Genomic DNA, 112,149 nt, shown 5'->3' with positions numbered 1-112,149 from the left:
CCGCCGAGGCGGTGCGCCAGGCGCGCCAGCAGATCCGCCGCGCCCGCCGCGACAATCCGGGCGCCCGCATCGTCGTCACCGGCTGCGCCGCGCAGACGGAAGGCGCACGCTTCGCCGCGATGGACGAGGTCGACGCCGTCATCGGCAACGACGACAAGCTGTCTTCCGCCGCCTACCGCGCCCTGCCCGACTTCGGCGTCTCCGCCGAAGAGAAGATCCGCGTCAACGACATCATGAGCGTCACCGAGACGGCCGGCCATATGGTCGATGCCATCGAGGGGCGCGCCCGCGCCATCGTGCAGGTGCAGAACGGCTGCGACCACCGCTGCACCTTCTGCATCATTCCCTACGGCCGGGGCAATTCGCGCTCCGTGCCGATGGGCGCGGCGGTGGACCAGGTGAAGCGCCTCGTCGCCGGCGGCTACAACGAGGTGGTGCTGTCCGGCGTCGACATGACGAGTTGGGGCGCCGACCTGCCCGGAAAAGCGCGGCTCGGCACGCTCGTGCAGGCGATCCTGAAGCACGTGCCGGAGCTGAAGCGCCTGCGCCTCTCCTCGATCGATTCCGTCGAGGCCGACCCGGCGCTTGTCGAGGCGATCGGCGGCGAGAGCCGGCTGATGCCGCATCTCCACCTATCTCTGCAGGCCGGCGACGACATGATCCTGAAGCGGATGAAGCGTCGGCACCTGCGCGACGACGCCATCCGGTTCTGCCAGGACATGCGCGCCCGCCGGCCGGACATCGTCTACGGCGCCGACATCATCGCTGGCTTCCCGACCGAAACCGAGGCGATGTTCGAGAACTCGCTGCGCCTCGTCGAGGACTGCGGGCTGACGCATCTCCACGTCTTTCCGTTCTCCCCGCGCGAGGGCACGCCGGCCGCCCGCATGCCGCAGTTGCCCCGTGCTGTGATCAAGGAGCGCGCGGCCCGGCTGCGCGCCGCCGGCGAGGTGGCCCATCTCAAGCATCTTGCGGCGATGGTCGGCACCCGCCAGCGCGTCCTCGTCGAGCGCGAAGGGCTTGGCCGCACGGAGGATTTCACGCTCACGGCGATCGGCTTCGGCATTCCCGGATCGATCGTCGACGCTATCATTGCCGGTGAGGACGGCGAACGGCTGACCGCCATCGCCCCCGGCGAGGCGCTGGCCGCCTGATCGCCACGACCCGCCGCTGACGAGCCCGAAGGAACAGACCCGACATGGCCGAGAAAAAGGGCTTTTTCCGCCGCATCTTCTCCTTCGCCAATGCGCCGGAGGACGATCGCGTGCCGGAGCACGCAATGGCGCCGCGGTCGGACGATACGCTGGTCGGCGTCACGCCCGGCGCGCCGGATCCCGACCTTCACCATCCGGCTCTCGCCGACGCCCAGGCCGATGCCGAGGCGGGTGCAAGTCCGGATGACGGCGGCGGCATCACGCCGCTGAAGGACATGCAGGCTGCCAGCGGGAAGACACCACCGGCAAGCGATACGTCCGCAGCTGCGCCGGACGAGGCTCAAAAAAAAACTCCGTAGTCCAGGCTGAGGCGGCCTATTCGGCCGCTGTAGACGCTCCGACCGCAGCTACGATTGCCGCAGCGGACGTATATACGACGCCTGTCGCCGCCGATCTGCCGGTCGAGCCAATTTCTGTCGAGCCCACCTCGACGGCTGCGGGCACAGACGACATCCCGACCGCGGCCCGCTTCGACGCATCGGCGGCAGAGAGCGCACGTGCGCAGACGCCACCGGCAGCAGCGCGCGTCTCGCCTGCGGACACGGAAGCAGAGGATGACAGACCCGCCGACTTCTCCTGGCTCGACGCGCCGGAGCCAGTCGCTGAGCCGGACGAACGGCCGTCCGCCGCCTCTGTCGACATCGAGACGCTCGAGGACGAGACTGAGCTACGCTCGAGTGACAGCCCCCGGCTTGGGGATGCCCACGAACCCGCTGCCATCAAGCCAAGCAGCGATTTTTCCTGGCTGGACGCGCCAGCGCCCGAGCCGGCGGAAGAGGCGAGCTTCGACTGGCTCGATGCCGAAGCGCCACTGCCGGAGCACGTCGCCAGCGAGCCGGAGCCGGAGGCGGTCACGCCGGCCGGCGAGACTGTCCTGGTACCCGCCGCTGGTGCAACACCTGGCGCCCTGCCGGCCGGCGCCGCGGCGGCGGGATCCACGGTCTCAACTGGCGAAGGCGGCTTCCGCCTGCGCGATCGCGATGCCGTGCCGCCGGTCGCCCCGCTCGTCATCGAGCCGGTGCGCGCGCCCTGGTTCCAGCGCCTGCGCGAGGGCCTGTCACGGTCCTCCAATCAACTCTCCGGCTCGATCACCGCGCTGTTCACCAAGCGGCGGCTGGACGAGGAGACGCTGCAGGATTTTGAGGACGTGCTGATCCAGGCCGATCTCGGCGTCGAGACGGCGATGCGCATCACAGGCCGGCTCGCCGACGGGCGCTTCGGCCGCGAAATCTCCGGCGATGCCGTGCGCGCCATTCTCGCCGACGAGGTCGAGACGGTGCTGAAGCCGGTGGCGATCCCGCTGGAGCTCGACCTCGAGAAGAAGCCGCATGTCATCCTGGTCGTTGGTGTCAATGGCACCGGCAAGACGACGACGATCGGAAAGCTCACGGCCAAGCTGGCGCGGGCCGGGCTGAAGGTGACGCTCTGCGCCGGCGACACGTTTCGCGCCGCGGCCGTCGAGCAGTTGAAGATCTGGGGCGAGCGCACCGGCTCGCCCGTCGTCGCCAGAGCCACCGGCGCCGATGCGGCCGGGCTCGCCTACGAGGCCTATGACGAAGCGGTGGCAAACGATTCCGATGTCCTCATCATCGACACCGCCGGCCGCCTGCAGAACAAGGCCGAGCTGATGGCAGAGCTGGAAAAGATCGTCCGCGTCCTCTCGAAGCGCGAACCGGACGCGCCGCACACGGTGCTGCAGACGCTGGACGCCACCACCGGCCAGAACGCCCTCAGCCAGGTCGAGATCTTCCGCAACGTGGCTGGCGTCAACGGCCTCGTCATGACCAAGCTCGACGGCACCGCGCGCGGCGGTATCCTCGTCGCCATTGCGGCGCGCTATAAGCTGCCGGTCTACTTCATCGGCATCGGCGAAGGGATCGACGACCTCGAACCCTTCAAGGCGCGCGATTTCGCGCAGGCGATCGCGGGTGGGGGTGCGGCGGCCTAAGGCTGCCGCCTGAAATAGGTCGCCTTCGCAGGCGAGAGACGAACCTGAAACGCAACGGGAAGGCGCATGAGCGACCACATCGTCGAGGACGGCCCAAACGCGCCGCATAAGCGGGAGATGAACCCGCTCCTCAAATTTGCGCTGGAGCTCGGGCCGCTGCTCGTCTTCTTCTTCGCCAACTCGCGCAGCGAGGCACTCGCCGCGAATCTGCCCTTCCTGGCCGGTCTCGGCGGTCCGCTCTTCGTCGCCACGGCCCTCTTCATGACGGCCACCGCGGTCGCGCTGGCGGTCTCCTGGGCGATGACGCGGACGCTGCCGCTGATGCCGCTCGTCTCCGGCGCCGTCGTCCTCGTCTTCGGCACGCTGACGCTCTGGCTGCAGGACGAGACCTTCATCAAGATGAAGCCGACGATCGTGAATCTGCTCTTCGCCTCGGTCCTGCTCGGCGGGCTCCTCTTCGGCAAGTCGCTGCTCGGCTACGTCTTCGACCAGGCCTTCAAGCTCGACGCGGAGGGCTGGCGCAAGCTGACCTTGCGCTGGGGCCTGTTCTTCATCGTCCTCGCCGTCCTCAATGAGGTGGTCTGGCGCGGCGCCGGCATCGTTTACGCACCCGACACCAAGGCCGCCGACGACTTCTGGGTCGCCTTCAAGGTCTGGGCGACGATGCCGCTGACGGTGGTGTTCATGCTGTTCCAGCTGCCGCTCCTGAAGCGTCATGCACTGGAGGAGCAGACCGTCCCGGTTCCGCCGACGCTGGAATAGGCGAAGGTGAGTGCCGGCGCGCATTGCGATGCGTCCGGGGCGACACGATATCGGATTCATGAGCCCTGTTCCGCGGGGCGCCCACTCAAGGATCCGACCATCATGCTCGACGTGCAGAAACTTCTCGGCCAGTTCCTCGGTGCCGGCATGCCCGGCGGGTCGGGCCACTCAGGCCAGCAGGGACGGCCCGGGCAGGGCGGAAGTGCGTCGTCTTTTGGCAGCGGCGGCGGATCGATCCAGGACCAGATCGGCGGTCTCCTGCGCACCCATGGCGCCTCTGCCCTCTCCGGAGGGCTGGCCGGCGGGCTCGCCTCGCAGCTCTTCCGCGGCAAGGGTCTCTCCAAGCTGGGCGGCACGGCGCTGAAGGTCGGCGGCGCGGCGCTGGTCGCGGGCCTCGCCTACAAGGCCTACCAGAACTACCAGGGGAAGACCGGCGGCTTCTCCGGCGCCGGGTTCGGCGGCTTTGGCGGCGGCGCGTCGACGCCGAGCGCCGGAGCGTCCGATGGCGCCATCGCGCTGCCCGCGCCGGAGGGCACCCCCTTCCTGCCGAAGGGCGAGGAGGAGGATCGTGCCCGCCTGATGCTCTCCGCCATGATCGCCGCGGCCAAGGCCGATGGCTATATCGATGCCGGGGAGCAGCAGGCGATCTTCGGCCGCATCGGCGAGCTCGACCTCGACAGCGAGGCCAAAGGCTTCGTCATCGACGAAATGCAGAAGCCCCTGTCTGTCGATGAACTCGTATCCCGCGCCACGACGCCGGAGGCGGCGGTCGAGGTCTATACTGCCTCGCTTCTCGCCATCGATCCCGATCATCCGGCCGAAAAGGCCTATCTCGACATGCTGGCGGCCCGCCTGAACCTGCCGGCCGAGCTGACAGCCGAGGTCCGCCGCACCGCGGACGAGGTGACGGGAAGCTGAACCACGTCACGGTGCTGGTGACATCGATCGGCGACCTGCTTTGTACAGTAGACGCCGAGATCGTACTGACATTGTAAGTACTTTCCGGTCGTGTTAGCGTTTTTGCTCATGCGGAAGGTCAACCGCCGGCCGAGGTCCAGCCATGTCGCTTGCCAAGAAGAAGGACAACTTCACCGCTCGGATCGCCCCAAAAGATCTGGAGCTTATCAAGCGTGCGGCGGAGACGTCCGGGAAAAGCGTGTCGACCTTCGTGATCGAAGCTGCCACCCGCAGTGCTGAGAAGGCCCTGATGGACCAGCGTTTCCTACATCTGGAGGGGGATCTGTTCGACACCATTTCCGAAGCGATCTCGCGGCCGGCACGGGTTCATCCTGAGCTTGCCGAGCTTCTCCAGAATGGTAGCGAATGGGCGACTTCCGATCGCTAGGGCTCTTCGCTCCTGAACCTCTGACGGCCAGCCACGACTTCTCCGGCTTCTCCTGCGGCAAGCCGAGCTTGGATACGTGGCTGGCCGACATGGCTCTTCATAACCAAGCCGCGAATTATACGCGCACCTTTGTCGTCCGAGACCGGGACATGCAGGTTAAGGGTTACTATGCCCTGTGTGCCGGGATGATCCTGAGGAAGGACGCTCCACGCAAGCTGGCCCGACACGGCGCGCCGAGTGAAATCCCGATCGCGCTCCTGGCGCGGTTTGCGATCCATAGCGGATTGCAGGGACGCGGCATCGGCAAGGCTCTTCTCGCTCATGCTCTGCGAACGGCGGCATCTGCTACGCAGGCCGTTGCCTTCCGGGCCTTGATCGTCGACGCGGTCGATGAGGAGGCCGCGGTCTTCTACCGCAAGCTCGGCTTCGAAGAGACCAAGATCAGCCCGATGAAGCTCATCCTGCCGATGCAGGACGTGATTGCCGCCATGTTCCCGCCAGACGATTGATCCCCGACGCCACTAGCCCGGCTCTGCCGCCTCAGCTCTTCGACTTGAGCGCGGCCTCGACGGCGGGGATGAGACCGGACGTCACCGCCTCTTCGCTGAAGGGCCCGGTCTGCTTCCAAAGGATCGTCCCGTCCGTGCCGACGAGGAAGGTCTCGGGAACGCCATAGACGCCCCAGTCGATCGTCGCGCTGCCCTTCTCGTCGACGCCGATTGCCGCATAGGGATTGCCGAGGCCGGCGAGGAAGCCGGCGGCGTTCGCCGGCTTGTCCTTGTAGTTGATCGCCACCAGCCGGAAGCGCGGATCACGCGCCAGCCGCATCAGGATCGGATGCTCCTCGCGGCAGGGCCCGCACCAGGAGGCGAAGACGTTGACGAGCACGGGCCGCCCGTCGCCGGGCGCGGAAAGGTCGAGGCCCGGCATCGGCGTGCCGTCGGCGGCCGTCGCACCCGCGAGCGGCGGCAGCACGGTCTTCGGTGCCGGCTTGCCGATCAGCACGGAGGGGATCTCCTGCGGGTTATGCCCGGACAGGAGCTGGTAGAGGAAGATGCCGGCGAGGCCTGCAAAGAGCAGCACCGGCAGCATCGCCAGCCAGGATCGCCGGCGCGGCGCCACCGTCTCACGCGTCTCCGCGCCGCTCATGCCACGGGCTCCTGCGGCGCGCGGGCCTCGGCCCGCGCAGCCGACCGCCGGCGCACGCCGCGCGCCTCGAGCGCCGCGAGCTGGCGTCGCTGCTGGCGGCCCTCGAAGACGATCCAGCCGGCAAGCGCCAGGAGCGCCAGCAGTGAAATGCCATAAGCGGCGATGATGAAGGCGGCGTATTCGTTCTGCATGAGCGTCAAGCCTCGGCGCTGCGGGCGGCCAGCCGCGACAGGGCCGCAACGCGCCGGCGCAGCACCTCGGTGCGCATCGCCGTCAGATGCAGCGCGAAGAACAGGAGCGAGAAACCGACCGCCGCGGTCAGCAGCGGCACGAGGAAAACCATCGGCATCGCCGGACCATCGGCCCGGATGACGCTCGCCGACTGGTGCAGCGTGTTCCACCAGTCCACCGAGAACTTGATGATCGGGATGTTGACGAAGCCGACGAGGACGAGGATGGCCGCAGCCTTGGCGGAGCGACCGGGCTCGTCGAGCGCGCGGGTCAACGCGATCAGGCCGAGATACATCAGGAACAGCACAAAGACGGAAGTCAGCCGCGCATCCCAGACCCACCAGGTGCCCCACATCGGTCGCCCCCAGATGGAGCCCGTGACGAGCGCGAGGAAGGTGAACACAGCGCCGATCGGCGCCGCCGCCTTCACCGAGACGTCGGCCAGCGGGTGGCGCCAGACTAGCGTGCCCAGCGCCGAAGCGCTCATCACTGTCCACACCATCATGGACAGCCATGCGAAGGGCACGTGGATGAACATGATCTTCACTGTCGAGCCCTGCTGGTAGTCGTCGGGCGCGGCGAAGCCGAGGCCGAGGCCGGCGACGATTGCGATCAGCGCGAGCGCGTAGATCCACGGCTGCACCCACCCCGACAGCTCCAGGAAGCGCGTCGGATTGGCAAGGAGCGCGAAGCGCGACGGCTTTGCGGTAGTGGCGACGTCGGACATGGCGCAGATTTAGACTGTCTCGAAGGTGCGGGCAAATGGTGCCTCGCGTCCGAGATGCCCGGCAACGCGAAGTACCCCTATTCGAAAATGCGGACTGGAACGTACTACAAAACGTACTACAATCCTGACGATTGAACGGAGCCTCCGATGCGCTTCGAGTGGGATGAGACCAAGGACCGGGATAACATTGCCAAGCACGGTGTGAGCTTTGCACAAGCAGCCGGCATCTTTCATGGCTTCACGCTCGACTGGGTCGACGACCGTTTCGGCTATGGCGAGGTCCGCGAGATCAGCATCGGACTGGCCGATGGAGTGGCAATTCTGGTGGTGGTGCACACGGACCGGGATGGTGTCTGCCGGCTGATTTCGGCGCGACCAGCCCTCAGACGCGAAAGGAAGCTCTATGAGCAAGCGATACGAAACGCCCTTGAGAGGTGATCAACTCACAGCGCTGCCGGACGACGAGATCGATACCACCGACATCCCGCCGCTCGACGAAAACTTCTGGAAGAACGCGAAAGTCTCGCCTCCGCGGACAAAGCCGAACGTTTCGCTGCGACTGACGGAAGAGGTTCTGGCCTTCTTCAAGGAGGAAAGTCCCAAGGGCTATACCTCGCGCATGTCGGCTGTGTTGACGGCCTATGTACGGGCTCATCAGCCAAAGCCGTGATTTCAGCAGCAGGCTTGAAACGGCAGAGCCGAAGCCCGGCCGCATTCAATCCGCACTCGCCCGCAGTGCCGCAGCGGCCGCGATCGGCCCGAGTACGCTGAAGAAGAGGGTCAAGGCGCAGAGGATCAGGAATGGCGGCAGGAACGGGTCGGGGTCGTTGACCGCGCCATAGGTGGCGGAGACGCCGAAGATCAGCACCGGGATCGCCATCGGCAGAACCAGCACGGAGACGAGCAGCCCGCCCCGCGGCAGCGCCACAGCGACCGCCGCACCGACGGCGCCTATGAAGGTGATCGCCGGCGTTCCCGCCAGGAGCGTCACGGCGACGGCGCCGATCGCGGTCGGCGACAGCGCCAGGAACAGGCCGAGCAGTGGCGCGGCGAGAACGAGCGGCAGGCTCGCGGCACACCAATGCGCCAGGCATTTGGCCAGGACGACGAGCGGCAGCGGCAGCGATCCCGTCGTCAGGATATCCAGCGTCCCGTCGTCACGATCGGCCTGGAACAAGCGGTCGAGCGTCAGAAGCGCCGAGAGCAGCGCGCCGATCCACAGGATCGCCGGCCCGATGCGCGACAGAAGGTTGAGGTCGGGCCCGATGCCGAAGGGTATGGTGGCGACGACCGCGAGGAAGAAGATGACGCCGCTCGCGGCGCCGCCACCGCCGGCCAGCGACAGTTTCAGGTCGCGCAGGAACACCGCCTTCACAGCCAGGCCTCCGCGGCTTCGACCTCGGCCTCGGTGAGGAACCCCTCCGCCGGCGGACGTTGACGCTCCACGACGAGTTCGCCGGCGTTGTCGAGGCCGAGCGGCTGGTGGGTCGCCGCGATGATGATCCCGCCCTCGTCCCGGTGGCGCCCGAAGATGCCGGCGAGCCGTTCCTGCGAGGCGGCGTCCAGCGCCCCGGTCGGCTCGTCGAGGAGCCAAACCGGCCGTGGGGCCACCAGCAGGCGGGCGAGGCTCGCCCGCCGCTGCTGACCGGCTGACAGGTAGCCGAAGGGCAGCGATGCGACGCCGGGCAGCCCCACCGCCTCCAGCGCCGCCGCGATGGCAGCGGACTCGTCCTCAGGCAAGGTATGCTTCAAACCGGCGCTCCGGCCGCCGAGAAAGCGTCGCCAGAAGCTCAAATTGGCGGCGACCGTCAGGCCCGGCTTCATCGCATTGCGGTGCCCGACATAGTGCGCGACCTCGGCAAGACGCTCGGCGGGCTCGCCACCGGGGCCGATCGCACCTTCGATCCGCACCGATCCGCCGCCCGGCGGCAGCAGTCCGGCAAGGGTGCGCAAGAGCGTCGACTTGCCGGCGCCGTTGGCACCGATGACGACCAGCGCCTCGCCGCCCGCGAGCGTGAAGTTGAATGGCCCGGCGACGGTCTCGCCGCCGCGCGCGGCATACAGTCCGGCGGCGCCCACCGTGATCGTCAAAGATGCGGTCCCTGCGGCATGGTCTCCGCTTAGCGATGCCGGCGAGCGGCTGCAACTGACTTGCCGAGCCGGAGGACTCCAGCCGCGCTGCCGCAATGTCGTGCCGAGGCTTGCGCCTCTTGTCGACAATTTTACCGTGAAGCCCACGACGGTCTTTATAGCCGTTACAAACTTGCCTATAAGGGCGCCGACCACGCCAGCGACCGGGGTGGAAACGGTTCAGAGCCGATTCGTGCAGCCTGCAGGCACCGCAGGCAGCCGGGGCGGACAAGCGGAAATGGTCGCACCCGCATCCTCCGGCGCTTCCGCGGCGCCATAGGCGTTCGCCCTTCGGACTTACACTCCAGTTCGTGAAGGAACGAAGCCCCGTGTCCAAAGCACCCGACAGCTTCAAATGCCGCAAGACGCTCGTCGTCGACGGCAAGTCTTATGTCTATTTCGATCTGCAGGAAGCCGAGCGTAACGGCCTCACCGGCGCCTCGCGCCTCCCCTTCTCCATGAAGGTGATCCTGGAGAATCTCCTGCGCAGCGAAGACGACCGCACCGTCTCGGCTGATGACGTTCGCGCCGTCGTCAAGTGGCTGGATGACAAGGGCAAGGCTGGCTACGAGATCGCCTACCGTCCCGCCCGTGTGCTGATGCAGGACTTCACCGGCGTTCCGGCCGTCGTCGACCTCGCGGCCATGCGCGATGCGACGGCCAATCTCGGCGCTGACGCCAACCGCATCAACCCGCTGGTGCCGGTCGATCTCGTCATCGACCACTCCGTGATGGTCGACTATTTCGCCCGCCCGGATTCCTTCAAGCGCAATGTCGACGTCGAGTACGACCGCAACGGCGAGCGCTACACCTTCCTGCGCTGGGGCTCCGAAGCCTTCCGGAACTTCCGGGTCGTGCCGCCCGGCACCGGCATCTGCCATCAGGTCAATCTCGAATACCTGTCGCAGACGGTGTGGACGAAGGACGAGGACGGCGAGACGATCGCCTATCCTGACACCCTCGTCGGCACCGACTCGCACACCACCATGGTCAACGGCCTCGCCGTTCTCGGCTGGGGCGTCGGCGGCATCGAGGCGGAGGCCGTCATGCTCGGCCAGCCGATCTCCATGCTCATCCCCGAGGTGATCGGCTTCCGGCTCGACGGCAAGCTGCCGGAAGGCACGACCGCGACCGATCTCGTCCTGACCGTCACGCAGATGCTGCGCAAGAAGGGCGTCGTCGGCAAGTTCGTCGAGTTCTACGGCCCCGGCCTGTCGAACCTGACGCTCGAGGACCAGGCAACCATCGCCAACATGGCGCCGGAATATGGCGCGACCTGCGGCTTCTTCCCGATCGACAAGGACACGATCTCCTATCTGGAGGCGACCGGCCGCGATAAGCACCGCATCGCGCTCGTCGAGGCCTATGCCAAGGCGCAGGGCATGTTCCGCCAGGACGGCACCGAGGATCCGGTCTTCACCGACTCGCTGTCGCTCGACCTCGGAACGGTTGTGCCGTCGCTCGCCGGCCCGAAGCGCCCGCAGGACCGCGTGCCGCTGGATCAGGCCGCGCAGCAGTTCCCGGCCGCGCTTGCCGACATCATCGCCAGCTCCAAGAAGAAGGGCACCGGCGCGCCAGCCGACCGCACGCGCTATGACGTGGACGGCGCCGACCATGGCCTTGCCCATGGCGACGTTGTGATCGCGGCGATCACCTCCTGCACCAATACGTCGAACCCGAACGTCCTCGTTGCGGCCGGCCTCCTCGCCCGCAACGCCAATGCGCGCGGCCTGAAAGCCAAGCCCTGGGTGAAGACCTCGCTGGCCCCGGGCTCGCAGGTCGTCACGGAGTATCTGAACCGCGCCGGCCTGCAGGGTGATCTCGACGCGCTCGGCTTCAATCTCGTGGGCTATGGCTGCACCACCTGCATCGGCAATTCCGGCCCGCTGCCGGAGCCGATCTCCGAGACGATCAACGCCAACGACCTCGTCGCCTGCTCGGTGCTGTCCGGCAACCGCAACTTCGAGGGCCGCGTCAATCCGGACGTGCGGGCGAACTACCTCGCCTCGCCGCCGCTGGTCGTCGCCTATGCGATCGCCGGCTCGCTCTTCGTCGACATCACCAAGGAGCCGCTCGGCCAGGATCAGGACGGCAATGACGTCTTCCTGAAGGACATCTGGCCGTCGACCCAGGAGATCGCAGAGGTCGTCCGCAAGACCGTCACCCGCGACATGTTCGAAAGCCGCTATGCCGACGTCTTCCGCGGCGACGAGCACTGGCAGAAGATCAGCGTCTCGGGCGGCCTCACCTACGACTGGGACGACCGCTCCACCTATGTGCAGAACCCGCCCTACTTCGAGGGCATGTCGATGGAGCCCAAGCCGGTCACGGACATCAAGGATGCACGCATCCTCGGCCTCTTCCTCGACTCGATCACCACCGACCACATCTCGCCGGCGGGTTCGATCAAGAAGGACGGTCCGGCCGGCGATTATCTCGTCAGCCATCAGGTGCGGCCGGTGGACTTCAACTCCTATGGCGCGCGTCGCGGCAACCACCAGGTGATGATGCGCGGCACCTTCGCCAACATCCGCATCAAGAACCAGATGCTTCCGGGTATCGAGGGCGGCGTCACGCGTCACTTCCCGTCCAACGAGCAGCTGCCGATCTATGACGCAGCCATGCGCTACAAGGACGAAGGCGTGCCGCTGGTGATCCTGGCGGGCAAGGAGTACGGCACCGGCTCCTCGCGTGATTGGGCGGCCAAGGGAACCGTGCTGCTCGGCGTGCGCGCCGTGATCGCGCAGTCCTTCGAGCGTATCCACCGCTCCAATCTCGTCGGCATGGGTGTCGTGCCCTTCGTGTTCGCCGAGGAAGGAACGTCCTGGGAGTCGCTCGGCATCAAGGGCGACGAGACCGTCACCATCGAGGGGCTGACCACCATCCAGCCGCGCCAGACGCTCGACGCCACGGTGACGCGTGCCGACGGCACGTCCTTCACCGTGCCGCTCTACTGCCGCATCGATACGCTGGACGAGCTCGAGTACTACAAGAACGGCGGCATCCTGCACTACGTGCTGCGCCAGCTCGCAGCCTGATGCATACCGGCCGCCGGTGCGCCGGCGGCTGCCTGCCCTGCTCAATGATGCCGTCGCCGAGTCCAGCTCGGCGGCGGCATCATCGTTTCGTGACGAGGGCAATGTAGGAATTCTTCCCATGGCCGCGACGCAGCGGCGTCCATAGACTGTCCATCGCCGTGTACCCGTAACCGTAACGGCCCGGTCACCCGCAAGTGAGTGGCCGACAGCTGGAACGGCAACTAGGTTGGGGGATGATGACGACACAGGATCGGTTGTTCCGGCCGGCCATGTCGGCCGGGCGGGCAGCGCTGCGCAAGGCGTCGCAGTCCCTCGCGGCGATTTCGCTCGTTGCGAGCCTCACGACCTCGCTTCCTGTGCATGCACAGGAGCAGACTGTCAGCAGCAGCCGCACGAGCGCCGTGATCGAGCTCTTCAGCAGCCAGGGCTGCACATCCTGCCCGCCGGCCGAGCGCATCTTTGCCGAAATGGCCAAGGAAAGCGATATCGTCGCCCTCGCCTACCACGTGGACTACTGGGACTATATCGGCTGGTCGGATACGCTGGGCTCAAAGGCCAACACCGAGCGTCAGCGCGCCTATGCCCGCTCCTTCGGCACCAGCACGATCTATACGCCGCAGGTGGTGGTCAATGGCCGCAAGGACGTCATCGGCTCGCGTGAGGCCGACATCCGCCGCGCCATCGCGGACGTGCCGCTGGGCGCCGGGGGCGCTTCCGTCGCCATGCGGCGGATCGGTGACCGAATGCATATCACCGCCTCAGTCGGGGACACCGCGGGACAGGTGCCGGTGCTGATGCTGGTCAACTTCAGTCCACCCAGCCGCGTCGAAGTCACCCGTGGCGAGAACAAGGGGAAGACCATCCTCAACGCCAATCCTGTGACGGACTGGCAGATCCTCGGCATGTTCAACGGCAAGCCGCTGGAGGTGGACATGCCGCTGTCGGGCCTGAGGCGTTCGGGCCGGCCGACGGGCGGCTGCGCCGCTCTGATCCAGACGGTCACCGCGGAAGGCGGTCCCGGCCCGATCCTGGCCGCCGCCGTGCTCCAGTTCGGCGGCAGCTGACGGCGGAACACCACGCGACGGCTTGTCTCTGCGCCGGACAAAGGCACAAGCCGCGCACCGGAGCCGACCGCCGGTCCGTTATCCTGCCGGTCCAGTTGATGTCCCTGCTGCCTCGGCGCCACTGGCCGCCGCCAGCGAGGCGAGGAAGCGCTTGGTGCGCTCACGCTGCGGGCGATCGAACACGTCTCGGGCCGGCCCGGTCTCGACGACGACGCCGGCGTCGAGGAACACCACCTCCTGCGCCACCCGCGAGGCGAGCCTCAAATCGTGCGTCGCCATCACCATCGTCGTGCCTTCGCGCGCCAGGCCCGCCAGCACTTCCACCACTTCCTCGGCAAGTTCGGGATCCAGCGCCGATGTCGGCTCGTCGCAGAGAAGCACGCGGGGCGATGGTGCCAGTGCGCGGGCGATGGCGACGCGCTGCTGCTGCCCACCCGAGAGCGTCGAGGGCCAGGCATCGGCCTTGCTGGCGAGCCCGACACGATCCAGAAGTTCCAGCGCACGGGCCTTCGCCCGATCCTTCGACCAGCCGAGCACCGTCACGAGGCCTTCCATGACGTTCTCGATGGCGGTGCGGTGCGGGAACAGCTGGAAGTTCTGGAACACCATGCCGGTCTGCCGGCGCAGCGCCTGGATCTCCGACCAGCGGGTCCGGCGGCCGGGCGTGAAGGTGATCGACGCCTCGCCGATCCGCACGGTTCCGGACGTCGGCACTTCAAGCAAATTGATGCAGCGAAGCAGCGTGCTCTTGCCGCCGCCTGACGGGCCAACCAGCGCGGTGACGCTGCCCTCGGCGAAGCGTCTCGACACGCCTTTCAGGACATGCAGATCGCCGAAGCGCTTGTCGATGTCGATCAGCTCGATCATGCGCGCGCCTCCAGGAAGCCGCCATAGCGGTTGAGACGGTGCTCCAGCCGCACCTGCAGGGCGGACAGCACGGAGGACAGGACGAGATAGATCAGCGCCGCCTCGACATACAGGATCAGCGGCTCATAGGTGACGGCAACGATCCGCTGCGCCGACTGGAACAGCTCCGGCACGGTGATCGCGGCGGCGAGCGAGGTATCCTTGACCAGCGAGATGAAGGTGTTGGAGAGCGGCGGCACGGCGGTGCGCGCCGCCTGCGGCAGGATGGTACGCCGCATCGCCTGCGCCCAACTCATGCCGATGGAATAGGCGGCCTCCCACTGGCCGCGCGGCACCGAGGCGATCACCGCCCTGATGATCTCGGACGTATAGGCGCCGACATTCAGCGTGAAGCCGATCAGCGCCGCGGTGAAGGCGTCGAGCACGATGCCGGCGCTCGGCAGGCCGTAGAAGATCAGGAACAGCTGGACGAGCAGCGGCGTGCCGCGGATCACCCAGACATAGAAGCGAACCACGGCCACCAGCGGGCGCGGGCCGAACAGGCGGATCAGGGCGACGACGAGGCCGAGGCTGAGCCCCAGGACGAAGGAGAGGAGGGTGAGCGGGGCGGTGAAAACAAGGGCCGCCCAAAGGAGCGGCCCCAGCGAATTCAGCATCAGCTGCAGCCAATCCGGCATGCGGCTTCCTTTTCAAGCTTGGGCGGCGTGGCTTACTGCGACACGTCCTGCCCGAAATACTTATCCGAGATCGCCTTGTAGGTGCCGTCGGCCTTGATGTCTTCAAGGGCCTTGTTGATGGCGGCGAGAAGCTCCGGCTCGTTCTTGCGGATGATGATGCCGGAATGCTCGGCGTTCGCCTCCTCGGCGGCGATCTTCACCGGCGCGTCGGGCTTGGCCTTCTTGAAGTCGTAGAAGGACAGGCTGTCGTTGATCGTTGCGTCAGCGCGGCCCTGCAGCACCAACTGGATCGACTGGTCGAAGCCGTCCGTGCCGACGAGCTCGGCGCCGTTCGTCTCGGCGAGCTTGCCGAAGTTGCTGGTCAGCGACTGTGCCGAGCGCTTGCCCTTCAGATCGGGGAAATCCTTGATCTCGTTATTGTCGGCCTTGACGATCAGCACCGCCTTGGACGCGATATAGGGCTCGGAGAAGTCGTACTTCTTCTTGCGCTCCTCGGTGATGCCGACCTGGTTGATCACCGCATCGTAGCGGTTGGCGTCGAGACCGGCGATCAGCCCGTCCCATTTGCCTTCGAGGAACTCGGCCTTGACGCCGAGGCGTTCGGCGACCGCACGGCCGATCTCGACGTCGAAACCGACCAGAGCGCCGCTCGCATCGTGAAAGGTGAAGGGCGCATAGGTGCCTTCGGTGCCGATCTTCAGCGCGCCGGCGGACTTGATCTCGTCGAGATTCGACTGTGCGGTCGCCGGGCCGGCGAGGAGCGCCGCAAGACCGGCGGCGGCGAGGAGAGCATTCCACTTCATCGTGATTGTCCGATATGTGGCGGCGTCATCGGCCGCTGTTGGGATGAGCATGAATCTGATCGAGCAGCGCTGCATCGACAAGGATGGCAGCCTGCGGGATGGGCAGGAATGCGCCTGCAGCGTCCTGAAAAGTGAGCAGAGCGCGCAAAGTTTTTGCAGAGGCGCTCGAACCGGCTCACCTGCTCGCTGCCGTAAGTAGGGCGCCGACCTTGCTCGCACGCCGGATCGCTTCCCGCATTTGCGTAGCCGGCACGGTAAGGCTGGCGCCGTATGGCGGTACGCCCGATTGCGGACGGGCCGGCACACCCGCGCCGCCTCGCCGGGAAGCGAAAATGCGGCATCGGGAACGGGCGCAACGTCGCGGCAGCGTTGCCAAAGCGCCGGGCGCGGCCCCATATTGACAGGACGATGACGGTGCGGCGCGCCTGCTCGTATCCTTAAGCGATACGCTCCTGGCGCATCCCGTCGAACGAGGCGGCGAGGACTGGTCTTGAGTGATCTGACGGGTGAGCGCGAGGGTGCGGCTCCGATCAACCTTGCCGAGGTCCGCCGCGCCTCGAGCCTGCCGGTCGTCTCCTTCGACAGGCGTGAACTGTCCGAGATCCTCCGGGTCTACGGCCGCATGGTCGCCGCCGGCGAGTGGCGGGATTACGCGATCGACACGCTGAAGGACCGGGCCGTCTTCTCCATCTTCCGCCGCTCCAGCGAGATGCCGCTCTACCGGATCGAAAAGGACCCCAAGCTCGCCCGGCGCCAGGGTGCGTATTGCGTGGTCGCTGCCGGCGGGCTGGTGATGCGGCGCGGCCATGATCTCGCAGCCGTCCTGCGCGTCTTCGACAAGGCGCTGCGCCTCGTCGACCGCGCCTGAAGCTCCGGCCGCCACGGCCGTCCGCAGCACCAATCACCCTCCGCCTGCGCTATCGAAGGGCCGGCGAGGATCGATCCTAGCTTCTCCGCGTTGCGCCTCTCGCAGATGGATGATGCGGCAAGGGACAAGCGATGCGGCAGCCGGGACAGGTGGCGGGCGACAACCGGGGCAGAGGCGCGACCAGCCCGACCGAGATTCCGGTGCAGGGCTGGAAGGACATCCTCTGGCGCACCTACGAACAGATCGGCGAAGACCGCGTGACGCTGATCGCCGCGGGCGTCACCTACTATCTCCTTCTCGCCTTCATTCCGGGTCTGACCTCGCTGGTCTCGCTCTACGGGTTGTTCTCCGATCCGGCGGTCGTGGGCGAGCATCTGAGCACGCTGCAAGGCATCATCCCCGCCGGCGGCCTGCAGATCCTCGACGAGCAACTGACGCGCCTCACTACGGCGCGCGACACCACGCTCGGTTTCACCTTCGTCATCTCGCTCGCCATCTCGCTCTGGAGCGCCAATGCCGGCGTGAAGTCGCTCTTCGAGGCGATGAACGTCGCCTATAACGAGCGGGAGGAGCGCTCCTTCATTGTCCTCAACGCGGTGTCGCTGACCTTCACGCTCGGCATCGTTGTCACGGCGCTGATCATGATCGGCCTCGTCGTGGTGCTGCCGGCCGTGCTCGACCTCTTCTATCTCGGCGAGGGCTTCGAGTGGCTCATCACTTTGGTCAGTCTCGCTGCGGCGATCCTGGTCATGTCGCTCGGCGTCGCCGCGCTTTACCGCTGGGGTCCGTCGCGTGACTCGGCGCAATGGCAGTGGATCACGCCGGGCTCGATCCTGACGCTGGTGCTCACCGCCGTCGTCTCGATCCTGTTCTCCTGGTACACGGCGAACTTCGGCTCCTACGACGCGACCTACGGCTCGCTCGGCGCGATGATCGGCTTCATGACCTGGATCTGGCTGACCATGATCATCCTGATCGTCGGGGCCGAGTTGAATTCGGAGATGGAGCACCAGACGGCGCGGGATACGACAACGGGCACGCCGCGCCCGCTCGGGCGGCGCGACGCCACCATGGCCGACAGTGTCGCGGGGGTGCGCGAGGCGCCGAAAGGCGGCACCGGCTTCAACAAGGGTGTGGACGACGAGGCGGGATCCGGCCATAGCGGCCGAGGCAGGCCGCTCGACAGCAAGGGGCGTGAGCGCGTCTCGCTCGGCCAGCTCGCCGTCGCCGTTCCGGCCGCGCTCATCCTGTCCTGGGCCAAGAAGCGCAGCGCGCGCGGCTCGTCGCATTGAGGATGGCGGCTGGCCGGCGAAGCACGCGCCGGCCGCTCGCCATCGACATGCCGAGGGGAGAGCTTTCGCTCGGCGGAACAGCCTTAAGAGGAGCGACGCTATTCCCGCGCCTGATCAGCCGCCGAACAGCGTACCCGGATAGCGCGCCTCGTCGGGGAGCGTGGCGCTGCCCTCGCCGAGCTGCATCTGCATCAGCACCGTATCGATCCAGCGCCCGAACTTGAAGCCGGAGGCCTCGAAGATGCCGGTATGGCGGAAGCCCGCCCGCTCATGCAGGCGGATCGAGGGCTGGTTGCCAGAATCGCCGATCACCGCGACCATCTGGCGGAAGCCGGCCTCCTGGCAGAGTTCGATCAGGCGCAGCAGCAGCGCCCGGCCAATGCCCTGCCCCTTGATCTCCGGCGTGAGGTAGATCGAATCCTCCACCGTCCAGCGATAGGCCGGCCGTGTGCGGAACGGCCCGGCATAGGCATAGCCGACGACCCGGTCGTGATGGTCCTGCGCGACGATATAGGGATAGGACTGGCCGGTGATCGTCATGAAGCGTGCGCGCATCTCGACGACGTCCGGCGGCACCAGCTCATAGGTCGCGGTGCCGTGCAGGACGGCATCGGCATAGATGGCGGTGATTTCGGTCAGATCGTCGGCGGTGGCATCGCGAAGTATGACGGCGCTCAAACGCGTGTCTCCCGGACAAGCAGCCCGCAGGCCCGCGGCGCAGGATGCGCGCCAGCGGCCGAGCGTTAGCACCGCCGGCCGGTCTGCGCCAAGCTCGCTTGGCGATCGCGCGGGTGCGTCGCACTCACACCGCCTCACCCACCTCCTTGAAGTGGCGCCACCACCGTAGTGAGGAGCGTCGATGTCGAAGAGACTGAACCCGCGAAAGGCCCATAACGAAAAGAGCGGCCAAAACGAAAAGGGCGGCCGAAGCCGCCCTTTCCCGATCCGATGCTGATCCCGGTCCGCTTAGTTGCGGTTGCCGAAGAGCTGCAGCAGGAACATGAACATGTTGATGAAGTCGAGGTAGAGCCGCAGCGCGCCCATGATCGCCTTGCGGCCCATCACGACGGAGCCGTCGCCCTCGTAATACATCTCCTTGATCTGCTGCGTGTCGTAGGCGGTGAGGCCCGCGAAGACGAGCACGCCGATGATCGACACCGCGAAGGCGAGCGCCGAGGAGGCCAGGAAGATGTTCACGATCGAGGCGAGGATGATGCCGATCAGGCCCATGAACAGGAACGAGCCCATTCCGGACAGGTCACGCTTGGTCGTGTAGCCGAAGAGCGACAGGGCGCCGAAGCTCGCCGCGGTGATGAAGAACACCTGGACGATCGACTGCTGCGTGAAGACGAGGAAGATCGTCGACAGCGACAGGCCGACCAGGAAGGCATAGGCCCAGAAGGTCGCCTGCGCGGCACCGACGCTCATCTTGTCGACGCGGTAGGACAGGAAGAACACCAGCGCCAGCGGCGCGAACATCAGCACCCACTTCAACGGCGAAACGAACACGGCTTCGCCGAGCGGCGTCAGGCCGGCAATGTCGCCGCCGGCGTTCGTGACGACCGCCATGCTGAACAGGCCATAGGCCGCGACGCCGGTGATGGCGAGGCCGGCGGCCATGAGGTTGTAGACCTTGAGCATGTAGCTGCGCAGGCCCTGGTCGATCGTGGCATCCGCCCTCGACCCGGCCGCCGGCACGCTACGCGCTCCGTAATTGCGATAGTCAGCCATTTTCCCAACTTCCTTCTGCGTGTCCCGTCCGGTGTCGGCCGCCGCGGCAGACGAAAACTCGTCGCCGGAAGCCGAGGCGCCGCTGGCGGGACGCCCAGCAAGCCTGCCATCAATATGCGGATTGTGGCCGTGCGAACAAGACGTGAACCGGCCTGGAGGTGCCGGATTCGCCACGGTTAAGGTGAATTCGCGGTAAGGCTCGCAGGCCTCGACCCTCACCGCCAGTATCGGCAAGATCAGCGCTCCAGCGCTAACTTGGATGCAGCCCGGTTCGACTCGTCCGCAGCATTGCCGCGGGGACCGCAGCAAGGCGCTGGATTCGCGATCGACTCGAAGCGCCGCCGCATCAAAGCTCCCGCAGCACGGGCGCCGCCTTCTGCCCGAGGACCCGCCACGTCCCGAGCAGGCCGAAGCCGACGGTGAGGACGAGTGAGATCACCAGCGTCATCAATGCCACCGTCCAGTCGAAGACGAAGGGCAGGTCCATGACGCTCGACACGACGAACCACGCCGCCAGCGCTCCGGCGCCGATGGCAAAGGCCGCTGTCGCAAGGCCCAGCAGCAGGTACTCGGTCGTATAGGCCCGGATCAGCGTCGCCCGCGTCGCGCCCAGCGTCTTCAGGACCACCGCGTCGTGGATGCGGGCGCGGTTGCCGGCGGCAAGCGCGCCGGAGAGCACCAGCACCGAGGCGACCAGTGCAACCGCCGCCGCGACGCGGATCGCCAGTGCCAGCTGCGCGATCAGGGCGTTCACCGCGTCGAGCGCGTCCTTCACCCGCACCGTCGTCACGGCGGGATAGGCCTTGCCGATGCCCGAGAGCACCCGGCCCTCGTCATCGGCGCTCGCATTGGGGATGGCGAGGGTCGCCAGCCAGGAATGCGGCGCGCCCGCAAAGGCGTTCGGCGAGAACACCATGACGAAGTTGATCGCCAGCGATTCCCATTCGACGACCCGCAGATTGGCGATCCTGGCCGTGATGTTACGGCCAAGCACGTTGACCGTCAGCGTGTCGCCGACCTTCAGCCCGAGCTGCCCGGCCTCCTCGGCCGAGAAGGATACCAGCGGCTCGCCGGCATAGTCCGCCGGCCACCACGTGCCGGCGGTCAGGCTGGCATTGTCCGGCAGCGTCGGCGAATAGGTGACGCCGCGGTCGCCCCGCAGCACCCAGGCGCCTTCCGGCGGCACCTCGATCGTGGTCACGTCCTTCCCGTTCAGCCGGGTGATGCGCCCGCGCAGCATCGGCGCCGCCTCCAGCGTCGAGCCGGGCGCCAGCGTCTCGATTTCTTTGCGGAAGCCGTCGACCTCGCCGTTCTGGATGTCGACGAAGAAGAAGTTCGGCGCCCGCGAAGCGATGCCGGTGCCGATCTCGCGGCGCAGGTCAAAGTCGATGATCGCCAGCGTCACCAGCAATGTCAGCCCGAGGCCGAGCGACAGGACGACAGAGGGCGTCAAGGCGCCGGGCCGGTGAATGTTGCCGACGGCAAGCCGCAGCGGCGTCGAGCGGAAGCGCGGAGCCCGGGCAGCGAGTGCGGCGATCCCGAGAGCGACCGCCCGCAGGATCAGGAAGGCGGCTGCCGTACCGGCGAGGAAGATCAGTGCCACCCGGCGGTCGCCGGCCATCAGCAGGGCAAGGCCCGCGATCGCCAGCGCCATGGCGAGCGCCGCACCGAGAAAGGCGAGGCGCATGCCCCGGCGCGTCGTGCCGCCCGCCTCGCGAAAGAGCGCCGTCGCCGGAACGTCGCGGGTCCGGCCGAGCGGCAGAAGCGCGAAGGTCAGCGCCGTGAGCAGGCCGAACAGGGCGGCGACGCCGAGCGCGGTCGGATAGACCGAGGCCTCCGCGGCGATTGGGATGACCCGCTGCAGGAACGCCGCTGCGACAAAGGGCGCGATGGCACCCAGAACGAGGCCGGCAGCGATGCCGACGCCCGCGATGAAGAGGATCTGCAGGAGGTAGACGGTGACGACGAAGCCACCGCCGGCGCCCAGGCTCTTGAAGGTCGCGATCACCTGCCGCTTGCCGTCGAGATAGGCGGTGACGGCATTGGCGACGCCGACGCCGCCGACGATCAGCGCGGTCAGGCCGACCAGCGTCAGGAACTGCGCGAAGCGCTCGATATTACGCTGGAGCGAGGGCGCGGCTCGGTCGGCCGAACGGATGTTCCAGCCGGCATCGGGAAAGCGCGTCTTCGCCTCCTCCTCGGCCGCCTTGGCGGTAGCGGGGCCGCGGTTCAGCGCCAGCTTGTAGGAATAGGAGACGAGGCTCCCGGGCTGGATCAGACCGGTGGAGCGGATGGCGTCGGTCGAGACGAGCAGACGCGGCGCGAAGATCAGGCCCTCGGCAAGGACGTCCGGCTCGCGCGTCAGGATGGCACGCAGCTCGATCTCGGCCGTGCCGAGGCGGATCACCGATCCCGGCTTCAGGCCGAGCTGGTCGAATAGCTCGGGCGCGGCGACGGCGCCGTAGCGCCCGTTCCGTTCAGCCAGCAAGTCCGGGAGGGGCGAGGCGGCGCTCGTCTCCGCGGTGCCGACCAGCGGATAGGCGCCGTCCACCGCCTTCACCTCGGCCAGCGACTGCTTGCTGCCGTCGCGAAGGCGCACCATGGAGCGCATCGAGATCGTCTGCGACACGCGGCCGAGGCTGTCGAGATAGGCCTGCTCCTCCGGCGAGGTCTCCCGCTGCACGAGCGAAAAGCGCAGGTCGCCGCCGAGGATCTCGCGTCCCTGCGAGGCGATGCCCTCGCTCATCATCGTGGAGACGGAGTTCACCGCCGCGATGGCGGCGACGCCGAGCGTGATGCAGGCCAGGAAGATGTAGAAACCGGAGAGGCCGCCGCGCATCTCGCGCAGCGCGAAGCGGGCGGCGAGGCGCAGGCGATCGAGCCTGCCCGGACGGGCGAGCTCGCTGCCGTCCGCCGTCGTGATCGCCGCAGCCGTCACAGCGACGCGCCTTCGGCAGCGCCGGTCGCACTTGCTGGGGCGGGCGCTACCACCGGGGCGTCGTCATGGATGACGCCGGAGCGCACCGCAATCTCCCGGTCGCAGCGCGCCGCAAGGCCGGTATCGTGGGTGACCAGCACCAATGTCATCTGCCGCCGCCGCTGTTCGCCGAAGAGAAGGTCGGCGATCTGCCGGCCCGTTTCGGCGTCGAGATTGCCGGTCGGCTCGTCGGCGATCAGGATCGCCGGCTCCGGCGCCAGCGCCCGTGCCAGGGCGACGCGCTGCTGCTCGCCGCCGGAGAGCTCGCCCGGATAGTGCGTCACCCGCTCGGCAAGGCCGACGGCGGCGAGTTCCCGCGCCGCACGGCCGAAGGCGTCGGGATGACCGGCAAGCTCCAGCGGCACCGCCACATTCTCCAGCGCCGTCATGTTCGGGATGAGGTGGAAGGACTGGAAGACGATGCCGACGGAACGGCCCCGAAAGGCGGCGAGTTGGTCCTCGCTGAGGCCGGTCAGCGGCTGTCCTGCTATCTCGACCAGGCCTTCGTCAGCGCGTTCGAGCCCGGCGAGAACCATTAGAAGCGTCGACTTGCCGGAGCCGGACGGGCCGACGATGCCGACGGATTCGCCACGCTCCACCGTTAGCCCGACGCCTTTGAGCACATGCACGGCGCTGCGGCCGCTGCCGAGCGTCAGATGAACGTTTCGTAATCGGATAGCCGGTTCTGCCAAGGCGCTGCGGTCCTATATCAGGGTCGACGAGCCTTGCTGAAGGCCGACCGCTATATGGGTTTGCAATGCAGCACTTCCAACCGATCGCCGCCGCCCTTCTCGCCGCGTTTCTCGCGCTTGCCCCTGCGGCAGCCTCGGCACAGGGGCAAGCACCGTCCAGCGGGGCGGGCGAGGTCGTTGCCTTCGGCGACAGCCTGTCGGCGGGCTACGGCGTCGGGCCCGGCGAATCCTTCCCGGAGCAGTTGCAGGCCGCCCTGAAGGCTGCAGGCCACGACGTCACCGTCGCCAATGCGGGCGTCTCCGGCGACACCTCGACCGGCGGCCTGGCGCGGCTCGACTGGTCGGTGCCCGACGGCACCGGCCTCGCGATCCTGGAACTTGGCGCCAACGACGCGCTGCGCGGCATTGCGCCGGAGATCACCGAAAAGAACCTCGACGCCATGCTGACGCGCCTGAAGGAGCGCGGCATCAAGGTGCTGCTCGCCGGCATGAAGGCGCCGCCCAACATGGGACCCGACTATGCCGCGCGTTTCGACCCGATCTTCCCCAGGCTCGCCGAGAAGCACGGCGTGCCGCTCTACCCCTTCTTCCTGGAAGGCGTTGCCGCCGAGCGGACGCTCAACCAGGCCGATGCGATGCATCCGAACAAAGACGGCGTTGCGGTGATTGTGAAGGGCATCGTGCCGGGCGTCATCGCCGCCCTCGGCAAGGACGGCGCGGTGGCGGCGCCCTGACGCTGCGGCATCGCAGCGTGGGCTGACGGACCGTTGTCGGTCGGACGCATCGTCCTGCCGCACGGGGCCTGCACCAGGATGAGACCACGCGCCGCTCGCGATGTGGACAACCTCTGTAGGCGGTGCGGCAATTAGTTGTGCATTGCCGCACCGTCATCTGCGGCTGCTACCGACGGTTGGCTGGCCGCGCTTGCCAGCGGCAGGTGGAGGTGAAACTCTCACACCTGCACCGATCAGCGGAGAAGCCTCATGCCGAGACTGTTCGTCGCCCTCCAAATTCCCCCCGGTGCCGCTCTCAGCCTGTCCTTCCTGCGCGGCGGCCTGCCCTCTGCCCGCTGGATCGAGACGGAGGACTACCATCTCACCCTGCGCTTCATCGGCGATGTCGAGGCGCGCCTCGCCGACGAGCTCGTCGCAGGCCTCGACCGGATCCGCGCCGCCCCCTTCGATCTGACGCTGCGCGGCGTCGACGCCTTCGGCAACCGTAAGCCGCATTCGGTCTATGCCGGCGTCGAGCCGTCCGCAGCTCTGGAGGCGCTGCAGGCGGATATCGACCGCGCCTGCCGGCGCATCGGCCTGCCCGCCGATCCGCGGAAGTTCACGCCGCATGTGACGATCGCGCGGCTGCGGCAGGGGAAGCCGGCGGAGGTCGCGCCCTATCTCGCGGGGCGCGGCGACTTCCGCACGCCGCCTTTCGCGGTCAAGCGCTTCGGCGTCTTCTCCGCGCGGGACTCGGTCGGTGGCGGCCCTTACGTCCTTGAGGAAGCGTTTCCGCTCGATGCGCCGCAGCGCTCCGGCCCTGGGGTGGAGCATCGCAGCGATCTGCCAAGAGCCTGACGGCTGACGATCTCGCTGCGCTCGCATCTTGAGACGAGCGCGCCTCAACCCATCTTCACCCTTCCACGGGAGACAAGGGCAATGGCTGAGCAGGCGGGGGCAGAGCAAGCGGGCGCAGGCTCCAAAAGCCGGCTGACTAAGGCAAGGATCACCGAAATCCTGGCACCCGGCAGCGCCGAGGATCAGGAGCGGCAGGAGCACCGCGTCCGCTCCGGCTTTTTCTCAACGGTTCGCCGCGCGCTTCGCCACGTCCCGTTCATGGAGGACGTCGTCGCCGCCTATTACTGCGCACTCGATCCGCAGACGCCGGCGGCGACACGCGGCATCCTCTTGGCGGCCCTGGCCTATTTCGTCGTGCCGGTGGACATCATCCCTGACATGCTGTTCGGCCTTGGCTTCACCGACGATCTCGCCGTGCTTTGGGCGGCGTTCAGGGCCGTGCAGAACAATATCCGGCCGGAGCATTACGTCGCAGCGCGCGAGCGGCTCGACGATATCAAGGCCTGAAGCCGCCTGGCTGAAGCACGTCAGCCTGCGTCGCGTCGCCGCGCCGGCTCCGGGCGAGTATGAAAGCCGGCTACCGAAGCAGCCGCGCGCCGTCGCTCGCCCCATTCTGGACAACATCCTTCCGTTGGTCCTTAGACGTGCCGATTTGGGTCGCGGCGGCCACTCGGCATCGAAATCGCAGCGCTGGTGCAATCCGTTAACTGCAGCGCAACGGCTTTTGATTCAAACTGTCGCTCCGAAGGCCGGCCGCCGCCATGGCGGCTCGGGCGACACCCATCGAAGACCGAACGAGCGGGAAGCCATGTCTCTGAACAAAGTCCTGACGGCGACGGCCACGATCATCGTCCTGTCCGGCGCGATGTCGGCAGCTGCACAGACGCCGACGCGCATGAACCAGTTCAACGCCTGGGGGAGCTACTCCTACACAGCGGGCGGCAGCAAGGTGTGCTACATCCTGTCGACGCCGACCAAGATGGAGCCGGCCTCCGTTGACCATGGCGACATCTTCTTTCTGATTTCGCAGAAGCCGGGCCAGGGCGTCTCCTACGAGCCCCAGGTCGTCGTCGGCTATCCCCTGAAGGAAGGCGGGCGCGTCACCGTCGATGTCGACGGCAAGAAGTTCGCGCTGTTCACCAAGGGTGAGTCCGCCTGGATGGAGAACGCCGCCGAGGAGCCGCAGCTCGTCGCCGCTCTTCGCGCCGGCAAGGAGATGCGCGTTGATGCGCAGTCCCAGCGCGGCACCGCCACGCACTATGTCTATTCGCTGTCCGGCGTCTCTGCGGCGCTGAAGTCGATCAATACCTGCAAGTAGGGGCTGGCGCAGTGGCGCCGTCGATCTCGATAGGGCGTCCGGCACCGGCCGGACGCCCTTTTTCGTATTGAGGATAATGGCACAGTCCTGGAGGGTCAGCGCTTCAGGAAGGCGTCTCGACATGCCCCTGCCCTTGCATATCGGCGCCGAAGCGCGCATGTGACAGGCATCCGCGCCACTATCAGTTCTTGTTGCGCCGGCACCGGCCGGCCCGGGTTTTGTCCATGACCATGACCCTCGACCTTGCTTCGCCAGCGACCCGCCCGGCCGTTCCGCCGCGCGTGATGCCAGGCGGTGCGGTCTCGCCGGCAGCAGCCGAAAAGCCCTCGCTCATCGGCCTGTCCCGTGAGGGGCTCGGTGATGCGTTACGCAGCGTGGACGTGCCGGGAAAGCAGGTCCGCATGCGCACCGCGCAGCTCTGGCATTGGCTCTATGTCCGCGGCGCCGAGGATTTCGGCCAGATGGCCAATGTCGCGCGTGACCTGCGCGATCGCCTCGACGCCTCGTTCGCCATCGAGCGGCCCGAGATCGTCGAAGAGCAGATCTCCGTCGACGGCACCCGCAAGTGGCTGTTCCGCTTCCCAGCCCGCGGCGCTGGCCGCCCGGTCGAGATCGAGACCGTCTACATTCCCGAGGAAGGCCGCGGCACGCTGTGCGTGTCGAGCCAGGTCGGCTGCACCCTCACCTGCACCTTCTGCCACACGGGCACGCAGCGCCTGGTCCGCAATCTCGAGCCATCGGAGATCGTCGGGCAGATCCTCGCCGCTCGCTCCCGGCTCGGCGACTTCCCGGATGCGGCAACGCCCGCCGGCGCGATCGTACCCTCCGAGGGCCGGCTCGTCTCCAACGTCGTGATGATGGGCATGGGCGAGCCGCTCTATAATTTTGACAACGTCAAGCAGGCGCTCGCCGTCGCCTCCGACGGCGAAGGCGTTTCCCTGTCGAAGCGCCGGATCACCCTCTCCACCTCCGGCGTCGTGCCGATGATCCCGCGCACCGGGGAGGAGATGGGCGTGATGCTGGCGATCTCGCTCCACGCGGTGCGCGACGACCTGCGCGACGTGCTGGTGCCGATCAACAAGAAGTATCCGCTGGAGGAGCTGCTGGCGGCCTGCCGCGCCTATCCCGGCCTCTCCAACGCCCGCCGCATCACCTTCGAATATGTGATGCTGAAGGGGATCAACGACAGCCTCGCCGACGCGCGCGAGCTGGTGCGGCTCCTGAAGGGCATCCCGGCCAAGATCAACCTGATCCCGTTCAACCCCTGGCCGGGCACCGCCTACGAGTGCTCGGACTGGGACCAGATCGAGCGTTTCGCCGATCACGTCAACCAGGCCGGCTACGCCTCGCCGATCCGCACGCCGCGCGGCCGCGACATCTTCGCCGCCTGCGGGCAGCTGAAGTCGGAATCGGAGCGGATGAAGAAGAGCGAGCGTCTCGCGGCGGCGTCCTGAGGAACGCGGCGCTCCTGCGGCGCAGCAGGGTCGCAGACGAGGCGCATCTCCTCGCTTGACCTTCCAGCGGCTGGAATCCCTAGAGCATCCGGCATCGACGCTGCGAAACAGGAGAATCAGCGATGAGAACGATGTTCGCAACCGCGGCCCTGGTGCTGCTGGTGCTGCCGGCCGCCGCTCAGACCATGGACGGCATGGATCACGGCGCGATGCATGGCGAGGCCGGAGCGCCCGCCGCGGGTGAGCCGAAGACGCTGGAGGACGCCAGCGCAAAGATGCACCAGGAGATGGGGTCGATGCCGATGACCGGCGATGTCGACGTCGACTTCATGCAAGGCATGATCGCCCATCATCGCGGTGCCATCGACATGGCGAAGATCGCGCTGCGCGACGGCAAGGACCCGGAGATCAAGGCCTTGGCGAAGACGATCGTCGAGGCGCAGGAGGGCGAGATCAAGATGATGCAGGACTGGCTCGCCAAGCACCGCAAATAGCATCGTCGGGCACGCAGGGCGGCGCGCCTACAGGGCCAGCCGCCCCGTTGCGCGGCCTGCGCGCTGGATTCGTCTGGCGGTGATTTTCCGCCGGACATGCCCTATCTGACTGTGCGATGCGCGCCGTCTTCCGCTTTCTCTTCGTCATCCCCTTCGGCTTCATTGCCGCTTGTCTCGCCGCGGCCTTTGCGCTGCTGTCGCCTTTTCTGGATGTCGGAGGGGCTGGCGTCGATCCGTTGTTCTGGATCGAGACCGGGTTCGGCTTCACCGTGCAGGCGGGACAAGTCGGCTCGGCGGCGCTGGTGCCGTGGGGCATCTTCATGGCGGTGACGGAGGTGCTGGCGCTGCGCTCCATTCTCCTGCATGCCGGCGCCGGCGCACTCGGCGGCATCGCCTATGCCGGGATGGCCTATGGCGGTGCCATGCCACAGGCGAGCGTGCGCACCGCCCTCGTCGTCGCCGGCCTCTCCTTCGCGCTGGTCTACTGGCTCGTCGCCGGGCGCCGCGCCGGCAGCTGGCGCGAGCGAGCGCCCGCCGCGCCAGTGACCTCCGTCCCACCTGTCTCCTGACCTGTTCCTTCGAGGATCCCGCCGATGGCTCGCCGCCCCACCAATCCCCTCGATGCCGCCGAAGCGGTGTTCAAGCCGGCATCGGCCAAGCCGGCCGGCCGGGCCGCCGAGGCGCCGCGTATTCCGGGCACGCGGGAAAGCGTGACGCTGCGCATCGAGAGCGACGTTCTGGAATATTTCCAGGCCGACGGGCCGGGCTGGCAGGACCGTATGGCCGCTGCGTTGCGCGCCGCCGCCGGGCTCTGATACGCCCGTCCACATCCCCGCCCAGCCGACTTTGACGGTGGCCGATGATCACGATCCATCACCTCAACAACTCGCGCTCGCAGCGCGTGCTCTGGCTTCTGGAGGAGCTGGAGGTGCCCTACGAGGTGAAGCGCTACCAGCGCACCAAGCGGCTGCAGGCGCCGGACGAGCTGAAACAGGTGCATCCGCTCGGCAAGTCGCCGGTGCTGACCGACGGCGGCCGCACCATCGCCGAGACAGGGACAATCGTGGAATATATTCTCGACCGCTACGGCAATGGTCGGCTGATGCCTGAGCACGGCACCGAGGCCTATTGGCAGGCGCGCCACTTTCTCCACTATGCGGAAGGGTCGGCGATGCCGCCGCTCCTGATGACGCTGGTGCTCGGCCGCATTCCGGAGGAGGCGCCGTTCTTCCTGAAGCCGTTGCTGAAGGCGACGCTCGGCAAGGCGCAGTCGGCCTTCGTGCGGCCGCAGCTCGACCTGCACATCGCCCATTGGGAAGACGCGCTGAAAGGCGCCGGCTGGTTCGCGGGCGATGCCTTCTCGGTCGCCGACGTGATGATGAGTTTTCCCGTCGAGGCGGCGGCGCAACGGGTCGGCTACGACAATCACCCGCTCCTGCGCGACTTCCTCAGGCGCATCCACGACCGCCCGGCCTTCCGCCAGGGGTTGAAGCGCGGCGGACCCTACGACTACGCCTGAGCCTTCGTCGGCTCGCGCGACCGTCAGTGCCCTTGCGTCGTCAGGATGCGGATGGCGAAGGCGGAAAAGACCGAGGCGAACAGCCAGTCGATCATGCGCATCACCTTCGGTCGCCGCTTCAGCGCCGCCGCGAACTGGTCGGCCATCAGGATCATCAGGATGCTGAAGGGCACGGCCAGCGCGATAAAATAGATCCCGAGAAAGAACAGCTTGCCGACGGCGTGCGGGTCTCCCGCCGAGACGAACTGCGGCAGGAAGGTCACGAAGAACAGCACGACCTTGGGATTCAGGAGGTTGATTCCGAGGCCGGTCGCCCAGTTGGCGAACGCCGAATGGCGCCGTCCGGCCGCGCCCCGCTCCAGCGTCAGGCTGGAGCCGTGGCGGATCGCCTGCACGGCGAGATAGACGAGATAGGCCGCGCCCGCGAACTTAAGGGCGAAGAAGGCTTGCGGCGACGCGGCGATCAGCGCCGACAGGCCGAAGGCGGCAAGGCTGGTGTGGATCACCACCCCGGTCGCCGCCCCGAGCATCGTAACGAGCCCGGCGGTTCTCCCTTCGCTCAAGGTCCGGCCGAGGAACAGCGTCATGTCCGGTCCTGGCGTGATCGTCAGCACGAAGGCTGCAAGCGAGAAGGCGAGAATGGTGGCGATATCGGGAAGAAAGGTCATGGCGGCGCGGCCTTGCCAACGGAGATCGTTACTTCCGCCATTGTTAGCCGTCCCGACGTCCTCGCACCATCCGGTTCTTGCGGTGGTATCGGGGCGCCAGGCGCATCACGCGCACCGAAGGAGCCGCGGCGCCGCGACGCGAGGCTTTCTTCCGCGCCCGCACTTGCTATAGAGCCGGGCACGAGCCGCACAACCGGGATTTCTCCAGCATGGCACCCATCCGCGACGTCAAGAAGGTCGTTCTCGCCTATTCCGGCGGCCTCGACACCTCGATCATCCTGAAATGGCTGCAGAACGAATACGGCGCGGAGGTCGTCACCTTCACCGCCGATCTCGGCCAGGGCGAGGAGCTGGAGCCGGCCCGCCGCAAGGCCGAGATGATGGGCGTCAAGAACATCTATATCGAGGACGTGCGCGAGGAGTTCTGCCGCGATTTCGTCTTCCCGATGTTCCGCGCCAATGCCGTCTACGAGGGCACCTATCTCCTCGGCACCTCGATCGCCCGGCCGCTGATCTCCAAGCGCCTCGTCGAGATCGCCCATGAGACCGGCGCGGACGCCATCGCCCATGGCGCGACGGGCAAGGGCAACGACCAGGTCCGCTTCGAGCTCTCGGCCTATGCGCTGGATCCAGACATCAAGGTGATCGCGCCCTGGCGCGAATGGGAGTTCAAGTCCCGCACCGACCTCATCGATTTCGCCGAGAAGAACCAGATCCAGGTCGCCAAGGACAAGCGCGGCGAGGCGCCGTTCTCGGTCGACGCCAACCTCCTGCACTCCTCCTCGGAAGGAAAAGTGCTGGAGGATCCGGCGGAAGAGCCGCCGCACTACGTCTACCAGCGCACGGTCTCACCGGAGGAAGCGCCGGACCAGGCGACCGTGATCGAGATCGGCTTTGCCAAGGGCGATCCGGTGTCGCTCGACCGCAAGGCGTTGAAGCCGCACGAGCTGCTCGCCGCCCTCAACGATCTCGGCCGCGACAACGGCATCGGCCGGCTCGACCTCGTCGAGAACCGCTTCGTCGGCATGAAGTCACGCGGCGTCTACGAGACGCCCGGCGGCACCATCCTTCTCGCCGCCCATCGCGCCATCGAGAGCATCACGCTCGACCGCGGCGCGGCGCATCTGAAGGACGAGCTGATGCCGCGCTATGCCGAGCTCATCTACAACGGCTTCTGGTTCTCGCCGGAGCGCCACATGCTGCAGGCCGCCATCGACAAGAGCCAGGAGCATGTCGAGGGCACGGTGCGGCTGAAGCTCTACAAGGGCAATGTCATCGTCATCGGCCGGGCTTCGCCGAAGTCGCTTTATTCCGACGCGCTGGTCACTTTCGAGGACGATCACGGCGCCTACGACCAGAAGGACGCCGCCGGCTTCATCCGGCTCAACGCGCTGCGGCTGCGCACGCTCGCCAAGCGCGACGGGCTATGACACCCCGGAGACGATCGAGGCCGGCAGCGCCTTCGTCATCCACCCGTCACATGCGGGTCAACCGCGCTTCATAGAACGGTTCTAGACGTCCTCTCCTACGTATCGGACGAGGACGTCTCCCCCATGACCATCCAGATCTTCGACGGCCGCACATCGGTCTCCCGCCGCACGCTGCTGCGCGGCGCGGCCACCGGCGCCCTCGCCGTCGCCGGCACGCTCGCTCTGCCCGCCTTCGTGCGCGCCGCCAGCCGGCCCACCATTCCGGGCGGCGTCCAGAGCGGCGACATCGCGGCCGACCGCGGCGTCTTCTGGGCCCGCGCCGATCGTCCGGCCCGGGCCCATTTCGAGTGGTCGACGACGGACAGCTTCAAGGACGTTCATCGCCTGCCGGCCGTCGATGCGCTGCCGGACACCGATTATGCCGTGAAGATCCTCGCCCGGGGCCTGCCCTCCGACCAGGAGATCTTCTGGCGCGTCGGCTTCACCGACCTCAACGACGTCAACGCCGTGTCGGAACCGGCGGTCGGCCATTTCCGCACCGCGCCGACGCAGAAGCGCGACATCAGCTTCACCTGGAGCGGCGACACGGCCGGCCAGGGCTGGGGCATCGACGAGAGCCGCGGTGGCATGACCATCTACTCCACCATGCTCAAGCACCGCCCGGACTTCTTCATCCATTCCGGCGACACGATCTATGCCGATGGCGTGATCGAGGCCGAGGTGGAGCTGCCGGACGGCACCAAGTGGAAGAACATCGTCACGCCGGAAAAATCCAAGGTCGCCGAAACGCTCGACGAGTATCGCGGCCAGTACAAGTACAACCTCATGGACGCCAACGTCCGGACCTTCAACGCCGCCGTGCCGATGCTGGCACAGTGGGACGACCACGAGGTCACCAACAACTGGTCCTCGTCCAAGCAGCTGGGCGACGCCTATAAGGAGAAGTCGATCGAGCTTCTCTCCGCCCGCGCCTTCCGCGCCTTCCACGAGATGATGCCGATCGCAACCGACCTGTCGGAGCCGCAGCGCGTCTACCGCAAGGTCGCCTACGGGCCGATGCTGGACGTCTTCTTCCTCGACATGCGCACCTATCGCGGCCCCAACGGCGACAATCTGGAAGCCGAGGAAGGCCCGAACTCCATGTATCTCGGCGCCGACCAGCGTGCCTGGCTGAAGCGGGAGCTGAAGGCCTCCAAGGCGACCTGGAAGGTCATTGCCGCCGACATGCCGCTCGGCCTCGTCGTCTGGGACAATGCCAAGGACAAGAAGGGCTTCGAGGCGATCGCCAACAACGAGCCCGGCAAGCCGCTCGGCCGCGAGTTGGAATTTGCCGATCTCCTGAAGTTCATCAAGGACTCGCAGATCCGCAACACCGTCTGGCTCACCGCCGACGTCCACTACACCGCCGCGCACTACTATGATCCGGAGAAGGCCGTCTTCCAGGACTTCGACCCGTTCTGGGAATTCGTCTCCGGCCCGCTCCACTCCGGCACCTTCGGCCCCGGCGACCTCGATCCGACCTTCGGCCCGCAGCTGCGCTACGCCAAGGCGCCGACCGCCGAGCAGGGACAGAACCTCTCGCCGGCCGCGGGCCTGCAGTTCTTCGGCCATGTCCAGATCGCCGCCGACACCGAAGTGATGACGGTGACGCTGCGGGATGCGGCCGACGCCGCGCTCTGGTCGACCGATCTGACGCCCGTCAAAGCCTGATCAGGCAAGGCAGCAAAGCGGCCGCCCCTATAGGTGGCGGCCGCTACCGCTCGCCGTAGCGACGGCTGGAACTGGTTCGCGGCGGGCGGACGCGGTTCCTTCGACGCCGCCGCGTGGCCGCGAATCCCTTCAGCTTAAAAGGCGACGTCCTTCACCTGCCGCTGCGCTTTCTCTCGAAACCGGTCGGCGAGCGTGATCAAGTCCTTGCCCTCCAGCCGCGGAATTACTCGGTAGATCGCCTCGATCAGGCAGTAGATGCAGAACAACATGAGGCCGATGCCGACCGCACCGAGGAGGTAGCGTCCGAATGCAGCCTGGTGCAGAGCTTTGAGAGCCTGCTCGATCCCGCCTGCTTCATCCGGATTATGCGTCCAGCCGGCAAAGATGACGAAGGCGCCGGTGATGGTGATTACCAACCCCTGCGCCACGAGGCCCACTTTTGCAAAAGGGTCGAGCCGCTCGCTCATCTCGGTCGAGCGCAGATGCTCCTTGTATCTCCCGGTATAGGCTTTGACGCCGTAGTAGAGACCGGCACAGACCACGACCGCGCCTGCGGCCATGACGATCCACGCCCCGAATGGAAAGGACAGCACCCACGCCGTCAGACCCTTGCTGCCCCCGGAGCCACCGCCCTGCCCGCCTCCACCGCCGCCGGAAAAGCCGGCCGTCCAGATGAGCGACACCGCGTAAGCCGCAAGTCCGAGATTGATGAAGCCGGAGACGAACATGGCGCCCCGCGCCACCAGTCCTTTGGTCTCCAATCCATGATCTTCGAGGTCCATCCAGCCATCGATGCAGCGCCAGACCCCGTAGGCGACGAGCCCGATCGCGATGGCGACGAGAAGCGACATGCCGAGCGTCCCGCCGAGGAGCGATTCCAGCGCATCCGTGGTCCCACCGGCCTCCCCGGCCTCATACCACGCGGCACCGAAGGCGAAGACGCCGACAAGAACGTAGACGATGCCCCGTGCCGTGTAGCCAACCCGCATGACGGGATCGACCCAGAAGGGCGTGGTGTCGTCAGCCTGTGTCAAGGTGCCTCCTGCAAAGGGCGTTCTCATCCAGCCACTTAGTCTCCACGGCGGAATTTGAAGGGCGGCGCATCCCCTTTGAACGACTGTTTCTAAAAGGGCAGCTTGTCTGCGCTTCATAAGCGAGGCGAATTGTTTCTCGCCGCTGGCCTTCCCACATTGGGCGTAACAGCAAAGGGAACACCCCATGATCCCCTATTCCATGCTCGACCTGTCGCCGGTTCCGGAAGGCTCCAGCGCGGCGGACGCGCTCGCCAACACGCTCGACCTGGCCCGCCACGCGGAAGCGCTCGGCTTCAACCGCTTCTGGCTCGCCGAGCATCACAATATGGTCGGCATCGCCAGCGCCGCGACGTCGGTGGTGATCGGGCATGTCGCGGCCGGCACGAAGACGATCCGCGTCGGTGCCGGCGGCGTCATGCTGCCGAACCATGCGCCGCTGGTGATCGCCGAACAGTTCGGCACCCTGGCGACGCTTTTCCCGGATCGCATCGACCTCGGTCTCGGCCGCGCGCCGGGGACCGACATGGCGACGGCCCGGGCGCTGCGCCGCAGCCTCGAGAATGGCGACAACTTCCCGCAGGACGTCCTGGAGCTGATCGGCTATTTCGAGCCGGAGGTGCCGGAGCAGCGCGTCCGCGCCTTTCCGGGCACGGGCACGCAGGTGCCGGTCTGGATTCTCGGCTCCAGCCTCTATGGTGCCCAGCTCGCCGCCCATTTCGGCCTGCCCTACGCCTTCGCCTCCCACTTCGCGCCGGCGGCCCTCGATCAGGCGGTCGAGATCTATCGCGAGACGTACCGTCCGTCGCAGCGCTGGCCGCGGCCGCACTTCATGCTCGCCGTCAACGTCTTCGCCGCGCCGACCGATAGGGAGGCGGCCTATCTGCGCAGTTCCATGCAGCAGGCCTTTGCAAACCTTCGCACGGGCCGGCCGGGACCGCTGCCGCGCCCCGTGGAGGATATCGACGCGGTGATCGATCCCTCGATGCGGCCGATGGTTGACGAGGCGCTGCGGGTCTCCGCCGTCGGCTCGCCGGATACGGTGGAGCGCCAGCTCGGCGCGCTGATCGATCGTTACCGGCCGGACGAGGTCATCATGACCGGGCAGATTCACGATCATGCCGCCCGCAAGGCCTCTTTCACCATCGCGGCCGAGGCCATGCAGTCGCTGGGCGCCGCCCGCACGGCAGCACAGTAAGAGCGTTATTAGCTCACTCGTCTCATTGCGTCCCCGGTGCGAGTTGGAGTAGCGTCGGCCGCGATCGGGACGGGACATGAAGAGCACCGCCCCACGCCGCCGGCGTGGCAGATGACGGTCGTCTGTCGCCTGTCTCGTCGGCCGTGTTCGGAGTTTGCAGATGATCGCTCGACGGCTTGTCTTCCTGTTTCCAGGATTCGAGCCGCTCGACACCCCCCGCCAGGTGGAGCGCTTCCGCCGCGGCGCCGGCATGGCAGCCGCGACCTGGGATGCGACGGTCAGCTTCCCACCGCGGGACCACTCGCCCTCGGGCGGCGGGCGCTTCGCCATGCCGGTGACGGCATCCGGCGCCGGCTGGCGGACGGAGACCGAGATTGTCTTCTGCGACTTCGGCGACCTGATCCTCGACTATGCCGCACGGCCATCGCTGCGGCGCCTCATCCTGGGTGCACGGGCGCTCGCCGACTTCGTCGCCACCGGCACCTTCTTTCGCTACTGCCGCGTCAGCTGGCGCTATGCCCTGTTCTTCCTGTTTCCCATCGTCGTCCTCCTGGCGACGCTGGCCGCCGGCGTCGTCGTCGCGCTGCTGCCGCTCATGCTCGGCCGCTCCGGTCTGCATGCCGTCTGGAGCGTGCCGCTCGGGCTCGTCGTCACAGCCGGGCTCACCGCGCGTGCCAGCCGCCGCCTGCATCTATTGACCGCCATGGACGACTGGGCCTTCGCCTATGACCTCTGTCGCGGCGGCAACGCCGCCCTCGATGCACGGGTCGCCATCTATCGCCGAACCATGGCCGACAGGCTGGCTGCCACGGATGCGCAGGAGGTCGTGGTCGCCGCCCATAGTCTCGGCGCGTCGCTCGCCGTGGTGGCGCTCGCCGGCGCATTGGCCGAGGTTCGTGGCCGCCATCCTGAGATTGCCGTCCTGACCGTCGGCTCCAGCCTGCTGAAGACGGCCCTCCACCCGGCGGCGCAGACGCAACGGGAGGCCGTGCATACCATCGTCGTCGACCGCCGCCTTCTCTGGTGCGACGTGCAGGCCCTGTCGGACCCGATCAGCTTCTACCGGTCGAACCCGGCGACGTCCCTCGGCATCACTGACGGGCGCACGCCCTTCGTCCGCCGCATCTCGCTGCGCAAGCTGGTCAAGCCGGAGACGTTCAAGCGCGTGAAGCGCAATTTCTTCCGCCTGCACCGTCAATTCGTCTATGGGGTCGAGCGGCGGAGTTCATTCTCCTTCCACATGCTCCTTCTGGGCCCCCTCTCCATGCAGACCTTCACCGAAGCCGGGACCATCGATCGCCCGCCTCTGGCCGAGACGTTGGGAACGGCCGCCGCGCCGGCGGCCGAGCCCGAGATGATGGACGCGGTCCGATGACGCCCGCCCATTTCGGCACCGCCGCCTGGGTTCTGACCGTCGTCGCCTGGTACGTGATCCGCTATCCCTTCGAGCGGCGGGCCAAGCGCGGCCGTGTGGCCAAGACGAAGCGTGGCGCCGCCGAAACGCTGCGCATGGCGATCTCCCTCACCGGTCTCGGCATCCTGCCCGGCATCTTCGCCGCCACCGGCTTCCCGCGCTTTGCCACCTACCAGCCGTCGATGCTGCAGATCGGGCTCGGCGTCGTTGCGGCCGCCGTCGCGCTCGTCCTCTTCCGTCTCACCCACAAGGCGCTCGGCAAGATGTGGTCGGTCTCGCTCGACATCCGGGACAGCCACCGCCTCGTCACCGACGGCATCTACGGGCGGCTGCGGCATCCGATGTACTCGGCCTTCTGGACCATGGCGCTGGCGCAGGCGCTGCTGGTTCCGAACCTCGTCGCCGGGCTGGCCGGTCTCGTCGGCTTCGGCATCCTCTTCGCCTTCCGCATCGGCCCGGAGGAGCGGATGATGGAGGAAACCTTCGGTGAGGATTATCGCGCCTATCGCCGCCGCACCGCGCGTATCATCCCCGGCGTGTTTTGAGGCTGGCCGCGCCTGTCATGTTTGCGCAACACTTCCTCGGTGAAACGGCGACCTTACCCGCGGCAGTCCTGCGCGCCTTTTTGCTGCCGTGCTAGAAGCGCAGACGCATCGAAACCTTAAGGCGCGATGAAGACGCGGCACCGCAGGGCGGCCCCGACGACCTTCATCTCGATCCGCAATCGCCTCATCCGCTCCCGAAAAGAGACGCTGTCCATGACCCGCATCAGACGCAGCCTTTCTGTTGTCGCGTCGCTGCTGGCGTCTGGCCTCGCCCTTGGCGCCTGCCAGACCAGTGGCCCGACGGATGCGGCGGTCTCCGCCTATACGGCCGAAGCCGATAGTCCGGCGACGCTGAAGGGTCTCACCTGTTCCAACAATGGCGGAATGGGCCGCACCGTGCCGCTGACGGCCTCCCGCGTCCGGGCCGGCGACCCCGCCTATATCGAGTTCCGCGGCCGCATGTCGCCGGCGATCCCGTCGGGCCACATGTATGTCGCCTTCGGGCGCCTCGATGCCGCCGGCAACCCGGTGTCGCGCTACCATATCGGCTCTTATCCGAAGGGCTACGTGGTCGGGCTCTATGGCGGCGCCCTGGTGCCGATGCCGGTGGAGCTCGAGCCGAGCATCCTCGACTGCTCGATGGGGACCTTCGACGCCTACCGGGTCTCGCTGACGGAAGAGCAGTACAAGAAGCTTCTCGCCAAGGTCGCCTATTATCGGCGCAACCCGCCGACCTGGACGATGTTCGGCTTCAACTGCAACAACTTCGCCGCATCGCTCGGCAGCGTCGCTGGTCTGCGCGAGCCGGTGGGTCGCGCCGTGCCGACCTTCGCCTATGTGCAGGCCTATATCCGCGCCAATGGAGATGGCGGCCAGATCAGCAAGCCGGTGCAGCGCCCGGACGCCTGAGGCTCAACGCGCGCGACCGGCCGGCGTCACACCGGCTGCAGCGCCCAGGGCGCCCGATCCTTCGACGAAGGGCTACGTACCCGCCTCCGGCGCCTCCGCTGCCGGCATCTGCGCCCGCGCATCGTCGTGGTGCGCCTCCCGGCGGAAGATGAGGTAGCTGACGATCGCGATCAGCCCGAGCGACGGGATCACGGTCTGCATCGCCAGCACCGGATGGCCGATCGCCGCGCAGATGAGCCCTCCGAGCATGCCGGTCCCCATCTGGACGAAGCCCATGCCCGCCGAGGCCGCGCCTGCCATGTGGGCGAAGGGGGCGAGCGCAGCCGTCGTCATCGCCGGCATCACGAAGGCGATCCCGAACGCATAAGCGGCCACCGGCAGCATGATCGACAGATAGCTCGGCGAAAGCCACGCGATCGAGATCACCAGCGCCAGGCTGCCCGCGGCAATGAAGCCGAGGCCGACCGGCACGAGTCGCTGCGCTCCGAACCGCGGCAGCAGCAGGCGCACGACGACCGAGGCACCGAGATAGGTGCCCGACTGCGCCAGCATGCCGATGCCGAACTGCGTCGGCGTCAGGCCGGCGGTGTCGATCAGCACGAAGGGCAGGATGGTGGCGAGCGTATAGAGCGCGCCGGCCGAGCCGCCGATCGTCAGGCTGGACGCGAGGAAGTGCCGATTGGTGGCAAGCCGCCCATAGGCGCGCAGGATCGCGCCCGGCCGGATGCGGCTCCAGTCCGGCGCGACGGTCTCACGCATTGGCCCGAGTGTGACGCCGACAACGATCAGCCCGAAGAACACCATGACGACGAAGATCGCATGCCAGCCCGCGAGCGCCAGCGTGATGCCGCCGATGGTCGGCGACAACGCCGGCCCGATGGCGAGCACGATGCCGATCGTGTTCATGATCCGCGACGACTGCTCGCCGGTGAACTGGTCGCGCACGATGGCGCGCGAGGTCGCCACGCCGACCGAGGAGCCGATGCCCTGCAGCAGCCGTGCGACGAGCAGCGTGCCGATGTCGGGCGCCAGCACCGCCAGGATAGAGCCGGCGAGATAGAGGACCATGAAGGCGAGCGTCGTCGGACGCCGGCCAGCCGCATCGGAAATCGGCCCGCAGATGAGCTGCGTGACCGAGAAGCCGGCGAAATAGACGGCGAGCGTCAGCTTCACCACCGCCTCGGTCGTGCCGAAGGCCTCCACCAGGGCCGGCATGGCCGGCGTGTAGAGCGCCATCGACACCGGGCCGATCGCGACCAGGAGGCCGCCGATCAGGCTGGTCCGCCGCTCCGACATCGAACCGGGCGTCCGCGGGCTGGTCATGACAGGACGGTCAGCCGGAACCGCGCTAGGCCGTCACCGGCTCGGCGTCGGCAGACCCGTCGCCGGATCGCTCATTGGCAAGATTGGCGCGCATATGTTCCAGCGCCCGCTTGATCAATGCGCGCTCGTCGGCATCGATGCCGTTCATCATCCGCTCGTACATCGTCTCGATCAGCGGGTGGATGTCCTGGAAGACCTGGTTCGCGGCGTCGGTCGGCACGATGATCTTGGCGCGACGATCGCGCGGATCGACCGTGCGCTGGATCAGTCCTTGCGTCTCCAGCCGGTCCAGATAGGCCGACAGCGTCATCGGCTCGACGCCCATCCGATCGGCGAGCGCGGCTTGGCGCGAGCCGCTGTAGCGGGTCGCATAGGCGAGCGCCCTCACCTCGCCCGGCGTCAGCTCCATCCCGGCCTCGATCACCGCGCGCTCGAACGCCTGGCGCAGCAGGCGCGCGACGTCGTTCAGGAGGAAGTTGACGGAGGTATCGGATAGTAGCTGATGCGTCATTCGGTCGGGCGGTCCGGTTCGATCCTTTCCTTGGAAAGGCAAGATACCGCAGAGATGCGGAGCGCGTTGGACGTACCAACTTAGCCCCGCCATGAATAGTCTATACGCCCGATGCGGCTCAAACGCCGCATGACAGCGCCGTAGCGGCCAGGCTAAGACACTGCCGCGACTGGCGGAACCGCGACGATCACGAGCGTGTCATGACGAATATCTCCACCGAACGGCCCATCGACGCCCTGTTCTCCTTCGATGCGCCCCACGGCCTCCCGCGTTTTTCTGAACTGACGGCGGAGATGTTCGAGCCCGCCTTTGACGCAGCGATCGTCGCTCATGCCGGCGAAATCGATGCGATCGCCGACGATCCGGCCGAGCCGACCTTCGCCAACACGCTGGCGGCGATGGAGCGCTCTGGCCGCGCGCTGTCGCGGGTCGCCCGCACCTTCTTCGCGCTGACCGGCGCCGAGACCAGTGATGCGCTGCAGCGCGTCGAGCGGGCCGTCTCGCCCAAACTCTCGCGGCATTCCTCCGCCATTGCGCTGAATGCCAAGCTGTTTGCGCGCATCGACGCCCTCCACGCCCGGCGCGCCACGCTGACCGGCCTTGCGCCGGAGGATCTTCGCCTGCTGGAGCGCACCCATCTCGGCTTGGTACGCTCCGGCGCCAGGCTGACCGGAGAGGCACGAACGCGGCTGGCCGCGATCGACGAGCGGCTCTCCGCGCTGGGCACGCAGTTCTCGCAGAACATCCTGGCCGACGAGCGCGACTTCGTGCTGCCGCTCACGGAGGCCGACCTTGACGGCCTGCCGGCCTCGCTGCGCCAGGCGATGAAGGCGGCGGCCGGCGAGCGCGGCATCGAAGGTTATGCGCTGACGCTGTCGCGCTCGATCGTCGTGCCATTCCTGTCCTACTCCGACCGCCGCGACCTGCGCGAGCGCGCCTTCGCAGCCTGGATCGCGCGGGGCGAAAACGAGGGCGAGACGGACAACCGGCCGATCCTGGCGGAGATCCTGGCGCTCCGGGCCGAAAAAGCGCGCCTCCTCGGCTATCCCTCTTTCGCGGCCTACAAGCTCGACGACACCATGGCGAAGACGCCGGCCGCCGTCCGTACGCTGCTGGAGGAGGTCTGGGGCCACGCCAAGGACCGTGCCGCGCGCGACGCCGTCTCGCTCAAGGCGATCGCCGCCGCGTCCGGCGCGAACGACCCGCTCGCCCCCTTTGACTGGCGCTACTACGCCGAGAAGCGGCGTCAGGCCGAGTTCCAGATCGAGGAAGCCGAGATCAAGCCCTACTTCCAGCTGGAGCGGATGATCGAGGCGGCCTTCGACGTCGCCGGCCGGCTGTTCGGCCTGCGCTTCGAGGCCTTGGCCGATGCGGTGGCCTGGCATCCCGACGTGCGCGCCTGGCGGGTGCGCGGGCGGGACGGCAGCGACCGCGGCCTCTTCCTCGGCGACTATTTCGCCCGGCCCTCAAAGCGCTCCGGCGCCTGGATGAGCGCGCTTCGGGCGCAGAACCGCCTCGATGGCGAGACGCCGATCATCTACAATATCTGCAACTTCGCCAAGCCGCCGCAAGGCGCGCCGGCGCTGCTGTCGATCGACGACGCGCGCACGCTCTTCCACGAGTTCGGCCATGCGCTGCACGGCCTCCTGTCCGACGTGACATGGCCCTCGCTCGCCGGCACCGCCGTCTCGCGCGATTTCGTCGAACTGCCCTCGCAGCTTTACGAGCACTGGCTGACGGTGCCGGCCGTCCTGTCGCGCCACGCCGTCCATGCCGAGACCGGCGAGACGCTGCCACCGGCGCTTCTGGAGAAGCTCTTGGCATCGCGCAGCTTCGATGCCGGTTTCGAGACGGTGGAATACACCGCATCGGCGCTGATCGACCTCGGTCTCCACGAGGCGGCGGAGGCGCCGGCACACCCGCTCGAAGCCGAACGCGAGATGCTGGAGCGGCTTGGCATGCCGGCGGAAATCGTCATGCGGCATCGCTCGCCGCACTTCGCCCACATCTTCTCGGGCGACGGCTACTCCTCCGGCTACTATTCCTACATGTGGTCGGAGGTGCTGGATGCGGACGCTTTCGACGCCTTCGGCGAGGCGGGCGACCCGTTCCACGGCGAAACGGCGGAGAAGCTGCACCGGCATGTCTACTCCGCCGGCAACTCGCGCGACGCCGGCGAACTCTACACCGCCTTCCGCGGCCGCATGCCGACCAGCGCGGCGCTTCTGAGGAAGCGCGGCTTCGTCGTCTGACGGGGCCGTATCGCCCGCTGTACGCCAGTGTGGCGGTCCCCTTCGCCTGTGTTCTTCGCCGTACCGACAGCTTCCTAGCGATAGGACCGCATTTACCAGCGCTGGATTCGCCTAAGAGAGGCAACACAGGACCTTTCACAACCGCATCGGCGTCTGCCGCATAAACCCTATGCGCCGGACGCAGCCTCGCGGCCTTTCGCATTTGCGAAGTTTCCTGTAAGAGAGCCTCAAATCGCGCTTGGTCTGGCCTTTCCTTTGCGAAGGAAGGGCCTTTTCGCGTCCCCCAAACCCCGTCCGGTGAAACTCATGAAGCTTCGCAACATCGCGATCATCGCGCACGTCGACCATGGCAAGACCACGCTCGTCGACAAGCTGCTCGCGCAGTCCGGCTCGGTTCGCGAGAACCAGCGCGTCGAGGAGCGCGCGATGGACTCCAACGATCTCGAAAAGGAGCGCGGCATCACCATCCTCGCCAAGGCCACCTCGGTGGTCTGGAAGGACACGCGCATCAACATCGTCGACACGCCGGGCCACGCCGATTTCGGCGGCGAGGTCGAGCGCATCCTCAACATGGTGGACGGCGCGGTGATCCTCGTCGACGCCTCCGAGGGTCCGATGCCGCAGACCAAGTTCGTGCTGTCCAAGGCGCTGAAGGTCGGCCTTCGCCCGATCGTCGCGATCAACAAGATCGACCGTCCGGACGAGCGCCACCAGGAAGTCCTGAACGAGATCTTCGACCTCTTCGCCAATCTCGACGCCACCGAGGAGCAGCTCGACTTCCCCGTGCTCTACGGCTCGGGCCGCGGCGGCTGGATGGCCGAGGCGCCGGAAGGCCCGCAGGACCAGGGTCTCGCACCGCTCTTCGACCTGATCCTGAAGCACGTGCCGGAGCCGGACACCGCCGGCAAGGACGAGCCGTTCAAGATGATCGGCACCATCCTCGAGGCCAACCCGTTCCTCGGCCGCATCATCACCGGGCGCATCCAGTCCGGCTCGATCAAGCCGAACCAGGCCGTCAAGGTCATCTCCCATGATGGCGAGCTCCTGGAAAACGGCCGCATCTCCAAGATACTGGCCTTCCGCGGCCTCGAGCGCCAGCCGATCGAATATGCCGAGGCGGGCGACATCGTCGCCATCGCCGGCCTCTCGAAGGGCACCGTCGCCGACACCTTCTGCGATCCGCAGGTCTCGGAGCCGCTGCAGGCGCAGCCGATCGATCCGCCGACCGTGACGATGTCCTTCATCGTCAACAACTCGCCGCTCGCCGGTACCGAGGGTGACAAGGTGACAAGCCGTGTCATTCGCGATCGCCTCCTGAAGGAGGCCGAGGGCAATGTCGCGCTGAAGATCGAGGAAGCCGAGGACAAGGATTCCTTCTACGTCTCCGGCCGCGGCGAGCTGCAGCTGGCCGTCCTCATCGAGACCATGCGCCGCGAAGGCTTCGAGATCGGCGTCTCGCGTCCGCGCGTTGTAATGCAGAAGGACGAGGCGACCGGCGAGACGCTGGAGCCGATCGAGGAAGTCGTCATCGACGTCGACGAGGAGCATTCCGGCGTCGTCGTGCAGAAGATGAGCGAGCGCAAGGCCGAGATGGTCGAGCTGCGCCCGTCCGGCGGCGGTCGTCAGCGCCTGGTCTTCCATGCGCCGACCCGCGGCCTCATCGGCTACCAGTCGGAGCTTCTGACCGACACGCGCGGCACGGCGATCATGAACCGCCTGTTCCACTCCTATGCGCCCTACAAGGGCGAGCTGCAGGGCCGCATCAACGGCGTCCTCATCGCCAATGCGGCCGGCGAGGCGGTGGCCTATGCGCTGTTCAACCTCGAAGATCGCGGCCCCATGGTCATCGACCCGGGCGTGAAGGTCTATGAGGGCATGATCATCGGCATCCACACCCGCGACAACGACCTCGAGGTCAACGTCCTCAAGGGCAAGCAGCTCACCAACATCCGCGCCGCTGGCAAGGACGAGGCGGTGAAGCTGACGCCGCCGATCCGCATGACGCTCGACCGCGCGCTCTCCTGGATCCAGGACGACGAGCTCGTCGAGGTGACGCCGAAGTCGATCCGCCTGCGCAAGCTCTATCTCGACCCGCATGAGCGCAAGCGCTTCGAGAAGAGCCGCAAGGCCGCCTGAGGCCCTTCCTCGGGTGCCACATTGATGCAGACCGGAAGCTCCGGCTTCCGGTCTTTTTATTTGCGCGCTCTTCCTGCGGAGAGCGACCGGCCCGGCGGCGCCTTGTTCCGTGACCGCAGCGGCCGCGTGTGCCGCTTTCGCCCCTTGATCGAGGACGCCGCCCGTGCCCTTCAGCCTGACCAGCCCTGCTCTCGCGAAGGCTCTTGCCGAGCGCGACTATTCCCAGCCGACCCCCGTGCAGGCCGCGGTGCTGGCACCCGAAACCGCGGGCCGCGACCTTCTCGTCTCCGCCCAGACCGGCTCCGGCAAGACCGTAGCCTACGGTCTTGCCATGGCGCCGACGCTGCTCGGCGATGCCGAGACGCTGCCCGCCGCGCGCGAGCCGCTCGCCCTCGTCGTCGCGCCGACGCGCGAGCTTGCCCTGCAGGTGCAGCGTGAGCTGTTCTGGCTCTATGCCCATACCGGCGCGCGCATCGTCACCTGCGTCGGCGGCATGGATCCGCGCGCCGAGCAGAAGCGCCTCGCCGAGGGCGCCCATATCGTCGTCGGCACGCCCGGGCGCCTGCGCGATCACCTGGAACGCGGCCGGCTCCTCATCGGCAATCTGAAGGCGCTCGTCCTCGACGAGGCCGACGAGATGCTCGATCTCGGCTTCCGCGAGGATCTGGAGTTCATCCTGGAGGCGACGCCGGCCGAACGCCGCACCCTCCTCTTCTCCGCGACGCTCCCCGACGCGATCCGCGGCATGACCAAGCGCTACCAGAAGGATGCGCTGCGTATCGAGGCGGGGCGCGGCTCCACGGGGCACGCCGACATCGAATATCGCGCCATCCGCGTCGTGCCGAAGGAGATCGAGCACGCCGTCGTCAACCTCCTGCGCTTCATCGATGCGCCGAGCGCCATCATCTTCTGCAACACGCGCGAGGCCGTTCGCCACCTCTATTCCGGCCTCTTGGAGCGCGGCTTCTCGGCTGTGTCGCTGTCCGGTGAGCTCGGCCAGGCCGAGCGCAACCAGGCCATGCAGGCGCTGCGCGACGGCCGCGCGCGGGTATGCGTTGCCACCGACGTTGCCGCCCGCGGCATCGATCTGCCGAGCCTCGGCCTCGTCATCCATGCCGACCTGCCGCACGACGCCGAGACGCTGCAGCACCGCAGCGGCCGCACGGGGCGTGCCGGCCGCAAGGGCGTGTCGGTGCTGCTGGTGCCGATCTCCCGCCGCCGCAAGGCCGACCGGCTGCTGACCGAGGCGCGCATCCAGGCCAGCTGGGGCGCCGCACCGAGCGCCGACGACATCCGTCAGCAGGACGAGGAGCGCCTCCTCGCCGATCCGATCTTTGCCGAGGCGGGTTCGGAGGAGGATCTCGCCGTCGCCCGCAGGCTGCTCGAGACCTATTCGGCCGAGCAGCTCGCCGCAGCGCTCGTGAAGGGCTATCGCGAGCGGCTGCCCGCTCCGGAAGAGGTCTACGATCCCGGCTTTGCCCGCGACACGAAGGGCGCGGAAGGCTTCGGCGAGCGCGACAGGAAGAACCGCAAGGAGCACGACGGCGACAAGCGCGTGAGCGGTCCCAAGGTCTGGTTCCATCTCGATGTCGGCCGGCGCAACAATGCCGATCCGAAGTGGCTGCTGCCGCTCCTCTGCCGGCGGGGACAGGTGAGCCGGGCGGAGATCGGCGCAATCCGCATCTTCGACAGCGAAACCAAGGTCGAGATCGCCGCCGAGGCGGCCGAGCGCTTTGCGCAGGCGGCCGACCGTGATGGAGGCGACGACATCACCATCACGCAGCTCTCCGAGGGCGGCGCACCGGGCAAGGAGACCCGCCGTGACGGTCCGGCGCATGCCCGCGGCAAGAAGCCGTTCCGGAAAGGGCCGCACGCAGGTCCGGCCGGCAAGCCCGGCGACAAGGCCGCGGCCAAGTTCGACAAGCCGCGGCGCCCCAAGCCGAAGAAGGCCTGAGCGTCGCCCCTCTGAACCCTGGATGCACAGCTCACCGCTGAGCTTCGATCAGCCCCGCCGGGATGATCGGCACGCTGCGCACTGCGCATGAAAAAGCCCGGGGCCGTCGCTGGCTCCGGGCTTTTGCGCGTCCGAGGGGGGCTGCAGACGCGGCTTGAACGTCAGAACTGGGTGCCCGGCACCAGCACGCGCTCCTCAGGGAGCGCCTTGGAACCCCGGGTCGCCGGCGCCGGCGTGTTGCGCACGCGTACACCCTCGAAGCGGGCGTTGCTCCGGTCCTGGCCGCTGGTATAGCCGAGCGGGGCAGCGTCACGCGTCTGGTGGCGTCCCTGCGCAACGTCGGCACGGGAGGTCTCCTCCTGCGCCTTGAAGGCATTGCGCGAGCCGGCGAGACCATCCGCCGAGGCGACGCTGGTGAGAGCCGCGAGACCGAGAAGGGTGCCGGCGGCGAGTGTCGAGAACTTGGTCATATCATTACCTTTCGAAATCTGCGGGCGCCCTGCCATGCCTTGGAGGCACCGGGCGCATCCGGTGATGCTGATCTATATTCGCAACACGAAAGCTGGTAGACCTCTCCAAACGACACACTGTTCCCATGAGAGAACACCGGATATGACGAGCTTCGACGATCTCTTCTATTTCGAAGCGGTTGTCCGCCACCGCGGCTTCGGCACCGCCGCCCGGTCGCTGGGCGTCGCGAAGTCTTTGCTCAGCCGCCGCATCAAGGCGCTCGAGGCCGAGCTCGACGTGCGCCTGTTGGAGCGCAGCACGCATCGTTTCGAGGTGACGGAGATCGGCCAGCGTTTCTATCGTCACTGCCAGGCGGCGGTGCTGGAGATGGAGGCGGCCGAAGAGGTCGCCAATGCCATGAGCGCCGAGCCGCGGGGCACGGTCCGGGTCAGCTGTCCGCCCGGCATCTGTGCCGATGCGCTGGCAGCCGCCCTGCCGACGTTTCTCGACCGTCATCCGAAGGTCCGGGTGCAGTTCGTCGTCGAGGCCCGCCGCACCGACCTCATCGAGGAGCATATCGACGTCGCAATCCGCGTCGGCTTCCATGACAATGAGAGCGATCTCGTGGTGAAGCGCCTGCGCGACGTGCCCGGCGCGCTGGTCGCAAGTCCGGCTCTGCTGGAGCGCTACGGGACGCCGCAGCAGCCGGAGGATCTGACGCTGCTGCCGGCGCTCGGCCGCGACAGCACGCAGGCCGACGAGACATGGGTGCTGCATGGCCCGGACGGCGAGCGCAGGGAGGTGCGCGTGCGTCCGCGCTTCTCCTCCAATTCCCTGTCCGTCGTCCTGCAGATGGCGCTGCAGGGCGGCGGCATTGCCTTCCTGCCCGAGCTGACCATGGGCCGCAAACTTGGCTCGGGCGAGCTGGTGCGCGTCCTTCCCGAGTGGCAAGGCGACGAGGGCGTCCTGCATTTTGCCTTCATCTCCCGACGTGGCATGCTGCCTTCGGTGCGGCTCTTCATCGATTTTGCGCATGAGGAACTGAGCCGCCTCTTGAGCGCCTGCCGCTGCCCATCGAACGGATCGGGCACGCACACTCCCCTTCCGCCTCGCGCGACGATCGCAGCAGGCGAACCAAACGATCAGCTGCCGCAGCAACGTCACTGAACAGGAACGGAGCGACCGATGGGACTTCTATCCGCCCTTCTCGGCCATGCGAGCGATGCCGATATCGCCGACGTCCAGCGCGAGCTGGAACCGGTGCTGCTGCCGGACGAGCCGGTGGAACTTGCCTTCCGCACGGTGCGCGACCTCTTCGTCTTCACCAGCCACCGCCTGATCCTCGTCGACAAGCAGGGTCTGACCGGACGCAAGCGGGAGATCACCTCGATCCCCTACCGCGCCATCACCATGATGTCGGTGGAATCCGCCGGTCACTTCGATCTGGAGGGCGAAATGCGGATCTGGATCTCTGGGCAGGGCGAGCCGCTGACGCGCACGCTCGGCCGCGGTGTTGACGCGGCCGGCATCCAGAAGGCGCTCGCCGCCGGGCTGTTCGGCCGGAGCTGATGTCCGGGCATTCGCCATCAGCGCTTGTATCGGCAGCGTCGGCCGTAAACTGTTGGTAACCTCTGGGCGCGCCTGCGGCGAGCTTGCAAAGGCGACACCCGCTCAGCAAGGATTCCACACGCGGCCGTGAACGGCCGCAGTGACGGATCGCGACGAATTTTTGCATGGCGACGGATCGGATTTCCTCCTTTATGGTTAAGAGCCGATGAAGACGATCGCCGCTGAAGTCCGCTACGCTGAGACTGATGATGCCGTTGCGCTGGCGGCCATCCATGAAGCGGCTTGGCGCGGCGCCTATTCCGGCATGATCCCGCATCAGGCGCTGGGCCGCATGATCGGCCGCCGCGGCGCCGATTGGTGGCTGAAGGCGATCCGCAATCGTGCCGCCATTCTCGTTCTGGAATTCGATCGCCGCGTCGTCGGCTATGCCACGCTCGGGCGCAACCGGACGGATGCGCTGAAAGTCGACGGCGAGATCTACGAGCTCTACCTGCAGCCGGAGTATCAGGGGCTCGGCTTCGGCCGCCGGCTCTTCGAGGCGGCGCAGAGCCTCCTGAAAGGCCGCGGCATGCGCGGGCTCGCTGTCTGGGCACTCGCCGACAACGACAACGCCTTGGGCTTCTACCAGGCCATGGGCGGCATCGACGTCGCCGAAGGGCGCGAGCGTTTCGACGGCCGGGATCTCGGCAAGATCGCCTTCGTCTGGAAATAGCCGCGGCGCTTTGCCCGGTGGCGCCCCGCGCCACACCTGCAGCTGCACTGCAAGTGATTTGCCTCAGCCTCGAAATGCTCTAAGCACCGCGCCATCAACGCGGAAGAGGATTTCCATGCGCATCGACGCCATCGCCACCGGCACGAACCCGCCCGAAGACATCAATGTCATCATCGAGGTTCCGGTCGGCGGTCACCCCATCAAGTACGAGATGGACAAGGAGGCCGGCGCCCTCGTCGTCGATCGCTTCCTGTATACGCCGATGACCTATCCCGGCAATTACGGCTTCGTTCCGCATACGCTCTCGGACGACGGCGATCCGATCGACGTTCTCGTGATGAACACGCGCCCGCTTTTTCCCGGCTGCGTCATCAATTGCCGGCCGATCGGCGTTCTCGTCATGGAGGACAACAGCGGCCAGGACGAGAAGGTCATCGCGGTCCCCTCGCCCAAGCTGACGCGCCGCTACGAGATGATCACCGAGGCGAGCCAGCTGCCGCCGATCACGCTCGACCAGGTGGCGCACTTCTTCGAGCACTATAAGGACCTGGAGCCCGGCAAGTGGGTGAAGATCGGCGACTGGGGCGACAGCGCCATGGCCCGGCGGCTGATCCTGGAGGCCGTCGAGCGCCATCAGGGCAGCAAGAAGGCCTGACCCGAGGCGAGTCTGATGGCTCGGCATCAAGCTTGGGGCGCGGCGAAAGCTGCGCCCTTTGTCATTTCGGCCTCCAGCCGGACTGAAGCCGGCTGTTGCCACGGCGGGAGACTCAGTGGCGGAGCTCCGGGCACACGCTTCGGGAGCATGGCTGATGAGGCACGCAAACCCTTAAACAAGCATGAACGGAGCTTGCATCGAGTTATGCGCCGGGCGCACGACAGGGCTGCGACCCGCTGCACTATTAAAAGGCACGGCTGCCCATTATTTAGACGTCATCACACGATTGATGGACGAGACCAATGTTCAACCGCCTTGCAGACCGCATCCAATCCTACCGTACTCAGCGCGCTCATCTGCGCGAACTCAGCATGATGGGCGACCGCCAGCTGGCCGATATCGGCCTGAACCGTGGCGATATCGCTGCTGCCGTCCGCTACGGCCGCCGCTGATCTGACAAGCAATACCGCCGCCGTTTGATGACGGCGGAGGCTGACGTTCGAGCCGCCGCAGCGCTGCCTTTGATGCTCTTCAAGAGCGTCGGCACCGCTTCCGGCGGCTTTGTCGTTTCTGAAGAACCGGCGGCCCGGCGCGCCCCCCTTAGGACGGAGGTCGAGGCTACCCGTCCGCGCCTAGCGCAGCCGCTGCTCCTCCCCATGACAACAGCAATCCGACCGCCTGGGCGAGCTGTGCAGCGCAGGAGTGCCTACGCCTTAGGCTGCTTAACTAATAGGCAATTACAGGGGCAGGCTAGTTGGTCTGAGCCGGGCTGCGCTACTCGGCGGACAGAAGCCGCGCGACTAGCGCCGGCCTCTCGTTTTCCGAGGCCTCTAGACGCACCGTCTTCAGCCGCGACGTGCCGCCGGCGACCACGGAAACCGCCGACTTCGGACGATCGAGCCAGTCGGCGATGAGAATGGCAAGCGCCGCGTTGGCGCGGCCCTTTTCCGGTACCGCACGCACCCGCGCCTGCAGAACCGTTCGCCCGTCGGCACCCGTCGCAACGCCGTCGATCCGATCGAGCGCCGCGCGCGGCGTCAGCCGTACAGAGAGCAGGAGTGCCCCGCGCTCCTCGCGCCAGAACAGGCCGGCGCCGGCCGAAGCAGCCTGTGCCGGCTCGGCCAAGGCTCAGATGCCGGCGCGAAGGACGGCTGGGGCGATGTACAGAATGATGAGCTGCTGCAGGAAGAAGATGCCGAGCAGCGCCACCAGCGGGGAGAGGTCGAGACCGCCGAGATCCGGCAGGATGCGGCGGATCCGCCGGAACAGCGGCTCCGTGGCCTTGTAGAGGAAGGTCGCGACGGAATCGACGAACTGGTTGCCGGAATTGACGATATTGAAGGCGTAGAGCCAGGAGAGCACCGCCGCAGCGATGATGATCCACCAGTAGATGTTGAGCGCGAGCAGGATGACCTGGATAACGGCGAGCATAGGTGGATCACGAGCCTCTTTGACGTCTTGGGCATGTAGCCATCGCACCGCTCCGGCGCAAGCGAAGGGCGTGTCGCACGAGCCTTGCGCCGCGCTGGATGAGCGATCTCAGCCGATGTTTCGTCCGCCATGTTTAACCGTTGACAGGTCGGGCAGCGCTGCCCTAAATCCCGGTCCGGAAGGTGGACGGGGCTGTAGCTCAGTTGGGAGAGCGCGTCGTTCGCAATGACGAGGTCAGCGGTTCGATCCCGCTCAGCTCCACCATTCCACTCGCCGGGCGTAGACGCATCGGCCACTTCAGACACAATCACCGATCGTGACGAGGCGGCTTCGGACCGGGCCTGAGAACGCGTGCCCTGCCCGGGACTAGCGCGCGGCAGCAGACCGCCATCGCCGCTGGTCCGCATTACCATCGACAAAGCGAGAGGCCGCACGCAGCGCCCTCTCGCCTCGATTACCCGCTTCGACTTCTCTCAGCGCGCCGGCAGCTTCATCCAGCCGGGCACGGCGACGTCGGCATGGGCGAACTGCGGCAGCTTCTTTGCCAATTCTTCCATGTTGGAGATGTTCTCGCTGTTCAGCTGCTCCTGCGTGATCAGCGTTGGCGGCACGATCACCTGATGGCCGGGGTCCTCGCCGGCGAGCATCATGGCGAGAGCGCGCACCGACACCTCGCCGACAACGGCCGGGTTGGTGGCGGCGGTCGCCGCCCAGGCCGAGCCCGGCTCGCGCATTGCCGCGATATCGGCGGTGGAGATGTCCGCGGAGTAGATCTTGATGTCGCCGGACATGCCGGCCTCGTCGACCGCGATCTTCACGCCCTTGGCGAATTCGTCATAAGGCGCGAACATCACCTGGATCGTCGGGTTGGCGCGCAGCACCGCAGAGGCCTGGTTGGCGACGGAGTTGGCGATCGGGTTGTCCATCGTGCCGAAGCGCGCGACCTCCTTGATGCCGGCGTTCTTCTTCTTGAACTCAGCCCACGTCTCGTCGCGGCGATCGAGTGGCGCGATGCCGGCAACATAGACATAGCCGGCCTCGAAGCTGTCGCCATTGTCCTTGATCGCCTGCTCCAGCGCTAGGCGTGCAAGGTCGCGGTCGGACTGCTCGATCTGCGGCACGGCATCGTTCTCGACATTGACGTCGAAGGCGACGACCTTGATCCCGGCATCGACGGCGCGCTGCACCGCCGGCTTCATCGATTCCGTCAGACCGTGCTGCACGACGATGCCGTCGACGCCGAGGCCGATCGCCTGGTCCATCATGTCGGCCTGGAGCGCGGCGTCCTGGCGCGAGTCGAAGACGCGCAGGTCGATGCCGAGCGCCTCGGCCTGGCGCTGCACGCCGGAGAGATAGGCCTGGAAAAAGTCGCCGGTCGACAGATACCGGACCAGCGCGACGCGCGGCTTCTTGGAGCCGTCGAAGGGTGCCGGCGCGGCAGACTGCGCCAGCGCCGGCGCGATGCCCAAAGTACCGACGGCGCCGAGTGCGGCCGTAAGCGCCGCGCCGGCCAGAAGGCCGCGCCTGGTGATGCCGTTCATGTAAGTCCTCCCCTTCCCCTTGTTGTGATTATCGCGGCCGGTTCGACAGGCCGAAGGTGAACATCAGGGCGGCGACGAGCACCGCGCCTTTGATGAAGTCCTGCGCGTAATAGGGCGCGTTCATCATGGTCAGCCCGTTGAGGAGCAGGCCGACGAACAGCGCGCCGATGGCCGTGCCGATCGCGTTCGGCTTGCCGGCGCCGAAGACTGCAAAGCCGATCAGCGCGGCGGCGACCGCGTCCAGCAGCAGCGAATTGCCCGAGGAGACGTCGCCGCGCCCGACACGGGCGGCGAGCAGCACGCCGCCGAGTGCGGCGAAGACGCCGGAGATCATGTAGGCGGCGATCCGGTAGGCCTCGACCGGTGCACCGGCGAGGCGCGCGGCCCGCTCGTTGGAGCCGATGGCGTACATGACGCGGCCGAAGCGCGTGAAGGTCAGGAACACGGTGATGACGGCCGCAAGCACCAGCATCACGATCACCGAGATCGGCACGAGATCGGAGACGCGGTAGCGCCCGAGCGCCAGGAAGGCCGGCGTGAAGGTGCCGGTTGCGGTGGAACCGTCCGGCATCGACATGCCGCTGGCGATCGAGCGTCCCTGCGTCGGGATCAGCTGCAGGCCCAGTAGCAGGAACATCATGCCGAGGGTTGCCAGGAGATCAGGAATGCGCAGCCGCACGATCAGGAGGCCGTTGACGAGGCCGACGATCGCACCGACGGCAACGCAGGCCCCCACCGCAGCGAGCGTGCCGCCGCCGAACACCACCATGATGTATGATGAGGTCATCAGCGCCGTCGCCGCGACGGCGCCGATCGACAGGTCGAAGCCGCCGACCACCAGCGTCGCGGTGACGCCGAGCGCCAGGATCGCCACGATCGAGACCGACTGCAGCACGATCACGAGGTTGCGGACCGACAGGAAGGACGGCTCGGCCGTGCCGAAGAAGATCACCATCAGGACGAGCAGCGTCACCAGCCCGTAGCGCACGGCGATCTGGCGGAAGCCGCCGGAGCCCTCGCGCCGCTCGCGGACGGTCGGGCCGGCTTCGGTGGGGGCTCGGGCGAGTTCAGGCTGCATGGCGTGCGGCATGGTCTGTCTTGGAAAGGTCCCTGATGACGGCTTCGCGGTCGAGGCTGTCGACGGCGTGTTCGGCGACGATGGCGCCGTGGCTCATGACGAGGATGCGGTCGGCGACTTCCACGGCCTCGTCGAGATCGGCGCAGAGGACGAGCGTCGCCCGGCTCCCGGCGCTCTCGCGCAAGGCCCGGCCAATGTCGTGGCGCGCGGCGATGTCGACGCCCTGGAACGGCTCGTCGAGGATGAGGAGGCGGCAGGGCCGCGACAGCCAGCGGGCGAGCACGACCTTCTGCTGGTTGCCGCCGGACAGCGCCGACATCGGCGCGTTCGGCCCGGGCGTGACGATGCCGAGCCGGTCGATGAAGCTCGTGGCATGGCGCCGCTCGGCCGACCGCTTCAGCAGCCCCGCCGTGCCGCTGAAGGCCCGTGTGAAGGGCAGCGTCATGTTCTGCGTCAGGTCGAAGTCCGGGACGAGCGATGCGCCGCTGCGGTCCTCCGCCGCCATGTGGACACCGGCCGAGACCGCATGTCCCGGCGATGCCGGGGCGTATGGCTCGTCGCCGAGGCGCATCGTCCCGCCGGCGTGTTTGCGCACGCCGAACAGGCACTCGGCGAGCTCGCTCTTGCCGGCCCCGACGAGGCCGACGATCGCCGTCACCTCGCCGCTACGCAGGCTCAGGGACACCGGCGGCGTCTCAGGCGCAACGCGCAAGGCGTCCAGCGTGACGACCGGCTGTCCCGCGGCAAGCTTGGCCGTGCGGCTGCGCGTCAGCGCTCGCCCCAGCATGGCGTGGACGGCGCCCTCGTAGTCGAGCGGCGGGCTGAAGTCGCCGGTGATGACGCCGTCGCGCAGGGTGACGATGCGGTCGGCAAGGCGGCGGATGTCGCCCATGCGGTGCGAGATGTAGAGGACAGGCACGCCGTGCGCCTTCAACCGCTCCACCACGGCGAACAGGCGCTCGGCCTCCTTGTCCGATAAGGCCGAGGTCGGCTCGTCGAGGATCAGGAGCTTCGGCGCGTGGCCAAGGGCGCGGGCGATCGCCACCATCTGCCGGTCGGCAAGTGACAGGTCGCCCACCATGCGGTTCAACGGCACCTCGAGGCCGACCCGCTCCAGCATCGCCGTTGCCTCGGCCCGCCAGTGCTTGCGCCGGAACAGGATCGGTCCGCCGCGGCAGAGCCGGTCGATGGCGAGGTTTTCCAGGACGTCGGCGGTGAGGACGACATTGTCGTTGATCGCCTGGTGGACCACGACGATGCCATCCTCGAGCGCAGCGGACGGAGAGGCCGGCGCGTAGGAGTGGCCGTCAAGACGCATCGTCCCGCCACTCGGCTCGTGGACGCCGGCGACGATCTTCACCAGCGTCGACTTGCCGGCACCGTTGGCGCCCATGAAGGCGACGACCTCGCCGGCCTGCAGCGTCAGGTCGACCCCCTTCAGCACGCGCGCGGCGCCGAATGTCTTGGTCAGCCCCTCGACGACAAGCCGCGGCGCGGCCGTGCGCGGCCGCGCACTCTCCCCAATGAGCACGACGAACTTCCTCCCAAACCGCCTCTCCCAAGACGGCTGCAGCAACACTCTTGCTCAGCTAATTGGCTTATGTCAAACAGATTTGAAATATGCCAAGCGGAAGGGGAGGTCCGCCCATGCTGCAACAGAACGACATCCGAGGGCCGGCCGAGGACACGCTGCCGGATTACCGTTCCTACCGCCCGCTGACCGTGGAGGACGTGCCGGAGCGCCTCGCCGCCTATGCCGAGGTCGCCTCGACACTCGGTGGCACCCCGGCCGACTGGCAGGTCCGAGAGGTCGGCGACGGCAATCTGAACTTCGTCTACATCGTCACCGGGCCGTCCGGTTCGGTCTGCCTCAAGCAGGCGCTGCCTTTCGTGCGCCTCGTCGGCGAGGGCTGGCCGCTGCCGCTGTCGCGCTCCTTCTTCGAGCATGCGGCGCTGTCCCGCGAGGGCAAAGCCGCCGGTGCCACGCCGGCGATCCTGCGCTTCGACGGCGGCCAGGCGCTGATCGTGATGGAGGACCTGTCGAGCCACGTGATCTGGCGCAAGGCTCTCGTCGCGGGCGAGCGCCACGAGACGGCAGCGCCGGTCCTTGGCCGCTTCATGGCCGAGGCGCTGTTCCGCACCTCCGATCTCTCCCTCTCCGCCGACGCAAAGAAGCGCGAGATGGCGCTGTTTGCCGGCAACACCGCGCTCGCCAAGATCACCGAGGACCTCGTCTTCACCGACCCCTACCGCGAACATCCGCTGAACCGCTGGACCTCGCCGGAGCTCGACGAGACGGCCGCGGCCATCCGCGCCGATGCCGAATGGAAGCTGGCGGCGCAGGAGCTAAAGTGGATGTTCCTGACCCGCGCCGAGGCGTTGGTGCATGGCGATCTCCACACCGGTTCGGTGATGGTCGCCAAGGATGGCGAGGCCGAGGACATCCGCGTCATCGATCCGGAATTCGCCTTCTACGGCCCGATGGGCTTCGACGTCGGGGCGCTGCTCGCCAACCTCTTCCTCAACTGTTTCGCGCAGAGCGGCCATGCGGCCGACCCGAAGCCGATACAGGACTGGGTGCTGGCGCAGGCCGAACGGACCTGGGAGTGCTTCGCCGCCCGGTTTTCCGAGCTGTGGCGTACCGAGCGCCGGGGCGACGCCTTTCCGGGCGCGCTCTTCGAGGATCAGGGTCAGCACGAGGCCGCGCAAACCGCGCTGTCGCGCTATCTCGCGCGCCTCCAGGTGGATGCCCTCGGCTTTGCCGGCGTCAAGATGGCGCGGCGCATCCTCGGCCTCGCCCATGTATCCGACCTCGAAACGATCGAGCCGCCGGCACGGCGGGCTGCCTGCGAGAAACAGGCGCTGAACCTTGCGCGCCAGCTCGTTGTCGAGCGCGAAGCGATCGCCACCGTGTCCGCCGCCTGCGGGCGCGTGCAGTCCATTCTTGGAGATAGGCAATGAAGGTCAACGGTCAGCCGACCCGTACCATCTGGGTCGAAACCGCACCGGCCGAGGGCCAGCCCGGCCGCGTCGGCATCATCGATCAGACACGCCTGCCTCATGCCTTCGAAACGATGACGCTGGACACGCTGGAGGAGGCCGCGAGCGCCATCCGCGACATGCGCGTGCGCGGCGCCCCTCTGATCGGCGCCGCTGCGGCCTATGGCGTCGCCCTCGGCCTGCAGGGCGACCCCTCCGATGCGCGTCTTGGCACCGTCTACAACACGCTCTACGCCACGCGGCCGACGGCGGTGAACCTGCGCTGGGCGCTCGACGAGATGATGCGCGTCCTGACGCCGCTTCCCCCCGAGGAGCGTGAGGCGGCGGCCTGGCGCCGTGCCGGCGAGATCGCCGAGGAGGATGTCGCGATCAACCGCTCGATCGGAGAGAACGGGTTGAAGATCATCCGCGAGATTGCGGCCCGAAAGAAGCCCGGAGAGCCCGTCAACATCCTCACCCACTGCAATGCCGGCTGGCTCGCCACCGTCGACTGGGGCACGGCGACGGCGCCGATCTACCTCGCGCATGAGGAAGGCATTCCGGTGCATGTGTGGGTGGACGAGACGCGGCCGCGCAACCAGGGCGCGGCGCTGACGGCCTGGGAGCTCGGCCATCACGGCGTGCCGCACCATGTCGTTGCCGACAACACCGGCGGTCATCTCATGCAGCACGACATGGTGGATCTCGTGATCGTCGGCACCGACCGCACCACCGCCAATGGCGACGTCTGCAACAAGATCGGCACCTATCTGAAGGCGCTCGCCGCCCACGATAATGACGTGCCCTTCTATGTCGCCCTGCCCTCGCCGACGATCGACTTCTCGCTGCATTCAGGTCGCGACATTCCGATCGAGCAGCGCGGCGCCGAGGAGATGACCCATGTCCATGGCCGCACGCCGGATGGCGAGATTACCACGCTGCAGGTGACGCCGGACGGCTCGCCGGTGGCGAACTACGCCTTCGACGTCACGCCGGCCCGGCTCGTCACCGCGCTGATCACCGAGCGCGGCGTCGTCAAGGCGGAAAGCGAGGCGATCGCCGCCCTCTTTGCCGAGCGTAACAGCCGGACCGCCGCCTGATCCATGCAGACATCCTCGGACACCGCCCTGCGCGCCGCCATCATCGAGACGTGCCTGCGCATGAACGCGGAAGGCATCAATCAGGGCACCTCGGGCAATGTCTCGGCACGTGTGGGAGGTGGCATGCTGATCACACCATCCGGCGTATCCTACGCCGCGATGCAGCCGGACCAGATCGTCTTCGTCGCCGATGACGGTGCATGGACCGGCGACTGGAAGCCGTCCAGCGAGTGGCGCATGCATCTCGACATCTATCGCGACCGCGCCGAGGCGGGCGCAGTGGTGCACACGCATTCGACGCATGCGACCGCGCTGTCCTGCCTGCGCCGCTCCATCCCGCCCTTCCACTATATGGTGGCGGTCGCCGGCGGCACCGACATACGCTGCGCCGACTATGCGACCTTCGGGACGCAGGAGCTCTCGGATGCGATGCTGGCGGCCCTCGAAGGGCGGAAGGCCTGCCTCCTCGCCAATCACGGCCAGATCGCCTTCGGGCCCAATCTCGACAAGGCGCTGTGGCTCGCCGGCGAGGTGGAGGTGCTCGCGCACCAGCTGATCCTGGCCTCCAGCCTCGGCGAGCCCATCATTCTCGACGCGGCGGAGATGGATCGCGTGCTGGCGCTCTTTGCGGATTACGGCAAGCAGCCGGCCCGTGCCTAAGCTCCCAAAGGGCAAGGCGCCGGCCGCCGCGAGCGACCCGGGCGAGGCGGCGCAGCAGGCCGGGCATAGCCCGATGGTGCGGGCCGCCTGGGCCTATTTCGTCGAGGATATGAGCCAGGCCGAGATCGCCGAGCGGCTCGGCGTCTCCCGGGCCAGCGTCCACAACTACCTGCGCCAGGCCCGCGACGAGGGGCTGGTGCGCATCTCGCTCGACCCGGCGCTCCTCTCCCGCTCGCAGCTCGCCAAGTCGCTCGCCGAGCGCCATGGCCTCGAAGCGGTCTACCTGGTGCCGGACAACACGGCTCCCGCACTGGAAGGTGTGGCGCGCGCCGCGGCCATGTGGCTGGACGATCTGGTCGGGCCAAGCGACCGCCTCGGCGTCGCCTGGGGCGAGACCGTGCACCGCGTCGCCGAGCTGCTGCCGCGCCGCTCGCATCCGGAGATGACGGTGGTGCAGCTCGTCGGCTCGATGGCGCTGCCCTTCCGCTTCACCGCCGAAAGCTGCACCTCGCTGATCGCCGACCGGATGGGCGCGATCTGCCTCAACCTGCATGCGCCGGCGGTCCTTTCGAACGCGGCACTGGTGGAAGCGCTGAGCCGCGAGGCGCCGATCGCCCGGCAGCTCGCCGGTCTCGACCAGCTCGACGCCGCCCTCTTCGCCGTCGGCCTCGCAACGCCGGAAAGCCACATCGTCCAGTCGGGCGTTGCGACGCCGGCGGACCTTGCAGCCTACCAGGCGAGGGGCGCGGCGGCCGTGATCGCCGGGCGCTTCATCGGTGCGGACGGATCGCCGCTCGCAGGCCCGCTCGACGGCCGCATCATCGGCATCGATCTCGACCGGCTGCGCACCGTCCGCCGGCGCATCGCCGTCTGCGCGGGACCGGAGCGCGTCGGCTCGCTGCGCGCCGCGCTCGCCGGCGGCTTCGTGACCCATCTCGTCACCGACGCCGCCTCGGCTCACAGCCTGCTGCTATCCTGAGCAAAAAAGTCTGCGACCGGAGCGCAGGGCCGGCCTCTCAGCCGGCCCCGCTTGAGCTTGCAGCCTAGCGCTCAGGCGCGGACGGCGACCTCGCCCTCGTCATCGCCATCCCAGTAGTGGACGCGCGTCGCATGTACCTTGATGAGGACGATCCCGGGTGTGTCGAGTCCCTCGGGAAAATAGCGCTCGACGTCCTTTACCCAGTGCTCTTCCATCACCAAGCGGTCGTAGATCAACTCCGCACGACCCTCGACGGCAACGAAGATGCCGGGCGCCCCGAGCAGGCTCTTGGGGCCGGAAAAGGAGAGCGCCACCTTCGGGTCGCGTTTGATCTCCTGCACGCCGTTCGAGTCGTCCGACGAGAAGAACCAGCTGTCGCCGTCATATTCGACATCGCCATTGGTGCTCATCGGGCGGCCGGCGAGCTCGCCGCCTTCCGTCTTCGTCGTCAGCATCGCGATATCGATGCCCTTCATCTTCTTGGCGAGGTCGGCCAACGTCATGCTGCTCACTACACTGCTCCTCTGAGGGATCAATCAATCCCGCAGGGAACCGCCGACCCGCCGGAACGATCCATCACGGCGCCGTGCCGGAGCCAGTTTTCCGAAGAAAACTCGAAGACTGCATCCGACGTACCGCGCCCTCAGCGGGGTTTCCAGGCGAGCAGCCGCATCGCATTGGCGGTGACCAGCACAGTGGCGCCGGTATCGGCCAGGATCGCCGGCCACAGTCCGGTGACGCCGAGCACGGTGGTGACCAGGAACACCGCCTTCAGCCCGAGTGCGATGGCGATGTTCTGGTGGATGTTGCGCATGGCGTCGCGCGACAGTCTCACCATCCCGGCGAGATCTAGGACGCGGCCATGCAGCACGGCAGCGTCGGCGGTCTCCAGCGCCACGTCGGTGCCGCCACCCATGGCGATGCCGACATGGGCGGCCGCGAGCGCCGGCGCGTCGTTGATGCCGTCGCCGACCTTGCCGACGGTCTCGCCCTTGGCCTGAAGCTCGCGCACGATGCGCTGCTTGTCCTCAGGCAACAGTTCGGCGCGCACTTCCATGCCGAGCATCTCGCCGACGGCGGCGGCGGTGCGGGCATTGTCGCCCGTCAACATGATCGGCGTGACGCCGGCGGATTTCAACGCCGCGACGCCGGCCACGGCATCCGGCCGGGGCTCGTCGCGCATGGCGATGAAGCCCGCAACCGCATCGTCGATCAGCAGCACCGAGACCGACTTGCCGGCCTCGATCAGCGCGGAGAGCGCGGCGCCCGCATCGGAGCCGAGCGTGGCACGCTCGGTGGCGGCCTTCGGCGAGCCGAGGAAGAGCGACCGACCGCCGACTGTGCCGGACAGGCCCTTGCCCGGAACCGCCTTGGCGCCCTCGGCCTGCGGCACCGCCACCGCATCGGCCTTGGCACGGGCGAGGATCGCGATTGCCAGCGGATGGCTCGATCCCGCCTCCAGCGCCGCAGCGCTCGCCAGCACCTCGCGCTCGGTCCGGTCGATGCCGACGATGTCGGTCACCACCGGCGCGCCGGCCGTCAGGGTGCCCGTCTTGTCCATGGCGATGGCGGTAATCTTGCCGACGTCCTCCAGGACGGCGCCGCCCTTCATCAGGAGGCCGCGGCGTGCGCCGGCCGACAGGGCGGCAGCGATGGCCGCCGGCGTCGAGATCACCAGCGCGCAGGGGCAGCCGATCAGGAGGATCGCCAGACCCTTGTAGATCCAGTCCGACCAGGCGCCGCCAAGGACGAGCGGCGGCACGATGGCGATCAGCAGCGCGACCGCAACGACGCCCGGCGTGTAATAGCGCGAGAAGCGGTCGATAAAGCGCTCGGTCGGCGCCTTGGTTTCCTGCGCCTCCTCGACGAGCCGGACCACGCGGGCGATCGTGTTATCCTCAGCGGCAGCGGTGACGCGCACCCGCAGCACGGCGTCGGCATTGATCGTACCGGCAAAGACGCTGGCGCCCGGCCCCTTGGCGACCGGCGTGCTTTCGCCGGTCACCGGCGCCTCGTTGATCGTGCTGTCGCCCTCGACGATGACGCCGTCGGCGCCGATCCGGTCGCCCGGCCGCACCACGATCACCTGCCCGGGGCTGACGCTCTCCGCCGGCACCTCCGTGACGCCGCTTGGGTCTTCGAGACGCACCGACTTCGGCACCAGCGTCGTCAGGCTCTGGATGCTGGCCCGTGCTCGGCTGGCGGCGACACCCTCCAGGAGCTCGCCGACCAGGAACAGGAAGACGACCGCCGCGCCCTCTTCGCCCGCGCCGATGATCACGGCGCCGATCGCCGCGATGGTCATCAGCATCTCGATGGAGAAGGGCGTTCCGGCAAAGGCGGCAGCAAGGGCACGGCGGGCGATCGGCACCAGTCCGACCAGCATGGCGACCACGAAGGCCCATTCCTGCACCTGTGGCAGCATCAGCCCGACGGCATAGGCGGCGACCAGGGCAAGGCCGCTGGCAATCGTCAGCTGCGCCTTGGGCGAACGCCACCAGGGGCCGGTCATGGGACCGTGGTCGTGTCCGTGCAAGCCCGCCGGCGTGCCGGCGCTGGTCTCGGCATGGCGGTGTGCACCGCCGTCGCCATGGCCATGATCGTGATCGTCGCCATGCGCGTGACTGTGCTCATGACCATGATCGCCATGACAGCCGGCGCCATGCTCATGCTTATGTTCATGAGCCTGGCCGGCTGCAGCGCCGGGGCCCGAAGGCCGGCCGGCGATCGGCGCGATCGTGTAGCCGAGCCGGACCACCTGCCTCTGCAGGGCAGCGAGGTCCGCCGTCGGCGCGTGCTCGACGCTCAGCGTGCCCGCGGCGACGGAAACGCGGGCATCGTTGACGCCGGGAAGGCGGCGAACGGCGGTGTCGATCTTGGTGGCGCAGGAGGCGCAATCCATGCCGCCAATGGCAAAGCGGCTGCGGCTGAGAGGCTCGGTCAAGGCGGACTCCTTGTCTTGTCCGCCCAACCGGTACATCCTCTAGCGACTAGAGGAGCAAGCAAGAAAATGCAGGACGTGCCCATCGGCGAGGCCGCCCGCCACAGCGGCGTGAAGGTGCCCACCATCCGCTATTACGAGACGATCGGACTCCTGCCGGCGCCCGCCCGTACAGAGAGCCAGCGCCGGCTTTACAGCGAGGCCGACCTCAAGCGCCTCGCCTTCATCCGGCATGCACGCGAGCTCGGCTTCGAGGTGGATGCCATCCGCACGCTCCTGTCGCTGCAGGACAATCCGGGGCAATCCTGCGCGGCGGCGGATGCCATTGCGAAGGCCCACCTCCATGAAGTCGAGCGCCGGATCGCCAAGCTGAAGGCGCTGCAGGCGGAGCTGACCCGCATGGTGGAGCACTGCGCCACCGGCCGCGTCGCCGACTGCCAGGTGATCGAGACGCTGGCCAACGAAAGCCACTCCCACGGCCGCCTGATCTAGCAGCCTTCATGTGGCAGCTGGTTCGAGGCTCTCAGGGCGCCTGCAGGCCCTGCCCGCTCGACAGGGCACGACGCACGCCGTCCAGCCGCCGCACCAGCGGATCGCCGGCCTCGACCACGCGGTTGCGGCCGAGATGCTTGGCGCAATAGAGCGCATTGTCCGCCGCCGCGTAGCTTTCCGCCAGAGTGGCGCGGGAGGCCAGCTCGCACAGCCCGGCGCTGATCGTGACGTGAAAGGATGGGTCCGCGGCCACCATGTTCGCGGCCGCGACGCGCCTGCGCAAGCCCTCCGTCTCCTCATGCGCCTTATCGGCGGTGCCGCCGACGAAGAGCACGGCGAACTCCTCCCCGCCGATACGGCCCGTCAGATGCGGGTTGGGGAAGCAGGCCGCCAGCGCTTCGCCGACGCCTGCGATGACGACATCGCCGACCGGATGGCCGAAGCGATCGTTGATCTGCTTGAAGCGGTCGATGTCGGCGACGATCAGCACGGTTGCCGCGCCGTCGGCGATCTGCCGCTCGCTCGCCTCAATGAAGGTCCGCCGGTTCATCAGACCCGTCTGGGCGTCGACGCGGCTCAGAACCTCCAGCTGGAATTTGGTCTGGAACAGTCTGAGATTGGCGCGCGACAGCCAGTAGCCGAAGGCTGCTGCCATGACGCCGGCGGTGAAGCTGGTCTGGATCAGCGAGGGTAAGACCCGGTCGGGCTGGGTCAAAAGGTTGATGCCCGCATCGAGGAGATCGGCGGCGACAACGACGCAGGCGACGATGCGCACGACGTTCCACGCCAGCTCGCGCTCGGAGCGGATCTCGCCGCGGAACATGTTTGCGACGAGCGAAGCAGCCCTCTTCATCATGAGCGATCACGCACCTTCCTGACGCTGCGAGGGACAGGCTAGGGCAACGAGGTCTTAGGAAGGGTCTGCGCCGGCAGCGACATGATGAAGCATGTGATGACGCGGCGCGGTTGCGCCGGAGGCAAGTGAGCGGCCCTTCTCGCCATCCAGGCGGATCGCGGGCGCGACTGGCGACGGGTTCAGGCGGCCGATCTCCAGCCGGAAGCGCCGGCTAGCGCGGGTACCGCCGCAAGGCTGGCATCCGGCCGCGGGCGGAAGCGCGCGGTTGCGGGATCCACGCTGTACTGGCCGGCCAGAGCCTCGGCATGGCGCGCCAGCAGCGCCACCGCCGCGATGATCCGGTCTGCCTGCGCATCCGAGTGGAGATAGCTGAAGTTCAGCCGCACCCAGCCCGGCTTCTCCGTCTCATGGCCGGCGGCCAGGCGCCCGAACAGCGCGTCGGACATCGTCTCGTCGATGTCGAGCAGCCGGTGCGCATAGGGACCGGCGCAGGCGCAGCCGCCACGCGCCTGCACGCCGAAGACGTCGCTCAGCATGCGGGTGACGAGCTGGTGATGCACCAGTCCGCCGTCGGAGCTGCGGATCTGGAAGGAGAAGATCGGCAGGGCCTCGGCGCCGGGACGCTGGCCGAGCAGACGGATCTGCGGCACCGCGCCCCAGGCCTTCGTCGCCTTGTCCCGAAGGACAGCCTCGCGCGCCATGATGGCGTCGCAGCCGACGGCATCCTTCACTAGGAGGGCGAGCACTGCCCGGATGTCGCCGACGACGTTCGGTGTGCCGGCCTCCTCGCGCGCCTCGACGCGGCGGCTGTATTCGTGACCCCAGGGCGAGACGAAGGAGACCGAGCCGCCGCCCGGCATCGTCGGCGTCTGCCGCTGCACCACCGTGTCGCGGATCGCCATGATCCCGGTCGCGCCGGGGCCACCGGGGAACTTGTGCGGCGAGAAGACGATCGCGTCCTTGGCCGTCTCGCCCTCGCCCATGGTCATCGGCAGGTAGGGCGCGCCGCAGGCATAGTCCCAGATCGACAGCGCCCCGTACTGCTTCAGGAGCCGCGTCACCGGATCGGGATCGGTCAGGATGCCCGTGACGTTGGAGGCCGCCGAGAAGGTGCCGACAACGAGGTCGCAGCCCTCGGCTTCCTGGAGCGCGGCTTCCAGCGCCTGGAGGCACGGACCGCCCTCGGCCGCCTCGGGGATCTCCACCATCGCGGCGCCGCTTTCGCGCCACGGCAGGAGGTTGGAGTGGTGCTCGTAAGGGCCGACGAGAACGGTGACGCGCTGTCCGGCGGCAACGCGCGCAGGGATGCCGAGAAGATTGACAATGCGGTTGATGCCGCTGGTGGCGCCGGAGCCGGTGAAGACGACGTGGCAGTCCTCTCCGCAGCCGAGCAGCGCCATCACCGTGTGGCGGGCCTCTTCGCGCAGGCGCGTCATGGTGCCGCCGCAGAAGGAGGCCTCGGTGTGGCTGTTGGCGTAGAAGGGCAGCACCTCGGTCTGGATGAAATCCTCCACCTGACGCAGCGCCCGGCCCGAAGCGACATAGTCGGCATAGAGGAGCCTGCGCTCGCCGAACGCTGTGTCGAACGCGACACCGTCGCCGATCAGCCCGTCGCGCAGTCCGCCGATGACGTTTCCACGCCGGATCGCGTCGCGGAAGGTCTCAAACTTGCCCATCGTTGCTCCCCGCCTGCCTGTTGCGCGATCGTAGCGAAAGGCCAAAGGGTTTTTCTCGCAAACTTCGCTGTTGCGAGGCTTGTATCTGGGTGTTTGATAGAGGGATGACGCCAAAAATCGATCAGATCGACGAACACATCCTGCAGGAGCTGCAGCGGGATTCCAGCCAGTCGCAGCGTGATCTCGCCGAGAAGATCGGCCTGTCGCAGAATGCCACCTGGCGCCGCGTGAAGCTCCTGGAGGAGCGTGGCATCATCACGGGCCACACCGCGCGCATCGCCCGGCAGGAGGTCGGGCTGGGGCTCGTGGTCTTTGCCATGATCCGCACCCGCAACCACTCGGCCGAGTGGCTGAAGCGCTTTCGCGCCCATGTCACGTCCATCCCGGATGTGATCGACTTCTACCGGATCGGCGGCGACTACGACTATCTCCTGAAGATCGTGACCCACGACATGAACAGCTATGACCAAGTCTACCAGCGCCTGATCGACAAGCTGGAGCTCGAGACGGTCACCTCCTATTTCGCCATGGAAGCGATCGCCGAGAACCGGCCGATCGTGTTCTGAGCGGACCACCGCCTGGCGGATCCCGGCGGTACCCCCTTGCGTCAGGCCGCCGGTCCGGCCGTCTCGTCCTTCATCAGCAGATCGTGCGCGGCCGCCGGGACGGTTGCAGCGCGCAGCGCCGTCAGGAACGCCTCGGACCGCACCTTGCGGGCGATGCAGGCCAGCAGCCTCAGGTGCTCGCTCGTTCGTCCCGGCGGCGTCAGGACGAGGAAGACAACATCGACCGGGATTTCGTCGACGGACTGGAAGTCGATCGCCTTGCGCAGCACCGCCATGAACCCGAACGGCGCCGTGACGCCCTCGACGCCGGCATGGGGCAGCGCGACGCCGGCACCGATGCCCGTCGATCCGAGCCGCTCACGATTGGCAAGCGCGGCATGGATATCCGTCTCCGGCAGTTCAGCCGCACCGCCGCCTGATGGGCCAGCAATTGCAGCAGCCGCGCCTTGGTCTGGACGGAAAGGTCGAGAAGGACGGCATCCGGCCGGAAGGCCTCGGTGAGGATCATGGGCTTGCTCAAATTCATGTCACGTGATCGGGGAAGATCGCGGATCTCTACTGATCCGCTTCCCGCAGCCGATAGCCGACGCCCGTCTCGGTGAGGATATATTGCGGCTGGTCAGCCAAGCGCTCGATCTTCTGGCGCAACTGGCGCACATAGACGCGCAGATACTGCACGTCGGTCGAGCCCCCCCAGACCTGTTTCAGCATGTACTGGTGGGTCAGCACCTTGCCGGCGTGCTGAACCAGCAGCCGCAGGATGTCGTATTCCTTCGGCGAGAGCTTCACCTCCTTGTCCGCGACCCTGACGATCCGCTTGACGAGGTCGACGGAAAGCTCGCCGGTCTGGAACACCGGCCGCTCGCCCTGCTGCTGCAGCTTGTGGCGCAGCGCCACCCGGATGCGGGCGGCCAGTTCGCGCATGCCGAAGGGCTTCGTCACATAGTCGTCGGCGCCAAGCTCGAGCGCCTTAACGATCCCGGTCTCGTCGGTCCGGCTGGAGAGGATCAGGATCGGCAGGTCCAGCCCCTCGCCCCGCCAGCGCGCCAAGAGGTCATGGCCGGAGACGTCGGGCAGCCCGAGGTCGAGCAGGATGAGGTCCGGTGCCGCCGCAGCGACGGCGGCATCCGCCGCCGCGGCGTTCTCGGCTTCGGTCACCTCGTAGCCTTCCGTGGTCAGCCCGACCCGCAGCAGCTTGCGGATCGGCGGCTCGTCGTCGACGACGAGGACCTTGACGCTCGATGTGCTCATGATCGGCCTTCCAGTTTCGACAGTGCGGCGGCCACCGGAAAGGTCATGGCGAAGATCGCGCCGGACCTGTCCTCCCGATTGCCCGCCGTGATCCGGCCGCCCATCGCCTCGACGAAGCCCTTGCAGATCGACAGGCCGAGCCCGGTGCCGGCCTGGACCTGATCCGTTTTGCGGACACGGTAGAAGCTGTCGAAGACGCGGGCGAGATCGGCCGGCGGAATGCCTGGTCCCTCGTCGATCACCTGCAGCGTCACGGTTGCCCCGTCCGTCGAGGCGCGGATGCAGATCTCCGACCCCGCCGGCGCGTATTTGCCGGCATTGTCGAAAAGGTTGAACAGCACCTGCTCGAAGAGCACCGGATCGAGCTTCACCATCGGCAGGTCTTCCGGCACCGCGACGACCACCTTGTGCCGCGCCAGGATCTTCGCTGCCCGGCGCAGCGCGCTGCCGACGATGTCGCCGACGAAATGCGGCGAGGCGGACGCGTCGGTGGCGCCCGATTCCAGCCGCGTCATGTCGAGGAGGTTGGCGATGAAGCGGTTCAGCCGCTCCGATTCGTCCACCACTGTCGACAGGAGCTCCGACCGGTCGGCTTCGGGCAGCGAGGCCGAATAGTCTTTCAGCGTGCCGGCCGCCCCGAGGATGGAGGCGAGCGGCGTCTTCAGATCGTGCGAAATCGAGGTCAGCAGCGCCGAGCGCAGCCGGTCCGCCTCGGCGGCAAGCCGCGCATTGTCGACATCGGCGACGAGCTGGATGCGCTCGATCGCGAGCGCCGCCTGGTCGGCGAGTGAATCGAACAGGCGCTGCTGCTCGGGGGTCAGCACCGGCCCCTGCCGGTCGTTGTCGAGCCCGGCAACGCCGACCCGGGTGCGGCCCGTCTTCAGCGGCAGGTAGAGGCGCTTGGCGCCGGGCAGCGTATTCGCCCCCCGCCCCGCCGGCCGGTCGTGCTCCCAGGCCCAGTGCGCCGCGGCAATGTCGGCATCGTCCAGCGTGTCGTCCGGCGGGTAACCGGCCTTCACCGCGATCGTCCCGTCCTCCGGCAGCAGCAGCACGACCCGCACCTGCAGCATCGAGGCGATCTGGTAGACGCTGGCCCAGAGCACGTCCTCCAGTGTCCCGGCGCCGGACAGCTTCTTGCTGAAGAGGTAAAGCCCCTCCGTCGTGCGGGCGCGCTGGCGGGCGGCGGCCGCCTGCCGCTGCACCGTCGCCGCGAGATTGCTGGCGATCACGGCGACGCCGAGGAAGAAGGCGAGCGCCACCGCGCTCTCGGGATCGCCGATATCAAGCGTATAGAGCGGCTGCAGGAAGAAGAAGTTGAAGGCGAAGGCGCCGGCGACGGAGGCAAACAGGGCCGGCCATAGACCATGGCCGACAGCCGAGGTCAGTACCGCCATCAGGAAGACCAGCGCGATGTTGCGCACGTCGAGGAAGCGCGACAGCACCGTGCCGATAGCAACCGCCGCCGCGACATAGGCGACGGCCCAGGCATAAGGCACGGGATCGACGCGGCGCGGCGCCGCCGCCGTGTCCGGCCGCCGTCCGGCCGCCTCCGCTGTGGCGCTCGGCGAGATCACATGCACGCTGATGTCGCCGGCATGGCGGATCAGATCATGCGAGACGGAGCCCTCGAAGAACTCGCGCCAGCGCGGCCGGTTCGGCTTGCCGACGATGATGTGCGTGTAGTTGTTGGCCGCGGCATAGCGGAGGATCTCCTGCGCCGGGTTCTGGCCGGGCAGCGTCACAGCCTCGGCGCCGAGCTGCTCGGCAAGGCGCAGCGTTGCGGCGATCCTGTCCTTCTCGGCCTCCGACAGCCGGGCCGCCCGGCCGCCCTCGATATAGAGCGCCGCCCAGGGCGCGCGCAGGCGGTCAGCCTGCCGCCGGCCATAGCGCACCAGGCTGGTGCCGCCCGGCCGTTCGTCGACGCAGACGAGCACCCGCTCGCCCGCCGCCCAGGGGCCGGAGATGGCATGGGCCTGCATGTGGCTGACGAGCTGGTCGTCGACCCGCTGGGCGGTGCGGCGCAGCGCCAGCTCGCGCAGCGCCGTCAGGTTGCTCGGCGAGAAGTAGTTCTGCACCGCCCGCTCCGCCGTGCGCGGCATGTAGACCTTGCCCTGGTGCAGCCGCTTGATCAGATCGTCCGGCGTGATGTCGATGATCTCGATGTCGTCGGCACGGTCGATGATCGAATCCGGCACGGTCTCGCGCACCCGGATGCGGGTGATCTGCGCGACGACATCGTTCAGGCTCTCGACATGCTGGATGTTGAGCGTCGTGTAGACGTCGATACCGCGGGCCAGCAGCTCCTCGACGTCGAGATAGCGCTTCGGGTGGCGGCTGCCGGGCGCGTTGGTGTGGGCGAGCTCGTCGACCAGCACCAGTGTCGGGTGACGGGCGAGAACCGCATCAATGTCCATCTCCTCGAGGAGGTGGTCGCGGTAGTCGACTTTGACGCGCGGGATGATCTCGAAACCGTCGAGAAGCGCTTGCGTCTCCTTCCGTCCGTGCGTCTCCACCACCCCGATCACGACATCGACGCCATCCGCCTTGCGGGCGCGGCCGGACATCAGCATCTCGTAGGTCTTGCCGACGCCGGGTGCCGCGCCGAGGAAGATTTTCAGCCGGCCACGCCCCTCGCGGGCGGCACCGTCCAGCAGCGCCTCCGGCGAAGGCCTGCCGTCTTCTCGTTGACCGTCGTCAGGCACTGCATCGTCCCCGTCGGAAATTGCCGGAGCGCTCATAAGCGCTCCGGTTAGCTAGATCAGCCGCGAATGGCGCCGTCGAGTGCCAGATTGAGCGCCAGCACGTTGACCACCGGCTCGCCGAAGACGCCGAGTTCGCGCGGCTCGACATGTGCATCGACGATCTGGCGGACGGCGGCTTCGTCCATGCCCCGCGCCTTGGCGACGCGCGGCACCTGGAAATAGGCCGCGTCCGGGGAGATATGCGGGTCGAGGCCGCTGCCGGACGTGGTGACGAGGTCCATCGGCACCGGCGCATCCGGGTTCTCGGCGCGCAACGTCTCGGCGTCGGTGCGGATGCGATCGATCAGCTTCGGATTGGTCGGCCCGAGATTGGAGCCGCTCGAGCTGGAGGCGTTGTAGCCGTCGCCCGCGGCCGACGGACGGCCGTGGAAGTAGGTCTCGCCGGCGAAGGCCTGGCCGATCAGTTTGGAGCCGACGACCTGGCCGTTCCGCTCGACCAGGCTGCCATTGGCCTGATGCGGCAGGAGCGCCCGCGCGACCCCGGTCATCCCGAGGGGATAGATGAGACCGGTGAGGACGGTGAGGACGACGATCATGACGATCGCGGGACGGATTTCCTTGAGCATTATGGTGTCCTTCAAGCGAGGCCGATGGCCGTGATGGCCATGTCGATGACCTTGATCCCGATGAACGGGACGATGATGCCGCCGAGGCCGTAGATGAGGATGTTGCGGGTGAGCAGCGCGCCGGCGCCGACGGCGCGGTATTTGACGCCGCGCAGCGAGAGCGGGATCAGCGCCACGATGATCAGCGCGTTGAAGATGATCGCCGACAGGATGGCGCTCTGCGGCGTCTGCAGGCCCATGACGTTGAGGGCGGAGAGCTGCGGGTAGAAGGCCAGGAACATCGCCGGGATGATGGCGAAGTACTTGGCGATGTCGTTGGCGATCGAGAAGGTCGTCAGAGCGCCGCGCGTCATCAGGAGCTGCTTGCCGATCTCGACGATCTCGATGAGCTTGGTCGGATCCGAGTCGAGATCGACCATGTTGCCGGCCTCTCGCGCGGCGACCGTGCCGGTGTTCATGGCGACGCCGACATCGGCCTGCGCCAGCGCCGGCGCGTCGTTGGTGCCGTCGCCGCACATGGCGACGAGCTTGCCCTTGCCCTGCTCCTCGCGGATCAGCGTCAGCTTGTTCTCAGGGGTCGCCTGGGCGAGGAAATCGTCGACCCCGGCCTCGGCAGCGATCGCTGCCGCGGTCATCGGGTTGTCGCCGGTGATCATCACTGTGCGGATGCCCATGCGGCGCAGTTCCGCGAAGCGGTCGCGGATGCCGCCCTTCACGATGTCCTTGAGGTGGATGACGCCAAGCAGCCGACCGTTCTTGGCGACGGCGAGCGGCGTGCCGCCGGCCTTGGCGATCTCGTCCGAGATGGCGCGCACCTGCCGCACGCTCTCGGCCCCGCCCTGCCCCGAGCCGCTCGCCTCGACATGCTTCAGCACGGCGTCCACGGCGCCCTTGCGGATGGTGGAGCCGTCGATGTCGACACCGCTCATCCGGCTCTGCGCGGTGAAGGGCACGAAACTCGCGTTGAGGCCGGCCATGTCGCGGGCGCGGATGGCGTATTTCTCCTTCGCCAGCACCACGATCGAGCGGCCCTCCGGCGTTTCGTCGGCGAGCGAGGCGAGCTGTGCGGCGTCGGCAAGCTCCTGGTCGCTGACGCCGGCCACGGCACGGAACTCGCTCGCCTGGCGGTTGCCAAGGGTGATCGTGCCGGTCTTGTCGAGCAGCAGCGTGTCGACGTCGCCCGCAGCTTCCACCGCCCGGCCGGACATGGCCAGCACGTTGAAGCGCACCAGGCGGTCCATGCCGGCGATGCCAATGGCCGAAAGGAGGGCGCCGATCGTCGTCGGGATCAGCGTCACGAACAGCGCCACCAGCACGATCACCGGAATGGAGCCGCCGGCATAGGTTGCAAAGCTCGGAATGCTGATCGTGGCGAGCACGAAGATCAGCGTCATGCCGGCGAGAAGGATGTTGAGGGCGATCTCGTTCGGCGTCTTCTGACGCTCGGCGCCTTCGACGAGCGCGATCATCTTGTCGATGAAGGTCGAGCCGGCCGCGGCGGTGATGCGCACGCGGATCCAGTCGGACAGGACCTGTGTGCCGCCGGTGACGGCCGATCGGTCGCCGCCGGATTCGCGGATCACCGGTGCCGATTCGCCGGTGATCGCCGCCTCGTTGACGGAGGCGACGCCCTCGATCACCTCGCCGTCGGAGGGGATGATGTCGCCGGCCTCGACGAGGACGACGCTGCCGACCTTCAGGCTGTTGCCCGGCACGAGCTTGTAGTCGTTGCCGCCGCCGTTGGTGAGAAGCTTGGCCTGCGTCTCGGTGCGGGTGCGGCGCAGCGATTCCGCCTGCGCCTTGCCGCGTCCCTCGGCGACGGCTTCCGCGAAGTTGGCAAAGAGCACGGTGAACCACAGCCAGAGAACGATCTGGAGGGAGAAGCCGAGATTGCCGCCGCCGGTGACGGCGTCCTTGAGGAGGAGGACGCTGGTCAAGAGCGACACCACCGCCACGACGAACATGACGGGGTTGCGGGCAAGGCTGCGCGGATCGAGCTTGCGGAAGGATTCCCCGATGGCGGGAACGAGAATGGACGCGCCGAGCATGCTCTGGCGTTTGGACGGGCTCATGAAGAACTCCAGCGTGTGTCCGTGTTGGGCGGTCAGGCGGCCGCGAACACTGCGGTGAGAAGCTTGGCGGCAAGCACCAGGGCGGCGATCCCGAGCGTCATCGCGACGATGATCCCGGACGCCTTTGGCGGCTCCGCCGTGCCCCGCTCCGTAAAGGCGGAGCGGGAGTTGGCGATGTGACGGATGCGGCTCCGCCGGATGGACATGGGAGTGGCGTGCAGACCTTCGCTCAGAAGGTCTGCCCACTGACCATCGCGAGGTGCTCGACGATCGGACCGAGCGCGAGCGCCGGGAAGAAGGTCAGGCCGCCGACGATGAGGATGACACCGACCAGCAGCCCGACGAAGAGCGGACCATGCGTCGGGAAGGTGCCGGCCGATTCCGGCACTGTCTTCTTGGCGACGAGCGAGCCGGCGATCGCCATGGCCGGGATGATGACGAGGAAGCGCCCCATCAGCATCGCGAGGCCGAGCGTCACATTGTACCAGGGCGTATTGCCGGTGAGGCCGCCAAAGGCCGAGCCGTTGTTCGCCGCGCCCGACGTATAGGCGTAGAGAATCTCGGCAAAGCCGTGCGGGCCGGCATTGGCGACCGAGGCGACGGCGCTCGGCAGCACCGTGGCGAAGGCGCTGAAGCCGAGCATCGCCAGCGGCAGGCAGAGAACCGCCAGCATCGCCATCTTCACCTCCTTGGCCTCGATCTTCTTGCCGAGATATTCCGGCGTGCGCCCGACCATGAGGCCGGCGACGAAGATCGCCACGACGACGAAGAGCAGGATGCCGTAGAAGCCGGCGCCGACGCCGCCCACGATGATCTCGCCGAGCATCATGTTGATCAGCGGGATCATGCCGCCGAGCGCGGTGAAGCTGTCATGCATCGCAATCACCGCGCCGCAGGAGGCGGCCGTGGTGATCACCGCGAACAGCGCCGAAGTCGCGATGCCGAAGCGGACCTCCTTGCCTTCCATGTTGCCGCCGGAAAGGCCGAGAGCCTGGACGAGCGGGTTGCCGGAGGCCTCGGCCCAGTAGCAGACCGCGACGCCGACAATGAAGAGGACGCCCATCGCGGCGAGGATCGCCCAGCCCTGCTTCTGGTTGCCCACCATGCGCCCGAAGACGTTGGTGAGCGCCGCGCCGACCGCGAAGATCGACACCATCTGGATGAAGTTGGAGATGGCGTCCGGGTTCTCGAACGGGTGGGCGGAGTTGGCGTTGAAGAAACCGCCGCCATTGGTGCCGAGCATCTTGATGGCGAGCTGCGAGGCCACCGGGCCGACGGCGATCGTCTGCTGGGCGCCTTCGAGCGTCGTTGCGACCACCGAGGGTCCGAGCGTCTGCGGCACGCCGAGGAAGACATAGACGAGCGTCAGGACGATGCAGGCCGGCAGGAGGATGTAGAAGATCGAACGGGTCATATCGACCCAGAAGTTGCCGAGCGTCTGCATCGACCGGCGCGAGAAGGCGCGGATCAACGCGATGGCGATGGCGATGCCGGTCGCGGCCGACAGGAAGTTCTGCACCGTCAGCCCGGCCATCTGGGTCAGATACGACATGGTGCTTTCGCCGCCGTAGTTCTGCCAGTTGGTGTTGGTGACGAAGCTGACGGCGGTGTTGAAGGCGAGCTCCGGCGGCACCGCCGCCATGCCGGTCGGGTTGAACGGCAAGCCGCCCTGCAGGCGCTGCAGCGCGTAGAGAAGGATGAAGCCGGCGAGGTTGAAGAACAGCATCGCCGCCGCATAGGTCGTCCAATGCTGCTCGGTCGCCTCGCTCGTGCCAGAGAGGCGGTAGAGGCCGCGCTCAAAAGGCCTGAGCACCGGCGACAGGAGCGTGCGCTCGCCATTGAAGACGCGGGTCATGTAGCCGCCAAGCGGCTTCACGATGAGAAGGATGATCCCGCAGAAGACGAGGATCTGGATCCAGCCGTTGAGAGTCATGGTCGTTGTTCCCAGAATGGCCGGGTCAGAACCGCTCGGGGCGGACGAGGGCATAGATCAGGTAGCCGGTGATGAACACCGACACCGCACCGCCGAGGACGTAATCGAGAAGCATGGATCGGCTCCCGGTCAGAGCGCGTCGCATGCGTTGATGTAAAGGAACATCGCCGCAAAGAAGACGATGCCCAACGCAAGTAGAATGATGTCCATCTGCAGCTCCTGCTTAGGCTTGCTTGCCCCGGGCGGCCGAACGGCATCTGCCGACGGGACGACGTCGAGCGGCCGACGCCGGAATGGCACGACCGATCGTGGGGCAAGTTCGGCAGGAAATATGAGCGCGAACCGCATAGGGGTTCGAGACGGGCCGGCGGCCCGGGATATAAAAATGCTATATGGAAACGGCATTCGGAGACGCGGCAGTCCGGCGTAACGAACGGCGGTCGTGATCAGCCCCGATTACGCTCGAGAAGGCCCGCCCGCGGGCTGCGGACGAGGCGAATTAGATCATCGGCGGACATGAGGTCCGCCGAAGCGAGCCTCGGCGTCCGCACTCTTCCTACTGGTGAGATTGTTCGGCCCCCCGATACGGCGTCGCGAGCCGATCCGCCGCGGCGCGCGGCGAGGCCGCAGCTTCAGCGTGTGACCACCGCCGCTCCCCTGACTTGACGCGAGCGGTTGGTTCGATGCTGGCGTCTGCGTCCGTTGCCTGCGGTACGTGCTGGGATAGAAAACGATGAACAAGCGTGTTCATGACGGATGATCTCGAGGACGGTTCTAAAGATGAACGCCGATCTCCGCCTCGGGATACCGACGAACCACCGTCCCAACGTAACGATCCAGAGATTTGATTTCGAAGCTGCTTGAGGTTCAGTCGCCTAAATTCAGCATAGGAATGTCACCCGCTGATATAGGGACGCGGCTATAGGCATCTTTTAATTTGACGGACGGTTCGGTCGGTCAGCATCCTCTGTGCGTCAGGAACGATGACGCCCATGCTCTCCGATCACATCCAGGCCCTTGCGGGCCAACTCGCGCTGAACCGCACGGTTGGCCGACCCTCTCCCCTGCCGCTGGATCAGTTGGCCAGCGTCGCCGAGGCCGTCGCGGTGCAGTCGGCCGCCGACGCTGCGTATGCGCCCGACGCGGTCGGCTATACGATCGTCGGGGCTGCCCCCGCCGCGGCGCGAAGCCTCGGCCTCGACCGGCCGATCTTCGGCACCATTCCACTCGGGGGCTACGAAGGCGCCGACGATCGCCCGTTCCGTCTGCCGCGCGGCGTCATCGGCGCACAGTGCGAGCTCGTCTTCACGCTGGGCGCGCCGATCCTGCCCGGACAGAGCGGCCGCATCGAACGGGAGGATGCGCGAAGCGCCATCCTCGCCTGCCATCCCGGCATCGGCCTTCTCGGGCGGCGCACGACAGACGCTTGCGCCTCGCGCATCGGTGCCATCGCGGACTATGCCTGGCATGTCGCCACTCTCGTCGGTCCACAGACGCCGCCTGCGACGATCCAGGGCCTCGGCAGCGGTACCGCGGCCGGAACGGTCGAAGCACGCCTCGACGGCCATCCGGTCGCCTTCGCCTCGGTCGCATCAGCGATGGACCAGGCGCTCGATGCGCTTACCTGGCTCGCGGCCGAACTCCTGCGCCAGAAGCGCGGCCTCGCCACCGGCGACATCGTCGCCACCGGCTCCTGCATGCCGGTTCTCCAGGTGCTGCCGGGTCAGCGTCTGGAGGTGGACTTTGCCGCCCTCGGCCGGGTTGCCTGCAGCTTCGTCTGAAGGCGGTGCCCGGCTGCTTCAAAGCCGCAGTCAAACATCTGCCGTTTATCGACCGGACGCTCCGAAGGCGCGCCGGAACGCCATGGCCGACGCTCGAGCGAAGCTGCCGCAGGACCCTCTATCAGAGCAGAGTCGCGCCGCCGATAGTCCTGCAGTCGTTAGGCAGCACGCGTGTCCGCCGACGGGCCGAAGATCGTATCGACAAGACCCTGAACCCGCCGGAACGCCGCCGTGGCACCGGCCGTGACTCGCTCCTCCTCGGCGGGTGACAGGGCCAGCCCGTCCAGTGCCGCGGTGAAGGTCCGCCAGTTTAGGCCGCGCCCCTCGGGCGCCGCGGCAAGATGACGGGCGCCGAACTCTTCGGAAAGGCCGAGCGCCGCCGCGGCCTTCAGGAGGAAGGCCGCGCCGAGGTTGGAGCCTTCCGCCACATAGAGCCAGCCGAGCGCCGTCGGCAGGTCGATGTGTCCCGCGGCAAAGGCGGGCGCAGCGGCCTTGGCGGGCGTAGGGACGCCAAGATCGGCGAGATCCTGCTCGATGGCCCGCAGCCGGCTGCGATCGGCAAGATTCGGCAGCAGCCCGTCGAGCTCGGGATCGGCATAGAGCGCTTCGATGTCGCGGTGGAACTGCTGCTGCACTTGGAGGAACAGGCCGTAGCGCCGGCGCTCGGCAAAGGGCTTGCCGGCCATGATCGACTGGTCGAGCCGCTCATGCGTCGCGTGCGTCAGGGCCTTCAGCCGCTTGGTGCGGCTCGGCTCGGCGGCGACGGGCGTCTCGGGCGCTACTGTTTCGGTCATGATGGGTCTCGGCATCCAAAGGTCTGGCGGCATTGCGCCGTGATCGCATGTCGGGTGGGCCGGACGGTATCGCAAGCGATCCGGCACACCGCTCATTTCGGACTTCTCGCATGGGCGCAGTCGGTCTTCTAGAACTTCAGCGACATGTTGGCGCGGAAGGTGCGCCCCGGCGCCGGCACCAGGCCGGAGGCGAGCGGGTCGAGATAGTAGCGGTCGCCGATATTTTCGACGCTGGCATCGAGCGAGACATCGTCGGTGAACTTGTAGCTGCCAAAGACGTCGAAGATCGTCTCCTTCGCCCAATAGGTCGGCGGGTTCACCGCGCCGGGCGCCAGATCATAGCCGCCGAAGCGCTCGCCGATCATATAGGCGCGTCCGCCGAGCGTCAGCTTGCGCTCGAACAGGCGCACGCCGCCGGTCAGGGTCGCGGTATATTTCGGCGGTATCGTCATGATGCCGTAGTCGGTGGCCGCCACCTCGGGGCCGCAGACCTCGTCGTTGCAGAACTTCACGTCGTCGTAGCGCGTATAGGCCGCCTCCACGAAGGCATAGCCGGCATCGTAGGAGGCCGACAGTTCGTAGCCGCGGAACGACGCCTCGTCGATATTCGTCCAGCTGTAGACGAAGTCGGGGCGGCGGTAGCGGATGATGTAGTCGTCGTAGTTGTTGTCGAAGCGGACCGCCTTGAATCGTGCCGTGTCCCCGGCGGTGATCAGGTCGTCGCGCGAGACGTTGATGCCGAACTCGAAGTTCTTCGACGTCTCCGGATCGAGGTCGGGATTGACCACGAGCCCGCCGAAGCCCATCGCCGTCGTCTCGCGCAGGCTCGGCGGCCGCCACCCCTCGACATAGGATCCGAAGAGCTGCACGCCGTCGAAGGGCGTGACGGTGACGTTCACCTGCGGGTTGACGCGGCTGCCGCTCTTGTCGGCGGCAAAGTCTGCGGTCTCGCCCGTTCCATGCGACGAATAGTGATCGTAGCGGAGGCCGCCGCCGAGCGTCAGCCAGCTGGTGATGTCGAGCTTCGACTGGTTGAAGACGCTGACGAGGTCGCGATCACCATTGGGATTGAAGCTCAGCGGCTGCACATCGCCCCAGTCATAGACGATCACGGTCGCATCGCCGCGCGCCCGCTCCAGCACGAACTCCGCGCCATTGGTGACGGTCAGGCTGCCGACGGCGGTATCCACGAAGGACGTGTTCGAGACGTCGCCGCCATAGCTGCGCACGTCTGTGTCGCCGAGCAAGCCTGGCTGCGCCAGCAGCAGTTCGACCGGTCCACTGCGGGAGCTGAGCTCGCTCGCCCATAGATGTGCCGTCAGGTCGATAAGGTCGCTGTCGCTCGGATCGAACTTGTACTCGGACGTGAAGGTGTGCGTGCGGGTATGGCTGAGATCGTACTGCTCCGCCGGAAGCGTGAATCCGCCCGGCACGGAGGGCAGCGCGAAGTTCAGCAGCGTCTCGTAATTCTCGCCGTACTCGTTGTCGTAGAAGGTGTAGCCGAGTTTCAGCGACTGCCCATCGCCCCAGCGAACGGTTCCCTTGGTCAGGAAGGACGTCACGTCCTGCGAGGTGTTGAACACCTCCTCGCCGGGCCCGAAGGGGGACAGCGGACGATCGAACGGCGTCGAGAACGGCGCCCGATCGTCGTAGAAGGTCGCGCTTCCCTTCTTGCCGGCATAGTAGTTGCCGGCCTTGCGCCGCGACACGCCCGCGACGAGGTCGTAGTTCTCCTCAGTCACGGCCACCGCGGCGCTGCCGGACCACGCCTCGCCATTGATGAAGCCGGGACGGTCGTCCCGCATCTCCAGGGTGCCGGCGTCCGGCGGACTGTCGGTGTTGCTGCCGAGACTGCCCTTCACGAGCGCGCCAAAGGTCTGGCCGGGCTTCACCACGTCGGCCGCGTCGATCGTGCGCAGGTTGACGACGCCGCCCATGGCGCCGACCCCGCCGGCTCCGCCGGACGGCCCCTTGGTGATGTCGATGCCGCCGAGGAAGTCCGGATCGACATAGACTTCGCTGCGGGCGCCGCGATAACCGCGATAGGTGCCGCCGCTCTGCTGCGTGCCGTCAACGAGCACGGCGACGCGGTTCTGGCCCTGCAGGCCGCGGATATTGACGTCGAGCGAGGCGCCCACGCGATTCCCAGCGGAGATGACGCCGGGTGTCGACTTGAAGACGTCGCCGACGGATGTCGCCGGCACGCGCGCGAGCTGCTCGGCATCGATATGGGCCGAGGAGTCGGGGCGTGAATAGGGAGCGTCGGCCGCGGCCGTGCGGTCTCCCAGCACATTGACGACGTCGAGAACGATCGTGCCATCGCCGGCCGATGCCAGAGCTGCGGCCTCGCTGGCCGACGGCCCGCTGATCGTGATCGTCGAGCCGCTGATGCCGTAGGAGAGGTTGCTGCCGGCAAGGAGCCGGTCGAGCGCTTGGCCGCGCGTGTATGTGCCGGCCAGCGCCGGGCTGCGGCGGCCGGCGACGAGGTCGGACGGCACGAGCAGCCGCAGACCGGCCCGATCGGCAAAGACCGTCAGCGCCCGGCCGAGGTCTTGCGAAGGAATGTCGAGGGACAGGCCACCGGTGCCGGCAACCGTCTGCGCCGCTGCCGTCCCGACTAAAATCGGCAGGGCTGCGAGCGCGAGCCCCAGCGCAGCCGAGCCGAGCCACACTGCCTTGATCGACCGGCCGGGAATCCTGCCCTGTGCCGGCCTCGAACTCGTCTGTCGCATGGTACCTGCCCGTCTGACGCTACGCGGAGATGAGGACGTGGCTGGCGGTGGACTTGCTGGGCCCTCATTTCCGAAGACGACGCCGGGCGGGCGCGCCGACAGTCAGGGCTTAGAAAAAATCGCAGATACGTGGAACCGTTCTGAAGAAGCCTCGTTATGAGGCGCTGGTCGGAGGTTCCGCGCGCGCGTCTTAGCGGATGAGGGTCAAAAGCGGCATTTGCGTCACCCGCACCGGCAGGGTCGCCTCGAGCGTGGCCAGCATCGCCTCCGGCTCGTCCACGGCAAAAACCCCGGTGACTTCGAGGCTTCGCAGCGACGGATCCAGGATGAGGATCCGGCCTTCGCGGTAACGCTCGATATCGGTGATCACGTCGCCCAGCGGCCGACGGTTGAAGATCAGCTTGCCGCTCTGCCATGCCGTCTCCAGCGCCGCATCGACTGTCTCAGTGCCGCCGAACAGAGCTCCTTCGCGGTAGCGGACGCGCTGGTCGGCATCGGCGCGGACGCGATCAGCCCCTCCCGCCGCGGCTGTGACCTCGACCTGGCCGTCCACAACGGTCACGGCGACCTGACTCGGCCGGATATCGACCTCGAAGACGGTGCCGACGGCCCGGGTCTCGCCGCCGGCGGCCGCAACGACGAAGGGCCGCTCAAAATCCGAGGCTACGGTAAAGAGCGCTTGGCCCTGGAACAGCCGCAGTCCGCGACGTGTAGCGGTGAATTCGGTCGAAAGCGCCGTGTCGGCATTCATCAGCGCTGTGGACCCATCCGGCAGCGCGACGCTGCGCCGCTCGCCAACGGCGGTGACATGCTGGGCAAACAGCTGCGGACCGATGACGCCGGACTGCACCAGCCCGATGCCGGCGATCGCCGCAGCACCGCCGCCGAGCACCGTGCGGCGGGTCACCTTGGCGCGGCGTTCCTTCGTTCTGAGCCTGGTCCCGGCGATACCGACGCCCTCCCAGAGGGCTTCCGCCTCCGCAGCGGCCTCTTCATGGGCCGCGCTGCGGACCCGCCAATCCTGCCACGCGCGACGATCGGCATCGGTGGCCCGGCCCGACTTCAGCAGCACCAGCCAGTCAATCGCCTCGTCGCTCAGGCGCCGCCTGGCGTCCTCCTCGTCGCTATGCCCCATGATGCCATGCCGCCCCTGCCAAGGCCCGTATACACCACCTCAAGGCGCAGCCGTGCCACCTCTCCTCAAGACGATCAAAGACGGGCTGAGCAACAGTCGCAGGAGAATATCAGGCCAGCGTGCGGCAGCGGTCGCGGCAATGGCGCAGCGCCTGCGCCATGTATTTCGTCACCATGCTCTCGGAAATACCGAGCCGCTTCCCGATGACGATGTAGGGAAGCTCGTCGCAGCGGCTCATCAGCAGCACCGCCCGCGCCTTCTCCGATAGTTCGGCGAGCACGGCGACCAGCCGGCGCAGTTCGTCGCGATCGATGGCAACGACTTCGGGCGAGGGAACACTGTCCGCGATCGCGGCCAGGATTGCCTCGTCGCTGACATGGCGGGAGGAGAGGCGCGTCTCGCGCCGAATGATGTCGGTCGCGATATTGCCGGCAATGCGCAGGATCAGCGCCTGGCTGTCTCGGACCGGCTCGGCCGATGGTCCGAGCCTCGCCAACCGGAACCAGGTTTCCTGCAGCGCCTCTTCCGCCAGATCCTGCGAACCGGTGCGCCGGCGGAGCGCGCGCGTCAGCGTCTTGAGGTGACGCAGATAGCTGGAGACGAGGTCGTCGTCAGGCTGCGTGATCGCCGTCGTCATGGAACCCTGGGCCAAGGATGCTGGATCGAGATAGCTGCCGCAGCAGCGTTGCCCCAGCGATAGAGAAAGCCGGAAAAGCGTGCAACTCTAACAGTTTAGATCAACTCTAAATCGCCGCGACCGAGAGGGTGGCGGCTGGCTTGGGAAGCCCCTGCTTTCGTCCATGAATCACGGACTTAGCTTGGCGACGCCTTGTGAGCGCTCGCATGCTTCACGCAAGGGCTTCAGCTCCATTTGCCGCTGCCCTGTTGCACAGCTACGACAGCGCCGGCCTTCGAACGCCGGATACACCCACCCAGCGCCCCGTCGCGTCTCTCTGGCAGACCACCCGCGTTGATCTGGACGCCTTCGCCGGCTAAGACGCGGCTGCGCGGCCCTTCGGCAGCGTTGCCACCCCTGCCCGGCCGCTACGCTCCCCCGCCCGGCAACACGTTCGGCCCTGCCGGGGCGAGCATGCGAGCAGGCCTTGCATCAGCCCGCATCCCGGCGCGGAGCGCACCGGGTGCCGGCCACGAAGGTTTGTTTCCGTTGTATCGCTGACGGCGGCTCGGCCGATGGACCAGGACCATCTGCTGCGTGCCCGATCGATGACCCCTCACGGCCATGAACGGCCTGGAAGGTCGGCAGGCGAGGCGCGACGGGAGGAGAGGCAGACAGGTTCATGACGTCAGATACCGATGCCGAGGCCGATGCGCCGGCCGCCACAGCAGGCCCGGTCGGCAGCCCCGATGAGGATCGCTTTGCAGCCTTCCGCAACCCGCGCTTCCTGCGCTACTGGATCAGCCGGCTGCTCGCGACCTTCGCCATCCAGATCGTGGTGGTGTCGGTCGGCTGGCAGGTCTACGACCTGACGCGCGATCCGCTCGATCTCGGCCTCATCGGCCTCTGCCAATTCCTGCCCTCGCTGCTGCTGGTGCTGGTAACCGGCGCCGTCGCCGACCGCTACTCGCGCCGGCGGATCATGGGCGCGGCGATCTTCGTCGAGGCGCTGGGCGCCCTGGCGCTGCTCCTCTTTACCTGGCACGGCCTGATCTCGCCGCTGCCGGTCTTTGCCGTCCTCGTCGCCTTCGGCATCGCCCGTGCCTTCTTCGGCCCGGCCTCGCAGTCGCTGGTGGTCAACCTCGTCACCAAGACGGAGCTCGCCAACGCGATTGCCTGGAACTCCTCGTCATGGCAGGTCGCCGCCATCGTCGGGCCGGTGACGGGCGGCCTCCTCTACGGCCTCTCGCCGCTCGTCGCCTATGGCACCAGCATCGTCTTCTTCCTCGTCGCCGCGCTCCTGATCCTGTCCGTTGAGGCGCCGGTGCAGGAGCGCTCGCGCGAGCCGGCGAGCCTTGCGACCGTCGTGGCGGGCTTCCGCTACATCTGGTCGGAGAAGGTGGTGCTCGGCGCGATCTCGCTCGATCTCTTCGCGGTTCTCCTCGGCGGTGCCGTCGCCCTGATGCCGGTCTATGCCCGCGACATCCTGCATGTCGGTCCCTGGGGTCTCGGCATGCTGAGGGCAGGCCCCGGCATCGGCGCGATCGCCACGGCGCTCTGGCTTGCCGCCCATCCCGTGCGCGACCATGCGGGGGCGCTGATGTTCGCCTTCGTGGCGCTGTTCGGCGCCTTCACCGTGGTCTTCGGCCTGTCGCAATGGCCGTGGCTGTCGGTGATCGCCCTCATCCTGATGGGGGCCTCCGACATGATCAGCGTCTATATCCGGGAAACGCTGATGCAGCTGTGGACGCCGGACGAGGTGCGCGGGCGCGTCAACGCCGTGAACATGGTGTTCGTCGGCGCGTCGAACGAGCTTGGCGAGTTCCGCGCCGGCACCATGGCGCGGTTGATCGGCGCCGTCCCGGCGGTGGTGATCGGTGGCGTCGCGACGATCATGGTCTCGGCGGCATGGTCGCGGATGTTCCCGGACCTACGCAAGGCGCGCCATCTAGCCGGCCGGCACTGAGCCGACCCTCTCGGAGGAAGTCGCCCGGTCCTATTCGGCGGCCGGGCGGCCGAAGATCAGGCCAAGGAACTGCTCCAGCCAGCGCTTGACCGCGGCATCGTGGATCATCCGGCCGTCGAAATGCGCGCGGCGTCCCTGCGCGCCCGGCAGCAGAAGTCGCTCATGGCCCCGGGTGGTCCAGCGATGCATCATGGCGAGGGTCAGCTCGGCATGGAATTGGACGCCATAGGCGTTGTCGCCGTAACGGAAGGCCTGGTTCGGAAAGCGGTCGCCCTCGACGAGCAGCACCGCCTCGCGCGGCAGATCGAAGCCTTCGCGGTGCCACTGATAGACCATGTCTGGCCAGTGCGGCATCAGCGTGCGGGCCGCCGCCGTCGAACGGACGGGATAATAGCCGATCTCGACCAGCCCTTCGGGATGCGGTGCGACCGTGCCGCCGAGCTGGCGCACCAGCATCTGGGCGCCGAGGCAGATGCCGAGGAAGGGTCGGTTTTCTGCGAGCGGCACCTTCAGCCAATCGACCTCCCGCCGCAGATAGTCGTCCGGATCGTTGGCGCTGGGCGGGCCGCCGAAGACCACCGCGCCGCGATGCTCATCCAGCGTCTCCGGCAGCGGCTCGCCCAGCACGGGCCGGCGGATATCCATGGCAATGCCATGCGCCTGCAGGAGCTGGCCGACGCGTCCGGCCGAAGAGCGCTCCTGATGCAGCACCATCAGCACCGGGCGGGGATCGGATGCCGCATCCAGCACGAAACGACGCTCCGGCTCAGCGGCCTCTGCGATACTGTCGACGGGAAGGAACGGCTGCCGGAGCATGGGGATAGACCGGATCTGTCGGGCAATGGGGGAGGATCAGCGGAGCCCCGACAATCCCTCACGTCAAGGTCAAAAAGAAGGCGGCCTCCGATTTGCCGCGAGAATCGGCAGAAAAGCGGATGTGCACCCGATCCGTGAAAAGCCGGGGTATCAGCCAGCCTCGGCTGAGCGCGCCGCGGCCCGGTGCTTCATGGTCATACGGTCGCGGGTCGAGACGCCGAGGAGTTCGGCAATCCGCCAGATCAGATTGTCTTCGAGCTCGTGGACTTGGCCATCGGCATAGGTCATGGCCCAGAGGAGTTCGACGAAGCGGATACGCCGCTCCTCCTCCAACTGCGCCTTCAGCACCGAGGTGAAGCGGAAGAGATCGACTGCTTCGGCCTCCGCCTCCTGCCCGGCCGCAGCAACGGCTTCCGTCTCGCTCGGCCCGAGGCCGAATTCGTCGGCCAGCAGCGTGCGCAGGCGCTGCCGCTCCGCGTCGGTGACGATGCCGTCGGCCTCGCTCACATGGAAGAGCAGCGCCGCCGCGGCGACGCGCGGGTCGTCGGCGTCGAGATCGCCGGCCTTCTCGTTACCAAGCGAGCGCAGGAAGTCCTTCAGACTGTCGAACATGCCACTCCATCTCGGCTCAAGGCGGCAGGGCCGGCGATCACGCCATCTGCCGGCGGCTCAATCAGCTGCACCAACCTGCCTCAGCGCTGCGCTTCCCGCCCCGTCTCGAGCAGATCGGTCGCCGACGTCTGGCTGAAGCCTGCCGCTGCTGCGCCATTGGTCGACCTGCCGGATCCATCGGAGATCCCGGGATCGGCCACCAGGTCGTCCGCCGCGGCATCGTCCGGCTGGCGATCGAGACGATCGGAATCGAGGGCGATGCTGGGATGCGCCGCGTCCGTGATCAGCGTATCGCCGCCGACGCGTTCCACCGGCACCTTCCACTGGAAGGCGTCGAGACGCCCGCTGACGGGCGAGACCGGTGCCCATTCGCGGGCAACCACGCCATCGGCCGTCCAGGCCGGGTCCCGCGGCGCCCGGATGGCCCGGCCGAGCCATTCGCGCACGCGGCCGATCTCGCCGGTTTCTTCTTCCTCGATATCCGCCATCAGCAGGAAGGCGCTTTCGCGCGGCTCAGAAGCAATCGCGGCGAGCGCGTGCTTGCGGGCAAGCGCGAACTCCTTGGCCTCGAGCGCGGCCTGCGCCAGGGCAAGATCCGACTCCACATGGGTCGGGCGCAGGTCATACAGAACGCGCGCACGCTTCAGCCGGTCCTCGGGCGAGTCGCCGGGACGGGCATGGATGTAGGTTGCCGCGATGTCGGGATGCGGCGCTTCGGTCCAGCCGCGCTCCAGAACCTTGCTGCCGCGACGGAGATCGCCGAGGCGGAACAGGGCCCGCGCCGCGGTCACCGTTGCCGGCGTCAGGTCCGGCGCGAGCTTCTGCGCCTCGATGGCGGCGCTGCGCGACCCTGCCGGATCGCCGTCGCCGAGCTCGATCGCCTTGGCGGTCAGCAGCACCGCACGCCGCCGCTTCGATTCGGCGCTGTCGATCAGCCGCGAGTTCTTCTGCGCCTCCAGGATCTCCAGCGCCCCGTCCCAGTCGCCGGCGAGCGATTTCGCTTCCAGGACGGCGCCGCCGGCCCAGGGCACATGCGGGGCGATCTTCACGGCGCGCTCGGCATAGGAGCGGGCGGCGACCGTATCGCCGGTGCGCTCGGCTTCCAGGAACAGGCCGCGCAGCGCCAGCAGCCGCGTTTCGGGGTCGCGCTCCATCGCCTCGAAGGCCGAGCGCGCACGTGGATGGTCGCCCTCGATCATCGCGGTCTGCGCGTCGAGGAAACGCACCAGCGGCTCGCGCTGGTCGCGCAGCAGCTTTTCCGTGCGCTTGGTCATCCGCCGCGCCAGGATGGTGTCGCCGGCCCCCGCCGCGATGATGCCCGACGACAGCGCCTGATAGCCGCGGTCGCGGCTGCGCCGGCGGAAGTAACCGCCGATCCGGTCCGGCGACTTCAGGAACAGCCGGATGAGCCAGACCACCAGCACCACAGCCGTCAGCAGCAGCAGCTGCGCAATGACGAAGACCATGAAGCTCGCCCTGATTTCACTGCCCTGCCAGAGCAGCGACACCTCGCCGGGATTATCGGCGAGCCAGGAAAAGCCGATGGCGGCAGCCAGAACGATCAGAAAGAAGGCGAGTATACGCAGCATGTCTGTCCTCAGCCTTCGGTACCATTGGCAGCCGGCGCCGGGCGCAACGCGCCCGCCACGGCCTCGTCGACAACGCGATCGGCGGCCTCGCGCGCCTTCACATCCGCGGCGAAATCGGCGCTGGCGGCCTTGCCGGCCTCCGGCAGCGCCGCCTGCTCCTTCAGGAAGGCGGCATAGTCGCCGCGCTTGATCGCCGTGTCCATGTGGTTCACCGCAGCGTCAGGCCCCGGCGCGGCGCCCGGTGCCGCGGTTCCCGCCGGGCGCACCTGCACCAGCGAGCGCAGGCCCGACAGCACCTGTTCGCCAACGGGGGCGGTGGACGGCGCCGGTGCCAGCGCCGCGCGGACCGCATCCTCCACGCTCGCCCACCGATCGAGCAGCGCGTCGCGGCTTGGAATGCCTTCCGCCGCATAGTCGCGGAGCGCAGCGACGGTGTCCTGCGACTGCGCCGCCGCGGCATAGGTTTCCAGCTGGTTCATGAACGGCCCGCCGCGGTCGACGGCCGACTTCAGACCGGCTGCGGCAAGCGCCACAGAGGCTTGGCGGTTGGCCTCCTCGACGGCGGCAATGCGCGCCTCGACCGACGCAATTGCCTCGGCGGACTGCGCCGCGCTCTGCTGGGCGGCCGTCGCGGTCTGCGTAGCGGTGTCGGCCGCCGCCTTGGCGGCATCGGCGCTGCCCTGCGCCGCCTGGGCGGCGCGTCCGGCCTCGTCGGCCGTTCCTTGCGCGCCGCGGGCGGCCTCCTGCGCCTGCTGCGCGGTCTGCTGAGCCGCCCCTGCCGCCTGCTGGGCGGCATTGGCGCTGTCCTGCGCGCCCTTGGCGGCGGCCGCGGCCTGGTCGGCCGTCGACTGTGCCGCCGTGGCCGACCCTTGCGCACGGTCGGCAAGACCCTGCGTCGCCGAAAGCGCAGCGGCCCCGCCGGCTGCAGCGCCGCTGCCGGCCTTTTCCAGGGCTGTCAGCCGGTCGGCGAGCGCCGTGACATCAGCGGTCGTCGCACCGTCACCGGCGCCGCCGGCCGCCTGCGCGGAGCGCAACTGCTCCACCTGCCCGCGCAGCGTCTGCAGATCGCCGGAGACCTGCTGCAGCTCGCCGCGGCCGGCAAAGGTCTGCGGCTCGCCCTCGGCTACGGTTCGGGTGCCTAGCGCCGGCAGCGCGCCATAGCTCTGCAGGAGGGCGCCGCCTGCCAGGGCGATCACTGCGCCGAGAATGGCCGCGGCAAAGGCCGTGCCGAAGCTCGTTCCGGACGACGGCTCGCGCGCCGGCGGCACATCCTCGACAGGCGCGGTGCCGCGCTTGGGAAAGGTCGGATGGTAGTCGGGAACGTCGGGAACGTCCGGGGAGGCCGCCGACAGCGCGAGATCGTCGGCCGCGCTGCGCGCTCCACCGTGATCGGCATCGCGCAGGGCGCTGGGATCGAGACCTTCGTCCGCGGCAAAGATCGCCGCCGCGTCGCGCTCATCCACACTCGCGCCGGGCGTCTGGCCGGACGGCGGCGTTTCCGACGTCAGGTCTGCCTCAAAGCCTGCGTCAGATGTCCTTTCATCCGACGCTGCCGTGCCCGGCGTCCTCGTATCGTCGCTTGACCAGGCCGCCGCGGTCTGGGCGCCCTCCTCGCCGGCATTCACATTGCCCGCATCCGCGAGAGGCTTAGCCGCCGCAGCCTCGTCCACCGGCTCGATGGCGCCGGCGCCAGCGGCGATTGCGGCGTCGGCGCGCTCGGCGGCCACCACATCCGTCGGCTGATCCGGCGAGCCTGACGTCTCGACGCTCGGGTCGACACCCTCCGGCCCGGTGGCGAGATCCGCCTCGCCCGGCGACAAGCCCACGTCGCTCGCCCCCGCTCCCGCCGCAGCCGATCCGGCAGACTTTGCCGCAGCGGGCTTGCGCTCCGCGTCGAGATCGATCGTCGTTGTCGGCTTGTTCGGCCGGGAATGCCGCGGACGATTGGCCATCGATAAGCTCCGTTGTTCGTCTTCGCCGCGCGGGGAACGCACGGCGATGGCATGAGGATCGCCGATCGTCGGCCGCTCGCGCAGCATTCCGCATCGGTCTGTGCGGCGGAGTGTCGGACCTCCGCCGGCAGGCATCAACTAGGTCTCGGACAGCCTCTCGAAAAGCGCGCCGAGTTCCATGCGGCCAGAAATTGCCGCGGCGCCGCGAAACGGCGGCGGCAGCGCCGCCGCGATCCGCTCGGACAGGCAGAGAAGCGGCGTTGCCTGCGGCAGCAGATCGGGCATCGCGGCTGCAAGGCGGCCATAGGCAACCGCTTGCGCAGCGGAGAGGATCATCACCGCGTCGGGCGGGCCGTCACGGAGAGCCGCCGCCACCGCGTCGCGGCACGGCTGGAGGGGCCGCGTCTCGTAGACCTCCCACAGCGTCCAGGCGATTCCCGCGTGATCGAGCGCGGCTTCGAGACGGCCGGTTCGCTCGCGCCCGGCAACATAGAGGATTGGTCCCTTCTCGCCCGCATCGATCAGCGTCTCTGCCAGTGCCGCAGCATCGCCCGGGCCCGGCCGCACATCGGCGAAGCCGGCTGCCTGCAGACGCTCTGCCGTTGCCGCGCCGACCGCATAGATTGTCCGTGTGTCGCCACCAAAGTGCTGCGCAAGGGCGGGTACGGCATGGCGGCTGGTGACCGCAAAGCAGCCGGATTCCACCGCCGGTGGCAGGGTTTCCAGCGGCACGATTGCCTGCAGCGGGAGACTGAGCGGCACGTGCCCGGCCGAAATGAGGCGCTTCGCCGTCGCGGCGATGTCCTCGTCTGCCCGCAGGATCAGGACGCGCGCCATCTCAGGCCGGTACCGCCTTAGCGGACCGAGCCGGCCCAGCCGGCAAAGAACGCGGCGCCCGCCTCGTCCAGCACCTGGCGCCCCGCCTCCTCGCCGAGCCGCGCCGCATCGGCGACAAGGCCGGTCAGCCTCGTCTCGTGCAGCCGCGTGCCGTCCGGCGTTAGGATCATGCCGTGCAGGCTGAGCGTATCGCCCGACAGCGTCGCATGCGCGGCGATCGGCGTGCGGCAGGAGCCATCAAGGCGGGCCAGGAACGCCCGCTCGGCAGCCAGCGCCGTGGCGGTCGGCGCGTCGCAGATCGCCGCCACCAGCCCGTCCGTGCGCTCGTCGCCGAGCCGGCTCTCGATGCAGATGGCGCCCTGCCCCGGTGCCGGCGGGAAGCTGTCGACGGGCAGGATCTCTGTCGCGACATCGGCCATCGCCATGCGGTTGAGGCCGGCAAGCGCCAGCAGCGTCGCATCGACGTCGCCCGAGTCCAGCTTGCGCAGCCGCGTCTGCACGTTGCCGCGGAAGGTCACGACCTCGAGATCCGGCCGCATCCGCTTCAGGAGCGCCTGCCGGCGCAGCGAGGCCGATCCTACCCGCGCGCCCTGCGGCAGCTCCGCGATCGTCGGGGCGGCGCGGCCGATGAAGGCGTCGCGCACATCCTCACGCGGCAGGAAGGCAGAGAGGTAGAGCCCCGGCGGGATCAGCGTCGCCATGTCCTTGGAGGAATGCACGGCAATGTCGATGCGCTTGTCGAGCAGGGCTTCCTCGATCTCCTTGGTGAAGAGGCCTTTGCCGCCGACTTCCGATAGCGGCCGGTCGAGGATGCGGTCGCCGGAGGTCGAGATCACGGTGATCTCGAAGTCGCTCTCGTCCAGCCCGTGGGCCACCATCAGCCGCGAGCGCACCTCGCTCGCCTGCGCCAGCGCCAGCTGGCTGCCGCGCGTTCCGATGCGGATGGGTGCAGTACCGCCCATAGTGTCTCGCTCCGCCTCGCCGATGATCGGCCATGCCAGCCGCTTTTGCAGCCTGCTTTAGAGGATGGGAATGCGCGAGATCAACGCGTGACCGGTTGAGCTCAGATCAACGGCTCGGTCGTTCGGTTCATCCCACCCGAGGTGGCGAAGCGCGCCGGGCTCGGCTATTGCGCTGGTGCGACGACGGCAGAAGGCGGAATTCAAGCGTGACGACCCGGCTGATCCTCGGCATCGAGACGAGCTGCGACGAGACCGCGGCCGCCGTGGTCGGCCGCGCGCCGGACGGCGCGCCGCAGATCCTGTCCAACGTCGTGCTGAGCCAGGTGGAGGAGCATGCAGCCTTCGGGGGCGTCGTGCCGGAGATCGCCGCGCGGGCGCATGTGGAGGCACTCGATGGCCTAATACGTGCTTCCCTCAGCGAAGCCGCGGTCGGGTTCGACGATCTCTCCGCCGTCGCGGCGACGTCCGGCCCCGGCCTGATCGGAGGGCTCATCGTCGGCGCCATGACAGCGAAGGCCATAGCCGCCGCGCGCGGGCTTCCCTTCATCGCCGTCAATCATCTCGAAGGCCATGCGCTGACGCCACGCCTCACCGACGCCGTGGCCTATCCCTACCTCCTCCTCCTGGTTTCCGGCGGCCACACCCAGATCGTGCTCGTCCGCGGCCTCGGCGCCTACGAGCGCTGGGGCACGACGGTGGACGATGCGCTGGGTGAAGCCTTCGACAAGACGGCGAAGCTCCTGTCGCTGCCGCATCCGGGCGGCGTCAATGTCGAGCGCCGCGCTGCGGACGGCGATCCGCGCCGCTTCCCCCTGCCCCGCCCGATGAAGGGCGAGAGACGGCTCGACTTCTCCTTCTCCGGCCTGAAGACCGCCGTGCGCCAGGCGGCCGTTGCAGCCGCGCCGTTGAGCGAGGCGGACGTCGCCGATCTCTGCGCCAGCTTCCAGGCCGCCGCGGCGGAAAGCCTCGCCGACCGTATCCGCCGCGCGCTGGAGCGCTTCAAGGCGACCTATCCGGAACTCGCCGAACCGGTTCTGACCGTCGCCGGTGGCGTTGCCGCCAACCGAACGATCCGCGCCGCGCTGGAGGCCGAAGCGGCGAAGGCCGGCGCACGCCTCGTCGCGCCGCCGCTGGCGCTCTGCACCGACAATGCCGCGATGATCGCCTATGCCGGGCTGGAACGCTTCGAGGCCGGGATCAGAAGCGCGCTCGACGCGCCGGTGCGTTCGCGCTGGCCGCTGGACGAGACGGCGGCGCCGCTGGTCGGCTTCGGCCGCCGGGGAGCCAAGGCATGAGCCGCATCGCCATCGTCGGCGCGGGCGCCTGGGGCACGGCGCTTGCCACGCTCTATGCCGGTACCGGCCACGCCGTGACGCTGCTCGCCCGCGACCCTGTGCAGGTGGAAGCCATCAACCGGACGCACCGCAACGAGCGCTATCTGCCGGAAGTCGCCCTGTCGCCGCAGCTCCGCGCCACGGGCGATGCGGCCGAGGCGCTGCGGGCGGCCGACGCCGTTCTGCTTGTTGTGCCAGCGCAGACGCTGGCCGATGTCGCGGCCACGCTGCAGCCGCACTGGCCGGCCGCGGCGCCGGCGGTGATCTGCTCCAAGGGCATCGAGCAGGCGAGCGGCCGCTTTGCCTCTGAGGTTCTCGCCGCCGCGCTGCCGGATGCGCCGGTCGCCGTCCTTTCCGGCCCGAGCTTCGCCGATGACGTCGCCCGCGGGCTGCCGACAGCGGTGACGCTCGCCTGCGGCGAGGCAGCGCTTGCCGACGATCTTGCACAGCGCCTCTCCGCCGAAACCTTCCGCTGCTATTCCACCACCGATCTGCGCGGCGTCGAGGCGGGCGGCGCCCTGAAGAACGTCCTTGCCATCGCGGCCGGTGCCGTTGCGGGGCGCGGCCTCGGCGCCTCGGCGCTGGCGGCGGTCGTCACCCGCGGCTTCGTCGAACTGCGCCGCCTCGGCGAAGCCTTTGGCGCAAAGCCGGAGACGCTGATGGGCCTCTCCGGCCTCGGCGATCTCGTCCTGACCTGCTCCGGCGAAAAGTCCCGCAACTTCGCCTATGGTCTGGCGCTCGGACGGGGCGAGGGCCGAGACGGCCTGAAACTCGCCGAGGGCGTCTACACCGCAGCGGTCGCCGCACGCTTGGCCGCCGAGCGCGGCATCGAGGCGCCGATCATCGGCGCCGTCGCAGCCATCCTCGAGGATCGGCTCTCGGTGGACGATGCCGTCCGCCAGCTGCTGGCGCGTCCGCTGAAGCGGGAGGTCGAGTGAAGAGCCCCCGCGCATCGCCGGCCCTTCATCATCGCCGCAGGCCGCTTCCATCTAGCCCTGAAAGGCTCTAGGCAGCGCACATCGTTTGAAGGCCGGAAGGTGCTGCCATGCTGTTCGCTCTGATCTGTGAAGACAAGCCCAACTCCGTCGAGCTGCGCATGAACGTGCGTCCGGCGCATGTCGAGCATCTGAAGGGTCTGGGGCCGAAGCTGAAATTCGCCGGCCCCTTCCTGAATGACGACGAGAAGCCGGTTGGCAGCCTCGTCATGATCGACGCGGCGGACCGGGCCGAGGCGCAGGCGATTGCCGAGCGCGACCCTTACGCGCAGGCCGGCCTGTTCGCCAGCGTCACCGTGCAGCGCTGGAACTGGGCGCTGAACAATCCCGACGCCGCCTGAGGCTGTCTGTCATGCGCTACTGGCTGTTCAAGTCCGAGCCGTTCAAATGGTCCTGGGAACGCCAGAAGGCGGCGGGTGAGAAGGGCCAGGAGTGGGACGGCGTGCGCAATTACCAGGCCCGCAACTTCATGCGGGAGATGGCAGTCGGCGACCGCGGCTTCTTCTACCATTCCAACGAGGGCAAGGCCGTCGTCGGCATCGTCGAAGTGGCCGCGCCCGCCCATCCGGACTCCACCGCCAAGGATGATCCGCGCTGGGAGTGCGTGGATCTGCGCGCGGTCGCCGATGTGCCGCAGCCGGTGACGCTGGACGCCATCAAGGCCGAGCCGCGGCTGAAGGACATGGTGCTCGTCAACAATTCGCGCCTGTCGGTGCAGCCGGTGGCGGAGGCCGAGTTCCGGCTGATCTGCACCCTCGGCGGGCTCGATCCGCAAACCGTGATGGCGCCGCCCGCCGGCTGAGACGGAACCATGCCGAGTGCAGAACATTTCCTGAACAAATGCGCGCGGCCCATCCCGGCTCGCGCGCCCTGTGACGGAGCCGACCATGAGCAATCCCAAGGTGGAGACGACCTCCAATACCGAGAAGGATCCGGACGACTGGACCACCGGCGGCGAGCCGATGACCGGTGCGCAGAGCTCCTATCTGAAGACGCTCTGCGAGGAGACCGGCCACACCTTCGACGAGTCCCTGAGCAAGGCGGACGCCTCCAAGCTGATCGACGAGCTGCGCCACGAGAGCAGCCGCGTCAAGACCGCCTGATTGGTCCTAAGCCCGGCCTGCCGGCTTTCGCCGGCATCGACAAGTTCGGCAGCGGCCACCCCGCCGCCGTTCTTTCGATATGACACGGCGGCTCGCGGGAGGCCTGTCGCCGGCCGACTTCATCCGCGCCAACACGGCGGTGATGGCGTCGCCGCATGTGCCGGAAATCCGGCTGCATCTCGCCGACGAGGCGCATGATCTCTGGCTGAAGACGGAAGGCGAGCTGGAGGCGATCGGCCTGCCACCGCCTTTCTGGGCCTTTGCCTGGGCCGGTGGCCAGGCGCTTGCCCGCTATGTCCTTGACCGTCTCGTCATTGTGCAGCATCGGCACGTCCTCGATTTCGCCACCGGCTCCGGCCTCGTCGCCATTGCAGCCGCCAGAGGCGGCGCGGCTTCGGTGCTGGCGGTGGACATCGATCCCTTCTGTGCCGACGCCGTCCAACTGAATGCCGAGCTTAACGGCGTCGAGGTCGCATTCTCGTCGTCCGATCCCGTGGGCAAGCCGGTGGATGCCGACCTTCTCCTGGCGGGCGACGTCTTCTTCGACGCCGGCATGACCCGCGCCATCGTGCCATGGTTCGAGCGGCTTGCGGCAGCTGGCGCCGAGATCCTCGTCGGCGATCCAGGCCGGGCCTACCTGCCGCGCGAGCGCATGGAGCCGCTGGCGACCTATGAGGTGCCGGTCACCCGCGCATTGGAAGATGCCGAGATCAAGCGCACTACGGTATGGCGGTGGTTGAATGCATGATGCGTCGCAACGGCCTCTTATCCGTTGAATCATGTCACCACGTGGTATAGTGAATTCTGTGCGACTTGGTGAGCTCGCCTCAGGATCGCTTGGTTGATCTCTCCCGCGAGTGTGGCATGCGGGTCTTCAAGACGAAGAGGTTCAGCCGCGACGCGCGTAAGGCGGGCCTCACGGACAAGGAACTGAGGAAGGCTGTCGATCGCCTTGTCGCTGGCAGCATCGACGCCGATCTTGGCGCACATCTCGTCAAGCAGCGGATCTCTCAGGGTTCGGGAGGTCGCGCGGGAAGCTATCGTGCGATCATCGTACACAAGATCAAGGATCGGATAGTGTTCGTTCATCTCTTTGCGAAGAGCTCGAAGGCAAACTTGTCGGACGACGAGTTAGATATCTATCGCGATCTCGCGCATGTCCTCGTCGGCTTGGATGTCACACACATCACCGCCCTGCTTTCAGCAGGGGAGTGGGTAGAGGTTGAGCATGGTTAAGGCAAAGCGAGCCTACCGCAGTGATGCATTGCGATCGGCTCATGAAGCAGTCGAGGGTCTTAGGAAGGTCGGCGCCGTAGATCAGAAGACGATGCGACGCTTTGATGCCGCTTGCCTGACCACGATCGAGGACCTCGACGCTAATTCCATTCGCCAGATCCGTGAAGCGGCCCAGATGAGCCAGGCAGTCTTCGCTCAGGTACTGAACGTCAGCACGTCGATCGTCAGCAAGTGGGAGCAAGGGGAGAAGCGGCCGAGCGGGCCGTCGCTCAAGCTCCTGTCACTGGCGCACAAAAAGGGAGTCGACGCGATCTTGTAGTGGCCCGCACCCCTCGCGAAATCACCGCAGAGTGGATCTGGCAGACAACAGCAGGGCGCTGTGGCCCGCCTCACTTTCCTCAATGCCGGACGATACGGATCGGCACCGCTTTCGCCGCCGGCACATGGCTGCGCTCGGCATGGTGCCAAAGCGGGATCAGCCGGTTGAGCTCGGGGTAATAGCCGCCGACATTGCCCTTCGGCAGGTCGAAGCCATGCACCCGCAAGCCCTTCACCCGGCGTTCAACGCCGTCGTCGGCATGCGTCTCGGCATCGACAAGATCCTGATCCTCGAGGCCCAGCCGGTCCATGTCCTCGCGGTTCATCAGGAGCACCATGCGCGAGCCGGAGACACCGCGCAGGCGGTCGTCATAGCCGTAGATCGTGGTGTTGAACTGGTCGTTGGAGCGTAGCGTGATCAGCGACAGCACCTTGTCACCATCCGTCTGGATGTCCGGGTCGCTGTCGAAGTCATTCGGCACCTTGAAGTTGGCCTTCTTGGTTTCCGTCTTCCAGATGCGCTTGCAGGCCTTGAGGTCACGGTGGAAACCGCCCGGCGTCGTGAAGCGGGCATTGAAGTCCTTGAAGTCGTCGGGGTAGGCGCGCTCGATCGCGTCGCGCACCTTGGCATAGTCGCCGACCCATTCGTCCCACGGCACGTCGGCCTTGCCGGCCACCGTCGCCTTAGCGAGCTCGGCGACGATCTTCGGCTCGGACAAGAGCTCCGGCGATGCCGGTGGCCGCCATCCCTTGGACGAATGGATGCAGGCGGTGGAATCTTCCATCGACACCGTCTGCGGTCCGCTCGCCTGGTCGTCGCGCTCGATCCGGCCGAGGCAGGGCAGGAGATAGGTGACCTCACCCGGGATCAGGTGGTTGCGATTGAGCTTGGTGGCGATCTGGACGCTGAGGCGCATGTGCCGCCAGGCGTTCTCCATCAGTTCCGTTTCCGGCACGGCGCGCACAAAGTTGCCGCCAAGCGCGACGAAGGCCTTCACCGAGCCGTCGATGATCCCCTTGCAGGCCTCCACCGTATCCAGCCCCTTCTCCCGCGGCGGCTCGAAGCGGTAGAAGTCTGCGAGCTTGTCGAGCGGCACCAGCTCGGGCTTTTCCGAGATGCCGACGGTGCGCTGGCCCTGCACGTTGGAATGGCCGCGGATCGGCGAGATGCCGGCGCCCTTCTTGCCGATATTGCCGCGCATCAGGAGGAGGTTGCAGAGCATCTGCACGTTGTCGATGCCGTGGCGGTGCTGGGTCAGACCCATGCCGTAATGGCCGATCACCGCATTGGAGCGAGCATAGACCCGGCCGACTTCTTCCAGATCAGAGCGCGGCAGCCCGGAACAGCGCTCGATCGTTGCCCAGTCGCTCGCACGCACAAAGGCTTCGAATTCCGCAAAGCCGTGGCAGTGCTCTTCGATGAAGGCCGTGTCGAGGACACGCGGTGCACCGCTTGCAATCGCTGCGTCGTCCAGCGCCAGCACGGCCTTGGCGATCCCGGTCATGGCGGCGACGTCGCCGCCGCCGCGCACCTGGAAGAACTCGCTCGACATCTTGGTGCCGGGCTCCGGCGACAGCATCTCCGTCGGCGATTGCGGGTTCTTGAAGCGGACGAGGCCCCGCTCCTGGATCGGATTGAAGCTGTAGACCGGCACGCCGCGCTTGCGCGCCTCCTGCAGCGGGTGAAGCAGGCGCGGCGCGTTGGTGCCGGTGTTGTGCCCGAAGAAGAACATCATGTCGCAATGCTCGAAGTCCTCGAGCGTCACCGTGCCGACCGGCGAGCCGATCGACTCCGGCAGACCGACTGAGGTCGATTCGTGGCACATATTGGAGGAATCCGGCAGGTTGTTCGTCCCGTAGATGCGGGCGAACAGCTGGTACATGTGCGCGGTTTCCAGCGAGGCGCGGCCTGAGGTGTAGAAGACCACGGAATTGGGATCGAGCGCTTTCAGCTCGGCGCCGATCTCCTGGAAGGCGGCCTCCCAGGTCACGGGGATATACTGGTCGAGCGTCCTGTCGTAGCGCATCGGCGTCGTCAGACGGCCCTGCTTCTCCAGCTCGTGATCGGTCCAATCCAGGAGCTCGGCGACGCGGTGGCGGGCGAAGAAGGCGCGGTCGCAGCGCTTCTTGGTCTGCTCCCAGATCGTTGCCTTGGCACCATTCTCGCAGAACTCGGCGACATGCGGCTCAGCGGGCTTGGCCCATGAGCAGGACACGCACATGAAGCCGTCCGGCTTGTTCTGCCGGGCCAGCGTCGCCCAGATCGACGAGGCCGCCAGTCCTTCTTCGATGGCGAACTTGGCGACAGACTTCAGCGATCCCCAACCACCCGACGGATGCTCGTAGGCCTCGACTTCGACCTCGTCCTCGATCTCGCTGCGACGCATGGCGCTGCCTCATCTGCTGACGCGGCGACCCCGCCGCATGGGGTCAATGAAGCGCGGGACGGCACGGTTCCGCCGCGCGACCTAACGGCACACGCGCAAAGTCGCGCCTTTGCGTAAGTGCGGTGCCAGCCGCAGCATGTCCCGTGGCGAGACGGCGACGCAGCCTTCCGTCGGCGCATAGTCCGGCCTGGCGATGTGGAGGAAGATGGCGCTGCCGCGGTGGCGGGCGCGCTGCCTGACGTTCCAGTCGAGCACCACGGCGAAGTCGTAGAGGCGATCCGGCCGTGCAAGGCTCTCGGTGCTCGCCGGGAACGGCAGACGAACAGGACGGTTGTAGGCCGGGTGGGTCGGGGCATCGCACCAGCCGTCGACCCTCTCGCGGACCATGCGTGACGGCAGTGTGCTTCGCAAGCCCGGCAGGCGCCCGGAGCGGCGGAAGGCGGAGAGAAGCGACATTGCTGCGACCGGCGTTCCACCGTCGCCTTCGCGCTTGCGGATTGTGGTGCCGGAGCGGCCAAGAGCGCAGAAGATCGAAAGCACCCCCGCACGTAAGATCCCGCGTCGAGGATCGAGCGGACTGCGGCGAACGACAAACATGTTCAAATTGCAGATTTCCCCATGACGTTCCGGTGATCTCTCCTATTTAATCTCGCGCGTTGCTGTTTTTGGCGGCATCGATAAGCTGCCGATCAGAACGGCGCCAAGGGAGCCTGACGAAATTTAGCCATGAGTGCACGCAGCATCTTGATCGTCGACGACGATGACGACCTGAGGCAGACCCTGGCCGAGCAGCTCTCGCTCCACGAAGAGTTCAATGTTTCACAGGAGTCGAATGCCGCCAAGGGCATCAACGCCGCGCGCAGCGGTCTGGTCGACCTGGTGGTCATGGACGTTGGCCTGCCCGACATGGATGGCCGCGAGGCCGTCAAGGTGCTGCGCAAGTCCGGCTTCAAGGCGCCGGTGATCATCCTCACGGGCCAGGATTCGGAATCCGACACGATTCTTGGGCTCGAGGCGGGGGCCAACGACTACGTCACCAAGCCCTTCCGCTTCGCCGTGCTGCTGGCCCGCATCCGCGCGCAGCTGCGCCAGCACGAGCAGAGCGAGGATGCGACCTTCCAGGTCGGCCCTTACATCTTCAAGCCCAGCCAGAAGATCCTCCTTGACGACAAGGGCGGCAAGATCCGCCTGACCGAGAAAGAGACGGCGATCATCCGCTATCTCTACCGTGCCGATCGCCGGGTGATCACCCGCGACACGCTGCTGGAGGAGGTCTGGGGCTACAATTCCGGCGTCACGACCCACACGCTGGAGACCCATGTCTACCGGCTGCGGCAGAAGATCGAGCCGGATCCGTCGAACGCCCGCATAATCGTCACGGAGTCCGGCGGCTACAAGTTGATGCCCTGACGGGACAATGACGCTGCGGCAGGCCGGACACGGGGATCCGGCTCCATCCGCAGCGGTGCTGGAATGCCGGAAAACGCCTGCCATACAGGCATTTGCCGGTTCTCTTCGTGAGAGCGGCTGGCTATAGCTTCAGCGGGGACGATCGCGGGCGATAGCCAAGGCGATTCGCTGGCTGGCCGGGACGGGCCGCCGCAAGGGGAGCATTACCGCGGGCATGAGCCTCGAAAGCGACATCGCGGTGCTCCGGGAAGTCCCGCTCTTCGAGGACCTGACCACTGATCAGCTCCGGCTTCTCGCCTTTGGCGCCGAGCATCGGCGGCTGCGCGAGGGCGAGATCCTGTTCCGCACCGGCGCCAGGGCCGATGCCGGCTTCGTTGTGGTCCGCGGCGAGGTGCTGCTCCTGCGTGGCGAAGGGGAGGCCGAGAAGGTGGTGGCGCGCTGCGGCGCCGGCACGCTGCTCGGCGAACTCGCCCTGATCACCGAGACGCGGCGCCCAGCAACCGCGGTTACCGCAACGGACTGCGACGTCATCCGCGTCACCCGGCAGATCTTCCGGCGCATGCTGGAGGAGTATCCGGAGCTTGCCGTTTCCCTGCACGAGCGCATCGCCAGCGATCTCGCGGCGCTGACGGGCAAGATCGTCGCGCTGCAGCCCCGGTTCGACGACGAAGCGTAGAGCCATCGACGCCTTGTGCGCTTGATGCCGCCCTTGGTCGCAACCGCAGCATCGCCATCGTCATACGACGGCAAGCACATCAGCAGGCTGCTCGGACAGAGCACCGACCCGTGAACCATCCTTTCGATGTGCCCCGACGTGCCGCCCGAGGCTTGGCCGTCCACAAAAATGTCTATACATAAAAGCAGGATGGTACGAGCGGCGATGCTCATCGTCCCGCTCATGGAGATTGGACATGACGGCGATCCACGCGCGCTCCGCGCTCCTGCCCGGTGGCTGGGCTGATGACGTGCGGCTGGAGATCGAGGACGGCATCGTTCGCTCCGTGACCGCAGGGGCGGCAGCAGAGCCGGCCGACGCACGGGCGGAGTTGCTCGTGCCGGCGCTGCCGAACCTCCACAGTCACGCCTTCCAGCGCGCCATGGCCGGTCTGACGGAAACGCGGGGCCCGGGAAGCGACAGCTTCTGGAGCTGGCGCAGCGTCATGTACCGCTTTGCCCTCGGCATGGATCCGGATGACGTCGAGGCGGTCGCCGCGCAGCTCTACATGGAGATGCTGGAGGCCGGCTTCGGCCGCGTCGGCGAGTTCCACTACCTGCATCACGATCGCGACGGCAGTGTCTATGGCAACATAGCGGAGATGGCCGAGCGCATCGGCGCGGCCGCCGAGGCAACCGGCATCGCACTGACGCTGCTACCGGTCTTCTATGCCCGATCGGGCTTCGGCGGCGGTGCGCCGGTCGAGGGTCAACGCCGCTTCATCAATGATGCCGAGGCCTATGCGCGCCTGGTCGACGGCTGCCGTGCGGTGACCGCGCGCCTGCCTGACGCCGTCCTCGGCATCGCCCCGCACAGCCTGCGCGCGGCGACGCCTGAGGATCTTCAGGCCATTCTTCCCCTCGCCGCCGGCGGCCCGATCCACATCCATGTCGCCGAGCAGGTCAAGGAGGTCGAGGACTGCCTCGCCTGGTCCGGCGCCCGCCCGGTGGAGTGGCTGCTCGACCATGCGCCGGTCGACACCCGCTGGTGCCTGATCCATGCCACCCATATGACGGAAGACGAAACCCGCCGCATGGCGCTGAGCGGGGCCGTCGCCGGCCTTTGCCCGATCACCGAGGCCAATCTCGGCGATGGTGCCTTCCCGATCGACGCATTCCTCGAAAGCGGCGGCAGCTACGGCGTCGGCTCGGACTCCAACGTCATGATCACGGTGCCCGGCGAACTCCGTCAGCTCGAATATTCGGCACGCATCGACAGGCGCGCGCGCAATGTGGTGGCCGAGCCCGGAGGTTCGACGGGTCGGATGCTGTTCGATCGGGCGATCTCCGGCGGCGCGATGGCGCTCGGCGCGTCAGCGGGGATCGCAGCCGGCCACTCCGCCGATCTCGTTTCGCTGGACGCCGGCGCCGTCGCCTACCTGCCGCGCGAGGCCATCCTCGACCACTGGATCTTCGCCGGCGGCATCGCGGTCGACGGCGTCTGGGTGCGCGGCCGTAAGCAGGTCGAAGGCGGACGGCACGTGAACCGCGAGGCGGTCGACCGGCGCTTCCGCCAGACCATGACGCGCCTGTTGGCCAGGGACCCCGCATAAGGGCCGCCGATTCCGCTCCCACGCTCGCGCTTTGCCGCGCCCTGCCCCCATGCTAGCACCCGCTCGGCGGCACGGCGCCGCATGGGAGCCTGAGGCTGCCGGGATGACGATGGGGGCTGCGGTGGAACCGGCGGAACGAGACGCGACGCTCCACGGGCGCATCCTCGGCGACATCGAGGGGAAGATCGTCTCGGGCGCGTGGGTCCCAGGGACCCGCATCCCCTCCGAAATCGATCTGGCGGCGCAATACGGCTGCTCGCGCATGACCGTGAACAAGGTTCTGACGCAGCTGGCGCGCGCCGGGCTCGTCGAGCGCAAGAAGAAGGCCGGCACGGTGGTCACGCGGCCGGTGGCGCAGTCGGCGGTGCTCGAGATCCATGACATCCGTGCCGAGGTGCAGTCGCTGAATCTCGCCTATGGCTACGCGCTGATCGAGCGCTCCGAGCGGCGGGCAAAGGCGGAGGACGGCATTCGTCTCGACGTGGCGCAAGGGGCGCCGATCCTCGATGTCACCTGCCTCCACAGCGCGGGGGCGCAACCCTTCTGCCTGGAGGAGCGGCTGATCGCGCTGGAAACCGTGCCGGACGCGCGCGACACCGATTTTTCCGAGCTCGCGCCGGGGCACTGGCTGCTTGCCCAAGTGCCCTGGAGCAGCGCCGAGCACCGGATCAGCGCCATCGGGGCGTCGCCGGGCGTGGCGGCACGGCTGGAGATCGCCCGCGGCACCGCCTGCCTCGTCATCGAACGCCGCACCTGGCGGGGCGCCGGGCCGGTGACGCATGTGCGCTTCACCTATCCCGGCGACCGGCACACGCTCCTCGCCCGCTTCACGCCGGCGAGCTGAGGGCAGCGTTTCGCCAAATGCTGACAGTCTGAAGGCCGGCGGCAGGCGCCGCCGACCTAAGTCCGCGGCTTACTTCGCCGCGGCGATCACGATGAACTCGACCTTGTAGCTGGGGTCGGCGAGCTTTGCCTCGCCCGTTGCGCGGGCCGGCGTCTGGCCCGGCACCACCCACTCCTCCCAAACCGCGTTCATGGCGGCGAAGTCGGCCATGTCGGCGAGCCAGATCGTCGTCTGCAGGATGCGCGACTTGTCGGTGCCCGCCTTCTCCAGCGCCTCGTCCACCGCGGCGAGCGCCGTGCGGCACTGCTCGGTGATGTCGGCGCCGGCCTCGCCGACCTGGCCGGCGACAAAGACGAAGCCGTTATAGACGACGGCGTCGCTCATGCGCTTGCCGGGGTCGATGCGGTTGATCGCTGGGAACATGGTGAACTCCTGAATGGCTGTCTCGGCCGCACGGGACCGTGCACGAGCGGGAATGGGCGAGCGGGCGCCAAGCGTCAAGGCATCGTCGAAGCCACGCTGCACGACGGACCGTATGTCGGTGAGCGACGGCCGGCGTGCTGCCCATCGCATCGAGCCGCCGGCGACGCAGCCGGCGCCTCGATCGTCGGGAAAGTCCGGTCAGTTGCCCAGGATGCCGGGCAGCCGCAGCCCCTGCTCGCGCGCGCAGTTGAGCGCGATGTCATAGCCGGCATCGGCATGGCGCATCACGCCCGTCGCCGGGTCGTTCCACAGGACACGTTCGATGCGCCGGTCGGCATCCTCCGAGCCGTCGCAGCAGATCACCATGCCGGAATGCTGCGAATAGCCCATGCCGACGCCGCCGCCGTGATGGAGCGACACCCAGGTGGCGCCCGAGGCGCAGTTGAGGAGCGCGTTGAGGAGCGGCCAGTCCGACACGGCGTCGGAGCCGTCCTTCATGGCTTCCGTCTCGCGGTTCGGCGAGGCGACCGAGCCGGAATCGAGGTGATCGCGGCCGATCACCAGCGGCGCCTTCAGCTCGCCGTTGCGCACCATCTCGTTGAAGGCAAGGCCGAGCTTGTGGCGGTCGCCGAGCCCGACCCAGCAGATCCGCGCCGGCAGGCCCTGGAACGCGATGCGCTCGCGCGCCATGTCGAGCCAGCGGTGGAGATGCGCATTGTCCGGCAGGAGCTCCTTCACCTTGGCGTCCGTCTTGTAGATATCCTCGGGATCGCCGGACAGCGCCGCCCAGCGGAAGGGACCGACGCCGCGGCAGAACAGCGGGCGGATATAGGCCGGCACGAAGCCTGGGAAGTCGAAGGCGTTCTCCAGCCCCTCATCCTTGGCGACCTGGCGGATGTTGTTGCCGTAGTCGAGCGTCGGAATACCGGCCGCGTGGAAGGCGAGCATCGCCTCCACATGGATGCGCATGGAGGCGCGTGCCGCCTTCTCCACCGCCTTCGGATCGCTCTCCCGCTTCTCGCGCCATTCGGCCATCGACCAGCCGAGCGGCAGGTAGCCGTTGACCGGGTCGTGCGCCGAGGTCTGGTCGGTGACCATGTCCGGCCGGATGCCACGCTTGACCATTTCCGGCAGGATCTCGGCGGCATTGCCGAGAAGGCCGACGGACTTCGCCTCGCCCGCCTTCGTCCAGCGGTCGATCATCTCCATGGCCTCGTCCAACGTCTCCGCCTTCTCGTCGAGGTAGCGGGTGCGCAGGCGGAACTCGATCGAATCCGGGTTGCACTCGACCGCAAGGCACGAGGCACCGGCCATCACCGCCGCCAGCGGCTGTGCGCCGCCCATGCCGCCGAGGCCGCCGGTCAGGATCCACTTGCCCTTGAGGCTGCCGCCGTAATGCTGGCGGCCGGCCTCCACGAAGGTCTCGTAGGTGCCCTGCACGATCCCCTGGGTGCCGATATAGATCCAGGAGCCGGCGGTCATCTGGCCGTACATGGCCAGCCCCTTCTTATCGAGCTCGTTGAAGTGGTCCCAGGTCGCCCAGTGCGGCACCAGGTTGGAATTGGCGATCAGGACGCGCGGCGCATCCTTGTGGGTGCGGAACACGCCGACCGGCTTGCCGGACTGGACCAGCAGCGTTTCCTCGTCACCGAGCGTCTTCAGCGTTGCGGCGATCTTGTCGAAGTCGTCCCAGGTTCGGGCGGCGCGGCCGATGCCGCCATAGACCACGAGCTCGTTGGGGTTCTCGGCGACGTCCGGATCGAGATTGTTCATCAGCATCCGGAGCGGCGCCTCGGTCAGCCAGCTCCTGGCATTGAGGTCGGTGCCGCGCGGGCTGCGGACTTCGCGGATGTTGTGGCGCGGGTTGGTCATGCACTCTGATCCTTGAGTGTCAGCGCGATGGCTTCAATGTCGGTGAGGATGGTTTTCAGGACGGCGCGCAGGCGCTCTGCCTTGGCCTCGTCATAGGCGAAGGGCACGGCCTCCGTCGCGAGATAGGCGGACTGGGCGATCTCCATCTGGATGGCGTGGACGCCGTCGCTCGGGCGGCCGTAGTGGCGCGTCGTCCAGCCGCCGAGGAAGCGGCCATTGAGGACGCTGGTGTAGCCCTCGGCCGCCGCAGCATGCCGCGCCACCGCCGCTTCGATCGCCGGCGCGCAGCTCGTGCCGCTGGCCGTGCCGATGTTGAGGTCCGGCAGCCGCCCCTCGAACAGGAACGGAATGGTCGAGCGGATCGAATGGCAGTCATAGAGAACCGCAACGCCGTGGATCGCCTTCACGCGGGCGATCTCGGCGGCGAGCGCTGCATGATAGGGCGCGTGGAAGGCCGCAAGGCGCTCGGCCGTGTCGTCCTGCGTCGGCCCTGCGCCCTTCGCCCAGATCGGCACGCCGTCGAAGTCCGTTTCCGGAATTAGCCCGGTGGTGTTCTGGCCGGGATAGAGGCTGACGCCCTCCGGATCGCGGTTGGCGTCGATGACATAGCGGTGGAAGGTCGCGCAGACGGTGGTGGCATTCGGCAGGAGGCCGTCATAGAGGCGGTCGATGTGCCAGTCGGTGTCGGCCAGCAGACGGCCATTGGCATCCAGCCGGTCCGCGACCGCCGCAGGCAGCTCGGTGCCGACATGCGGACAGGCGAGGATGACGGGCGAGGTGCCGCGCGAGACGGTGACGACGCTCACGCCGTGCCCTCCAGCACCGGCAGCAGCGCGGCCGAGACGCTGGCCGTCAGGCCGCCGGTGGCGACGAGCTCGGTCGCGGCGGCAAGGTCGGGCGCAAGGTAGCGGTCGTTGCCGAGGGCCGGCACGACGGTTCGCAAAGCCGCGATCGCCTTGCCGAGCTCCCGGCTCGTCTCCAGCGGCCGGCGGAAGCCGACGCCTTCGGCCGCCGCAATCGCCTCGATGCCGATGATGGAAAAGAGGTTCTCCGTCATCGCCAGCAGCCGGCGCGCGCCATGGCAGGCCATGGAGACGTGGTCCTCCTGGTTGGCGGAGGTCGGCGTCGAATCCACCGAGGCCGGGTGCGCCATCTGCTTGTTCTCGCTCATCAGCGCCGCCGAGGTGACCTCGGCGATCATCAGGCCGGAGTTGAGCCCCGGCGCGCCGGTGAGGAAGGCCGGCAGTCCGTAGGAGAGCGCGGGGTCGACGAGCAGCGCGATGCGCCGCTGCGCGATGGCACCGATCTCGCAGACGGCGAGTGCGATCTGGTCCGCCGCAAACGCGACCGGCTCGGCGTGGAAGTTGCCGCCGGAAACGACGCTGCCGTCGGACAGCACCAGCGGGTTGTCGGTCACCGCATTCGCCTCGATCGTCAGCGTGCGCGCGACCTGCGCGAGGATGTCGAGGCAGGCGCCGCCGACCTGCGGCTGGCAGCGCAGGCAATACGGGTCCTGCACGCGCTCATCGCCCTCGACATGGCTTTCGCGGATCGCCGAACCGGCGAGGAGACCGCGCAGCGCCGCGGCGGCGTCGATCTGGCCCTTGTGGCCGCGCAGCGTGTGGATCTCGGGATGGAACGGTGCGGTCGAGCCCATCGCCGCGTCGGTGGACAGCGCGCCGGTGATCAGCGCCGCCTGCGCCGCGCGGTGGGCGCGGAAGAGGCCGGCGAGCGCCAGCGCATTGGAGGCCTGCGTGCCGTTGATCAGCGCCAGCCCTTCCTTGGCCGCCAGCACCACCGGCCGGAGGCCCGCGCGCTCCAGGGCTTCCCGGCCGGAGAGCCGCTCGCCGCGGAAGAAGGCCTCGCCCTCGCCCATCATCACCGCCGACATGTGGGCGAGCGGCGCGAGATCGCCGGAGGCGCCGACCGAGCCCTTTTCGGGGATCATCGGGGTCACGCCCGCCTCGAGCATGCCTTCGATCAGACGCACCAGCGCCAGCCGCACGCCGGAGGCGCCGCGGCCGAGCGAGACGAGCTTCAGCGCCATGATCAGCCGCACGACGGCCTCGGGCAGCGGCGCGCCGACGCCGCAGCAATGCGACAGGATGAGGTTGCGCTGCAGCGTCGCGACGTCGTTCGCCTCGATGCGGATCGAGGCGAGCTTACCGAAGCCCGTGTTGATGCCGTAGACGGCCGCGTCGCCGCCGGCGACCTCAGCGATCTTCGCGGCACCCGCCTCGATGGCGGCGTCGGCAGATGTGTCGAGCCGCGCCGCCGCGCCGTTCCAGTAGATCGCCTGGAGATCGGCAAGGGTGACGCGGCCAGGATGCAGGGTGATGGTCATGAGGACACTCTTTCGCCGGCGAAGATGCGCTGGTGCAGGGGGTTGAAGCCGATGCGGTAGACGAGCTCGGCCGGGCTCTCGACGTTCCAGACCGCGAGGTCGGCCGCCTTGCCGGGTTCGAGCGTGCCGATCTCGGCGGCCAGGCCGAGCGCCCGTGCCGCCTCGCGGGTGACGCCCGCAAGGCACTCGGCGACGGTCAGGCCGAAGAAGGTCGCGCCCATGTTCATGGTGAGGAGCAGCGAGGTCAGCGGCGACGTGCCGGGATTGCAGTCGGTGGCGAGCGCGATCGGAACGCCGGCCTGACGGAGCGCGGCGATCGGCGGCTTCTGCGTCTCGCGAATGGCATAGAAGGCGCCGGGCAGGATCACCGCCACCGTGCCGCTCGCCGCCATTGCGGCGACGCCGTCCGCGCCGAGATACTCCAGATGATCGGCCGATAGCGCGCCATAGGAGGCGGCGAGCTTGGCGCCGCCGAGATCGGACAGCTGCTCGGCGTGGAGCTTCACCGGCAGGCCCAGCGCCTTGGCACGATCGAAGACGCGGGCGATCTCCGCCGGCGAAAAGGCGATCCCCTCGCAGAAGCCGTCGACCGCATCGACCAGCCCCTCCGCACGGGCCTGGTCGAGCCCCGGCAGCACGACCTCGTCGAGATAGGCATCGTTGCGGCCGCGATAGGCAGCCGGCGTCGCATGTGCGGCGAGATAGGAGGTGACGATCCGGACCGGGCGCACCGTTTCCAGCGCTCGGGCCGCGCGCAGCATGCGCAGCTCGCCCTCGATCGAGAGGCCGTAGCCGGACTTCACCTCGACCGTGCCGACGCCCTCGGCGAGCAGCGCGTCGAGCCGCGGCAGCGAGGCCGCCACCAGCCCATCGACATCCAGCGCATTGGTCGCCGAGACGGAGGAGACGATGCCGCCGCCGGCGCGGGCGATCTCCTCGTAGCTGGCGCCATCGAGCCGCATCTCGAACTCGCGGGCGCGGTGGCCGCCATGGACGATATGCGTGTGGCAGTCGATGAGGCCCGGCGTGACCAGCCGGCCCTCCAGATCGACGACCGGCACGCCGGCGGCAAGCTCAGCCGGCAGCTTGCTTTCAGGTCCGGCAAAGACGATGCGGCCGTCCTTTGCCAGGATCGCGCCGCGTTCGACGACGCCGAGCCCCGCCTGATCCGAAGCCAGGGTCGCAAGGCGGGCATTGCGCCACAGGCAGCGTCCCAGCTGCGTCCCGTCCGTCGATGCGGCGTCGTGCATGGTCTTGACCTCTCAGCCCGTCATGGCAAATGTATAGACATAATAGCGGGCATGGCAAGGCTGAACGCGGCTGCCACGCTCTGTCTGGCGGGGCTACTCCAAAGCACAGCGCCCGATCCGCCTGACGATGACCTCGCAGGTAATGGCCCTGCCGCGCGGCGCCTGTATTCTCCCGCGCATGACGATCTCCGCTTCCGAAAGTTCGACCACCACCGCGGCCGACACCGTCGGCACCCTGCTTCGGCAGTGGCGCACCCGGCGCCGCTTCAGCCAGCTCGACCTTGCCTGCGAAGCCGAGATCTCCACCCGCCATCTCAGCTTCGTGGAAAGCGGTCGCGCCAACCCGAGCCGCGACATGCTGATGCGTCTTGCCGAGCGGCTGGACATGCCGCTGCGCGAGCGCAACCGGCTGATGCTGGCGGGCGGCTACGCGCCGGCTCATCCCGAACGGCCGCTGGACGCACCCGCCCTCGCAGCCGCGCGTGAGGCCGTGGAGACGATCCTGGCGGCTCACGATCCCTTTCCAGCCCTGGCGGTGGATCGGAGCTGGACGCTCGTTGCCGCCAATGCGGCCGTCGGGCGGCTGCTGGCCGGCATCGCCGCGCCGCTGCTGGCGCCGCCGGTGAACGTGCTGCGCCTCAGCCTGCATCCGCGTGGACTGGCGCCGCGGATCGTCAACCTGGCGGCTTGGCGCCACCACCTTCTGACGCGGCTGCGCTTCGAAGCGGAAGCCGCAGGCGATGCGAAGCTGCTGGCGCTGCATGACGAATTGGCAGCACTGCCGCACCCGCCCGGGCCGAGGCCTGCTGCGGGACCGAGCGCTATCGCCGTGCCGCTGGTGATGACCGACCCGGCCTCCGGCGCAACGCTCTCCTTCCTGTCCACCACCACCGTCTTCGGCACCGCCAACGATGTGACGCTGAGCGAGCTGACGCTGGAGTGCTTCTATCCCGCCGACGCGCAGACGCGTGCGGCCCTGATCGCAGGAGAACGCCCGTGAGCGTCAGCTATCTCATCACCTTCCAGGTCCGCCCGACGGAACGCGAACGCTTTCTCGCGCTCCTGAACGGCGTTCTCGATGCCATGCGCGGCGAGACGACCTTTCGCAGCGCCGCCTTTCACGCCGATCCGGGCGATCCCTGCCGCTTCCTCCTGCTGGAGAGCTGGGCAGACCATGAGGACGTCGTCGAGGTGCAGCTTGCCCGGCCCTATCGCGAGGCGTGGCACGCCGCACTGCCGGAGCTCCTGGAGCGCCCGCGCGACATCGGTGTCTGGACGCCGCTGCGCCAGGATGTCGCCGCGGCGGGTGTCCTGGCGGGCTGAGGGCGCCGGCAGCGCAGCCACCACAGCTGGCTCAGATATCCAGTGTCGCCAGCACCGGCACGTGATCGGACGGGCGCTCCCAGCCGCGCGCTTCGGAGAGGACGGTGACATCGGCGAGATGCGGCACGAGGTCCTTCGAGCCCCAGATATGGTCGAGCCTTCGGCCGCGATTGGAGGCGAGCCAGTCCTTCGCCCGATAGCTCCACCAGGTGAAGACCTTCTCCTCCATCGGGAAGTGGGCGCGCATCAGGTCGACCCAGTTGCCGTCGGCGACGATCTTCAAGAGCCCCTCGCATTCGCCGGGCGTGTGCGAGACTATTCTGATCATCTGCTTGTGCGACCAGACGTCGTTTTCGAATGGCGCGATGTTGAGATCGCCGAGGAGCAGCGAGGAAACGCCGGGCTCCGCCTCGGCATTGGTCAGCCGCATCTCCTCGATGAAGTCGAGCTTGTGGCCGAACTTCACGTTGATCGTGCGGTCCGGCTCGTCGCCGCCGGCCGGAACGTAGAAATTGTGGACGCGCAGGCGCTTGCCCCCGGCCCGCAGGCGCACCGACAGGTGCCGCGCGTCGCCGATGGCGCAGAAATCCTGCCGCACGATATCCTCGAAGGGCAGCTTCGAGATGGTGGCAACGCCGTGGTACCCCTTCTGCCCATGGATGGCGACATGGTCGTAGCCGAGCGCGTGGAAGGCCGCGTGCGGAAAGAACTCGTTCGGGCACTTGGTTTCCTGCAGGCAGAGGACGTCCGGCTGGCGGGTCCGCAGGAAGTGCTCCACGATCGGCAGGCGCAGCCGCACCGAGTTGATGTTCCAGGTGGCGATGGTGAAGGGCATGGGCGATCCGGCATGGCAGGTGCCCCGCTTGTGCCGGCTGCGGCGGCATGGAGCAAGCCCGGTGACCCGCGTGGCGCCCGCCCTATGCTCCTCTTCCCGCACGGATTGGGAGATCGGCGATGTTCGAGGATTTCGAGACGAAGACTCTGGCCGGTGACGGCGCTGCGATCCACTGCCGCATCGCCGGATCAGGATCGCCGCTGCTCCTCCTGCACGGCTATCCGCAGACCGGCGCGCTCTGGGCCGACGTCGCGCCGGGACTGACGGACCGGCACAGGGTGGTGGTGCCGGACTTACGCGGCTACGGCCGCTCCGAGGCGCCGGCGAGTTCGGGTGGCGAGGGCTATTCCAAGCGCCGGATGGGCGCCGACATGGTGGCGGTGATGGCCGGGCTCGGCTTCGAGCGCTTCGCCGTCGCCGGCCACGACCGTGGCGCGCGCGTTGCCTACCGTCTTGCCCTCGACCATCCTGAGCGCGTCTCGCAGCTCGCCGTGCTCGACGTCGTGCCGACGCTGGAGACCTGGGGCGAGATGGACTGGAAGGCCGCCCTGACAAGTTACCACTGGCCGTTTCTCGCACAGGCCGAGCCGCTGCCGGAGCGCCTGATCGGCCACGAGCCGGATTTCTACCTCGAATGGACGATCAGGAGCTGGACGAAGAAGAAGTCGCTGGAGGTCTTCCGCCCGGAGGCGCTGGCGGAATACCGCGCCGCCTTCCGGCAGCCGGAGCGTATCCATGCGGCCTGCGAGGACTACCGGGCGGGCGCTACGATCGACCGGATCCTCGACATTGCCGACCGCGACCTCGGTCGGCGCATCAAGGCGCCGATGCTCGTCCTCTGGGGCAGCGCGGGAACGCCGGCCAAGGGCCGTCCGCCCCTGACGGTCTGGCGCGAGTGGTGCGACAGCGTCACCGGCCGGGAGATCGATTGCGGCCACTTCCTGCCGGAGGAGGCGCCGGGCGAAACGCTGGCGGCCTTGCGGGACTTCTTCGACTGACGCGACGGATCGGCGGCTGCAGGCAGCCGATCTGCAGCAGGATGCGCCGGGGCGGGTCCGGCGCTTTTCCCTTAGAGCATTTCCGGCGAACACGGGATCGCTCTGTTTGGCGGTTCGCCGTGGTGATCCACGCGGAGGCTCGCGAAGGTCGTAGCGGGGCTACGGCCGAGACGAGCCGACAAAGTGGGCGCCCGGCG

The 112,149-nt window shown here is 67.6% G+C and carries 111 protein-coding genes and 1 tRNA gene (1 of these 112 only partly in view); 60 read left to right on the top strand and 52 right to left on the bottom strand.

Translation table 11 applies throughout. The features are described from left to right. The 7 genes from mtaB to C0R46_RS16095 all read left to right on the top strand — a co-directional run. A protein-coding gene (gene mtaB, locus C0R46_RS16125) for a tRNA (N(6)-L-threonylcarbamoyladenosine(37)-C(2))-methylthiotransferase MtaB (RefSeq protein ID WP_102960726.1) crosses the window boundary here: on the top strand, positions 1-1,154 show its 3' portion. 133 nt of this gene lie to the left of the window's left edge; only the last 1,154 of its 1,287 coding nucleotides appear in the window; its start codon lies off the left edge, out of view; its stop codon occupies positions 1,152-1,154. Positions 1,155-1,198: 44 nt separating this feature from the next. Continuing rightward, on the top strand, positions 1,199-1,513 hold the full coding sequence (locus C0R46_RS16120; protein WP_102960685.1) for a hypothetical protein: 315 nt from the start codon (positions 1,199-1,201) through the stop codon (positions 1,511-1,513). A gap of 53 nt (positions 1,514-1,566) precedes the next feature. Further along, positions 1,567-3,162 carry a signal recognition particle-docking protein FtsY gene (gene ftsY / locus C0R46_RS16115; protein WP_425349897.1) on the top strand — a complete coding sequence of 532 codons (1,596 nt, stop codon included), beginning with the start codon at positions 1,567-1,569 and terminating at the stop codon, positions 3,160-3,162. 66 nt (positions 3,163-3,228) lie between these two features. After that, the gene (locus tag C0R46_RS16110; RefSeq protein WP_102960683.1) at positions 3,229-3,924 is read left to right on the top strand and encodes a septation protein A; all 696 of its coding nucleotides are present in this window, start codon (positions 3,229-3,231) and stop codon (positions 3,922-3,924) included. A 102-nt stretch (positions 3,925-4,026) separates the two neighbouring features. Further along, positions 4,027-4,842, top strand: a complete 816-nt coding sequence (locus C0R46_RS16105; protein ID WP_102960682.1) for a tellurite resistance TerB family protein — start codon at positions 4,027-4,029, stop codon at positions 4,840-4,842. 142 nt (positions 4,843-4,984) lie between these two features. Then, a complete protein-coding gene (locus tag C0R46_RS16100; protein WP_102960681.1) occupies positions 4,985-5,269 on the top strand; it encodes a type II toxin-antitoxin system TacA family antitoxin in 285 nt (94 codons plus the stop codon). Continuing rightward, a complete protein-coding gene (locus C0R46_RS16095) occupies positions 5,248-5,778 on the top strand; it encodes a GNAT family N-acetyltransferase (protein WP_102960680.1) in 531 nt (176 codons plus the stop codon). Before C0R46_RS16100 ends, C0R46_RS16095 begins: the two co-directional genes overlap by 22 nt. 31 nt (positions 5,779-5,809) lie before the next feature. On the opposite strand, the gene C0R46_RS16090 is transcribed toward C0R46_RS16095, so the two are convergent. The 3 genes from C0R46_RS16090 to C0R46_RS16080 are packed head-to-tail and all read right to left on the bottom strand — an operon-like array spanning position 5,810 to position 7,376. Further along, on the bottom strand, positions 5,810-6,418 hold the full coding sequence (locus tag C0R46_RS16090; RefSeq protein ID WP_102960679.1) for a DsbE family thiol:disulfide interchange protein: 609 nt from the start codon (positions 6,416-6,418) through the stop codon (positions 5,810-5,812). Beyond that, positions 6,415-6,609 (bottom strand): heme exporter protein CcmD, encoded by a 195-nt coding sequence (ccmD, locus tag C0R46_RS16085; protein WP_102960678.1) that lies wholly within the window; start codon positions 6,607-6,609, stop codon positions 6,415-6,417. The genes C0R46_RS16090 and ccmD overlap by 4 nt, the downstream gene beginning before the upstream one ends. Before the next feature lie 5 nt (positions 6,610-6,614). Further along, the gene (locus C0R46_RS16080) at positions 6,615-7,376 is read right to left on the bottom strand and encodes a heme ABC transporter permease (protein ID WP_102960677.1); all 762 of its coding nucleotides are present in this window, start codon (positions 7,374-7,376) and stop codon (positions 6,615-6,617) included. Positions 7,377-7,523: 147 nt separating this feature from the next. Here C0R46_RS16080 and C0R46_RS16075 point away from each other — a divergent pair, with 147 nt between their 5' ends. Then, positions 7,524-7,814 carry a BrnT family toxin gene (locus C0R46_RS16075; protein ID WP_102960676.1) on the top strand — a complete coding sequence of 97 codons (291 nt, stop codon included), beginning with the start codon at positions 7,524-7,526 and terminating at the stop codon, positions 7,812-7,814. Then, on the top strand, positions 7,780-8,046 hold the full coding sequence (locus C0R46_RS16070; RefSeq protein ID WP_102960675.1) for a BrnA antitoxin family protein: 267 nt from the start codon (positions 7,780-7,782) through the stop codon (positions 8,044-8,046). Before C0R46_RS16075 ends, C0R46_RS16070 begins: the two co-directional genes overlap by 35 nt. 45 nt (positions 8,047-8,091) lie before the next feature. Here the strand turns inward: C0R46_RS16070 and ccmB are convergent, their stop codons facing one another. Next, positions 8,092-8,751: a heme exporter protein CcmB gene (ccmB, locus tag C0R46_RS16065; RefSeq protein WP_102960674.1), complete on the bottom strand. Its 660-nt coding sequence runs from the start codon at positions 8,749-8,751 to the stop codon at positions 8,092-8,094. Continuing rightward, positions 8,748-9,461 (bottom strand): heme ABC exporter ATP-binding protein CcmA, encoded by a 714-nt coding sequence (gene ccmA / locus C0R46_RS16060; RefSeq protein ID WP_102960725.1) that lies wholly within the window; start codon positions 9,459-9,461, stop codon positions 8,748-8,750. The genes ccmB and ccmA overlap by 4 nt, the downstream gene beginning before the upstream one ends. Positions 9,462-9,835: 374 nt before the next feature. Here ccmA and acnA point away from each other — a divergent pair, with 374 nt between their 5' ends. Next, positions 9,836-12,544, top strand: coding sequence for an aconitate hydratase AcnA (gene acnA / locus C0R46_RS16055; protein ID WP_102960673.1), 2,709 nt, complete (start codon positions 9,836-9,838; stop codon positions 12,542-12,544). Between the two features lie 233 nt (positions 12,545-12,777). Continuing rightward, a complete protein-coding gene (locus C0R46_RS16050; RefSeq protein ID WP_102960672.1) occupies positions 12,778-13,608 on the top strand; it encodes a DUF1223 domain-containing protein in 831 nt (276 codons plus the stop codon). Positions 13,609-13,686: 78 nt separating this feature from the next. Here the strand turns inward: C0R46_RS16050 and C0R46_RS16045 are convergent, their stop codons facing one another. From C0R46_RS16045 to C0R46_RS16035, 3 genes are read right to left on the bottom strand one after another with little or no spacing between them, the layout of a single operon-like run. Further along, complete coding sequence (locus tag C0R46_RS16045; protein ID WP_102960671.1) at positions 13,687-14,475, bottom strand: amino acid ABC transporter ATP-binding protein; 789 nt, start codon at positions 14,473-14,475, stop codon at positions 13,687-13,689. Continuing rightward, positions 14,472-15,152 carry an amino acid ABC transporter permease gene (locus C0R46_RS16040; RefSeq protein WP_102960670.1) on the bottom strand — a complete coding sequence of 227 codons (681 nt, stop codon included), beginning with the start codon at positions 15,150-15,152 and terminating at the stop codon, positions 14,472-14,474. The genes C0R46_RS16045 and C0R46_RS16040 overlap by 4 nt, the downstream gene beginning before the upstream one ends. A gap of 32 nt (positions 15,153-15,184) precedes the next feature. Next, on the bottom strand, positions 15,185-15,955 hold the full coding sequence (locus C0R46_RS16035) for an amino acid ABC transporter substrate-binding protein (protein ID WP_102960724.1): 771 nt from the start codon (positions 15,953-15,955) through the stop codon (positions 15,185-15,187). 490 nt (positions 15,956-16,445) lie between these two features. Here C0R46_RS16035 and C0R46_RS16030 point away from each other — a divergent pair, with 490 nt between their 5' ends. Both C0R46_RS16030 and C0R46_RS16025 read left to right on the top strand, forming a co-directional pair. Further along, on the top strand, positions 16,446-16,823 hold the full coding sequence (locus tag C0R46_RS16030; protein ID WP_425349895.1) for a DUF2794 domain-containing protein: 378 nt from the start codon (positions 16,446-16,448) through the stop codon (positions 16,821-16,823). Positions 16,824-16,954: 131 nt separating this feature from the next. Beyond that, entirely contained in the window at positions 16,955-18,115 is a 1,161-nt protein-coding gene (locus tag C0R46_RS16025) for a YihY/virulence factor BrkB family protein (RefSeq protein WP_102960668.1), read from the top strand. 114 nt (positions 18,116-18,229) lie between these two features. Here the strand turns inward: C0R46_RS16025 and C0R46_RS16020 are convergent, their stop codons facing one another. The 4 genes from C0R46_RS16020 to C0R46_RS16005 form a co-directional block, all read right to left on the bottom strand. After that, positions 18,230-18,793 (bottom strand): GNAT family N-acetyltransferase, encoded by a 564-nt coding sequence (locus C0R46_RS16020; RefSeq protein ID WP_102960667.1) that lies wholly within the window; start codon positions 18,791-18,793, stop codon positions 18,230-18,232. Between the two features lie 288 nt (positions 18,794-19,081). Beyond that, on the bottom strand, positions 19,082-19,846 hold the full coding sequence (locus C0R46_RS16015) for a Bax inhibitor-1/YccA family protein (protein ID WP_102960666.1): 765 nt from the start codon (positions 19,844-19,846) through the stop codon (positions 19,082-19,084). A gap of 346 nt (positions 19,847-20,192) precedes the next feature. Beyond that, the gene (locus tag C0R46_RS16010; protein WP_102960723.1) at positions 20,193-22,685 is read right to left on the bottom strand and encodes an ABC transporter permease; all 2,493 of its coding nucleotides are present in this window, start codon (positions 22,683-22,685) and stop codon (positions 20,193-20,195) included. 95 nt (positions 22,686-22,780) lie between these two features. Beyond that, positions 22,781-23,515, bottom strand: coding sequence for an ABC transporter ATP-binding protein (locus tag C0R46_RS16005; RefSeq protein ID WP_102960665.1), 735 nt, complete (start codon positions 23,513-23,515; stop codon positions 22,781-22,783). Positions 23,516-23,580: 65 nt separating this feature from the next. Between C0R46_RS16005 and C0R46_RS16000 the strand changes: the two genes are divergently transcribed. From C0R46_RS16000 to C0R46_RS15960, 9 genes are all read left to right on the top strand, one after another. Beyond that, positions 23,581-24,249, top strand: coding sequence for an arylesterase (locus tag C0R46_RS16000; protein WP_102960664.1), 669 nt, complete (start codon positions 23,581-23,583; stop codon positions 24,247-24,249). A gap of 249 nt (positions 24,250-24,498) precedes the next feature. After that, a complete protein-coding gene (gene thpR / locus C0R46_RS15995) occupies positions 24,499-25,086 on the top strand; it encodes an RNA 2',3'-cyclic phosphodiesterase (RefSeq protein WP_102960663.1) in 588 nt (195 codons plus the stop codon). 81 nt (positions 25,087-25,167) lie between these two features. After that, on the top strand, positions 25,168-25,593 hold the full coding sequence (locus C0R46_RS15990; protein WP_102960662.1) for a YkvA family protein: 426 nt from the start codon (positions 25,168-25,170) through the stop codon (positions 25,591-25,593). Between the two features lie 301 nt (positions 25,594-25,894). After that, a complete protein-coding gene (locus C0R46_RS15985) occupies positions 25,895-26,404 on the top strand; it encodes an invasion associated locus B family protein (protein ID WP_102960661.1) in 510 nt (169 codons plus the stop codon). 224 nt (positions 26,405-26,628) lie between these two features. After that, positions 26,629-27,858: a dual-specificity RNA methyltransferase RlmN gene (rlmN, locus tag C0R46_RS15980; RefSeq protein WP_102960660.1), complete on the top strand. Its 1,230-nt coding sequence runs from the start codon at positions 26,629-26,631 to the stop codon at positions 27,856-27,858. A gap of 122 nt (positions 27,859-27,980) precedes the next feature. Further along, positions 27,981-28,352, top strand: a complete 372-nt coding sequence (gene copM, locus C0R46_RS15975) for a CopM family metallochaperone (protein ID WP_102960659.1) — start codon at positions 27,981-27,983, stop codon at positions 28,350-28,352. A gap of 116 nt (positions 28,353-28,468) precedes the next feature. Next, complete coding sequence (locus C0R46_RS20820) at positions 28,469-28,921, top strand: hypothetical protein (protein ID WP_102960658.1); 453 nt, start codon at positions 28,469-28,471, stop codon at positions 28,919-28,921. 24 nt (positions 28,922-28,945) lie between these two features. Further along, positions 28,946-29,167, top strand: a complete 222-nt coding sequence (locus C0R46_RS15965) for a BrnA antitoxin family protein (protein WP_102960657.1) — start codon at positions 28,946-28,948, stop codon at positions 29,165-29,167. Positions 29,168-29,211: 44 nt separating this feature from the next. Beyond that, positions 29,212-29,871: a glutathione S-transferase family protein gene (locus C0R46_RS15960; protein ID WP_102960656.1), complete on the top strand. Its 660-nt coding sequence runs from the start codon at positions 29,212-29,214 to the stop codon at positions 29,869-29,871. A gap of 23 nt (positions 29,872-29,894) precedes the next feature. Here the strand turns inward: C0R46_RS15960 and C0R46_RS15955 are convergent, their stop codons facing one another. Continuing rightward, positions 29,895-30,539: a LysE family translocator gene (locus C0R46_RS15955; protein WP_102960655.1), complete on the bottom strand. Its 645-nt coding sequence runs from the start codon at positions 30,537-30,539 to the stop codon at positions 29,895-29,897. Between the two features lie 209 nt (positions 30,540-30,748). On the opposite strand from C0R46_RS15955, the gene C0R46_RS15950 reads away from it, so the two are divergent. Together C0R46_RS15950 and C0R46_RS15945 are read left to right on the top strand one after the other, a co-directional pair. Next, a complete protein-coding gene (locus C0R46_RS15950) occupies positions 30,749-31,969 on the top strand; it encodes an argininosuccinate synthase (protein WP_102960654.1) in 1,221 nt (406 codons plus the stop codon). A gap of 123 nt (positions 31,970-32,092) precedes the next feature. Beyond that, positions 32,093-33,679, top strand: a complete 1,587-nt coding sequence (locus tag C0R46_RS15945) for an alkaline phosphatase D family protein (RefSeq protein ID WP_102960653.1) — start codon at positions 32,093-32,095, stop codon at positions 33,677-33,679. Between the two features lie 134 nt (positions 33,680-33,813). On the opposite strand, the gene C0R46_RS15940 is transcribed toward C0R46_RS15945, so the two are convergent. Next, positions 33,814-34,713 (bottom strand): DUF1206 domain-containing protein, encoded by a 900-nt coding sequence (locus C0R46_RS15940; protein WP_198598371.1) that lies wholly within the window; start codon positions 34,711-34,713, stop codon positions 33,814-33,816. A gap of 184 nt (positions 34,714-34,897) precedes the next feature. Here C0R46_RS15940 and C0R46_RS15935 point away from each other — a divergent pair, with 184 nt between their 5' ends. From C0R46_RS15935 to C0R46_RS15920, 4 genes are all read left to right on the top strand, one after another. Further along, complete coding sequence (locus C0R46_RS15935) at positions 34,898-35,908, top strand: LLM class flavin-dependent oxidoreductase (RefSeq protein WP_102960651.1); 1,011 nt, start codon at positions 34,898-34,900, stop codon at positions 35,906-35,908. A 160-nt stretch (positions 35,909-36,068) separates the two neighbouring features. Continuing rightward, positions 36,069-37,283 (top strand): hypothetical protein, encoded by a 1,215-nt coding sequence (locus C0R46_RS15930; RefSeq protein ID WP_102960650.1) that lies wholly within the window; start codon positions 36,069-36,071, stop codon positions 37,281-37,283. Then, positions 37,280-37,867 carry a protein-S-isoprenylcysteine O-methyltransferase gene (locus C0R46_RS15925; RefSeq protein ID WP_102960649.1) on the top strand — a complete coding sequence of 196 codons (588 nt, stop codon included), beginning with the start codon at positions 37,280-37,282 and terminating at the stop codon, positions 37,865-37,867. Before C0R46_RS15930 ends, C0R46_RS15925 begins: the two co-directional genes overlap by 4 nt. A gap of 213 nt (positions 37,868-38,080) precedes the next feature. Continuing rightward, positions 38,081-38,776 carry a hypothetical protein gene (locus C0R46_RS15920; protein ID WP_157944667.1) on the top strand — a complete coding sequence of 232 codons (696 nt, stop codon included), beginning with the start codon at positions 38,081-38,083 and terminating at the stop codon, positions 38,774-38,776. Positions 38,777-38,848: 72 nt separating this feature from the next. Here C0R46_RS15920 and C0R46_RS15915 read toward each other — a convergent pair whose 3' ends face one another. Continuing rightward, a complete protein-coding gene (locus C0R46_RS15915) occupies positions 38,849-40,099 on the bottom strand; it encodes a multidrug effflux MFS transporter (protein ID WP_245413617.1) in 1,251 nt (416 codons plus the stop codon). Positions 40,100-40,124: 25 nt separating this feature from the next. Continuing rightward, complete coding sequence (locus C0R46_RS15910; RefSeq protein ID WP_102960647.1) at positions 40,125-40,610, bottom strand: MarR family winged helix-turn-helix transcriptional regulator; 486 nt, start codon at positions 40,608-40,610, stop codon at positions 40,125-40,127. Positions 40,611-40,810: 200 nt separating this feature from the next. Between C0R46_RS15910 and C0R46_RS15905 the strand changes: the two genes are divergently transcribed. From C0R46_RS15905 to C0R46_RS15895, 3 genes are all read left to right on the top strand, one after another. Beyond that, a complete protein-coding gene (locus C0R46_RS15905; protein ID WP_102960646.1) occupies positions 40,811-42,862 on the top strand; it encodes a M3 family metallopeptidase in 2,052 nt (683 codons plus the stop codon). 306 nt (positions 42,863-43,168) lie between these two features. Beyond that, the gene (gene typA, locus C0R46_RS15900; protein WP_102960721.1) at positions 43,169-44,998 is read left to right on the top strand and encodes a translational GTPase TypA; all 1,830 of its coding nucleotides are present in this window, start codon (positions 43,169-43,171) and stop codon (positions 44,996-44,998) included. A 163-nt stretch (positions 44,999-45,161) separates the two neighbouring features. Continuing rightward, complete coding sequence (locus C0R46_RS15895; RefSeq protein WP_102960645.1) at positions 45,162-46,952, top strand: DEAD/DEAH box helicase; 1,791 nt, start codon at positions 45,162-45,164, stop codon at positions 46,950-46,952. A gap of 161 nt (positions 46,953-47,113) precedes the next feature. Here C0R46_RS15895 and C0R46_RS15890 read toward each other — a convergent pair whose 3' ends face one another. Next, positions 47,114-47,422: a hypothetical protein gene (locus tag C0R46_RS15890; RefSeq protein ID WP_102960644.1), complete on the bottom strand. Its 309-nt coding sequence runs from the start codon at positions 47,420-47,422 to the stop codon at positions 47,114-47,116. Positions 47,423-47,564: 142 nt separating this feature from the next. On the opposite strand from C0R46_RS15890, the gene C0R46_RS15885 reads away from it, so the two are divergent. The 5 genes from C0R46_RS15885 to C0R46_RS15865 all read left to right on the top strand — a co-directional run bounded on the left by C0R46_RS15885 (position 47,565) and on the right by C0R46_RS15865 (position 50,790). Further along, entirely contained in the window at positions 47,565-48,569 is a 1,005-nt protein-coding gene (locus tag C0R46_RS15885; RefSeq protein ID WP_198598370.1) for a LysR substrate-binding domain-containing protein, read from the top strand. An 18-nt stretch (positions 48,570-48,587) separates the two neighbouring features. After that, positions 48,588-48,971: a PH domain-containing protein gene (locus C0R46_RS15880; protein ID WP_102960642.1), complete on the top strand. Its 384-nt coding sequence runs from the start codon at positions 48,588-48,590 to the stop codon at positions 48,969-48,971. A gap of 205 nt (positions 48,972-49,176) precedes the next feature. After that, positions 49,177-49,683 carry a GNAT family N-acetyltransferase gene (locus C0R46_RS15875; RefSeq protein ID WP_102960641.1) on the top strand — a complete coding sequence of 169 codons (507 nt, stop codon included), beginning with the start codon at positions 49,177-49,179 and terminating at the stop codon, positions 49,681-49,683. Between the two features lie 115 nt (positions 49,684-49,798). Beyond that, entirely contained in the window at positions 49,799-50,338 is a 540-nt protein-coding gene (ppa, locus tag C0R46_RS15870; protein WP_102960640.1) for an inorganic diphosphatase, read from the top strand. A gap of 302 nt (positions 50,339-50,640) precedes the next feature. Continuing rightward, positions 50,641-50,790 carry a YjiS-like domain-containing protein gene (locus C0R46_RS15865; RefSeq protein WP_102960639.1) on the top strand — a complete coding sequence of 50 codons (150 nt, stop codon included), beginning with the start codon at positions 50,641-50,643 and terminating at the stop codon, positions 50,788-50,790. Positions 50,791-51,112: 322 nt separating this feature from the next. On the opposite strand, the gene C0R46_RS15860 is transcribed toward C0R46_RS15865, so the two are convergent. Further along, on the bottom strand, positions 51,113-51,424 hold the full coding sequence (locus C0R46_RS15860; RefSeq protein ID WP_102960720.1) for a DUF167 family protein: 312 nt from the start codon (positions 51,422-51,424) through the stop codon (positions 51,113-51,115). Between the two features lie 42 nt (positions 51,425-51,466). After that, the gene (locus tag C0R46_RS15855) at positions 51,467-51,769 is read right to left on the bottom strand and encodes a YggT family protein (RefSeq protein ID WP_102960638.1); all 303 of its coding nucleotides are present in this window, start codon (positions 51,767-51,769) and stop codon (positions 51,467-51,469) included. Positions 51,770-51,957: 188 nt separating this feature from the next. Between C0R46_RS15855 and C0R46_RS15850 the strand changes: the two genes are divergently transcribed. Next, a tRNA-Ala gene (locus C0R46_RS15850) sits at positions 51,958-52,033 on the top strand. A 209-nt stretch (positions 52,034-52,242) separates the two neighbouring features. On the opposite strand, the gene C0R46_RS15845 is transcribed toward C0R46_RS15850, so the two are convergent. The 3 genes from C0R46_RS15845 to C0R46_RS15835 all read right to left on the bottom strand — a co-directional run bounded on the left by C0R46_RS15845 (position 52,243) and on the right by C0R46_RS15835 (position 55,919). Then, complete coding sequence (locus tag C0R46_RS15845) at positions 52,243-53,310, bottom strand: substrate-binding domain-containing protein (RefSeq protein WP_102960637.1); 1,068 nt, start codon at positions 53,308-53,310, stop codon at positions 52,243-52,245. A gap of 28 nt (positions 53,311-53,338) precedes the next feature. Continuing rightward, a complete protein-coding gene (locus C0R46_RS15840; protein ID WP_102960719.1) occupies positions 53,339-54,265 on the bottom strand; it encodes an ABC transporter permease in 927 nt (308 codons plus the stop codon). A 112-nt stretch (positions 54,266-54,377) separates the two neighbouring features. Further along, positions 54,378-55,919 (bottom strand): sugar ABC transporter ATP-binding protein, encoded by a 1,542-nt coding sequence (locus C0R46_RS15835; RefSeq protein ID WP_245413616.1) that lies wholly within the window; start codon positions 55,917-55,919, stop codon positions 54,378-54,380. 116 nt (positions 55,920-56,035) lie between these two features. Between C0R46_RS15835 and mtnK the strand changes: the two genes are divergently transcribed. Genes mtnK through C0R46_RS15815 form a run of 4 tightly spaced genes read left to right on the top strand, consistent with a single transcriptional unit; the run spans position 56,036 to position 60,106 of the window. Further along, complete coding sequence (mtnK, locus tag C0R46_RS15830; protein WP_102960636.1) at positions 56,036-57,349, top strand: S-methyl-5-thioribose kinase; 1,314 nt, start codon at positions 56,036-56,038, stop codon at positions 57,347-57,349. Then, on the top strand, positions 57,346-58,467 hold the full coding sequence (gene mtnA / locus C0R46_RS15825) for an S-methyl-5-thioribose-1-phosphate isomerase (RefSeq protein ID WP_102960635.1): 1,122 nt from the start codon (positions 57,346-57,348) through the stop codon (positions 58,465-58,467). The genes mtnK and mtnA overlap by 4 nt, the downstream gene beginning before the upstream one ends. A 3-nt stretch (positions 58,468-58,470) precedes the next feature. After that, positions 58,471-59,127: a class II aldolase/adducin family protein gene (locus tag C0R46_RS15820; protein WP_102960634.1), complete on the top strand. Its 657-nt coding sequence runs from the start codon at positions 58,471-58,473 to the stop codon at positions 59,125-59,127. Continuing rightward, positions 59,120-60,106 (top strand): sugar-binding transcriptional regulator, encoded by a 987-nt coding sequence (locus tag C0R46_RS15815; RefSeq protein WP_102960633.1) that lies wholly within the window; start codon positions 59,120-59,122, stop codon positions 60,104-60,106. Before C0R46_RS15820 ends, C0R46_RS15815 begins: the two co-directional genes overlap by 8 nt. 71 nt (positions 60,107-60,177) lie before the next feature. Here C0R46_RS15815 and C0R46_RS15810 read toward each other — a convergent pair whose 3' ends face one another. Both C0R46_RS15810 and C0R46_RS15805 read right to left on the bottom strand, forming a co-directional pair. Then, a complete protein-coding gene (locus C0R46_RS15810; RefSeq protein ID WP_102960632.1) occupies positions 60,178-60,618 on the bottom strand; it encodes a pyridoxamine 5'-phosphate oxidase family protein in 441 nt (146 codons plus the stop codon). A gap of 131 nt (positions 60,619-60,749) precedes the next feature. After that, positions 60,750-63,050, bottom strand: a complete 2,301-nt coding sequence (locus C0R46_RS15805) for a heavy metal translocating P-type ATPase (RefSeq protein WP_280953025.1) — start codon at positions 63,048-63,050, stop codon at positions 60,750-60,752. A 66-nt stretch (positions 63,051-63,116) separates the two neighbouring features. On the opposite strand from C0R46_RS15805, the gene C0R46_RS15800 reads away from it, so the two are divergent. Continuing rightward, the gene (locus C0R46_RS15800) at positions 63,117-63,539 is read left to right on the top strand and encodes a MerR family transcriptional regulator (RefSeq protein ID WP_102960630.1); all 423 of its coding nucleotides are present in this window, start codon (positions 63,117-63,119) and stop codon (positions 63,537-63,539) included. A gap of 31 nt (positions 63,540-63,570) precedes the next feature. On the opposite strand, the gene C0R46_RS15795 is transcribed toward C0R46_RS15800, so the two are convergent. Then, complete coding sequence (locus tag C0R46_RS15795) at positions 63,571-64,395, bottom strand: GGDEF domain-containing protein (protein ID WP_102960629.1); 825 nt, start codon at positions 64,393-64,395, stop codon at positions 63,571-63,573. A gap of 179 nt (positions 64,396-64,574) precedes the next feature. Next, entirely contained in the window at positions 64,575-66,071 is a 1,497-nt protein-coding gene (locus C0R46_RS15790) for an aminotransferase class V-fold PLP-dependent enzyme (RefSeq protein WP_102960628.1), read from the bottom strand. Between the two features lie 104 nt (positions 66,072-66,175). Here C0R46_RS15790 and C0R46_RS15785 point away from each other — a divergent pair, with 104 nt between their 5' ends. Next, positions 66,176-66,637: an Lrp/AsnC family transcriptional regulator gene (locus C0R46_RS15785; protein ID WP_102960627.1), complete on the top strand. Its 462-nt coding sequence runs from the start codon at positions 66,176-66,178 to the stop codon at positions 66,635-66,637. Between the two features lie 41 nt (positions 66,638-66,678). On the opposite strand, the gene C0R46_RS21150 is transcribed toward C0R46_RS15785, so the two are convergent. The 8 genes from C0R46_RS21150 to kdpF all read right to left on the bottom strand — a co-directional run bounded on the left by C0R46_RS21150 (position 66,679) and on the right by kdpF (position 75,336). After that, positions 66,679-66,975: a PTS sugar transporter subunit IIA gene (locus tag C0R46_RS21150; protein WP_245413621.1), complete on the bottom strand. Its 297-nt coding sequence runs from the start codon at positions 66,973-66,975 to the stop codon at positions 66,679-66,681. A gap of 217 nt (positions 66,976-67,192) precedes the next feature. Then, positions 67,193-67,888: a response regulator transcription factor gene (locus tag C0R46_RS15775; protein WP_102960626.1), complete on the bottom strand. Its 696-nt coding sequence runs from the start codon at positions 67,886-67,888 to the stop codon at positions 67,193-67,195. Continuing rightward, complete coding sequence (locus tag C0R46_RS15770) at positions 67,885-70,626, bottom strand: DUF4118 domain-containing protein (RefSeq protein ID WP_425349894.1); 2,742 nt, start codon at positions 70,624-70,626, stop codon at positions 67,885-67,887. The genes C0R46_RS15775 and C0R46_RS15770 overlap by 4 nt, the downstream gene beginning before the upstream one ends. 20 nt (positions 70,627-70,646) lie before the next feature. Continuing rightward, positions 70,647-71,216 carry a potassium-transporting ATPase subunit KdpC gene (gene kdpC / locus C0R46_RS15765; protein WP_102960625.1) on the bottom strand — a complete coding sequence of 190 codons (570 nt, stop codon included), beginning with the start codon at positions 71,214-71,216 and terminating at the stop codon, positions 70,647-70,649. 11 nt (positions 71,217-71,227) lie between these two features. Then, a complete protein-coding gene (gene kdpB, locus C0R46_RS15760) occupies positions 71,228-73,288 on the bottom strand; it encodes a potassium-transporting ATPase subunit KdpB (protein WP_102960624.1) in 2,061 nt (686 codons plus the stop codon). A 32-nt stretch (positions 73,289-73,320) separates the two neighbouring features. Then, positions 73,321-73,494 carry a hypothetical protein gene (locus tag C0R46_RS20980; RefSeq protein ID WP_198598369.1) on the bottom strand — a complete coding sequence of 58 codons (174 nt, stop codon included), beginning with the start codon at positions 73,492-73,494 and terminating at the stop codon, positions 73,321-73,323. Between the two features lie 23 nt (positions 73,495-73,517). Next, positions 73,518-75,221, bottom strand: a complete 1,704-nt coding sequence (kdpA, locus tag C0R46_RS15755; RefSeq protein ID WP_102960623.1) for a potassium-transporting ATPase subunit KdpA — start codon at positions 75,219-75,221, stop codon at positions 73,518-73,520. A 25-nt stretch (positions 75,222-75,246) separates the two neighbouring features. Next, the gene (gene kdpF, locus C0R46_RS15750) at positions 75,247-75,336 is read right to left on the bottom strand and encodes a K(+)-transporting ATPase subunit F (protein WP_102960622.1); all 90 of its coding nucleotides are present in this window, start codon (positions 75,334-75,336) and stop codon (positions 75,247-75,249) included. 877 nt (positions 75,337-76,213) lie between these two features. Here kdpF and C0R46_RS15745 point away from each other — a divergent pair. Further along, positions 76,214-77,002 (top strand): fumarylacetoacetate hydrolase family protein, encoded by a 789-nt coding sequence (locus C0R46_RS15745; protein WP_102960621.1) that lies wholly within the window; start codon positions 76,214-76,216, stop codon positions 77,000-77,002. 158 nt (positions 77,003-77,160) lie between these two features. On the opposite strand, the gene C0R46_RS15740 is transcribed toward C0R46_RS15745, so the two are convergent. The 4 genes from C0R46_RS15740 to C0R46_RS15725 form a co-directional block, all read right to left on the bottom strand. Next, positions 77,161-77,796: a biliverdin-producing heme oxygenase gene (locus tag C0R46_RS15740; RefSeq protein ID WP_102960620.1), complete on the bottom strand. Its 636-nt coding sequence runs from the start codon at positions 77,794-77,796 to the stop codon at positions 77,161-77,163. A gap of 128 nt (positions 77,797-77,924) precedes the next feature. Next, entirely contained in the window at positions 77,925-80,528 is a 2,604-nt protein-coding gene (locus C0R46_RS15735) for a TonB-dependent receptor (protein WP_102960619.1), read from the bottom strand. Between the two features lie 190 nt (positions 80,529-80,718). Further along, positions 80,719-81,663, bottom strand: a complete 945-nt coding sequence (locus C0R46_RS15730) for a FecR family protein (RefSeq protein ID WP_102960618.1) — start codon at positions 81,661-81,663, stop codon at positions 80,719-80,721. 109 nt (positions 81,664-81,772) lie between these two features. Continuing rightward, complete coding sequence (locus C0R46_RS15725; RefSeq protein WP_102960617.1) at positions 81,773-82,300, bottom strand: RNA polymerase sigma factor; 528 nt, start codon at positions 82,298-82,300, stop codon at positions 81,773-81,775. 661 nt (positions 82,301-82,961) lie between these two features. Here C0R46_RS15725 and C0R46_RS15720 point away from each other — a divergent pair. Then, positions 82,962-84,245 carry an MFS transporter gene (locus tag C0R46_RS15720; protein WP_102960616.1) on the top strand — a complete coding sequence of 428 codons (1,284 nt, stop codon included), beginning with the start codon at positions 82,962-82,964 and terminating at the stop codon, positions 84,243-84,245. 30 nt (positions 84,246-84,275) lie between these two features. Here the strand turns inward: C0R46_RS15720 and C0R46_RS15715 are convergent, their stop codons facing one another. From C0R46_RS15715 to hemC, 6 genes are all read right to left on the bottom strand, one after another. Continuing rightward, the gene (locus C0R46_RS15715) at positions 84,276-85,061 is read right to left on the bottom strand and encodes a glutamine amidotransferase (protein WP_102960615.1); all 786 of its coding nucleotides are present in this window, start codon (positions 85,059-85,061) and stop codon (positions 84,276-84,278) included. Between the two features lie 150 nt (positions 85,062-85,211). Beyond that, positions 85,212-85,673, bottom strand: a complete 462-nt coding sequence (locus C0R46_RS15710) for a tellurite resistance TerB family protein (RefSeq protein WP_102960614.1) — start codon at positions 85,671-85,673, stop codon at positions 85,212-85,214. 80 nt (positions 85,674-85,753) lie between these two features. Further along, entirely contained in the window at positions 85,754-87,262 is a 1,509-nt protein-coding gene (locus C0R46_RS15705) for a heme biosynthesis protein HemY (RefSeq protein ID WP_102960613.1), read from the bottom strand. 8 nt (positions 87,263-87,270) lie between these two features. Beyond that, positions 87,271-89,214: a COG4223 family protein gene (locus tag C0R46_RS15700; protein WP_157944666.1), complete on the bottom strand. Its 1,944-nt coding sequence runs from the start codon at positions 89,212-89,214 to the stop codon at positions 87,271-87,273. A gap of 138 nt (positions 89,215-89,352) precedes the next feature. Then, entirely contained in the window at positions 89,353-90,051 is a 699-nt protein-coding gene (locus tag C0R46_RS15695) for a uroporphyrinogen-III synthase (RefSeq protein WP_102960611.1), read from the bottom strand. Positions 90,052-90,068: 17 nt separating this feature from the next. Beyond that, positions 90,069-91,013 carry a hydroxymethylbilane synthase gene (gene hemC, locus C0R46_RS15690; protein ID WP_102960610.1) on the bottom strand — a complete coding sequence of 315 codons (945 nt, stop codon included), beginning with the start codon at positions 91,011-91,013 and terminating at the stop codon, positions 90,069-90,071. A gap of 206 nt (positions 91,014-91,219) precedes the next feature. Here hemC and tsaD point away from each other — a divergent pair, with 206 nt between their 5' ends. The 8 genes from tsaD to C0R46_RS15650 all read left to right on the top strand — a co-directional run bounded on the left by tsaD (position 91,220) and on the right by C0R46_RS15650 (position 96,000). Then, the gene (gene tsaD, locus C0R46_RS15685; protein WP_102960609.1) at positions 91,220-92,308 is read left to right on the top strand and encodes a tRNA (adenosine(37)-N6)-threonylcarbamoyltransferase complex transferase subunit TsaD; all 1,089 of its coding nucleotides are present in this window, start codon (positions 91,220-91,222) and stop codon (positions 92,306-92,308) included. Then, positions 92,305-93,285, top strand: coding sequence for an NAD(P)H-dependent glycerol-3-phosphate dehydrogenase (locus C0R46_RS15680; protein ID WP_102960608.1), 981 nt, complete (start codon positions 92,305-92,307; stop codon positions 93,283-93,285). Before tsaD ends, C0R46_RS15680 begins: the two co-directional genes overlap by 4 nt. 107 nt (positions 93,286-93,392) lie before the next feature. Continuing rightward, positions 93,393-93,683 carry a YciI-like protein gene (locus C0R46_RS15675; RefSeq protein ID WP_102960607.1) on the top strand — a complete coding sequence of 97 codons (291 nt, stop codon included), beginning with the start codon at positions 93,393-93,395 and terminating at the stop codon, positions 93,681-93,683. Positions 93,684-93,694: 11 nt separating this feature from the next. Then, positions 93,695-94,144 carry an EVE domain-containing protein gene (locus C0R46_RS15670; RefSeq protein ID WP_102960606.1) on the top strand — a complete coding sequence of 150 codons (450 nt, stop codon included), beginning with the start codon at positions 93,695-93,697 and terminating at the stop codon, positions 94,142-94,144. Positions 94,145-94,229: 85 nt separating this feature from the next. Further along, entirely contained in the window at positions 94,230-94,445 is a 216-nt protein-coding gene (locus tag C0R46_RS15665; RefSeq protein WP_102960605.1) for a DUF3072 domain-containing protein, read from the top strand. Between the two features lie 79 nt (positions 94,446-94,524). Next, entirely contained in the window at positions 94,525-95,193 is a 669-nt protein-coding gene (locus C0R46_RS15660; RefSeq protein ID WP_102960604.1) for a class I SAM-dependent methyltransferase, read from the top strand. A gap of 116 nt (positions 95,194-95,309) precedes the next feature. Further along, the gene (locus tag C0R46_RS15655; RefSeq protein ID WP_102960603.1) at positions 95,310-95,681 is read left to right on the top strand and encodes a type II toxin-antitoxin system RelE/ParE family toxin; all 372 of its coding nucleotides are present in this window, start codon (positions 95,310-95,312) and stop codon (positions 95,679-95,681) included. Next, complete coding sequence (locus C0R46_RS15650) at positions 95,674-96,000, top strand: helix-turn-helix domain-containing protein (RefSeq protein WP_102960602.1); 327 nt, start codon at positions 95,674-95,676, stop codon at positions 95,998-96,000. The genes C0R46_RS15655 and C0R46_RS15650 overlap by 8 nt, the downstream gene beginning before the upstream one ends. Before the next feature lie 79 nt (positions 96,001-96,079). Here the strand turns inward: C0R46_RS15650 and C0R46_RS15645 are convergent, their stop codons facing one another. Further along, positions 96,080-98,386 (bottom strand): FdhF/YdeP family oxidoreductase, encoded by a 2,307-nt coding sequence (locus tag C0R46_RS15645; RefSeq protein ID WP_102960601.1) that lies wholly within the window; start codon positions 98,384-98,386, stop codon positions 96,080-96,082. Positions 98,387-98,467: 81 nt separating this feature from the next. Continuing rightward, positions 98,468-98,926, bottom strand: coding sequence for a L,D-transpeptidase family protein (locus tag C0R46_RS15640; protein ID WP_342586518.1), 459 nt, complete (start codon positions 98,924-98,926; stop codon positions 98,468-98,470). A gap of 186 nt (positions 98,927-99,112) precedes the next feature. Between C0R46_RS15640 and C0R46_RS15635 the strand changes: the two genes are divergently transcribed. The 4 genes from C0R46_RS15635 to hutC all read left to right on the top strand — a co-directional run bounded on the left by C0R46_RS15635 (position 99,113) and on the right by hutC (position 102,907). Continuing rightward, positions 99,113-99,796, top strand: coding sequence for a response regulator transcription factor (locus C0R46_RS15635; protein WP_102960599.1), 684 nt, complete (start codon positions 99,113-99,115; stop codon positions 99,794-99,796). Positions 99,797-100,010: 214 nt separating this feature from the next. Beyond that, entirely contained in the window at positions 100,011-100,472 is a 462-nt protein-coding gene (locus tag C0R46_RS15630; protein ID WP_102960598.1) for a cyclic nucleotide-binding domain-containing protein, read from the top strand. Positions 100,473-100,707: 235 nt separating this feature from the next. After that, positions 100,708-102,063: a formimidoylglutamate deiminase gene (locus C0R46_RS15625; protein WP_102960597.1), complete on the top strand. Its 1,356-nt coding sequence runs from the start codon at positions 100,708-100,710 to the stop codon at positions 102,061-102,063. 109 nt (positions 102,064-102,172) lie between these two features. Further along, positions 102,173-102,907: a histidine utilization transcriptional repressor HutC gene (gene hutC, locus C0R46_RS15620; protein WP_102960717.1), complete on the top strand. Its 735-nt coding sequence runs from the start codon at positions 102,173-102,175 to the stop codon at positions 102,905-102,907. A gap of 69 nt (positions 102,908-102,976) precedes the next feature. Here the strand turns inward: hutC and C0R46_RS15615 are convergent, their stop codons facing one another. From C0R46_RS15615 to hutI, 5 genes are all read right to left on the bottom strand, one after another. Next, on the bottom strand, positions 102,977-103,330 hold the full coding sequence (locus C0R46_RS15615; protein WP_102960716.1) for a RidA family protein: 354 nt from the start codon (positions 103,328-103,330) through the stop codon (positions 102,977-102,979). 198 nt (positions 103,331-103,528) lie between these two features. Then, positions 103,529-105,202 carry a urocanate hydratase gene (hutU, locus tag C0R46_RS15610; protein ID WP_102960596.1) on the bottom strand — a complete coding sequence of 558 codons (1,674 nt, stop codon included), beginning with the start codon at positions 105,200-105,202 and terminating at the stop codon, positions 103,529-103,531. Further along, positions 105,199-106,008: an N-formylglutamate deformylase gene (gene hutG / locus C0R46_RS15605; RefSeq protein ID WP_102960595.1), complete on the bottom strand. Its 810-nt coding sequence runs from the start codon at positions 106,006-106,008 to the stop codon at positions 105,199-105,201. The genes hutU and hutG overlap by 4 nt, the downstream gene beginning before the upstream one ends. Next, positions 106,005-107,546, bottom strand: a complete 1,542-nt coding sequence (gene hutH, locus C0R46_RS15600; RefSeq protein ID WP_102960594.1) for a histidine ammonia-lyase — start codon at positions 107,544-107,546, stop codon at positions 106,005-106,007. Before hutH ends, hutG begins: the two co-directional genes overlap by 4 nt. After that, positions 107,543-108,796 (bottom strand): imidazolonepropionase, encoded by a 1,254-nt coding sequence (gene hutI / locus C0R46_RS15595; protein ID WP_102960593.1) that lies wholly within the window; start codon positions 108,794-108,796, stop codon positions 107,543-107,545. Before hutI ends, hutH begins: the two co-directional genes overlap by 4 nt. 178 nt (positions 108,797-108,974) lie before the next feature. Here hutI and C0R46_RS15590 point away from each other — a divergent pair, with 178 nt between their 5' ends. After that, positions 108,975-109,796 carry a helix-turn-helix domain-containing protein gene (locus C0R46_RS15590; RefSeq protein ID WP_198598374.1) on the top strand — a complete coding sequence of 274 codons (822 nt, stop codon included), beginning with the start codon at positions 108,975-108,977 and terminating at the stop codon, positions 109,794-109,796. Then, on the top strand, positions 109,793-110,119 hold the full coding sequence (locus C0R46_RS15585) for a putative quinol monooxygenase (protein WP_102960591.1): 327 nt from the start codon (positions 109,793-109,795) through the stop codon (positions 110,117-110,119). Before C0R46_RS15590 ends, C0R46_RS15585 begins: the two co-directional genes overlap by 4 nt. A 31-nt stretch (positions 110,120-110,150) precedes the next feature. Here the strand turns inward: C0R46_RS15585 and C0R46_RS15580 are convergent, their stop codons facing one another. Further along, positions 110,151-110,954, bottom strand: coding sequence for an exodeoxyribonuclease III (locus tag C0R46_RS15580; RefSeq protein ID WP_102960590.1), 804 nt, complete (start codon positions 110,952-110,954; stop codon positions 110,151-110,153). A 119-nt stretch (positions 110,955-111,073) separates the two neighbouring features. Here C0R46_RS15580 and C0R46_RS15575 point away from each other — a divergent pair, with 119 nt between their 5' ends. Further along, positions 111,074-111,952 (top strand): alpha/beta fold hydrolase, encoded by an 879-nt coding sequence (locus C0R46_RS15575; RefSeq protein ID WP_102960589.1) that lies wholly within the window; start codon positions 111,074-111,076, stop codon positions 111,950-111,952. Positions 111,953-112,149: the final 197 nt, after the last annotated feature.

The sequence above is a fragment of the Mangrovicella endophytica genome (assembly GCF_002893625.1).
In the GTDB taxonomy this organism is placed as follows: Bacteria; Pseudomonadota; Alphaproteobacteria; order Rhizobiales; family Rhizobiaceae; genus Mangrovicella; species Mangrovicella endophytica.
Note: the sequence above shows the minus strand (reverse complement) of the source record. Positions and strands in the feature narration are given on the sequence as shown.

Coding starts and splice junctions, on each gene's coding strand:
- C0R46_RS15735 (WP_102960619.1), bottom strand. CDS start 80,528: ATGCGACAGACGAGTTCGAGGCCGGCACAGGGCAGGATTCCCGGCCGG.
- C0R46_RS15915 (WP_245413617.1), bottom strand. CDS start 40,099: ATGACCAGCCCGCGGACGCCCGGTTCGATGTCGGAGCGGCGGACCAGC.
- C0R46_RS15680 (WP_102960608.1), top strand. CDS start 92,305: ATGAGCCGCATCGCCATCGTCGGCGCGGGCGCCTGGGGCACGGCGCTT.
- hutU (WP_102960596.1), bottom strand. CDS start 105,202: ATGACCAACCCGCGCCACAACATCCGCGAAGTCCGCAGCCCGCGCGGC.
- hutI (WP_102960593.1), bottom strand. CDS start 108,796: ATGCACGACGCCGCATCGACGGACGGGACGCAGCTGGGACGCTGCCTG.
- C0R46_RS15675 (WP_102960607.1), top strand. CDS start 93,393: ATGCTGTTCGCTCTGATCTGTGAAGACAAGCCCAACTCCGTCGAGCTG.
- C0R46_RS15820 (WP_102960634.1), top strand. CDS start 58,471: ATGCAGACATCCTCGGACACCGCCCTGCGCGCCGCCATCATCGAGACG.
- C0R46_RS15945 (WP_102960653.1), top strand. CDS start 32,093: ATGACCATCCAGATCTTCGACGGCCGCACATCGGTCTCCCGCCGCACG.
- C0R46_RS15705 (WP_102960613.1), bottom strand. CDS start 87,262: ATGCTGCGTATACTCGCCTTCTTTCTGATCGTTCTGGCTGCCGCCATC.
- kdpB (WP_102960624.1), bottom strand. CDS start 73,288: ATGAGCCCGTCCAAACGCCAGAGCATGCTCGGCGCGTCCATTCTCGTT.
- C0R46_RS15630 (WP_102960598.1), top strand. CDS start 100,011: ATGAGCCTCGAAAGCGACATCGCGGTGCTCCGGGAAGTCCCGCTCTTC.
- C0R46_RS15720 (WP_102960616.1), top strand. CDS start 82,962: ATGACGTCAGATACCGATGCCGAGGCCGATGCGCCGGCCGCCACAGCA.
- C0R46_RS15635 (WP_102960599.1), top strand. CDS start 99,113: ATGAGTGCACGCAGCATCTTGATCGTCGACGACGATGACGACCTGAGG.
- C0R46_RS15615 (WP_102960716.1), bottom strand. CDS start 103,330: ATGTTCCCAGCGATCAACCGCATCGACCCCGGCAAGCGCATGAGCGAC.
- C0R46_RS15840 (WP_102960719.1), bottom strand. CDS start 54,265: ATGGTGATCTTCTTCGGCACGGCCGAGCCGTCCTTCCTGTCGGTCCGC.
- C0R46_RS15645 (WP_102960601.1), bottom strand. CDS start 98,386: ATGCGTCGCAGCGAGATCGAGGACGAGGTCGAAGTCGAGGCCTACGAG.
- C0R46_RS20820 (WP_102960658.1), top strand. CDS start 28,469: ATGCGCGCCGTCTTCCGCTTTCTCTTCGTCATCCCCTTCGGCTTCATT.
- ppa (WP_102960640.1), top strand. CDS start 49,799: ATGCGCATCGACGCCATCGCCACCGGCACGAACCCGCCCGAAGACATC.
- C0R46_RS15855 (WP_102960638.1), bottom strand. CDS start 51,769: ATGCTCGCCGTTATCCAGGTCATCCTGCTCGCGCTCAACATCTACTGG.
- C0R46_RS15930 (WP_102960650.1), top strand. CDS start 36,069: ATGATCGCTCGACGGCTTGTCTTCCTGTTTCCAGGATTCGAGCCGCTC.
- C0R46_RS15875 (WP_102960641.1), top strand. CDS start 49,177: ATGAAGACGATCGCCGCTGAAGTCCGCTACGCTGAGACTGATGATGCC.
- C0R46_RS15665 (WP_102960605.1), top strand. CDS start 94,230: ATGAGCAATCCCAAGGTGGAGACGACCTCCAATACCGAGAAGGATCCG.
- C0R46_RS15715 (WP_102960615.1), bottom strand. CDS start 85,061: ATGCTCCGGCAGCCGTTCCTTCCCGTCGACAGTATCGCAGAGGCCGCT.
- C0R46_RS15590 (WP_198598374.1), top strand. CDS start 108,975: ATGACGATCTCCGCTTCCGAAAGTTCGACCACCACCGCGGCCGACACC.
- C0R46_RS15695 (WP_102960611.1), bottom strand. CDS start 90,051: ATGGCGCGCGTCCTGATCCTGCGGGCAGACGAGGACATCGCCGCGACG.
- C0R46_RS15725 (WP_102960617.1), bottom strand. CDS start 82,300: ATGACGACGGCGATCACGCAGCCTGACGACGACCTCGTCTCCAGCTAT.
- C0R46_RS15885 (WP_198598370.1), top strand. CDS start 47,565: ATGACGAGCTTCGACGATCTCTTCTATTTCGAAGCGGTTGTCCGCCAC.
- hutH (WP_102960594.1), bottom strand. CDS start 107,546: ATGACCATCACCCTGCATCCTGGCCGCGTCACCCTTGCCGATCTCCAG.
- typA (WP_102960721.1), top strand. CDS start 43,169: ATGAAGCTTCGCAACATCGCGATCATCGCGCACGTCGACCATGGCAAG.
- C0R46_RS15655 (WP_102960603.1), top strand. CDS start 95,310: ATGCGGGTCTTCAAGACGAAGAGGTTCAGCCGCGACGCGCGTAAGGCG.
- C0R46_RS15770 (WP_425349894.1), bottom strand. CDS start 70,626: ATGAGCGCTCCGGCAATTTCCGACGGGGACGATGCAGTGCCTGACGAC.
- C0R46_RS20980 (WP_198598369.1), bottom strand. CDS start 73,494: ATGTCCATCCGGCGGAGCCGCATCCGTCACATCGCCAACTCCCGCTCC.
- C0R46_RS15730 (WP_102960618.1), bottom strand. CDS start 81,663: ATGGGGCATAGCGACGAGGAGGACGCCAGGCGGCGCCTGAGCGACGAG.
- C0R46_RS15700 (WP_157944666.1), bottom strand. CDS start 89,214: ATGGCCAATCGTCCGCGGCATTCCCGGCCGAACAAGCCGACAACGACG.
- C0R46_RS15965 (WP_102960657.1), top strand. CDS start 28,946: ATGGCTCGCCGCCCCACCAATCCCCTCGATGCCGCCGAAGCGGTGTTC.
- C0R46_RS15775 (WP_102960626.1), bottom strand. CDS start 67,888: ATGAGCACATCGAGCGTCAAGGTCCTCGTCGTCGACGACGAGCCGCCG.
- thpR (WP_102960663.1), top strand. CDS start 24,499: ATGCCGAGACTGTTCGTCGCCCTCCAAATTCCCCCCGGTGCCGCTCTC.
- C0R46_RS15950 (WP_102960654.1), top strand. CDS start 30,749: ATGGCACCCATCCGCGACGTCAAGAAGGTCGTTCTCGCCTATTCCGGC.
- C0R46_RS16000 (WP_102960664.1), top strand. CDS start 23,581: ATGCAGCACTTCCAACCGATCGCCGCCGCCCTTCTCGCCGCGTTTCTC.
- mtnA (WP_102960635.1), top strand. CDS start 57,346: ATGAAGGTCAACGGTCAGCCGACCCGTACCATCTGGGTCGAAACCGCA.
- C0R46_RS15920 (WP_157944667.1), top strand. CDS start 38,081: ATGACCCGCATCAGACGCAGCCTTTCTGTTGTCGCGTCGCTGCTGGCG.
- C0R46_RS15990 (WP_102960662.1), top strand. CDS start 25,168: ATGGCTGAGCAGGCGGGGGCAGAGCAAGCGGGCGCAGGCTCCAAAAGC.
- C0R46_RS15625 (WP_102960597.1), top strand. CDS start 100,708: ATGACGGCGATCCACGCGCGCTCCGCGCTCCTGCCCGGTGGCTGGGCT.
- C0R46_RS16035 (WP_102960724.1), bottom strand. CDS start 15,955: ATGAAGTGGAATGCTCTCCTCGCCGCCGCCGGTCTTGCGGCGCTCCTC.
- C0R46_RS16070 (WP_102960675.1), top strand. CDS start 7,780: ATGAGCAAGCGATACGAAACGCCCTTGAGAGGTGATCAACTCACAGCG.
- C0R46_RS15845 (WP_102960637.1), bottom strand. CDS start 53,310: ATGAACGGCATCACCAGGCGCGGCCTTCTGGCCGGCGCGGCGCTTACG.
- kdpA (WP_102960623.1), bottom strand. CDS start 75,221: ATGACTCTCAACGGCTGGATCCAGATCCTCGTCTTCTGCGGGATCATC.
- hemC (WP_102960610.1), bottom strand. CDS start 91,013: ATGGGCGGTACTGCACCCATCCGCATCGGAACGCGCGGCAGCCAGCTG.
- mtnK (WP_102960636.1), top strand. CDS start 56,036: ATGCTGCAACAGAACGACATCCGAGGGCCGGCCGAGGACACGCTGCCG.
- C0R46_RS15575 (WP_102960589.1), top strand. CDS start 111,074: ATGTTCGAGGATTTCGAGACGAAGACTCTGGCCGGTGACGGCGCTGCG.
- C0R46_RS16010 (WP_102960723.1), bottom strand. CDS start 22,685: ATGCGCGGCGGCCTCTCCGGTTTCTACATCTTCCTGGCCTGCATCACG.
- C0R46_RS15800 (WP_102960630.1), top strand. CDS start 63,117: ATGCAGGACGTGCCCATCGGCGAGGCCGCCCGCCACAGCGGCGTGAAG.
- C0R46_RS16100 (WP_102960681.1), top strand. CDS start 4,985: ATGTCGCTTGCCAAGAAGAAGGACAACTTCACCGCTCGGATCGCCCCA.
- ccmD (WP_102960678.1), bottom strand. CDS start 6,609: ATGCAGAACGAATACGCCGCCTTCATCATCGCCGCTTATGGCATTTCA.
- C0R46_RS15745 (WP_102960621.1), top strand. CDS start 76,214: ATGCTCTCCGATCACATCCAGGCCCTTGCGGGCCAACTCGCGCTGAAC.
- C0R46_RS15580 (WP_102960590.1), bottom strand. CDS start 110,954: ATGCCCTTCACCATCGCCACCTGGAACATCAACTCGGTGCGGCTGCGC.
- C0R46_RS16025 (WP_102960668.1), top strand. CDS start 16,955: ATGCGGCAGCCGGGACAGGTGGCGGGCGACAACCGGGGCAGAGGCGCG.
- C0R46_RS15790 (WP_102960628.1), bottom strand. CDS start 66,071: ATGGGCAAGTTTGAGACCTTCCGCGACGCGATCCGGCGTGGAAACGTC.
- hutC (WP_102960717.1), top strand. CDS start 102,173: ATGGGGGCTGCGGTGGAACCGGCGGAACGAGACGCGACGCTCCACGGG.
- C0R46_RS15865 (WP_102960639.1), top strand. CDS start 50,641: ATGTTCAACCGCCTTGCAGACCGCATCCAATCCTACCGTACTCAGCGC.
- rlmN (WP_102960660.1), top strand. CDS start 26,629: ATGACCATGACCCTCGACCTTGCTTCGCCAGCGACCCGCCCGGCCGTT.
- C0R46_RS16090 (WP_102960679.1), bottom strand. CDS start 6,418: ATGAGCGGCGCGGAGACGCGTGAGACGGTGGCGCCGCGCCGGCGATCC.
- C0R46_RS15905 (WP_102960646.1), top strand. CDS start 40,811: ATGACGAATATCTCCACCGAACGGCCCATCGACGCCCTGTTCTCCTTC.
- C0R46_RS16080 (WP_102960677.1), bottom strand. CDS start 7,376: ATGTCCGACGTCGCCACTACCGCAAAGCCGTCGCGCTTCGCGCTCCTT.
- C0R46_RS15910 (WP_102960647.1), bottom strand. CDS start 40,610: ATGACGCATCAGCTACTATCCGATACCTCCGTCAACTTCCTCCTGAAC.
- C0R46_RS15710 (WP_102960614.1), bottom strand. CDS start 85,673: ATGTTCGACAGTCTGAAGGACTTCCTGCGCTCGCTTGGTAACGAGAAG.
- kdpC (WP_102960625.1), bottom strand. CDS start 71,216: ATGCTCAAGGAAATCCGTCCCGCGATCGTCATGATCGTCGTCCTCACC.
- C0R46_RS15935 (WP_102960651.1), top strand. CDS start 34,898: ATGATCCCCTATTCCATGCTCGACCTGTCGCCGGTTCCGGAAGGCTCC.
- C0R46_RS15785 (WP_102960627.1), top strand. CDS start 66,176: ATGACGCCAAAAATCGATCAGATCGACGAACACATCCTGCAGGAGCTG.
- C0R46_RS15650 (WP_102960602.1), top strand. CDS start 95,674: ATGGTTAAGGCAAAGCGAGCCTACCGCAGTGATGCATTGCGATCGGCT.
- C0R46_RS15660 (WP_102960604.1), top strand. CDS start 94,525: ATGACACGGCGGCTCGCGGGAGGCCTGTCGCCGGCCGACTTCATCCGC.
- C0R46_RS16120 (WP_102960685.1), top strand. CDS start 1,199: ATGGCCGAGAAAAAGGGCTTTTTCCGCCGCATCTTCTCCTTCGCCAAT.
- C0R46_RS16105 (WP_102960682.1), top strand. CDS start 4,027: ATGCTCGACGTGCAGAAACTTCTCGGCCAGTTCCTCGGTGCCGGCATG.
- C0R46_RS15985 (WP_102960661.1), top strand. CDS start 25,895: ATGTCTCTGAACAAAGTCCTGACGGCGACGGCCACGATCATCGTCCTG.
- C0R46_RS16040 (WP_102960670.1), bottom strand. CDS start 15,152: ATGCCGGATTGGCTGCAGCTGATGCTGAATTCGCTGGGGCCGCTCCTT.
- C0R46_RS15670 (WP_102960606.1), top strand. CDS start 93,695: ATGCGCTACTGGCTGTTCAAGTCCGAGCCGTTCAAATGGTCCTGGGAA.
- C0R46_RS15960 (WP_102960656.1), top strand. CDS start 29,212: ATGATCACGATCCATCACCTCAACAACTCGCGCTCGCAGCGCGTGCTC.
- copM (WP_102960659.1), top strand. CDS start 27,981: ATGAGAACGATGTTCGCAACCGCGGCCCTGGTGCTGCTGGTGCTGCCG.
- C0R46_RS15890 (WP_102960644.1), bottom strand. CDS start 47,422: ATGACCAAGTTCTCGACACTCGCCGCCGGCACCCTTCTCGGTCTCGCG.
- C0R46_RS15925 (WP_102960649.1), top strand. CDS start 37,280: ATGACGCCCGCCCATTTCGGCACCGCCGCCTGGGTTCTGACCGTCGTC.
- C0R46_RS16075 (WP_102960676.1), top strand. CDS start 7,524: ATGCGCTTCGAGTGGGATGAGACCAAGGACCGGGATAACATTGCCAAG.
- C0R46_RS16050 (WP_102960672.1), top strand. CDS start 12,778: ATGATGACGACACAGGATCGGTTGTTCCGGCCGGCCATGTCGGCCGGG.
- kdpF (WP_102960622.1), bottom strand. CDS start 75,336: ATGCTTCTCGATTACGTCCTCGGCGGTGCGGTGTCGGTGTTCATCACC.
- C0R46_RS16110 (WP_102960683.1), top strand. CDS start 3,229: ATGAGCGACCACATCGTCGAGGACGGCCCAAACGCGCCGCATAAGCGG.
- C0R46_RS15795 (WP_102960629.1), bottom strand. CDS start 64,395: ATGATGAAGAGGGCTGCTTCGCTCGTCGCAAACATGTTCCGCGGCGAG.
- C0R46_RS16095 (WP_102960680.1), top strand. CDS start 5,248: ATGGGCGACTTCCGATCGCTAGGGCTCTTCGCTCCTGAACCTCTGACG.
- C0R46_RS15740 (WP_102960620.1), bottom strand. CDS start 77,796: ATGACCGAAACAGTAGCGCCCGAGACGCCCGTCGCCGCCGAGCCGAGC.
- C0R46_RS15955 (WP_102960655.1), bottom strand. CDS start 30,539: ATGACCTTTCTTCCCGATATCGCCACCATTCTCGCCTTCTCGCTTGCA.
- C0R46_RS15880 (WP_102960642.1), top strand. CDS start 48,588: ATGGGACTTCTATCCGCCCTTCTCGGCCATGCGAGCGATGCCGATATC.
- C0R46_RS16045 (WP_102960671.1), bottom strand. CDS start 14,475: ATGATCGAGCTGATCGACATCGACAAGCGCTTCGGCGATCTGCATGTC.
- C0R46_RS16015 (WP_102960666.1), bottom strand. CDS start 19,846: ATGGCTGACTATCGCAATTACGGAGCGCGTAGCGTGCCGGCGGCCGGG.